This is a genomic window from Oceanobacillus sp. FSL K6-0127 (assembly GCF_037983385.1).
Taxonomy (GTDB): domain Bacteria; phylum Bacillota; class Bacilli; order Bacillales; family Amphibacillaceae; genus Oceanobacillus; species Oceanobacillus profundus.
In genome coordinates, this window is the sequence record NZ_CP150287.1 from 3056587 (window position 1) to 3171929 (window position 115343).

The window sequence follows — 115343 nt, forward strand, 5'->3', positions numbered from 1 at the left end:
CAACTTTTTCAAAAGAATCAAGTGATTGATTATACGCTTTCTGTGCAACTTGCTTTTCATTTTCACGAATATCCAATATTTTTGATAATGCAACAATCTCGGCCATCACTCAATTCCTCCATTAAGCAGTGATTTCATCAATTGAATCGTTTCTTCTAACGTATTTACTTCATGTATATCCTGCCTTAAAAATTCTTGGATTTTTGGATAATAGGAAATTGACCGATCAATCTCCTGATTGGTGCCACGTTTATAAGCACCTATGTTAATTAATTCACGATTATCCTCGTATACTGCCATCAGCTTCCGAAGCTCTTGTGCAATCTGTTTTTGTTCCGCTGTTGCAACCATATTCATAACTCGACTAACTGACTTCTGTACATTAATAGCAGGAAATTGACCGCGCTCTGCTAGCTTTCTATCCATTACAAAGTGTCCATCTAATATTCCACGAACTGCATCTGCAATCGGCTCATTCATATCATCCCCATCAACAAGTACAGTGTAGAAAGCGGTGATTGTCCCAGCTTTATTTGTTCCCGTTCTTTCTAATAACTTGGGAAGAATGGAAAACACAGATGGTGTATATCCTTTTGTCGTTGGTGGCTCACCAATCGCCAGACCAATTTCTCTTTGTGCCATTGCTACTCTAGTGACGGAATCCATCATTAAATTAACATGGTAGCCAAGATCGCGGAAATACTCACTAATTGCAGTAGCAGTATATGCTCCTTTAATCCGCATTAGAGCAGGTTGGTCTGATGTTGCCGCTACAACAATTGTCTTTTTTAGCCCTTCTTCGCCCAAATCGTGCTCAATAAACTCACGCACCTCACGACCACGTTCACCAATCAATGCAATAACGTTAATATCAGCATTACTATTTCTTGCAATCATTCCGAGTAGTGTACTTTTCCCAACACCACTACCAGCAAAAATCCCAACCCTCTGGCCTTTACCCATTGTTAAAAGCGAATCAATTGCTTTCACGCCAACTTGAATTGGTTCGCGTATCGGTGGTCGTGTCATTGGATTTGGTGGAGCTTGATCGGTTAAATAGTTAGAGAGCCCTTTTGGAAGTGATGCTTGATCATCCAATGGCTGACCAAGCGAGTTCACAACATTTCCAATCAAAGATCGTCCAACCTTTACAGTTAAAGGCTTTCCAGTAGATTCAACTAAGCATCCGGATCCTATCTCCGTTACCTCTGCATATGGCATAAGAAGGATTTTTTCATTATTAAAACCTACAACTTCTGATACAATAGGTGGTCGATTAGAGGAGGAAGAATGAATGTAACATACTTCTCCTATGTTTGCCGCGGGTCCTTCTGATTCAATCATCAACCCTACAACACGCAGGACTTTACCATAATGCTTATATGTTGCAGCTTTTTCTATAACAGATTTGTAATCGGATATATTCATTGCTTCTTCTCCATTAGGTAATCCTGCAATGCTTCACGGATTTTTGATAGTTGTGTGTCAACACTCGCATCAATTTGGCCAAAAGCATGCTCGATTAAGCAAGTGTTTTTCTTCAAGTTTTCATCTAAGTAGATAGATAAAGTTGATTCATCTTCCATAATTCGATTTAATTCATCTTTTTGCTCTATGACCTCACTGTAATTTAGAGGATGTAAATAAATCGTTACAGTTGATTGATCTTTTAATTCCCGGATGGCCTGTCGTATAATTCCCAAAAATGTTGCTGGTTCCTTGGAAATTTCCTTACCGATAATTTTCTCTGCAATACTAAGTGACAGCTGTAATATCGTCTCTTCGCTATTTTCAATCGTTTTATTGTAATCATACGTCGTTGCATCAATAATTAAATTAGCTTGATTCAACTTTTCTTCATATGCAGCTTTACCTGCTTGCTCTCCTTGAAAAAAACCGGTTTGATAACCTTCCTGCTTTGCACTTTCAACCAACTGATGCTTCGTTTCTTCCCAGTTGTTTTTCTCTTGTTCAATTGCTCGCTTGGTTTGTTCCAGTAATACTTCTTTTTTTTGAGCTAAATCCAGCAATTCCTGTTGCATGCTTTCGATCTCATCTTGGATTGTCTCCAATTCTTTATTACTATCAATTGGTTCATCTTCAATGGTGTGCTGTATCGACCGAATCGGTTTAATTTTTATCAATTTCTGATTGAAGAGCTGTTTATTTTCTGAATCAGACAATGATATCGTCTCCTCCACCTCTAGCGATGACAATTTCTCCTATATCTTCAAGTCTACGAATAATAGCTACAATTCTCATTTGTGCTTCTTCTACGTCTCTTAGGCGAACTGGTCCCATATATTCCATTTCTTCTTTGAAAGTTTCTGCCATGCGCTGAGACATGTTTGTAAAGACAACATCTTTAACCTCATCACTAGCAACCTTCAAAGCTAATCGCAAATCTTCATTTTCAACTTCACGTATTACACGTTGTATCGCTCGATTATCAAGGACAACAATGTCTTCAAAAACAAACATTCGCTTTTTGATTTCATCTGCCAGTTCCGGATCTTGAACCTCTAGAGCATCAAGAATTGTTCGCTCCGTACTACGGTCTACACCATTCAACACTTCAACAACCGCCTGTATTCCACCAGTTTGTGTATAATCCTCAGAAACAGAAGCAGATATATTCTTCTCCAGCACTTGTTCTACCTGACTTATAATTTCAGGTGAAGTGGAATCCATTGTAGCTATTCGTCTAGCCACATCAGCTTGCAGCTCCTGGGGCAATGAGGATAAAATCTGTCCTGCCTGTTCGGAGTCAAGGTAAGAAAGAACTAAAGCAATTGTTTGCGGATGCTCTCCTTGAATAAAATTCAATACTTGTTGAGGATCCGCTTTTCTTGCAAAATCAAATGGTCTTACCTGTAAAGATGAAGTTAGACGGTTTATTATATTGGAAGCTTCTTGCTTTCCAAAAGCTTTTTCCAAAACGGTCTTCGCGTAACCAATTCCTCCCTGTGTTATGTAGTCTTGTGCTACAGCAATTTGGTGGAATTGTTCTAAGACATTTTCTTTCAAATTTGTATCTACTTTTTTAACCGATGATATTTCCAAGCTTAACTTTTCAATTTCTTCTTCTGATAAGTACTTATAAACTTGCGCCGATACATCTGGACCTAGGGAGATTAAAAGAATTGCTGCCTTTTGCTTTCCAGTTAAAACGCCTTTTTGCCTTGCCATTTTTTTACCCTCCTAATCTTCTCCAATCCAGCTTCTCAACAATTTAGCAAATTCCTCTGGTTTTTCTTTCGCAATTTTTTCTAACTGCTTTCTTCTTACAACTGCTTCAGATTCTTCTTCCTGTGGTAGATCAGGAACTTCCAGTACTGGACTTTCTGTAACAGTTTCCTCTATTATTTCCTCTTCACTACTCCTATTTCGGACTAATAAAATGATTAGTATGATAATAGCAACAAGTAATACAGCTCCGACAATATACATCCATAATGGAATAACAGGAGAAGACGCACTGACTGTTGCAGGAGGTTCAGTGAATTCTTGAAACACAATGGATATCTTGTCTTCTGGGACAACTTCGCCGTAATCTGCGTCAATTGTCGCTCCTACGATAGAACTGAGAATAGAAGAAACTCCTTGTTCCACATCATTCTGTTCTTGCCCGCTTAGAAACTCTACATTGTTTCCCTCTGTTGTTCTTGTATTATCGATTGCAACTTGAATTCCAAGGTCGCGAACTTTATAGGGACTCTCAACAATTTCCTTACGAATTCGATTATATTCATAGTTTATTGTTTCCTTATCTAGCTCATATTCACCAGATCCAGCATCTCCAGCCGGGTAGTTGGTAACATCCTCATCACCTGTCCCACCGATACCACCGGTAGCACCATCACCAGTATAGGATTCCTGAATTGTTTCCAGACTAACAGGTATTCCTTCCACGTTTTCAATATCAACAGGCTCCACAAGTTCCTCTGTACGATTCTCTTGAGTGAAATCAATATCTGCAGTCACAGAAACGATGACATTATCCATTCCAACCATTGTTCCAAGCATTTGTTGTAATCTTCTTTGGATATCTCGCTCAGTATCCTTCTTCACGGTTTGCTGATGAGTGTACGCATCTTGAGCTCCGGAAGCAGTTTGTGAATTTCGATCAAAGTACTCAAAATATTGGTTCATAATAACAATATTTTCAGATGGAAGATTCGGCAGCGCTTTTGAAACTAAGTGATAGAGCGCTTCTACTTGATTTCCTTGAAATTGATAGCCTGGCTGTGTGTTTAACACGATTGATGCACTAGCTTCACCAGTCACATCACTAACAAATACCGGTTCTTCAGGCATATTAATCATTACTTGCGCATTATTGATACCTTCAATGCTCTGAATCAGATTAGCAAGCTCTGTTTGCATTGCATCAAGCTTCATGATATTAAATTCATTGTCGGTTATTCCCCAAGATGTATTCTCACTAAAAAAGGAATAATCAATATTCCCACTGTTTGGCAAGCCCATTCCAGCTAGATCAACGAGCAATGATTCTACCTGTTCCTCTGGAACATTAATGCTCGTGCCTCCGTTATTTAATTCGTAAGGAATGCCTCTTGTATCTAGCTCTGCTTTAATTTGTCCGACCTCTTGAATGGTCAAATTATTATATAATGGAACAAACCGAGTATTGGAACTAAAAAAAGCAATACCTATTATAAATAAAATTACTATGATAACTGACCCAAGAAAGAGACCCCTTTGGCTTTTTGACCGATTCTGCCAAAACAAAGTTACCGATTCTTTCCATTTCAACAAAGTTTCCTTCATAATTTCCCCCACCAAAGTGCATTAAGTAATCGATATTTCATCATTAATCTACTATAGGATGTCCAAAACATCCGGTAAAAGTAATACATCCGAGAACTGAGGACCTTCGACTAACTACCGATAAGCCCTTTGTCGAAACGTCGAAGTCACCACATCCTTTGGAAGTCCGGTACGGGGAGTTTCACCCCTTCGAACCTCGACGAATAGAACGTTGCTTACTTAGCCTCCTCGGACCTTATCATCCTCATTGTTGAACACGTACTACTATTGATTGCTTGTCGTTGCTATTCGAAGATTATATCGACATTCTCATTATTTCGTTGTATGCATCGATAACTTTTTTCTGGATCTGCACTGTAGTTTCGAGCGTAATGCTTGCCTTCTGTGCTGTGATCATCACGTCATGAAGATCATCAATATTACCGTTAGCTAATGCCTCCGTCTTATTATCTGACTCCATCTGAACAGAATTAAGGTTGTCAATTGCACCTTTTAACGTGTCTGCAAAATTAGCTTGTGCCTCTCCAGGTGTCACTGCAGCATTCGAAACTTTCGATAAAGATTGAATAGGCTGCGAAACATTATTTATTGAAAAGTCCATTTTTTTAACTCCTTATCGTCTATTTACCAATTTCTAATGCTTTCATTAACATACCTTTACTTGCATTCAAAGCAGTAATGTTTGCTTCATAAGACCTCGTTGAACTCATTAAGTCAACCATTTCTTGCAAGGGGTCAACATTTGGCATCTCTACATAGCCAGCTTCATTTGCATCTGGATGAACAGGGTTATAGACAAGTTTAAACGGCTCCTCATCCTCAACGATGGCAGCAACTCGCACACCACTATGCTTTATATCACCAGATGCATTTGCAAGCATCGATTTAAAACGATTATCCTGTGTTTCTAAAACTGTCATTTTTCTCCGATACGGCTCAAACTCACCATTCTCATTTATGACTGCTCTTGTTGATTGTGCATTCGCAATATTAGAGGAAACGATGTCCATTCGAAGTCTTTGTGCAGTTAATGCACTAGCACTTGTATTAATAGAATTAAATATTGACATCGATTAGTTCCCTCCTCTTATAACCGTCTGCAAACTCCCAAACTTCCCGTTGATCCGATCAATCAAACCATTGTAATAGATTTGATTCTTCGCAAGCTCTGTCATTTCTTTATCAATATCAACATTATTTCCATTATGGTTGTACATCGTATTGGATTGTGATACGACACGATAAGATGAATTTTGATTTGAATTAAAGGGGATATGCTTCTCAGTTGTACGCTTAGCTTGAATTGAGGAAGTAAGTGTATCATCTAAAATATTTTTAAATTGAACATCCTTCGCTTTATAACCAGGTGTATCTGCATTAGCAATATTATCTGAAATCGTATTATTCTTCATTGCAGCGTAGTTGAGAGAGTTTTCTAACTTACTAATTGTCCCTCCAAATAAATTCATTACAAGCACTCCTTATGTATGTTGTTAAAAGTCCAGTAAAAATGGCCTGTCGTGAACAGAAGATCTTGTTTCTATTTATCCTCTTATATGTACATTGCGCTTCCATTTCTATGAAAATTTTGATTGACAGTCATACTTACTTCATCTACTACGAATATTGTAAGTTATAAATTAGACAAAGTCTATTACTTTTCGACATTTTCTCCTAAAAGAAAATAAAACAGTAAAAAAAGACTAGGTATTTAGTAACATGAATGTGCAGTTTCGTGGAATTTACAAGCAATTCAAAAACATTTACACAGCATTTACAATTGGTTTTTGGCTGTTTCCCATGTTTTGATATTCCTCTACATACGAAAGTCCTATATTTAATTATAAGGATAATTAACTATAAAAAGACACAAAAAAAGCCAAATAATTTGGCTTTTTTGTGTCTTTTTATATTATTTTATAAACTTATCTTGAACGTAGCTTTTCTAGCTCCACAAGGAATTTGTCATTCAATACTTTAATGTACGTACCTTTCATACCTAGTGAACGGGACTCAATAACTCCTGCGCTCTCTAATTTTCTTAGCGCGTTTACAATTACAGATCTAGTGATCCCTACGCGGTCTGCAATTTTACTTGCTACTAATAGCCCTTCATGTCCGTTTAATTCTTCAAAGATATGATCAATTGCTTCCAATTCACTGTATGATAGTGAACTGATTGCCATTTGTACAACAGCTTTACTACGTGCTTCCATCTCAATTTCTTCTGTTTTTTCATGAAGTATTTCCATACCTACAACAGTTGCTCCGTATTCAGCAAGTAAAAGGTCATCATCGTTAAAACTTTCATTTACTCTTCCAAGAACTAACGTACCAAGACGCTCTCCACCGCCGATAATCGGGATAATTGTAGTCAGACCGTCTTTAAATAAGTCTTTATTTTCCACTGGAAATACGGAATGCTGACTATTAATATCAAGGTTTGCTGTTGTCTCATAAATATTGTACAGCCCCTGTGTATACTCTTCCGGGAATTGTCTTTGCTCAAGCATTGATTTCATACGCTCGTTTTCAATTTCTTGATTTACTGCAAATCCAAGTAACTTCCCACGTCTGCTGACGATGTATACATTCCCTTTGATTACATCTCTTAATGATGCTGACATTTCATTAAAGTTTACTGATTTACCTGTTGCTTTCTGTAACATTGCGTTAATTTTTCTTGCTCGATTTAATAGATCCATGATGATCCTCCATTTCATTATTATGAATTATAGTATAAACTGACTTAAGTCTTTGTTTTGTACAATACTGTTGAGTTTTTGATCTACATAGGCAGGAGTAATTTCTATTTCCTCCAACGTAATTTCGGGCGCTTCAAACGACAAATCTTCAAGAAGTTTTTCTAGTATGGTGTGAAGCCTTCTCGCGCCAATATTGTCGGTATCCTGGTTTACTTGAAAGGCAATTTCTGCAAGTCTTTCTATAGCATCGTCTGTAAAAACAACATTTATACCTTCTGTTTTTAACATTAATTGATATTGCTTAATCAATGCATTAGATGGTTCGGTAAGTATTTGCTTGAAATCCCCTACAGATAATTTTTCTAATTCAACACGAATTGGAAATCTTCCTTGTAGTTCCGGGATAAGATCAGAGGGCTTTGCCATATGGAAAGCTCCAGCCGCGACAAAAAGCATGTGGTCTGTTTTCACTGGCCCGTGCTTCGTTACAACCGTTGATCCTTCAACAATCGGTAATATATCACGCTGAACACCTTCTCTGGAAACATCTGCAGTTGCTTCTTGCTTTCCAGCTACTTTATCAATTTCATCTATAAAAAGTATTCCCGTTTGTTCTGCACGCTTGACAGCTTCCCCGGCTACTTCATCCATATCTACCAATTTCTGAGCTTCTTGTTGTGTCAATACCTTTCTAGCTTCAGATACAGTTAGATTACGTTTTTTCTTTTTTGATGGCATGAATTGCCCGATTGCATCTTGCATATTCATTCCCATCTGTTCCATACCCGAACCTTGCAGCATATCAAACATGGAAGGAGGAATTTCCTCGATTTCGATGGTAACCATTCGGTCTTCCAGTTCACCTAAAGCTAACTGATGTTCAATTCGTTGCTGTTTGTTTTTAATTTCTTCATCTTTTTCAAAATCATTTTCAGCATTATCATTTACTGTTTGATTTTGGAAAAGCATTTCAAATGGATTTTTAACACCGGATTGCTTTTTGGCTGATGGAGCAAGCAATTTAACAAGTCGTTTATTTGCTTCTTTTTCCGCTGTTGTCATTACGCCACTCATTTTTTCTTCCTTTACCATTCGTACAGCCATTTCTACAAGGTCACGTACCATTGATTCTACATCTCTACCGACATAACCGACCTCTGTAAACTTAGTTGCTTCGACTTTCACAAACGGGGCACCAACAAGTTTTGCCAGCCTTCTGGCAATCTCTGTTTTCCCCACTCCAGTCGGTCCAATCATTAAGATATTTTTTGGAACGATTTCTTCTTTCATTGAATCTTCAAGTTGCATTCGTCGATAACGATTCCTCAAAGCAACAGCTACAGATCGCTTTGCTTGTTGCTGACCAATAATATATTTATCTAGCTGACCAACAATTTGTTTTGGAGTGTAGTCAATTCCCATTCTTAGGAAAAACCTCCCTTATTTAGAGGATGTTCAAAAAATCCGGTGAAAATGACACATCGAATTTCTCCGTTGGCTTGCTTTTCCGTTCCTCTCGTATTAATTGCATACGTTCCGGTACTCAAAGCTTCGCCGCCTCGAACTTCGACGCACAGGACGTGCTAGTGCCGGCGCCCGCAACAAAGGTTTTCTGCGGGGCGAGTAAACACAGCCCCAGGACGTTGCGACTGTAGCCGACCTCGGTCCATTTCATCCTCCTTTTGAACACACACTATTAATCAAGTACTTGCAATGTAATATGATTATTTGTGTATACACAAATTTCACCTGCAACCTCCAAGGCTGTTTGAGCAATTTCCTTTGCAGTCAAGTTACCAGAATGCCTAACTAAAGCTCTTCCTGCACTTAATGCATAGTTACCTCCCGAACCAATGGCCAATATACCATCATCTGGTTCGATAACTTCGCCAGTACCAGAAACCAAGTACATATTTTCCTTATTCATGACAATCAGCATTGCTTCCAATTTACGGAGCACCTTATCTGAGCGCCAGTCCTTGGCTAACTCAACCGATGCTCGAGTTAGATTCCCATTATAGGCCTGAAGCTTGCTTTCAAATCTCTCAAAAAGTGTGAAAGCATCTGCAACGGATCCAGCAAAGCCCGCCAACACCTTCCCATTGTACAAGGTTCTTACTTTTTTGGCTTTATGCTTCATTACCACTGCATTTCCTAATGTTACTTGCCCATCTCCACTCATGGCGCACTGACCATTATGCTGAATTGCAAAAATTGTGGTTGCGTGCATTTCAGTAGCCATTCCTTTCACCTCACTCATTACGATATTGATCATTCGCTCTTGGGTGGCTTTTCATGTACACATCACGTAAATGATCTTTTGTCACATGGGTATAAATCTGGGTAGAGGATAGATTTTCATGACCAAGTAATTCCTGTACAGTACGCAGATCCGCACCTTCATTAAGCATGTGCGTTGCAAATGTGTGCCTCAGCTTATGTGGATGAATTTCCACAGTTAATGCAGCTCGTTCTACGCATTTTTTTAGAATCACTCGTATACCTCTTGTCGTGAGCGGATTACCTCGAGCATTTAAAAAGACAGCATCAGTGACTTGAGATTTTTCCATTAGTTTCATTCTGCCGTCATGAATGAATGTCTCTAATGCTATTTCTGCAAACCTGCCAAATGGGACATACCGCTCTTTGCGACCTTTCCCTTTAACCAAAATGGTTCCAATCGAAAAATCAATATCCGAAAGCTTTAGACCTTGACATTCACTCACTCGTATACCCGTTCCATATAACACTTCTAGTATAGCCTGATCACGTTGGCCAGTTGGACTATTCAAATCATTTACTTCAAACAACTTTTCCAATTCTTCCATGTAGAAAAAGCCTGGTATTGGTTTAGCAGTCCTTGGTAAATGAATATGAACAAACGGATTTGCCAACACCCATTCCTCTCGCTCCATAAACTTGTAAAAGCTACGCAACGATGAAAGCTTCCTTGAAACTGACCTTCTGTTTAATTTCTGCTCATATAATCTTGTTAGAAAAAGCCTTACTTCTCGTTGTGAAACAACATCTAGATCGTCAATCCCCTCTTGACGAAGAAAATCAAAAAATACTTCCAGATCATTCTGATAATACTTTACCGTATAAGGTGAAGCATTTTTCTCAATCTGCAAATATTCGATGAACGCTTCACTGTACGCTACGAATGTATTCAATTCTTCACCCCATCAAACAGCGGATAAATCATAGCATACTTCGAATAATTATGCAATAAACTTAACTAAATTGCAACAAAATTCAGAATCGAAACCACACTTATTATATCACAATAATTTGATTTGTCATGCTATTTCGTTAAATTTAATATAAATTAATATTGTCTGTAAAGTAAATTGCCTTTCCAATGCGTAATTATATCTATTTAGAATAGTATAGTCAACAAACAAATATTATTTTTTTTGCAAAAATGTAATACAGTGAAAGTTTTGTGAACAATGGGTATTACCTTTATAACCAAATTGCTACTTAATTATTCCTGTTTCTCGAATTTTTGCTTTTGTTCCATTTGTTCCAAGTTCATATATTTTTCGATATACTTTTTGGAGATTCCTTTCATATGCCTCTCTCTCTCTATCTGCCCTGCGATCATCAAATGGATCTTTAATGATGAAACTTGTTGCAGTATTAGCATGGTCTTTCATGTTTAAAAATAATTCACGCATTGCACTTAATTCACTGTCATCTGCGATAATTTCGAATTCCTCTTCATTATCATCCACTGGGATCTCTCTAATTTCTCTTTCCTTTACAACAACAAAGTAATGATTTTTTTCTGTCATGATTATAGCCTCCTTGTTAGATGGCATTCCCTTTTGACAGACAAGTAAAACTCTTGTACTGATGCATTCCACCAAACTTAAAATCCAAAAAAATCGAAAAGCTAAGAAGAAGATTTTTTAATGCACAAAAAAGTATTAGCTGTCCAGTAATGAACAGCTAACTTTGCGCTACTTCTTTATATTCACAATTCGTACATTGAACCTGCGTCTCTTTTTTAGCCTTCTTTTCTACCAACAAAGATTCACATTTTGGACAAGGTCTTGAGATTGGTTTATCCCATGAGACAAAATCACAGTCAGGGAACCTGTCACAGCCGAAAAATACTCTTCGCTTCTTGGATTTTCTTTCAACGACATTGCCCTCTTTACACTTCGGACACTTCACACCAATTTCCTTTAAAATCGGTTTTGTGTTACGACAATCCGGGAAGTTGGAACAGGCTAGGAATTTACCATATCGACCCATTTTATATACCATTTCATGTCCGCATTCTTCACAATCAATACCTGCTGGTTCATCTCTAATTTCGATTTTTTCCATTTCTTCTTCCGCAACTTCAAGCCGTTTGCTAAATCCGCTATAGAATTCATCAATAATCTTTATCCATTCGATCTTTCCATCTTCAATTGAATCGAGATCGTTTTCCATTTTAGCAGTAAAATCAGCATCAATAATTTCTGGGAAGAACTCCTCTACTAAGTCCGATACGATTGTGCCCAGCTCTGTTGGGACAAAGCGTTTGTTATCCATTGTAACATAGCCTCTGCGCTGAATCGTATCTAGAGTCGGTGCATAGGTCGAAGGTCTGCCGATACCGAGTTCTTCCATTACTCGTACAAGCCTTGCATCTGTGTACCTTGGTGGCGGCTGCGTAAAATGCTGATTCGGTGTAATTTCTTTCGACTTTACGACCATCCCTTCAGCTAAATCAGGCAATAACTTATCTTCCACTTTTTTATTGTCATCTGTTCCTTCAATATAAACTCTCATAAATCCTTTAAATTTCACCTTTGAACCTGTTGCACGAAACTCTACATCATTATTTAGTAAATGTACTGTCATTGTATCCATTACAGCTGGTGACATCTGACTAGCTACAAAACGTTCCCAAACCAGTTTGTATAATCGGAGTTGGTCTCGTGATAATACATCCTTTAGTGATTTTGGATCTCTTAATGTTGAGGTTGGTCGGATTGCTTCATGGGCATCCTGTGCACCTTCTTTATTTTTTGCAGCTCTTACATTTCCAAGATATTCTTTACCAAAGTTTTCTTCAATATATCCTTTTGCTTCTTGCTTTGCTGTTTCAGAAATACGAGTTGAATCTGTACGCATGTAGGTGATTAGCCCGGTAATCCCGCCTGCTTTTTTACCTAAATCAATTCCTTCATACAGCTGTTGAGCAATCATCATTGTTTTCTTCGCACGGAAATTCAGCTTTCGAGCAGCCTCTTGCTGTAAAGAGGAAGTGATAAAAGGCTGTGCCGGGTTTTTCTTTCGTTCACGTTTGTTAACTTTAGTAATGTCAAACGAATTCCCTTTCATTTTTGCTTTCACTTCTTTTACATCGTCTTCCGATTTTAACTCTGTCTTTTTACCATTAATTCCATAAAAAGAACCTTCAAATACTTCTTTATCCTTTTGAAAAGCTGCATCAATGGACCAATATTCCTCTGGAACAAAATTCTCAATTTCCTTCTCACGATCAAGAATCATCTTTAAAGCAACTGACTGTACACGACCAGCACTAAGCCCTTTTTTCACTTTTTTCCATAAAAGCGGACTAATATTATAACCTACGAGCCTATCAAGAATTCTTCTAGCTTGTTGTGCATCAACTAAATCTAAATCGATTGCACGCGGATGTTTAAACGATTCTTTTATTGCATCTTTTGTAATTTCATTAAAAACAACACGGCATTTGGAATTTTCATCAACACTCAAAATATGTGCCAAATGCCAAGCAATTGCTTCCCCTTCTCTATCGGGGTCGGCTGCGAGATATATTTTTTTTGCCTTTTTTGCTGACTTTCTTAGCTCTTTCAATACATCGCCTTTACCGCGAATCGTAATATATTTTGGTTTATAATTTTCATCGACGTCAACACCCATTTGACTCTTCGGTAAATCTCTTATGTGTCCCATCGATGCTTTTACTGTATACTTTTTTCCTAAATAACGTTCAATCGTTTTCGCCTTTGCAGGCGATTCAACGATTACCAAATAATCTGACATGATCCGTGCCTCCTAGAATGAGGTTGACAATTTACACTTGAAATCTTTACTAATACTAAATTTATCCTATGAATTTGTCAAACATACTTTATTTTATACTTTATTATTAAAATCTATTTGGTCATTAAATTATGAATAGCCATCCAATCTTCGTATATATCTTGTGCGTTATGAACAAGTTTCGCCCCGTCCTGAATCATTTGATGACAACCTTTTGTTTGTGAAAGTAAAGGTGATCCAGGAACTGCATATACCTCTCTTCCTTGATCAAGGGCTTGGTCAACTGTTATTAGTGTGCCACTTCTTTCAGTTGCCTCAATCACTAATGTTCCAAATCCAAGGCCGCTAATAATGCGATTTCTTTCTGGGAAATGGTATTTTACTGGCCGAACATCTGGGGCATATTCGGTTAAAACGAGACCATGTTTCACAATTTGGTGGAACAGGCTCATATTCTGCTTAGGGTAAACATGCATGAAACCGCCTCCTAAAACAGCTATCGTTTTCTGTTTATAGGTTAAGGCGATTTTATGTGCTAAACTATCAATCCCTTTAGCCATACCGCTTACAATTAACCATTCATTTTTTACAAGCGGCTTTACTACATGATCTATCTTTTGAGCGGCCTCACTTGATGGATTTCTCGTTCCAATTACACTGATTGCCGGACTATATGCTAATAACGAGATATCGCCAAGCGCATACAGTACAAGTGGAGCATCTTTAATTGTATTTAACATAGGAGGATAACTTTCGTCAACTATTGTGATGATTTTATACTTATTTATATCGTGTACTATTTGCTGCCTTATAGCCAAATTATGAAGATCAGAATAAAATAATGCGGCATTTTTATTTGGGAGGGTAAATCGATTTGTAATCTCTGCAGAAGAAAAATGATAGATCTGTTCAAGCGAGGGATCGTATTGAAGAAGTTTACGGATAAACCTTCTCGTAATTCCACGACAGCGGTGCAAATGTATTAACCTTAAGCGAAGTGTATCCAAGCATACACCAATCCTTTCTCCAGTTAAAATTGTAGGAGAGCCTGAAGAAACTATCTCTTCCGGCTCACCTCTAGGGTCACCTAAAAGCTTTGTTCTTAATGTGTTTTACACTTTTCTTCAAGTCCATTTTCTTTTAGAACCTTAATCATTGTCTCGCCCATTACGGCAGGCGTTTCAGCAACTGTAATGCCACACGCCTCCATGATACGAGTCTTTTCCTCGGCAGTACCTTTACCACCAGAAATAATTGCACCAGCATGTCCCATCCGTTTTCCTGGAGGTGCAGTCGCACCGCCGATAAAGCCTACAACAGGTTTTTTCATGTTAGCTTTAACCCATTCCGCAGCTTCTTCCTCAGCTGTACCGCCAATTTCACCAATCATAATAACTGCCTCTGTTTCTGGATCCTCATTGAATTCTTTTAGAACATCGATAAAGTTTGTCCCATTGACAGGATCTCCACCAATACCGACTGCTGTTGTTTGACCGTATCCAGCTTGAGTTAATTGATGAACTGCTTCATATGTTAACGTTCCAGAACGAGAGACAACCCCGATATGTCCTTTTTTATGAATATAACCCGGCATAATTCCAATTTTCGATTCGTCTGCAGTTATAACACCCGGACAGTTCGGGCCAATTAGACGTGTTTTCTTTCCTTCCATGTAACGCTTTACTTTTACCATGTCTAAGACTGGAATATGTTCTGTAATACAGATAACTAAATCTAACTCTGCATCTGTTGCCTCTATAATCGCATCCGCAGCAAATGGAGCAGGTACATAAATTACCGATGCCGTTGCACCAGTTGCATCTACTGCATCCTTTACTGTATTAAAAACAGGTACACCTTCAACCTCTGTACCAGCTTTCTTTGGTGTCACTCCCCCAACGATTTTCGTGCCGTACTCAAGCATTTGCTTCGTATGGAATGTAGCTGTTGCACCAGTGATTCCTTGGACAATTACTTTCGTATCTTTATTTATATAAACACTCATTTTCGTCCGTCCTCCCAAAATTAAAAGTTTAATATAGCCTCTCGATTAGTTCACCATTGATACAATTTTTTCTGCACCATCAGCCATTGAACTCGCTGATGTAATATTTAAACCTGATTCTTCAAGAATTTTCTTCCCTTTTTCCACGTTTGTACCTTCTAGGCGAACGACTAATGGAATTTCAAGACCTACTTGTTTTGTTGCCTCTACAACACCCTCGGCAATAACATCACATTTCATAATACCACCAAAGATATTGACGAAAATTCCCTTTACATTCGAGTCGGATAGAATGATTTTAAATGCTTCTGTTACTTTTTCAGCAGTTGCGCCGCCCCCAACATCAAGGAAGTTAGCCGGATCCCCGCCATAGTGCTTAATAATGTCCATTGTTGACATCGCTAGCCCCGCACCATTTACCATACAGCCAATATTTCCATCCAAGGAAATGTAGCTTAGGTCATATTTAGATGCTTCAATTTCTTTTTCATCTTCTTCTTCTAAATCTCGTAATTCAACGATATCTTTTTGACGGTATAACGCATTATCATCAAAGTTTAACTTTGCATCTAATGCTAAAACCTCACCATCTCCAGTCGTGACAAGTGGATTGATCTCAGCAATAGAACAATCTTTTTCTACAAAAGCTTGATAAAGTGCTGTCATAAACTGAACTGCTTTTCCAATTAATTCATTTGGTATATTTATGTTAAATGCTAGTCTTCTAGCTTGGAAAGGTGTCAAACCAACAACTGGGTCAATAACTTCCTTAAAGATTTTTTCAGGCGTTGCTTCTGCTACTTCTTCAATCTCTGTACCGCCTTCTTCAGATGCCATGAAAACGACACGTGAAGTTGCACGGTCCAAAACAACCCCCACATAATATTCGTTCTTAATGTCGCAGCCCTCTTCAATAAGTAAACGTTTAACTTCTTTTCCTTCTGGTCCCGTTTGATGGGTTACCAATGTTTTCCCAAGAATTTCATCCGCATATGTACGAACTTCTTCCAAACTTTTTGCTACTTTAACTCCTCCGGCCTTACCTCTTCCACCGGCATGAATCTGCGCCTTGACAACGGTTACAGATGTGCCCAATTTTTCCGCTGCTTCTACCGCTTCATCCACTGTATACGCTACATAGCCTGTTGGAACTTTCACACCAAAATTGCGTAAGACTTCTTTCCCCTGATACTCGTGAATGTTCATCTTCCATCCTCCTATTCAATTTGAATGCATCTCCATTGTATTAAAAAAAAACAAATTTCACAAGAATTAGTGAAAATTGTTTAAATCGTGTTACGAATTGCTAAACCTTAATGCTTCATTTTTGTTCATTAACAAAAACGATTTAGGGAACAAATAATTCGAGTCTGCTTTAGCTTTCATAGATAGATTGGTCCATGATGAAAAGGTGTGAATGACTAAATTATAGAAAGTATTGATAATTACGTGAAGGACGTTTTTAGGACGGCTTTCTTACTACACTAGAATATTATAATATATAAATACCACTGCTAAAGACACATCCAGTTCTAGCGCCTGGTTAGCGACTAGCGAGACTTTCCTCACCTTTGCATGTCGCTAACTGAGCACTTTTTATCTTTTATCCAAACATTTTAGCGAAGGTATTTTTACCTGATTCTCCGTCGACTTTTATTTTCCTATCACGCTGAAAGTCTCGCACTGCTTTTTCTGTACCTGGCCCAAACAACCCATCAAGTCCATTCGGGTTATATCCTAGTGCATACAGAGTTGCCTGTAATATCCATGTTATATTTCCTTTGGCATTTCTTCTGATGGTAACCGTAGCCGCTTCCGTTCTTGGACCCCATATGCCATCAACGGGTAATCCTGCATTATATTGCTCATTTAACTCGGTTTGATAGCCTTTTACCAACGCTCTTTTAGTCTGTGGTCCATACACACCATCTACCTTTAAAGCCGTATTATATCTTCTATTTAAAGTAGACTGGATTGTTCGAATTCGACTAGAACTATTTTTAATATCGGATGCACCAAACGATTTTAGATAAGTGGCAGGATTTAAACTGTCGTTTGCCCTATCTGCTGTATAGCCATATGGTGGTGTACTTGGTGCCGTTTTTCTTACTTCATAGTGCAAGTGTGAACCTGTAGAATTCCCAGTATTACCTTGTCTGCCGAGAATGTGACCTTTATTGATGCGTTGCCCTCTTCTGACATTTACACTATCCAGGTGGGCGTATAACTGCCCTCTTCCATTTTTATCTTGAATAAACACTACATTTCCATATCCGCCAAAGCCTGACCCAGCTTTCCCCATTCCGGCAAATATAACGATGCCTGCAGTAAAAGCATTAATTGGTGCTCTGTGGTATTTAACAAGATCAATCCCTGCATGAAAGGTACCTCTTACCCCCGTGATAGGATGTGTTCGATATCCGTATGGTGAAGTTTCTCGATATCCTTTAAATGGCATAAAAACAACCCTCCTTCTTATTTTATGCAAAATAAAAAACACCCTCTTGGATGTTTGTAGGTAATTATTTTTATTTTCTGCTAAAGGTGACTTCTACCTCGCCAAAATAAATACAGGCAAGATAGAAGTTTTCTAACCCTTCAAGCTTCTCGTATTTGTTGATTTCAACGTTTCATACAAGTGCAATTAATCGAAGTTCTCCAGTTGAAGATTCTTTGGATCTTCCTATTTCAATTGCTTATCGGCACGATAAACAAATGCAAATACTTCAGCAACCGCCTGAAATAATTCCTCTGGTATTGTTTCATTAATATTTAGCTCTGCCAATAATTCAACGAGTGAAGAATCCTCTAATATCGGTACATTATTTTCTTTTGCTTTTTTTAAAATTTCTTCCGCAACTAGTCCTTTCCCAGTTGCAGTAACTTTAGGAGCAAAATCTTTTCCTTGATCATACCGGAGCGCTGCGGCCTTCTTTCGTCCCTCTGTCATATTCGATAATCAACTCCTTGATAGGATGAATATACTTTTTCTGTTGTCTCCTTAGCAGGACTTTTTAATTCTTGCAGCGCTTTAAAGTCCACGGATGTCAGCTTATAATCTAAAGCCTCCAATCCCTGTCTTAGTACAGGTATTAATTTCACTGTCTGACGCTTTAATTCTTGTATATCATTATAAATCGTAACAGTAACGGAGCGTTTCTGGATATGCATATCAATAATCGTCTGCTTTAATCCATGTAAGTCCAAATAAAATAGAATACGACAGTAATCTGGGTTAACCTTCCCGTCTTCTGTTTTCCTACTCTCAAATTCAAGCTCTAAGTCATTGACTAGTCCAAGCTTCTCAGCTGGAATTTGCAGGGATGCTTGAATCACATTATCCGATTCGTTTATGGAATTAAGTTGCATGCCGTTAATAAAATGCAGCAACTGTCCGGCCTTTTCGTGCGCAGTACCGTCACTTTGCTGTACATACTGAAGCAACAGTGATTTTAAACTTTGTTGCTCAAGATTTTTTTGTGCAAGCTGATGTTCATAATTAAGTCCTGTATATGTGAGCACTTGCTGTAATTGCAGCATAAATTGCTCGTTCGGACCCTTTGACAGGAAGAGTTTATCAAACTGAGCGGTTTTCAGCAGCGTATCTATCTCTTTATAGGTAATAGGACTACCCAGCGACACTATTAAATTCATCATACTATTTAATTGAACTGGATTGTTTGACAGTTCTCGTATAAATTTCGTTTGTTCAATCGGAAGAAGCGGAAGAATGTTTTGATTCAGTTGTTCTTTTAACTGAATGAATTCACGCTGTGCTAATACAGGTTGATTCAACGCATTTTTCCACGCTTGTAAGAATTGTTGTGAGTGATTCAATAATCCAGATTGGTTGGAATGTAGCTGTTCAAAAACTTCCACAATATCATTGGAGTGAAGAGAAAATGGCAGTCTTATATTATGTTGGTTCTCTTTTAATACTTGTCCAACTTGTTGCCACTCCGAGACCCATCCCTTGAAATCAACATCTTGATTCAGCATCCCTAGTCCTTTTACAACGTGAAATATTTGCTGCTTATTTTGTTCATTTAGTAGATTAAACTGTTTCGTTAAAGAAGCAGTTTCACTAATAGGCCTTGATATCAGTTGTTCCAGCTTTGTCCAAAGTTCTGTTTTATTGTTTGTTGACTTCATTTCTTCTAATAGCTCATTCATTTGACTCGAGAATTGACTTGAATTTTTTATCGATAATGCCTGAAAAACATCCCAGGTAATTGGAAACCTTCTTCCAATCATTTCTAACAAGATTTGCTTAGCCGCTGACCTATCCTTCGATTGTTCGAAGATATGCAACGCTTCTTTTAATTGCGATTGATCAAATGGTATATTTCCATGAATTAGAGCTTGTATAAAAGAACTGTTAGCCTTATTTGGTTTCACGTTTAGCTGATTCATTAATGGTGCTAAACTAGTTTTTGTTTGTTTTTTTATGTATTCACTAAGCACTTTCAAATAAATCATTTCATCTGAGGTTTGCACTTGAAAATGATATGTATTACCAATTGAAAGAGCCGCCTCTAGCTTGGCAATCATGTTTTGTCCACCAAGCTGTATTTGCGCTTTATTTTCTGGAAATATTTTCAAAATTTTCCCTTGAACAATTTGTCCGGGTCTCAATCGCTGTTCAGTCTGTGTAACCTTAGCTAATTTTTCTCCAGTAAGCTTATAAATACTCATTGGTGAACATCCCTTCCAACTCTTTAACTAATGCTATTTCTGACGGGTGCATAAGATCTACGATGATATGGTGAAGCACCAATCTCACGAAGTTTTTCTAGATGATGCTTTGTGCCGTAACCCATATTAGACATAAAATTATAATCAGGGTATTCTTCGTGCATTTCTCTCATTAAATTATCTCGAGTTACTTTGGCAAGTATGCTCGCAGCTGCTATTGAAATGCTTTTGGCATCTCCTTTTATGAGCGACTCTGTAGAATAAGGTAAGTCCCTTAGCTCAACAGCATCTATCAGGACATGATCTGGACTCGGTTTCAACTGATTTATCGCCTGGCGCATCGCTAGCTTTGTCGCTTCAAAAATATTCATTTCATCAATTGTTCGATTATCAATGATTGCAACTCCGTAACTGACAGCTTGTTCTCTAATCTTTGTAAAAAAATAATCTCTTGTCGCTTGATTTAACTGTTTTGAATCATTTAGGCCGTATAATGTAAAATCCACTGGTAATATGACTGCTGCTGCAACAACTGGTCCTGCTAAAGGTCCGCGCCCTGCCTCATCAACCCCAGCAATGTATTGACACCCCTTTGAATAAGCAACTTGCTCATAATGGGACATCTCGACAAACTGATCTGCTAACTGTTTCTCTTTCGCTTTTTGCTTTTCATAGCTTTTCAGTAATTGCTGAACGCCCTTTCGTTCGTCTGCCTTCAATTCCTGAATCATTTCGTCTGTTACTTCGTTATTTTTAATTTGTTGTCTTATAACAGTAATCGATTGCTTTTTCACCTTATCACCATACTCTCTTTTATATCGGCTTATCTTCTTATTTGATTTAGGGTTAGTACCTTACATTTACCTATTATTTCGGCTAAATGCATTTGCTCACGCTTTTGTACAAAAAATAGGACACACATCTCCTGAGATGTATGCCTTATGCTTCTTGCGGTGCTTCTAATGTGATATTCCCTAATCTCCCTGTACGAAGATCCCGTAACACAATTTCAGCAACTTTATCAAAGTTGATATCTCCACCACTTAGCAGTGCTCCGCGTTGCTTTCCGATTGCATTAAATATCTCTAACATATCATTCATATTTCTGTCAATTTCATACCTATCTTCAAGCTGAACTGGGTAATGTACTTGCATATAGTTAATAACAAATGCAGTAATATCTTGTAACGAAAGCAACTGATCTTTAATTGTTCCAATTGCAGCTAATCGGTAGCCAACTGCTTCTTCCTCGAATTTGGGCCAAAGGATACCAGGTGTATCAAGTAATTCAAAGTCCTTTTTTACTTTAATCCATAACTGTTGCTTTGTAATTCCTGGCCGATCTCCAGTTTTAGCAATCTTTTTATTCGCTAGCCGATTAATAAGTGTTGATTTACCAACATTTGGTATTCCAACAATCATCGCTCTTGCAGCTCTTGGTTTAATTCCCTTTTTCAAAAGCTTATCCATTTTTGCTTGGCCAAGTTCTTTCGCCATCTGAATAACATTTTTAATATCTGCCTTATTATTTACATCAACCGCGATTGCAGGAATTTTCTTTTCTCTCAAGTGTGCTATCCACTTTTCCGTTTGTCTGGCGTCAGCTAAATCCTTCTTCATCAAAACAACCATTTTTGATTTTTGTTGTAACACTTGCTGGAGCATTGGATTCTGTGAGGAAAGCGGGGCCCTCGCATCAACTAATTCCATTACGAAGTCTACAAGTTTCAGCTTCTCTTCTACTTCTCTTCTCGCTTTTGCCATATGCCCTGGAAACCATTGTATGGTCATAATTTTATTCCTCCTTTCCAATTAATTGCATTCGATCGAATGGCCAATAAATTAAACTGGTCTTCCCAATAATTTCATCCATCGGTATGACACCCAGCATTCTGCTATCTGTTGAATTACCTCGATTGTCACCTAAAACAAATACATGTCCATCTGGAACTACCTCAAATCCTCCAGGAAGCTCTTCTAATGTAAAATCGTTTGTCAGCATTTGATAAGGCTTCATTTGATCCTTTTGTTCATCTAGAAAAGGCTCTTCTACTGGCTCTCCATCGATATAGAGCACATTATCCTCTACCGCCACATGTTCACCTGGCAGGCCAATTATTCGTTTAATAAAATCCTTTTGAGCTGAAGCGTGAAAAACAACAATATCAAATCGTTCTGGGTCTTGGATTAGGTAAGAAAATTTATTAACGATCATTTGATCTCGGTCATGCAGTGTCGGCAGCATGGAAGGTCCGTCAACTACAATCGGAGCAAATAGAAAGGCGCGGACGATAAACGCCAAACCAAACGCTAGTAATAGCGCTTTTATCCAATCTAACCATTCGTTTTTCTTTTTTTTCGCCATATATTCCCCTCCGACCGATTCTATATGTATTTACTCTATTTTAAGCTAGCATGACGTATTCATACAAGCTAAATAGCAAAAAGGAGCTTGCGCACATTTGCCAAGCTCCTTTCCAATAACGTTTTTCGGGTCAGCTCATGTCGATTAGCGACGTTCTTTAATACGAGCTGCTTTTCCACGTAGATTACGAAGATAGTATAGTTTCGCACGACGTACAATACCGCGACGAGTAACTTCGATCTTATCAACTCTAGGTGAATGTAATGGGAAAGTACGTTCAACACCTACACCATAAGAAATTTTTCTTACTGTAAATGATTCACTAATTCCACCATTTTGACGTTTGATTACAACACCTTCGAACACCTGAATACGTTCGCGAGTCCCCTCAACTACTTTTGCGTGAACTTTTACCGTATCACCAGGACGAAAATCAGGATGATCCGTACGAAGTTGATCTTTTGTGATATCTGCAATAAGTTGTTGCATTATCCTTCACTCCTTCCAAACCAATGCTCATTATTCATTTTGTAATAAGCGGAACATCGTTTATATGTACCTAAGCGCACTTAAGCACAATAATAAATATACCATATTGAAAATGATAGTTCAACACCCTTTTTAGACAATTGCAAGGTTTTTTAGCAATGCTTATTTCTCTTCGTTTGCTCTAAGCTTATCTATTACCTTCTGCTCCGTCTCATTTAAAACATAATGCTCAAGTAAATCACGACGGCGCTTATAGGTTCGTTTTAATGCTTCTTCTTTTCGCCAGTCTCTTATTCTCCCGTGGTCTCCTGATAGCAATACGTCTGGAACTTTCATACCACGGAAATCAGCTGGCCTCGTGAAGTGAGGATGCTCCAATAACCCCGTAGAAAAAGAATCCTCTGGAGCTGATTCTTGATTCCCAAGTACATCAGGCAGTAAACGAACGACACTATCTACAACGACCATTGATCCAAGCTCTCCACCAGTAAGGACATAATCACCAATTGAGATTTCATCGGTAACAAGATTTTCTCGAATTCGCTCATCATATCCTTCATAATGACCACAAATAAAAATAAGATGTTCCTCTTCAGCCAGCTCTTCTGCTTTTCTTTGCGTGAACGATTCACCCTGCGGGCACATGAGAATCACACGAGGTTTTGTCTGCCTCTCTTTTCTCACAGCGGCTACGGCATCGAATACAGGCTGCGGGGTTAATACCATTCCTGCTCCCCCGCCATACGGATAGTCATCTACCTTTAGATGCTTATTCACGGTATAATCTCGGAAATTAACAAGGTTATAGCTAAACTTTTCTTTTTCAGCGGCTTTCTTTAATATTGATGATTGGAAAACGCCGGTAAACATTTCTGGAAAAAGGGTCAAAATATCGATATGCATTAGTCAAGCAGTCCTTCCATTAGTTCAACCACAATTTTCTTGTTTGCTACATCTACTTCTGTTACAACGTCATCAATATATGGGATGAGAATATCCTTACCAGCTTGCTGCTTTACCACCCATACATCATTTGCACCAGGAGATAATATCTCTTTAATTTTTCCTATATTTTCTCCAGCAGTAGTAAAAACCTCACAACCAATGATTTCGTGATAATAATACTCATCTTGCTGTAGTTCGGTTAATTGCGCTTCACTAATTTTTAATTTACAGCCTTTGAATGTTTCCACATCATTAATATTCGTGTAGCCTTCGAATTGCAAAAGATCAAAACCCTTATGCATCCGATGGGCAGTAATTTCAAGTTCGATGGACTGCTCGTCCTTTACAACAAAAAGCTTTTCACCCGGAGCAAAGCGTTCTTCAAAATCACTAATACGCAATACTTTTACTTCACCTCGGATACCATGAGTATTGACTATTTTTCCTACATTAAACATACGTTCGTTCATCTTCTCACCTACTCATTATTCATTCATTAATTCGGACAACAATATCATCTTTAATGACGATTATTTGTTCTTCCATAATCTCGTTCCAGTTAGAACCAACATTTACTTCAACAAGAGCTTCAACTTCTTTTTCAATAATCTCACTTCCAAGCTCCAGCGTTTCCAATTGACTTATTTTAAAATCGAGCAGTTTAATCTTTTCTTTACGATTATTTATTTCTTGCTGGAAACGTTGTTCAATTTCTTGCTTTGCACTACCAGCTTTATTCTGCAATTTTCTTTTTTCAAAAAGGAGCTGTTGACACTCTTGTTCAAGCCGCAATTTATGATCATGGAAATTGCGATAAATCTTTTCTTTACTTTTCTCTGTGACAACTTGCTTAATCACTACTTTTTTAATGATATTCACTGGATTTCCTCGCTCCCGTTATAAAAATGAAACTTCGATCAGTTTTGTGCCCCTCCCACAACTTTGCATTTTATTTTTCTCATGCTTAAAGGTGGTGGGGATTACTGCCGTTAATGGGGGTGAAAAGTTAGTATTCACCGAGTCTTTAACAGATTCATTAGTTGCATTTATAGAGTCAAGAACTATCTGCCAAACAATCATTTCAAGATGTGTAAAAGGGAAAGAAGAACCCTTTGGAGGTCCGCTTTCCCTTTACATAATGTCCAAATAAATACGTTTATTACCATCCGTTTTTGCTGCATAGACAACTGTACGAATTGCCTTTGCAATACGTCCATTTTTTCCAATTACCTTTCCGACATCTTCCTGATGAACAGTAAGATGATATACAATTTTTGTATCTTCTTCTGTCTCCTTAACAACGATATCTTCCGGGTGATCAACCAATGGGGTAACAATCGATTCTATTAGGGCCTTCATGATATCACACTACTTCTCTACTTGATTTTTTTGGTCGTGGAATTTTTTCATGATGCCTTCTTTTGAGAAAAGATTACGAACTGTATCACTTGGTTTTGCACCTTTTGTCATCCAATCAAGTGCTTTTGCTTCATCAATCTTAACTTCAACCGGGTTGACTACCGGATTATATGTTCCGATTTGTTCGATTTGACGTCCGTCACGAGGAGAACGTGAATCAGCTACAACGATACGATAAAATGGGTTTCTTTTTGATCCCATACGCTTTAAACGAATTTTAACAGCCATTATTTGCACCTCCAATAAAATGTTATTAACAATTTAAGATTCTAACAGAAAAAAATGGGTCTGTAAAGTGTTTTTACATTACAACGTTAAAAAGTATTTTTTTATTACTTCCAGCTCCGATTCCCAGAGGCCAGGCTTCCTTCATCTCATGATAATCTGTAGAAGATTTGCCGACTACCAAGACATGTAGCTTAGTCGTATTTATACCCTCGCGGTGAAATCGGGCATCGACTTCAAGTAAAAGGATGGCTGACTAAAATCAGCTACGCCTAACGTCGGAATCCCCCTAAAGTGCGAGGCGCAGTCTATACGCCTCTCAGGCACTCCTGCTTCCGAATTTACATGAAAGGAAATTTCATGCCTTTTCCTTTTTTTCCTTTTTGCATGTTTGTCATTTGCTTCATCATCTTTTTCATTTCACTGAATTGTTTTATCAAGCGGTTCACTTGGGATACGGATGTTCCAGAGCCTTTGGCAATCCGCTTTCTGCGACTCCCATTAATAATGCTTGGGTCTACTCTTTCTTTTTTTGTCATCGACTGAATGATTGCCTCTACTTGCGTTAGCTGCTTTTCATCCAGCTGTGCGTTTTTAAGACCCTTCATTTTACTTGCGCCAGGAATCATGGACATCAAATCATCTAGCGGTCCCATTTTCTTTACCTGTCCCATCTGTTCAAGAAAATCGTCAAATGTAAAGGACATCGTACGCATTTTTTCTTCCAGTTCTTTCGCTTGCTTTTCATCAACGTTTGTTTGTGCTTTTTCAATTAACGAAAGCACATCACCCATGCCTAGGATACGAGAGGCCATTCGATCGGGATGGAATGCCTCTAACTGGTCTAGTTTTTCACCCATCCCAGCAAACTTAATAGGCTTGTCCGTAACGGCTTTAATAGATAATGCAGCACCGCCACGGGTATCCCCATCCAATTTTGTTAGCACAACTCCTGTAATATCAAGCTGTTCATTAAAGCTTTCTGCAACGTTCACCGCATCTTGACCTGTCATGGAATCAACAACTAAAAATATTTCATCTGGGGTGACAGCTGATTTAATTTGTTGTAATTCATCCATCAAATCTGTGTCTACATGCAAGCGCCCAGCTGTATCGATAATAACATAATCCCGGTGCTCTTCCTTCGCTCTTTCAATCGCTCCTGTTGCAATATCTACTGGATTTGCTTCTGTCCCCATTGAGAACACAGGCATATCAAGTTGTGTACCAAGTGTTTCTAATTGCTTAATTGCTGCAGGACGATACACATCACACGCGACTAATAGTGGCGAACGATTATGTTTCTTGCGTAATAAATTAGCTAGTTTACCGGTTGTTGTTGTTTTACCAGCACCTTGTAAACCTACCATCATAATGACGGTTGGCGGGCGGTCAGCCACAGCAATTTTACTTTGCTCACCACCCATTAATGTTGTTAGTTCCTCTTTTACTACTTTAATAACCTGTTGACCAGGTGTTAAACTCTCCATTACCTCCTGGCCAATTGCACGCTCCTTAATACGGGCGATCAAATCTTTGACCACTTTAAAGTTTACATCCGCTTCCAGTAATGCAAGGCGGACTTCACGTGTCATTTCTTTTACGTCTTGCTCAGAAACCTTCCCCTTACCAGTTATCTTCTTGATTGTACTTTGCAGGCGGTCGGCTAATCCTTCAAATGCCATAGAAGGTGTCCTCCTAATCTAATTCTTTTAGTTGATGAAGCATTTTCAAAACAGACTGATCTGCAACTGATTGCTCCAATTTTTCAATAAGTGCTGCTCGCTGTTCAAATTTCTCATATAAATGCAATTTTTTTTCATATGATTCAAGCATAGCCTCTGTACGTTTGATATTATCATATACTGCTTGGCGGGACACATGAAACAATTCGGAGATTTCTCCGAGAGAATAATCCTCTAAGTAATACATTTCCATGTAATTACGTTGCTTCGGCGTCAAAAGCGCTTGGTAAAAATCGAATAAATAATTAATGCGGGTTGTTTTTTCAATCATAATTCACACCCCTTGTTAAGTGAAATTCCTTTACATTATCATAGCGAATGCTTTTGTTTATTGTCAAGGAATTTCAAATTCTACTCTGCATTTGCTTCGGTTCCAAGATCTGCGAATAAACCATATACAAATGCATTGGCATCAAATTGCTGCAAGTCTCCCACTTGTTCCCCTAGCCCAACAAACTTCACAGGGATATGAAGTTCATTTCGTATCGCAAGTACGATCCCACCTTTTGCTGTGCCATCAAGCTTCGTTAATACGATACCAGATACATTTGTTACCTCTGAAAATGTTTTGGCTTGGCTTAGGGCATTTTGACCAGTTGTCGCATCTAACACGAGGAGAACTTCATGCGGTGCATTTGGTATTTCTCTTTCGATGACACGTTTCACCTTCGAAAGCTCATTCATTAAATTCACTTTATTTTGAAGTCTGCCTGCAGTATCACAAATTAACACGTCTGCCTGGCGTGATTTCGCTGCTTTAATTGCATCAAAAATTACTGCTGCTGGGTCACTGCCTGCATTATGTTTAATAACATCAACTTCAGCTCTTTCCCCCCATACTTCCAGCTGTTCAATCGCGCCTGCGCGAAATGTATCCCCTGCTGCCAAGATTACATGTTTTCCTTCTTGCTTTAGCTGGTGTGCTAGTTTTCCGATTGACGTCGTCTTTCCAACACCGTTAACGCCAACCACAAGGATAACAGAAAGACCTTGTTCCTGGATGTTCAATTTTTCGATTTCTGCTTGATCTTCACCATAATAAATCTCCACAAGTTTTTCAGATATAATATCTTTTATCCCGTTTGTATCTTTAATGTTCTGGCGTTTCACTTCCATCTTCAGCTCTTCAACGAGATCCATTACAGTTGTAACACCAACATCTGCAGTTATAAGAACTTCTTCTAGCTCTTCAAAAAAATCTTCATCGACTTTACGATATCGAGCAATTAAATCATTAATTTTTGATGAGAAAGAATTACGTGTCTTTGTCATACCTTCTTGGTATTTTTTAGAAACCTCTTCCTCTTTTTCATTCTGTTTAAATTTATTCTTTAACTTATTGATAAAGCTCATATTTGTTTCCCTCCTAAGAATTTATTAATTCTTTCGTCTCCTCTAATCGAACCGAGACAAGCCGTGACACACCTGATTCTTGCATCGTAACACCATATAACACATCCGCTTCTTCCATTGTACCTTTTCGGTGTGTAATCACAATAAATTGTGTGTTATCACTGTATAATTTAACATATTTCGCAAAACGGGCAACATTTGCTTCATCAAGCGCTGCTTCAACCTCGTCAAGAATACAAAATGGAACTGGCCTTACCCTTAAAATAGCAAATAGTAGAGCAATTGCCGTAAGTGCACGTTCTCCACCAGATAGCAAGCCTAAATGCTGCAGTTTTTTCCCTGGAGGCTGTGCGATGATATCAACACCTGTATCCAATAAATTTTTCGGATTGGTTAATTTCAGTTCAGCATAGCCGCCACCAAATAACTGTTTGAATACATCATGAAATTCATCTTTTATCTTGTTAAATGTTTCATCAAACCGCTTTTTCATTTCTTCATCCATTTCATCAATAACGGTATAAAGTGTTTCTTTTGCTTCGACAAGGTCATTTTGCTGTTCAGACAGGAAAGTGTAGCGCTCCGATATCCGTTCGTATTCTTCAATAGCACCAAGATTAACGGTTCCAAGACGATCTATTTGTAATTTCAACTCACTAACGGTTGTTTTTGCTTCTATCATATTTTCTGCCTTCTGATACTGCTGTTTTGCCTTCTCGTATGTGATGGTATATTCCGTCTGTAGATGATTCAATCGGTTTTCGAGTTCAACATCAAGGCGACCTGCACGAACTTCTTTTTGCTGAATGGATTGTTGCAGTATTTGAAGCCTGTTACTTTTTTCTTTCCGTTCTTTTTCCTCATCTAGAACATACTGTGTTTGTTGTGCTCTTTCAGTACGTTTCTGATGAATTTCATTCGTTAACATTTCCTTCTCTTGCTTAGCAGCCGCAATCCGTGCCGCCACCTCTTCTTCTGTTTCTTTCGATTGTTCAATTTCTAATAAATTGCTCAATTCCTTCGCATAGTTATGATGCTGCTCTTTTAGTTTATCTAATTGCTCACCAGTTGAATTTGTTTTTTCGCGCTGATACTTCACTCTTTCTTCTTGTTCAGCAAGTTGGATTTGTAATTGATGCAGATTATCCTGCAGCATTTTTTTATTCTCTTTAAATGCAGCTTCTTCATTCGTAAGCGAGTCGATTTTCTGTTGAATGGAATCCAACTGTACTTTAAGTGCAGTTAATTCTTCTGTTAAACTTTCTTCTCGTTTAGTAAGTTCTTTACTATCTTGAACAAACTGCTGCTTGTCCTGATCATAGATTGACAGGCTATCGTTAATAGAAGAAAGTCTCATCTCTACTTGTTTCCACTCCGAGTGTAATTCTTGTAGTGCATTTTGCTCCGAAGAAATCGTGCTCTCTTTCGTTCTTAGATCATTTTCCAGCTGCTTAATCAATTGCTTCTTACGCCCGACAATTGATTCAAATTGAAATATTTTCTGCTGGAATCCTTCGATTTTTTCGGTTACTTCTTGCAAATCCTTTTCTCTTGTAAATAGCGACTGATTCGTTTTCTTTTGAGCTCCACCAGACATGGAACCTCCAGGATTTACGACATCCCCATCAAGTGTAACAACGCGAAATCGACGGTTAACGAGTGCAGCAATTTCATTTGCATCCTTTAATTTTTCAGCAATAATAACATGTCCCATTAAATGATTAACTGCCTTCTGGTAAGTAGCGTTTGTATGTACGAGTTTTGATGCTATTCCGTGGAAGCCTGGATGACCTTCCATTTTCGCTAACATATCTTGCGTAATAAAACGTTCCTGGATAGAACCAAGCGGTAAAAAGGTTGCTCTTCCATTATTTGTTTTCTTCAACCAAGCGATTGCCCTTCTTGCTGCCATATCATCTGTTACAACAATATGCTGTGCTTGTCCACCAAGAGCAGTTTCAATTGCTGTAATAAATTTTTTCGGAACATCAATCAATTCGATTACGGCACCGTAAATATTCTCCAGCTTCTTTTCTTCACGAGCCTTCAAAATTGCTTTAACCCCATGGAAAAACCCCTGAAAGTCTTCTTTCATTTCTTCCAGCATTTCTTTTTTTGATTTTAATTTTTCTATATATTGATAGCCTTGGTATAGTTTTGTTTGCGATTCTTGAAAAAGGCTTCGCTCGGTTTCTAAGTTCAATTTTAATTGCTTGACATCGGATTCGATTGCTGAAAAGCCAGATTCTCTCGCTCTATAGCTTGCTTCTAATCGATTCTTCTCTTCCGTCAATTGCTCTCTTTGCTCAATTAGACTTTGAAATTTATTTGACTGTTTTTCCTTTTTTCCATTTATCTGGTGTAATTGCTGGGCGACAGATTGCTTTTCATTCCTTTTCGCTGCTTGCTTGTTAAGTAATTCAATATAATCCGATTTTAAATCTTCAATTTGCTCTGAAATACTTTCTTTACTTGTGTTTAATTTAGCTTCTAGCTCGTTTGCTTGTTCTTTATATTTTTTTCGATCATGCTGCAATTGTACAAGTAGCTTCTTTTCTTTTGCTAGCTCATCCTCTAACGCAGCAATTCTCGTATTGCTTTCTTTTTTCTGTATTTCTAATTTATGCTTATTTTCACCAAAATGCTTCGATCTTTCATCCAGCAGTTGTTTTTTGCCTTCGTACTTTTCAAGCTGCTCAGTAGCAATTAATAGATTTTCTTGCATTTCCTCTATTTTTTCATCCAGATGCTGAATTGCTTTATTCTGGTTCTCGATTTCATCTTCCTTTTTTTGGATCGTAGACTTAAGGGCACTTTCGGATAACTTTTCTTCCTCAAGCTCCTTTAATTGTGTTTTCCATTGCTGGTGCAGCTGTTCAATTTCAGATAATAGATAGGAAATTTCCTTTTCTTTCAGCATTTCTTTTAGCTCTATATACTTCTCAGCTGTTTCAGCCTGTTGCTTCAACGGATTAATCTGCTGTTCAATCTCGTGGATAATATCTTCAACCCGATTAAGATTTTCCTGGGTTTCCGCTAATTTATATTCCGCTTTTTTCTTGCGCTGTTTGTATTTCAGTACTCCTGCAGCTTCTTCAAAAATCGTTCGTCTTTCCTCAGCTTTTGAGCTAAGGATTTCTTCGACTTTTCCTTGGCTTATAATGGAGAAAGCTTCTCTTCCAAGACCAGAATCCATGAAAAGATCAATAATATCCTTTAATCGGCATGACTGCTTATTAATATAGAACTCACTATCACCAGAACGATAAACTCGACGTGTAACACTAATTTCTTCATAATCAAGTGGCACTCGTTTATCTTGATTATCGAGTACGAGTGTAACTTCAGCGACATTTAATGCTTTTCTTGATTCACTGCCCTGGAATATGATATCTTCCATTTTGGAGCCACGTAATGATTTAGCTGATTGTTCACCGAGCACCCAACGAATTGCGTCGGTAATGTTACTTTTCCCGCTTCCATTCGGACCAACCACAGCTGTTACTCCTGGCACAAATTCCACATTGATCCGTTCTGCAAATGATTTGAAGCCCACACTTTCCAATCGTTTTAAATACATATACATTCTCCTAATTCCAAAAGAACCCTATTCCCCTTAGTTCCTTGCTATATTTCTTTTTTTATTTTTAAAAAGTTGTTCTAAAAGTCCGGTGAAAATCATACATCGAGAACAAGGACCTTCGACTAAAAGCCGACCCATCCTGTGTCGAACGTCGAAGCCACCATATCCTGTGGAAGCCTGGTACAGGGAGCTTTGCCGTCTTGAACTTCGACGCCAAGGGCGTGCTAGTGTCGGCTTTGCACCAAGCTTTTCGGTGGGACAAGTAATCGCAGCCCCAGAACGTTTCGGCTTTAGCCTACCTCGGTCCTTATCATCTTCCTTTTAAACACGCACTTTAAGTATTATTTTAAATGAGATCCTCTGCTTCCTGCTTCTCATTGTTGTTATATTCCATTTGAATTTGCTTAACAAAAAAATAGTTTGGCTTTTTAACTTATTTATTTTATCATAAACTTATTAACAAAAGAAGTGCAGAACTGTTTCAGGCTTCAACGAATCGCAAGTGTTTTGCAAAAAAGGAGGATAAAATGAGTTTAGAAGTCGCATCTGTAGAAAATATGAAAATATTGCTGGAGGATTTAGCAGATAAATTGCAGGTTGTTAATCGGACAATCATGGATCCAGAGGATTACGATCTTGAAAAATACGATGATTTAAAATTTATGTATGATATGGTTAATCAAAAAGGAAGACTAAGTGCATCTGAAACACAGGCATTTATAGAGGAACTTTCATTAATTCGGAAATAAATAATGCAAAAGGCTGTGTCCACCTGATGGATAACAGCCTTTTTTAATTAATGTGGAATAAATGAATCAAGCGCATATTTTGCTGCACGTTGTTCTGCTTCTTTTTTGGTTCTCCCAATTCCTTCCCCAGCATTTTTCCCTTTTATAACAACCTGGGCAACAAATTCCTTATTATGGGAAGGTCCCTTCTCATCTATAATTTTGTATTCAATGGTTTGGTTTTTGTTTTGCTGTACTAACTCTTGCAGTTGACTTTTATAATCCATCGCATGCGAAAAAGCACCTTTTTTGATTTTAGGAAATACATGAACTTCTAAAAAATTGATCGCTTCATCAAATCCTTGATCTAAATAAAGTGAGCCAAGGAAAGCTTCAAATACATCAGCCAAAATAGCAGGTCTATCTCTCCCACCCGTTTGTTCTTCACCTTTACCGAGTAATAAATACTTACCAAAGTTTAATTCTTGAGCAAAATTTACTAAAGATGGTTCACAAACAATTGCAGCACGTAGTTTCGTCATTTCACCTTCTGGCATCTCTTTATTTTTTCGATATAAGTATTGTGAAACACCTAATTCTAGAACTGCATCGCCAAGAAATTCAAGTCGTTCATTATCCGAAAAAACGACATTTCGATGCTCATTCACATACGATGAATGTGTAAAAGCCTGTTTTATCAGGTTATGGTTATTGAATGTAAGATTAAGCTCTTTTTCTAATTGTTCTACGTTCATTATTTTCACCTCCATTTTTTAATATAGATACAGAAAGTCCCGCATGAAGCGAGACTTTCTGTTCATATTACGAACAAGCGTAATTGCTTGAGTAATTTGCTTAAGCTTTGCTGTTTATGTAGTTTACAGCATCACCTACTGTATTTATTTTTTCAGCATCTTCGTCAGCAATTTCCATGTCAAATTCATCTTCTAGTTCCATTACAAGTTCTACTACATCTAGTGAATCAGCTTCTAAATCTTCTTTAAAAGAGGCTTCCATTGTAATTTTAGACTCTTCAACATCAAGACGGTCAACGATAATAGCTTTAACACGATCAAATACGTCTGCCATTTTACTTCACCTCCCTTCAAGTAGTATAAAATATATGGATAAGAAATTCTAGCAGGAACCGAATTAAAACAACCACCTACACATTTAACCCTTTTATTCATAAAAGGTATACACCCGCAAAGCGTTGTATGTTTCGTAGCAGGTATACGCAAAATCCATCATTGCACATTGGTTCCTAGTTTCTTTATATACAGCCTTTGCAACTAAATTACATTACCATTCCGCCATCAATGTGGATGGTTTGGCCGGTGATGTAGTTGGCGTCATCGGAGGCTAGGAATCGCACGACTTTTGCAACGTCTTCTGGTGATCCCAGTTTTTCTAAAGGAATCACTCCTAAGATTGCTGCTTTTTGTTCTTCATTTAGTTCGTCTGTCATATCTGTTGCAATAAACCCTGGTGCAACTGCATTTACTAAAATATTCCGTGTTGCTAGCTCTTTGGCAGATGTTTTTGTAAGTCCAATAACTCCTGCTTTTGCAGCAACATAGTTTGCTTGTCCAGGATTTCCACTAACTCCTACTATAGAAGCTACATTAATAATTCTACCTGCCCGCTGCTTCATCATTTGTCTTGTAACAGCTTTCGTACAAATAAACACACCTTTTAAATTTGTATTTATAACTTGATCAAATTCTTCTTCTTTCATGCGCATTAACAAATTATCCCTTGTAACACCAGCGTTATTGACTAAGATGTCCAAGCTGCCAAATTGTGTCACAACTTCTTTAACCATAGCTTTTACACTAGTTTCATCCGCAACATCAGCTTGTATTTTAAAGGCCTTTACGCCTAGCCGTTCAACTTCTTCTACAACTGCTTGTGCTTTCTGCTCACTACCAGCGTAATTAATCGCAACATTTGCACCTTGACGCGCAAGCTCTAATGCAATTGCTCTTCCAATTCCACGAGATGCACCTGTTACTAACGCATTTTTCCCTTTTAACATTATGCATCCTCCCTATACCACGAAATAAACTCGTTCATTGATTTCAAATCCTGAACCGCAAATGTCTTCACCTTTTTATCAATTTTCCGCAGCAAGCCAGAAAGAACTTTTCCGTTACCTACTTCAACAAATGCGTCAACACCTTGGTCAATCATATGGTTAATGGATTCTTCAAATCGAACTGGTGAATACAATTGTTTAAGAAGTAAATCCTTAATCGCTGCTTCATCTGTTACAGCCTCTGCTGAAACATTGGCAAAAACCGGAATTATAGCATCTTTAATTGGTGTTTTATCCAAATATCCTGCAAATTCTTCGTTCGCAGATTTCATTAATCGAGAATGGAATGGCCCGCTCACATTTAACGACAGGACACGTTTTGCTCCTTTTTCTTTTAATAGATCAGAAGCAAGCTCAATTCCTTTTTGCGAACCAGAAATAACAACTTGCCCAGGACAATTTAAGTTAGCAATATCCGCTATTTCATCTGTTATACCAGTCAGGACTTCTGTAATCTCTGCTTCCGACAGCCCAAGAACTGCTGCCATTGTACCTTGTCCTTTTGGGAAGGCTTCTTCCATTAACTTGCCACGAACACCAACAAGCGGCAATGCATCTTCAACAGTTAATGCTCCTGCAGCAACTAGTGCACTGTATTCCCCAAGACTATGGCCGACTGTCATCACTGCTTCGACCTTTTCCTGCTCGAGTAATTGATGGATCGCAATGCTGGTTAATAGTAATGCTGGTTGTGTGTTTTCTGTCTCTGTCAGCACTTCTGCAGGACCTTCAAATATAATTTCCTTTATATCCTTACCTAATACATCATTTGCTTTCTGAAACAGTTCTCTAACTTGTGGAAATTCATCATAGAATTCCTTTCCCATTCCAACAGCCTGTGAGCCCTGACCAGGAAACATTAAAGCTACGCGCTTCATTCAATCACTCCTTTTCTGATTCAATTGATTCAACTGTTGTTTTAATTGTATTTGTTACATCATTTTCCACCATATAGCTAGCTTGTTTAATGGCACTTAAAATTGCTCTACTATTCGATGAACCATGAGCCTTAATAACAGGAGCTGCGAGTCCAAATAGACCAGCACCACCATACTCTGAATAATCCAGTTTATCTTTGAGCCCACGTAAATCATTTTTCGCTAGTGCTGCGGCAATTTTCGTTTTTGCTGAAGCCATAAAGGTTTCTTTTAATAACGTAAAAATAGTTTGAGCAGTTCCCTCAATCGTTTTTAATGCGACATTACCACTAAACCCATCTGTAACAACTACATCAGCAGCATGATTTAATATATCACGCGCTTCGACATTTCCAATAAATTTTATAGGTGCCTTTTCGAGCAATTCAAACGTTTTTTTCGTTAGATCGTTACCTTTTCCATCTTCTGTACCAACATTTAGTAAACCAACAGTTGGATTTTGAATTTGTCGTACCTTTTCAGAATAGATGGATCCCATAATTGCATATTGTACTAAGTGATCAGGCTTTGCATCCACATTTGCCCCAACATCTAGCATTAGAAATCCCTTTCCATCAACGGTCGGCAATGTAGGGCTTAATGCAGGCCGATCAATCCCAGGTATTCTCCCGACAACAAATAATCCCGCACTCATTAATGCTCCCGTATTACCAGCAGAAATACATGCATCTGCATAGCCATCTTTTACGGCCTTCGCCATTAATACAAGTGAGGAATTCTTTTTGCGACGCACTGCACGAACTGGCTCATCATCGCTAGTAATGACTTCGTCCGTATGTACAATTTCAATATTTTTATCATTTGTTAAAAATGGTTTTATTTGTTTTTCGTCACCATAAAGGGTGATATTCAGATTTTTAATTTCTGAAATAGCATCCATTGCACCTAATACAACTTCTTTGGGCGCATTGTCTCCGCCCATGGCGTCAATTGCTAATCTCATTTATTTTTTTCCCCTTTATTTTCATTTGATTGGTACATATAAAATACACCGGAAAATACTTTTTCATTATCAACATAACTATGGACCGCAACAATGGTCCGGCTTTTTTCATCTTTACCTTCCACTGCCGCCTTAGCTATCACACGTTCTCCTTCGATTACTTGACGTCTGAATTTAACTTCGGACTTTGCAGTAAGTGCAAGCTCATCGTTAATTACTGCAACAGCTAATGAATTTGCCTGCGCGAATAAATGATGCCCCCTAGCAATTTTATTTCTTGAGAAAACAAGATCAGATGTAATATCGAGAATAGAGATCGCACGCTTGTCCAACTCTAAATCAATAATTTCACCAATAACCTCGTCTAATGACAAAGCTTTAACCGTTTCATTCCACTGATTCGTCGCAACATATTTAATTCGTTCTCTTAATTCAGGAATAGCTAATTCCATTCGATCGAGTCGTATCGTTTGAATACTAACTTGAAACGTTTTTGCTAAGTGTTCATCCGTAATAAAAGGCGTCTGTTCTATTTTTTCTTTTAACAGTCGCTGACGTTCCACTTTTGTTTTTCTCATTGACCGCACCATCCACCATTCATCATATTTTCACTTTATTGAAGAGTTCTAAATGAGGATAACCGGACTTTTAGAACTACTCGTTTATGACTTGGTACTAATAGTAATATATAATAGCTACTTTATTTATGCAAGCATACTTTTAATCAATTTTATCCGCAAACGAAAACTCGCGCTCTAAATAATGCTTTAGCGCACGATATTCTTCATTTTCTTCTAATTGATTTGTTTCCACGATTTCCTGTGCATCGTTCCTTGCAGTTTCTAAGGCACGATAATCATGTATCATATCCGCCACTTTAAATTCAGGAACACCGCTTTGTTTTCTGCCAAAGAAATCACCTGGTCCTCTTAATTGAAGGTCCTGTTCAGATAGTTCGAAGCCATTTGTTGTTTCTGTCATAATTCGCATCCGTTCTTTTCCAACTTCACCTTTTGGTTCAGCAATTAAAATGCAATAGCTCTGTTTACTGCCTCGTCCTACTCGGCCTCGCAACTGATGTAGCTGTGACAAACCAAATCGTTCTGCATCGTAAATGACCATTACGGTCGCATTTGGCACATTCACGCCAACTTCTACTACGGTTGTTGAAACAAGCACCTGAATATTATTGGCAGCAAACTCCTTCATCACACTATCCTTTTCTTGTGCTGATAATCTGCCATGCATTAATCCAACATTTATTTCTTCTGGATAATATGCTTCGAGCTGGTGAAATAAATCTACTGCATTCTGAATATCAAGCTTGTCAGACTCCTCAATGAGCGGACTAATGACATATGCCTGCTCACCTTCCGCGATACGTTTTGCAATAAAATCCAGGATTCTTTCAAACGTGTTTTCCTTTGCCCAAAGGGTTTCGACTTCTTTTCTTCCAGCAGGCATCTCATCAATGATTGAAACATCCATATCCCCAAATGCCGTAATTGCTAAAGTTCGCGGAATTGGAGTTGCTGTCATAAATAACACATCCGGATTTAATCCCTTGTCCCTTAATGTTCTCCTTTGCTCGACACCAAACCGATGTTGCTCATCGACAATAACAAAGCCTAAATCATGAAAGAAGACATCATCTTGGATCAATGCGTGTGTTCCTATCACTATATCTACTTCTCCATTTTGGACGGCTTGCAGCATTTCTTTTCGTTTTTTCCCTTTTACCGAACCTGTTAACAATGCAATTTTTGCTAGCTGTCCAAATAATGCTGTTAAGGATTGAAAGTGCTGTTCTGCTAGAATTTCAGTCGGGACCATTAATGCTCCCTGTTTTTCTGCTGTGATTGCGGCATAGAGACCAATTGCTGCGACGGCTGTTTTCCCTGAGCCAACATCCCCTTGCAACAGTCGGTTCATTCGATATGGAGACTTTAAGTCTGCCATTATTTGGTGTAAAGATTTTTGTTGTGCTCCTGTCAATTCAAAAGGGAAACTAGAAATAAACGCTTTCACTTTTTCTGCGTCATAGTGTTGCGCATTTCCTTTAGTTGCTTCGCGTTTCAGTTTACGTAATAGCTGCATTTTCAATTGAAAAACGAGAAACTCTTCATATGTAAAACGACGACGTGCATGCTTTAATGCGATTCGATCAGCAGGAAAATGCATTGTCTTAACTGCTTCTGAACGACTTGGCAGCTTATAGGAAACCAAAAGGTTCGCCGGCAATATTTCTGTAATTGCATCACCATACTCTGTTAATGCTGCTTGCATATACTTTTTTAATTTATAATTGGTTACATCACCTTTTACTGAATACATTGGTTGTACATCAGCCTGTTCATCGGCACTACCTTTTTTATAATTACTAACCGTAATTTGCAGGCGATGCGCATCCCATTTCCCTGTTAATGTAATTGTGTCACCGGCCTGAATTTGTTTCTTTGCAAATGCTCGATTAAACATCACAGCTTTGATCGCAACACCTTCTACTTCGACTGTAAACGTGAGTCGGGATTTTCGCTTACCGAAAAAAGTGAGGGAAGGATCATGTACCACCCTCCCCTCAATCGTTGCTTTATCGTCATGTATTAATTCACTAAGTGGTTTAATTTCATACACATCGTAGCGGTATGGGAAATACAGCAGTAAATCTGCAATGGTGTAGATTTTTAATAATGCCAAATCTTCTGCTGCCTTCTCTCCGATACCTTTAACGTGTGTTACAGGCTCATTAAGCACAGTAAATCACTCTTTCTATATAAGGTTACACTAAACCGATATTCCAAATATTTTTTCTTTCAGCAATCTCCCTGTTGGTGTATCTGCCAATCCACCTTCACCTGTTTCACGCAAGCTCGATGGCATTTGTTTACCAATTCGGTACATTGCTCCAATTACTTCATCACATGGTATTTTGCTTGTAACACCAGCTAATGCCATATCAGCTGAAACAATTGCCAAGGACGAGCCTGCAGCATTTCGTTTGACACAAGGTACCTCTACAAGACCTGCTACCGGATCACAAACAAGCCCAAGCATATTTTTCAGCGTTATTGCAAAAGCTTCTGCTGATTGCTGAGGTGTTCCACCAGCCATCTCAACTATAGCTGCTGAAGCCATTGCTCCAGCAGAACCAACCTCAGCCTGACAGCCACCAGCGGCTCCAGATATGAAAGCATTATTTGCTACTACAAAGCCAAAGGCACCTGCCGTAAATAAATAACGAATCATTTGTTCCCTGGTTGGATTCAGCTGATTTTTCACAGCGAATAGAGTGCCTGGGACACAGCCAGCACTGCCAGCAGTTGGTGTTGCACAGATGATTCCCATCGCTGCATTTACTTCATTCGTTCCCATTGCTTTACTTACTGCGTCTAATAGCAAATGACCTGACAATGGTGTTTTTTCCTTCATATACGTTTGGATCCGGACAGCATCGCCACCAGTCAGTCCTGTTACTGATTCCACACCTTTTAGCGCATCATCAATTGCGCGCTCCATCACCTGGAGGTTTTTTTCCATTTCAGCAAAAACGTCATCACGTGATTTCTCTTGTACATCCATTTCCTGGCGGATCATCACTTCAGAAATTAAAATATTTTCCTTCTCAGCTATTTCAACCAATTCGGCTACTGTTCGAAACATTGCTTTAACCCCCTTCTGGAAATTAGCTGACAATTTTTGATATCTGAATGATATGATCAGCACTTTCCAACTCTTTTAATATTGTATCTTCCACATTCTGATCAACTTCAATTACCATCAATGCCTCTTTTCCGACATCTTTTCGGTTTACTTCCATATGACCAATATTAATTTCGTGTTTTGCTAAGATTTTTGTTACGGAAGCAATTGCACCAAATCGGTCACTATGCATGATTAAAATAGCTGGATGGTTTCCAGATAAACGGAGTGCAAATCCATTCAGCTCTGTAATTTCAACTTTCCCGCCGCCAATAGAAATGCCGACAAGTTCCAACTGTTCGGAATCATCACCAATAACGAGTCGGGCAGTATTCGGATGGTCTGCGGAGGCACTGTCCTCAATAAACTCAATTTCAAGACCTTTCTCTTTAGCCGTATCTAAAGATTTGCTTATCTCCGGGTCATCCGTTTCTAATCCTAAAAGCCCGCCTGCTAATGCAAAATCTGTACCATGACCTTTATATGTCTTAGCAAAAGATTCATACAAATAAATTTTCGCCCATGTTGGTTGCTTACCAAAGAGATTACGGGCAGCTTTTCCAATTCGAGCAGCTCCAGCCGTATGCGAACTGGATGGTCCAACCATGACAGGACCAATAATATCGAACACTGAATTATATTTCATGAATTTCACCGCCTCTTCATTGCATAGTTCTTGCTCTATTGTAAAGTATAACAAAAAAGTTTATAATAATCATTTGTGGATTATAGAACAATTGTTTATTCGTAGAAGTCTAACCATGTATTACCAATCGACTCAAACGGGATAACAATTCTATATATCGGGTGGGAGAGGGATAGTAAAATGTTAGAGGAAATCAAATGAAACAACAAATTTCATTAAAAAATGAAATAATCGCCGGTATCATCGGGTATTTTACAACTGTTTATATTGTTGTAGTCAATGGCTCCATTTTGAGTGAAGCAGGTATTTCACTCGAAACTGGGATGATTGCCACCATCATGGCCAGCTTTGTCGGCACGATGATGATGGGGCTTTTTGGAAAGCTGCCGTTAATTTTAATTCCTGGGATGGGTATCAATGCTCTTTTTGCCTATTCGATTATAAACAATAACGACTTTACGTTTCAAGAAGGTCTTGCTGTAGTACTTGTAGCAGCTCTTATCTTTCTTATAACAGCATTTACAAAAATCGGCGTTATTTTGAAAAATGCGATTCCAGAATCCTTGACACATGCAATTACAGTTGGTCTCGGCTTTTTCTTAATTTTAATCGGTTTGGAAAAAAGCGGAATCGTAATTGGTGGTGGTAGCACAATTGTCGCTATCGGTGACTTTACATCAACACCTGTAATCGTTGGGCTACTTACCTTATTTATCGCCATATTTCTTTTCGTAAAAAATGTACCTGCAAACTTTTTAATTACAATGATTATCGGTACGATACTTGCTGCTGTTTTCGGTCTGCAGCAACCGGAAGTAGAGCCGGTTCAGGTACATGTCAATGAGTTACTTTTTATTCCTTCGTTTACAGCAATCGGAGACTTTGCGTTCTGGTTGGCGGTATTTCCATTAGCATTGATTCTTATCTTTGAAAATATGGGAATTTTAACAGGACAACTTGGAATGCTAAAACGCCATGAAAGCTATAATAAGGCATATCGAATTACTGCTTTTTCAACTGTTACATCCGCTTTTTTAGGCACTTCGCCAACGGTTTCTGGCGCTGAAAATGCTGCGGTGATAGCTTCTGGCGGAAAAACAGGTCGAGCAGCAATTACAGCTGGTATTTTCTTTTTGGCTACCATTTTCATCATTCCTTGGATATCAATGGTTCCAAATTCTGCCATTAGTCCCATCTTAATAATTGTTGGATTTTTAATGGCACAAAATATTAAGCACTTGCCATTAAATGACATTGCCGATTCAATTCCAGCTCTCTTAATCGTTGTTATGATTCCATTCACCTATAGTATTGGAGATGGAATGGCCTTCGGTTTTATTGCATATCCGATTGTAAAAATAGCTTTAGGAAAACAAAAGGAATTGACAAAGCCGTTAATTATTATTTCTTCCCTGTTTTTCATTGAATTTATCTTGAAAATTACAGGCATATAAAAAACCGCCCCGGCATGCTAGATGGATTAGCCTAAATCCTCTAAGTCGGGGCGGTTTTTGTCTATTTCGCATCATCTCTCGATTCTTCAATATGCTTCTGAATTTTTTCTTGTACCATCACTTCTACTTTTTCTACTCGCTCATCTTTTAAATGCCTCTCTGGCTTTGGATGGAACCACCTGATCTCATCATCTCGAAAGATTCCTTTATATTCATTCCCTTGGATCGACAGCTTAAACTGATGCACATCGTGCGTTTGATCAGCAAACAGGGGTTTTACTTCAATGTCATCTGTTTCATCTTTTACTCCATGCTCATCTAAAAGCCGATGCACTTCTAATTCAACAGCTTTCAAATACGCATCTCCCAAATCCTGTTGTGGATGCGGATTAAGCCATTGAATTTCACCATCATGGAAATTACCAACATATTGGTTTCCATGCACTTTTAACTTGAATTGATGTCTTTCATACGTGCGATCTTCAAAAATTTGTTCAACTTCAAAATTATCGACCAGCGCCAACGCCTCCTCGAATTGATTCTTTACTTACTATATTCCCGAATCTCATAAAAAAAATCGGCTTTCAAACTAAATAACAATATTTTTATAACAACAATAATGTACTATTCAATTGCATTTGTAAAGTATTGTATTTATGACAATTATTGTAATTTATTTATCAGAAGTAAAAAAACTGCACCAGCAACTTTTATAATGTACATAAATTGGTTCCCATCTTCAGCCCCATAGAATTAGCTTTAAGTTTTAATATTTCACTTTGTAATATGGTCCAGCACCCACATCTACTGGCAAAGATAAAATCTCACTAACAGTTACAAAATGATAACCTTCGTTGATAAGTGCAGTTAATAATTCAGGCAAAGCATCAGCTGTTTCTTGGTGGATATCGTGCATCAAAACAATTGCACCGGGAGTGATACTGTTCAGAATTTCCTCCTTTATCTTTTTCGCATTTCTCGTTTTCCAGTCCAAGGAATCGACGGACCATAAAATAAGAGAGTTTCCTAATGCTGTAGCTGTTTCTTCAACACGCTCATCAAATATACCATAGGGAGGTCGAGTCATTGTCGGATACTGTCCGCTCGCTTCTTCTATATTTCTAGCTGATTCAGAAATTTCTTCTTCAATATCATATGTATCTAACTTAACTAAATTTTGATGTAAATTTGTATGATTACCAATTTCATGACCTGCCATAGCAATTTCCTTAGCCATCGATGGGTTCGCTGTCGCTTGACTGCCAAGCATGAAAAAGGTAGCTTTAGCATCATGCTCAGCAAGAGCCTCTAGTACTTGGGGAGTAACGTTAGAATTAGGGCCATCATCAAATGTAAGTGCAATATATTTCTCGTTAGGATCCAAACTATTTACTACTTCGGAATCCTTTTGTACCAGAAACTGTTTGTCGTGCAGTACCATTTCTTTCAACTCATGATCTGCTTCTTTTTTAACTGTTGACACAGTTTGTGTACTACTTCCAACAGACCCACCTGAAATGAAAAAAATGGTTAACGCAATAAGTATAATTAATACCCACCCCGGCCAACGTATTCTCCTAATCATTTTATATTTATCCTTTCTACCAGACTATTAGCAGAGCTAATAGCCTTACCTACATGTTATACTTTTTTTTGCAATTCGATTACAATTACGGTCAAAGTCATTAATGAATGTATTCATTACTAACGAGTACTTCATTTAAAATTTCAGTTGGAATTATGAATTCAACGGTTCCCATATATCCTGGTGCAACTTCATATTCATCGAAAGAGATAACAAGCTTTCCATCATTATTAATATAAAATTGCTGTTCAGCTTGTATTGCTTCAAAGAAATCACCGAAGTCTTCCAAGCCAGCATCTTCCACCCAATATATTTTATTAGTATCTGAATTCATTTGTTCACGCATTTGATCCTTGATATTTTCGCTGATTATCTGAATGTAGCTTTCATCACTGAACAACATTGGTAGCGACAGCAATATTTCATTATTTTTATCTATCGTGTCATATTGAAGCGTCGTTGAACCTGAACCAGCAATTCTATTAACATACCTCTCTAACACAAAGATCTGCTCATTATCTGTCTTCACTTCGAAGCCACTAGAAATCGCATAATGCCCAGTTTCCCCCTCATTAACCTTTTTCATAATAGCTTCAAATTCTTTATAAAGGGTTTTGCCTTCCTCTAAGTAGTCCTCATTTAGACTATCTTCAAGTTCTTTGTTTTCTAAGTCTGTCACTGCCGGTACTTTAATATCTGCTGATAGAAGCTCATCTTCCTCCTCAAATTGTGTAATTGTGATGACCTTTACAACCTCTCCAACAATAGGTACCTCAGATAAAGCCTGAGCCATTGCTGGACTGACATTCACACTCATTGTAAATAGTAAAACAGCTGCTGCAACACCAGCAGACCATTTAGCTGTAAGTCTTTTAGTTCTTCGTTTTTTCAGTGTATCTTGCACAACACGATCAAGCTCCTTTGGAATCGCGATTTCATCATACCTTTTCTTTAAGGATTTAAAATTTCTTCCCACGTTTTACCTCCTCCTCAATTGTTGAATCTTCGTCCAGTTCAACTTTCAGTATTTTCAATGCTCTGTATAGCCTTGTTTTAACCGTATTAACATTTTCCCCTACAATTTTAGCGATTTCTTCTATTTTCATGTCCTCAAAATATCTAAGTATGATTATTGTTTTGTACTTATCTGGAAGGTGGTCAATCGCCTCTTGTAAATCTAAATGGTGATACTCATCTTCTCTGCCATTTGCTAAAACCTCCATCACAGTATCATCGACTACACTCAGCCTTTTATGCTTTCGCAAATGATCCAGGGAAGTGTTTACAACTATCTTATAAAACCAACTTTTTAAACCAACTTGATTTTCCAATGTGTTGATGCGAATTAGTGATTTATGAATTGCATCCTGTACGATATCAAGCGCATCCTCTTGATTCCCCACATAGCTATAGGCAATCCGATAACAACTCTCCTTATTCTCTATAATAAACGCGATTAATTCTTTTTCTAATTTTGATTTTTTAAACAAACCCATCTAAAAGAGCTCCTTTTTCGGCGGTTAATAAGCTTATACATACTAGACGTTCGAACAGCGTAAAAAGTTTGCGCATTTTTAATTTATTTTTTAAAAGGTTATTTTAAGGAATTGTTGTCGTTATATGTATCCCTTTATTGATAAAAGTTCGTAAAGGCGCAGCAAGTTTGAAATACCAGTTTTAAAAACGAACTAGTTGCTTACGTTTATTAATCTGAAATAACAAAAAGAGTGCTTCTTGTAAAAGAAATGCCCTCTTTATCCAATAGTATGAATCTATACTAAAATGTAATGCAATGAAAAAAGCCCGACAACCTTTTCGATTGTCGGACGAGGTTAATATTTTCTTAGAAAACTCGGCTTCATTTGATACCATTGATTGCTTATTGCGTGATGACAAGCAGTGAAAACACGTTCAATAACCTGTGTAGAATTAGCCAGTAATCTTATAGTAAAACCAGGTACATAAAGCTCTGATAAACCTGCTTTTATATCAGCCGTTTCTTCATTAATTGTTTCATATAACAGATCAAGCAGAGCAGAATCTGTCTTTTCCCCAATCACAATTAACGAGCCTAAATGTGTATAGCCTTCCATAAATCCCAGACCACCAATTTCTTGAGCACCTGGATTTAAGTTAATATGGTCAAAGGCAATCAATTCATTATCCATATAAATCTCGTTAATTAACCGTAATTGATCATAGCTGAATTGCTTTCCTTCCGGAGACCATCCAGGTGTCAAAATATCGGAATAAAGCAATGTTGCACCTTTTTCCATATATACTGTATTTTTCTGAAAGTAACGCGCGTCCTGGTAAGCAATCAGCGGATCTGGCAGATATTCTAAATAACTATCTTTTTTCAAATGAAATTCTGTTTCCTGGTATGCTTCTTTACTCGGTGTTTTATACACTTTTGTTGCAGATTGTGTTGTTAGCGTAACCTCGGCACCTTCATCAAGTGTTACTTTCATACGGTACGTATCGCCATCCAAATAGCCACCACCAGGATTTAGCAAGTAATAGCAAGGAAAATTATAATTATTAAGATATACAGGGCGCATCACTTTTAATGCACCTTGAAAATAAACCTTTTTAGCTACTGTTCTTCCTTGTCTGTTCTCCAAGTCTAACTCGAGAATCCCAGTCCAATCAGTCATGTTGCTCCAATCCCTTAAGCAATGCATGCTTTTTAATCCAATCTACGACCTTATCAAGTCCTTCATTATCCTTCAAATTCGTAAAAATAAATGGCTTATCACCACGGAAGACCTTCGTATCTGACTCCATAATTTCAAGGTTCGCACCGACAAATGGGGCTAAATCTGTTTTATTAATAATAAACAAATCAGATTTAATCATCCCTTGTCCACCTTTACGCGGGATTTTTTCTCCTTGTGCCACATCAATAATATAAATCGAAAAGTCAACGAGCTCCGGACTAAATGTAGCAGCGAGGTTATCACCACCGCTTTCTACGAAAATCAGCTCAACATCCGGATGTTTTTCTTTCAATTCCTCAATTGCAGCGAAGTTCATCGATGCATCTTCGCGAATCGCTGTATGCGGGCAACCACCTGTCTCCACTCCAATGATTCGATCATCTGGCAAAATACCATTTGCTACAAGGAACTTCGCATCCTCTTTCGTATAAATATCATTCGTAATAACCGCCATGCTAATTTCTCCATCCAATGCACGTGTAAGTTTTTCTACGAGCATCGTTTTTCCTGCACCAACAGGGCCACCTATTCCAATTCTAATTGGTTCCATACAAACACTTCCTTTATAAAATTTCATTAAAGAGGATGTTCAAAAAGTCCGGTAAAAATGACAGTTCGAGAACAAAGGACCTTCGACTAAAAACCTCCACATTCTATGTTGAACATCGAAATCCCAATACGTTGCTACTTAGCCGACCTCGTACCTTTTCTTTCTCCTCTTGAACACACCCTTAAAACTACGACATAAAAATTCGGATATTAACACGTTCATGTTGCATTTGAGCTAATTCCAAGCCTGGTGAAACAATTCCGAAATCAATACTATCAAGTTTCATTACATTAGCCGTTGCAACACTAAGCTCTTGCTGAAATTCGTGGATTATCTGCTGTCCTGTCGTTTGCCCTAAGGGAATCGCACGTACAGCATTTTGAACGAGCGCTGCAATGGTTGAATATAAGTAATATCGAATCGTCATTTCCTTATCAACTTGCAAATAATGACCAACGATTGTAAACGCAAGCGCGGAGTGACCAAATGAACGCTTTTCTTTAATGCGTTGTCGATATTGTGATGTAATTGGAATTTTATATAATGCCTCTACGATAGTTATCATCTGTTCTCCCATTCGCTGTGTACCTACCCGTGATTCACGCGCAAGATTTTGAACAGTTAAAAGCCGGTCCAGTTCCCATACCTTGTCCAACTCGTCTTCAACTAGTGCCTCATATGCAAGCTTCGAGGCTAAGCCATCTGAATAGACGAGCTGTTCATGTAAATACACTTTTAGCCATTTGGAGAAGGACTCTTTGTCAAAAATTAGGTTTTCTTGGATATATGTTTCCATTCCAAACGAGTGACTGAAAGAACCCGTAGGAAAATTTGAATCGCATAGCTGAAATAAAGCCAATGCACGATCAATCATGGCTATGTCCTATATGTCGGAACGCTTGGTTCACTTTACGATCCTCTCTTTTGAAAGGAATGCCAAGTTCTTGCAATAGTTCCTCTACTAAGTAATCGTATTGAACAAGCATGTCATCCTTCTCAAACTGGGCTGGGAGATGACGATTTCCAAGCTGGTGAGCGATTGTTCCCATTTCATGCATACTTCTTGGACTAATAACCAACAAATCGTCTGACAGCACATCAATAATTATCATATTTTTTTCATCCATGTATAGTACATCACCAGCTACTAAATCACGTGGCTCCCTTAGACGAATTCCAATTTCTTTCCCATGATCTGTTTCGACTCGTTGAATCCGCTTGACTAGGTGAGCACTTTCAAGATAAACCTTTTCTTTATGTCGCTTACTAATTTCTTCTTGATTCATTTCGTTTATATTTCCAACTATTTTTTCGATTATCAATCATTTCACCTCAAAATAAGAAATACCGTTGACCCATTGGTACCGTGTCAACAGGATCACATGTAATTATTTCACCATTTATTCGTACTTCATACGTTTGTGGATCAACATCAATTTCTGGCGTTTCTGTGTTTAGCTTCATATCCTTCTTTGTAAGCTGACGAATCCCACGTACCGGTTTTACCATTTTTTCCAGTCCAAGTTTTTCTTGAATGTTATCGTCATAAGCAGCTTGTGATACAAAAGTAAACGAACTTTTTGCCAGTGCTTTTCCAGTTGTAGCATACATCGGTCGATAAATCATTGGTTGCGGGGTTGGAATTGTTGCATTGGCATCCCCCATCAAACTTTGTACAGCAAGACCATTTTTTAGAATCATCTCTGGTTTTACCCCAAAAAAGCGCGGTTCCCATAATACAAGGTCGGCTGACTTTCCTACTTCAATCGAACCGACATATTCAGAAATTCCATGTGTAATTGCAGGGTTAATGGTATATTTGGCGATATACCGTTTAGCACGATTATTATCCGCATATTTGCTATCGCCTTTCATTGTCCCCATTTGCATCTTCATTTTATCAGCAGTTTGCCATGTTCTAAGGACAACTTCACCAATACGTCCCATCGCCTGTGCATCGGAGCTCATCATGCTGAACACACCCATATCCTGTAAGATATCCTCTGCTGCAATCGTTTCTCTGCGAATGCGTGAATCAGCAAATGCTATATCCTCTGGAACAGATGGATTCAAGTGATGACAAACCATTAGCATATCAAGGTGTTCGTCAATTGTATTGACTGTATATGGCATCGTTGGATTCGTCGATGATGGAAGCACATTTAACATACCGGCAGATTTAATTAAATCTGGTGCATGCCCGCCACCAGCACCCTCTGTATGGTACATGTGAATTACACGATTTTTAATTGCTCTCATCGTATCTTCAAAAAAACCTGCCTCATTCAATGTATCTGCATGAAGGGCAACTTGAACGTCAAATTCGTCAGCTACCTTTAATGAATGATCTAATGCAGATGGTGTTGCTCCCCAATCTTCATGTACCTTCAAACCTATTGCTCCCGCACGGATCTGCTCTTCAAGCGGGCCGGCTGTTGCAGCGTGACCTTTACCTGTTAAACCGATATTTATCGGAAGTCCCTCAATAGCTTGAAGCATTCGATGCATGTTCCATTCGCCCGGCGTTACCGTAGTCGCTCGCGAACCTGCACCAGGTCCGGTTCCTCCACCAATTAAAGTTGTTAATCCAGCTGTAAGTGCAACATCTACTTGCGCAGGGTTAATAAAGTGAACATGTGTATCGATTCCACCTGCCGTCAGAATTTTACCCTCACCTGCAATTACCTCTGTTGCAGCTCCGATAACAATATCTACATTGTCCATAACAAGCGGATTTCCACTTTTTCCAATGGCAAAAATCAATCCATCTCTCAATGCAACATCTGCTTTATAAATCCCTGTATAATCGAGCACAATCACGTTCGTAATTACGGTATCTGGAACTCCTTCTTCACGAGTAGCTAGTGGATGCTGTCCCATTCCGTCTCGGATGACCTTGCCACCTCCGAACACTACTTCTTCACCATAGGTCGTATAATCTTTTTCGATTTGTATGAATAAGTCTGTATCCGCTAACCGAACCGAGTCTCCAGTTGTCGGTCCATACATTTGTGAATATTGCTCTCTGGACATCTTAAAACTCATTTTGAATCCCTACCTTCTAATGGCCCATCAACTTTATTTGTGAATCCATATACAACGCGCGCACCTGCATAATCAATTAGTTCGATCTCTTTTTCATCACCAGGTTCAAAACGAACTGCTGCACCCGCAGGTACATTTAATCGTTTTCCATATGCCTCCTCACGATTGAATATCAACGCTTCATTTACTTCATAAAAATGATAATGTGAGCCAACTTGTACTGGTCGATCGCCAGTATTGATTACAGTAACTTTCGAGCTTATTTTATTTTGATTACAGATGATCTCTTCATCTTTTAAAATCAATTCACCAGGTATCATTTTGTCACTCCTTTTAACGTATCGGATGATGAACCGTTACTAATTTTGTACCATCAGGAAAGGTAGCTTCAACTTGAATATCATCAATCATCTCCGGTATACCTTCCATTACATCTTCGCGCGTTAAAATCGTTGCTCCGAATTCCATTAACTCAGCAACCGTTTTACCATCACGCGCACCCTCTAACAGCTCATATGTAATCAATGCCATTGCTTCAGGGTGATTCAGTTTCAGACCTCGATCTTTTCTGCGTCTTGCCAGATCAGCTGCTACTACAATTAAGAGCTTGTCCATTTCACGCGGTAATAATTGCATCTATTCATTTCCTCCTTTTACTATCATTGTGCTATAACCAGTTTTCCCACCTCTTCAAAATCCAAAACAAATACTAAATTTTAAAAATATGTTTGTATTATTATTGGGAACCTTCACACTGTTTAATACCTATAAATTAAATTATTTAACAGAGTTAAAAGGCATACCGTTTACAGAAGTAGATGTAAGAAATCTTGGTTCACAAAGAACCATCTTTTAATCATATTGGCCCCTTCAAAGACAGTAGATTTTTTTCGTATTTAAATTAATCGTTATTGATCATACTTGAAACTATGTGAAAACAATCACAAATAAGCGATTCCATAGGAGAACCACGTAGTACGCTGTATTTAATTTTTAATGGTTTATAAAAGTTTGTCATACATGTCGCTCATTTTCAGTTAGGGACTGATGAAGACGGTGGATCTTCTGAACAACGAAAAGAGAGGTTTGTCTACTTCGTCTGTTAGTAGATTAACTAAAGACAAAATAGTTTGAGAGTGTAAATAAATCTTTAATCAATATATGATTAATTCAATACTATATCTATGATACAGATTTTTGGCGAGAAATCAAGCTTTTCGTTTACAAAAAACGATATTCTTTGATGTTGAACATTTCTCTTTAGTAAAACTGCAGAAATTTGAGCAGCATCAGGAGCACAATTTAAAATCCTTAATCGTGATACGTTTTATCGTTTCATCGATAAGATTCGTCTTATGCACCTCTATTGCCTTACACGCCGTTGCAACATACAGACTGTCCATAAGTGTGGCTGCTTCTAGTCCAACTAAGCCTCAGCTCCTAAATTATTCGCAGCATTCAAATTTTATAGTGTTTTATCCACAATAAAAGATCGTGCATTATCGCACGATCTTAATCCTTAACATTATTCTACAGAGAAAATATAAGAATAGATGGGCTGATTACCATTATGAATCTCAACCTCGATATCCCCATATGTTGCTTCAATATAGTTCACAAGCTCCGCAACTTCACTTTCTTCTACATCCTCGCCTTGTAAAACAGTCAATATTTCATCTTCATCTGTAATTAATTCATTCAATAATAATTTAACAGCTTCTGTTTTATCTTTATGTGTTGTAACGATTTTACCTTCATTAATACCCATAAAGCTGTCTTTTTCAATTGTAATACCATCAATTTGCGTATCTCTTACAGCATATGTTATTTGTCCAGTTTTTACATGTTTACGGGCTTCATCCATCGCTTCTTTATTCTCATTAATGCCAGCTTCCGAATTAAATGCCAACATTGCACTTATTCCTTGTGGAATTGTTTTTGTCGCGACAACTGCTACATTTCCCTCAGCAAGCTCTGCTGCTTGATCAGCTGCCATCCAAATATTTTTATTGTTTGGCAAAATAATTACATTCTCAGCATTTGCTTTTTGAATAGCATCCGTAATATCCTGTGTACTTGGGTTCATCGTTTGTCCACCTTCAATGACCACAGATACACCTAAACTTTCAAATAATGCCTTTAGTCCACTTCCCATAGCTACTGTGACAACACCATACTTACTTTTTTGCTTCTTTGTATTTTGTGACTTTTCACCAACGATTGCCGCATGCTGCTGACGCATGTTTTCGATTTTCATATTGATCAAGCTTCCGAAACGCTGTCCCATTGTTAGGCATGTTCCTGGCTCTTCTGAATGGATGTGAACTTTTACAATTTCATCATCTGACACTACTAATAATGAATCTCCCAGCTCACTTAATTCATTACGGAATTTTTCTTCACTAAATGGATACTCTGCTAATTTATCATCCTCAAATTTCACCATAAACTCTGTACAGTAACCAAATTCAATCTCTGACGTATCCATGAAATCTTGGCTAACTTTATGATGCTCAGCATTCACCATTTCTTCCATCTTTACTTCTGTTGTATCAGCCGGTAATGCTTCCCCTTTTAAAGCAGCCAAAAAGCCTTCATAAATTGTTACAAGTCCTTGTCCACCAGAGTCAACTACTCCTACCTCTTTTAAAACAGGCAATAACTCTGGCGTACGCTTTAGAGATGCTTTTGCCTCAGCAAGCACCTTTTCCATGAACAGAATAATATCTTTTTCTGTCTCAGACAGGCGTACAGCTTCCTTGGCTGAATCCTTTGCCACAGTTAAAATGGTCCCTTCAACAGGTTTCATTACTGCTTTATAGGCGCTAACCACACCGGCATCGAATGCTTGAGCTAAATCAGCAACCGTCAATGCCTGCTTCTTTTCCATACCTTTTGCAAAGCCACGAAAAATTTGGGATAAAATAACACCAGAATTGCCTCTTGCTCCCATTAGCAGTCCTTTTGCGAAAGCATTGGCTATCTCAGATGCATTATTACTTGTATGTTGTTTCACTTCATTTGCACCCGAAGTTATCGATAAATTCATATTCGTTCCCGTATCACCATCTGGTACTGGGAATACATTTAACGCATCTATTTTCTTGGCATTATTCGCTAAATGATGTGCTCCAGTGAGTATCATCTGTGCTAATGTAACGCCATCTAACTTTTCTACCGTCACTGAATTTCCTCCTCCACAACCCGAAACAAAACTAGTCTTTTGCTACACGGACTCCTTGAATATAAATATTTACTGAGTCGATGGATAAACCTAAAGATTGATGTAATGTATATTTGACTTGTGATTGCACATTATTTGCTACTTCAGAAATTTTCGTCCCATAACTTACAATAATATACATATCAATATGCAACTTATCCTCTTCTTGTCGAACTACAATTCCTCTTGCATAATTTTCTTTTCTGAGAATCTCTGCAATTCCATCTTTAATTTGGCTTTTAGATGCCATTCCTACAATTCCATAACATTCAACTGCAGTTCCGCCAGCAATTGTAGCGATAACTTCATTTGTAATTGTTACTTGACCATCAGTTGTATGAAGTTCAATGGACATAATTATCCTCCTTAACGTACATATCAAAAAGCATCGAATGAAAAGCAAATCATAGTACTTAATACTTTTGATTTCTTATTACCTTTAAACAGAATATAAGCAAATTATACTATACACAGAACATATTTAAAAGCAACTATAATATGATACGAATAAAATTAAAAATACCTCATACTACAATGAATGATTTCGTATAATCTGTCAAGTATTTTCGCTTTATCCCATTGACACAATCCTCTCTCCATCTGACATTTTAAAAAAAGATTCGTTGCATTATTAGTCTACTTGTGATAAATTGTATAAGTAATTACTGACACATGATAGAGTAAGGAGTGAATATTATGGCTAGAAAATGTGTTGTAACTGGACGTCAAACTCGCAGTGGTAACCTTCGTTCTCACGCTATGAATTCCAACAAACGTAATTGGAAAGCTAATGTACAAAAAGTACGTATTATGGTAGACGGTAAACCTAAAAAAGTTTATGTTTCTGCTCGTGCACTTAAGTCAGGTAAAGTAGAGCGCGTATAATATACCAGAGCGTCAGCTTAACATTAGACGACCAAAAGCACCGGATGCAATGCACCTGGTGCTTTTTAATGTTTAGGAAACTATAAGTGCGTGTACAAAGATGAACGAAAACCTTCTAGCTTAGGCAATTATTTTTCTTTTTTAAACATCCCAATTACAACTTTTACAAATCCACCGACAAATCTTGGAAGTTTAATCGTATAGAATTTCATAAGTAGGGACCCCTCCTGTTTTACAATTCAAACATACCGTTCAAATCGTATCACCACTCTTTACTAGTAATACTATGCCTTTATCAAATGAAAAAGTACCTTTTTTTGAAAGAAGCTTGTTTGAGATGCAAAGTGTTGATCCCCATGAAATAGTTGTATTCGATAAAGGATAATAAAATCCAGATAAATAAATCCCTTCCACTTCTTTTGTAAAAGGGATTAAAGATATATAGGGGTATGCTTCATGGTTTTCTATTGTATGTATACCAGGAGACAGCATTTCTATTTGATTGGATTGATCCACAATAACAGCTTGAATACCCTTATTTAAAATAGTATATAGCAACTGAATATTAATTAATTCATGATCCAGCCTGCCACCGGTGACACCAAATAAATATATTTTACTGGGGTTCATTGCATATGCTCGATTTAATGCAATTTCCATGTCTGTTTCGTCTTTTTCGATTGGATGCCTTTCCATGTATGCAGCATTTTTGGAAATTACTTGTCTTTCATGTTTATCAATTGAATCAAAATCACCAACAGCATATTCTAACGGAATTTTTTGCTCAGCTATCAAATATGCACCACGGTCAGCACCAATCCAGCTATCGATCTCGTCTTTAAACAAATAAAGATTGGGAACCAAACCGGATGGTCCGTTCCCTACTATTGCTACTACTTTCATCATAATTACCCTTTCGTTGCATTACGTATCGCTTGAATCGCTTCACGTCGATCAGCTTGTCCAAAAACAGCGCTGCCAGCTACTAAAACATCAGCACCTGCATCGGTACACAATTTTGCAGTTTCTGGGTTTACCCCCCCATCAACTTCAATCTCAAAATCTAGATTTAATTCCTTACGCCACATGGATAATTTTTCAATTTTCTCTACTGCTTCGTGAATAAATGACTGTCCTCCAAAGCCTGGGTTTACTGTCATAATTAATATAAGTTCTACTTCTTTTAAAATAGGTTTAAGCATTTCTACTGGTGTTGCTGGATTAATTACTACCCCAGGCTTTACATCATTTGCTCTAATTAGCTGAAGTGTACGGTGGAGATGTGTACATGCCTCTTGATGTACTGTTATGATGGCAGCACCAGCCTCAGCAAATACAGGAATGTACGGATCCGGGTTTTCAATCATTAAATGGACATCCAGCGGCAGGCTTGTAACTGGCTTGATTGCGTCGACAATTAACGGTCCAATTGTAATATTAGGCACGAAATGTCCATCCATTACATCAACATGGATATAATCCGCCCCGCCTTTTTCAACATCGATTATTTCTTCACCTAGTTTGGCAAAGTCTGCCGATAAAATAGAAGGTGCAATTTTAGTCATAATTAATACCTCGGCTTTCGTGATTGTATTTCTTCTAGAAAACTTAAATAATGATCATAACGGAAGCGCGCAATATCGTTCGTTTCCACCGCTTCCTTAACAGCACATTTAGGCTCTTTATAATGCATGCAGCCTCGGAACTTACAATACTCTTGTATTTCCCTCATTTCAGGAAAACAATCTGATAATGATTCTGCTTCGATTTCATTAAAATCAAGCACACTGAAACCAGGTGTATCTGCTACAAGTCCACCATTTACCTGCATCAGTTCAACGTGTCTTGTCGTATGCTTTCCTCTACCAAGACTTTTAGATATCTCTGCGGTCTTTAGCAATAAAGATGGCTTTAATACATTTAAAAGCGTTGATTTTCCAACACCTGATTGTCCTGCAAAAACAGATACTTTATTCCTGAAGTAATGCTTCAATTCAGGAAGCAAATCTTGTTGCTTGGATGAAATTAATTCGACAGCATAACCAATTTTCTTATATATAGCTTGATATGCTTCAATGTCATGACGTGCTTCTGCAGAAACTAAATCAATCTTTGTGATAAAAATAACCGGCTCTATTTCCTTCGATTCTATTAACACTAGAAAACGATCCAATAACAGAGTGCTAAAATCCGGAGAAGCAGCAGAGCTAACAATTATCGCTTGATCGATATTTGCTATCGGTGGACGAACGAGTTCGTTCGTTCTTTCTTTAATCTCCATAATATATCCTTCGCCGGGATTGCTTTCCTCGAACTCTACAAAATCCCCAACAAGCGGGGTGATTTTCCGATTCCGAAAAACACCCCGACCTTTGCAGGAGTAAATCATATTATTTGATTTCACATAATAAAATCCACTTAAAGCTTTAACAATTCTTCCTTCTGCCATCGATTCACTCCTCTTCGCCATCATAGGAAACCGTTCTGTTTCGTATGACTTCGTCGTCTCTAGTAATTGTATATTCCGCTTCACTATCAGGGGCAATCGTTAATGTAAACTCAAACTCACGATCTTCTGTAATTACTTCTTCCCTGTACACATCTGATATTTCGTTGTTTGCATCTCCAATATAAATGCGAACAATCTGTTCTACGGGTTCTGAATCTTCTTCCTGATTTCCTTCGTTCCCTCGGTTCCCTTGGTTCCCTTGGTTTCCTTGGTTTCCTTCGTTTCCTTGGTTACCTTGATTACCTTCGTTTCCTTGGTCTTCCTCATCGTCCTCTGTTTCAGGATTGTACGGAACAGTAAGACTTATTGTGTGTGATCGTGGTGGCCTTGCTTCAGGTCCACTCGAAATATACACGTTAACCGTTGAACCTTCTTCCACTTCAGCTCCAGAGGCTGGATCTTGTCTAATAACTTCTCCTTCAGGAACCGTTTCAGAATTTTCTTTTATCACATTCATAACAAGATTTTCACCTTCTAAGTAAGACCTTGCCTCATCTTCCGTCATTCCTGCGAGGTTATTTAATCTAATCGCTTCTGGCCCAATGCTGACCTCAAAAATAACTCTTTCTTCACTTGGTACAACTTCACTTCCTGGTTCTGGCTGAATTTGTGTTATAATTTCGCCCTCTGGATTATCAGAATGCTTTTCAATGGTTATTATATTCGTAAAGCCTTCATCCTCCAGTAATCGATTCACCTGGCTAAAATCGCGTCCTACATAGTCTTCAAATGTCACACGTTCTTTTCCTTGGCTTACAAATAGTGTAACAGTACTACCTTCTTTCGCAGATCTTCCGGCCTTTGGATCCGTTTGTACGACTAGACCCTCTTCAATTTCATCTGAGTATGTCTCCTCTTCCTCAACAATAAATTTATCTGCTTCCAGTACTTCCCGTGCCTCTTCAACTTCCATCTCCGAAACATCCTTGACAATAATGTCCTTCGGCTGCATCAGATCGGGAATTATGAACATTGCTGCTATACCTGCTGCAAGAAGAAGTAACACAACGATTATGATAATCCATTTTTTCTTGCCACGTTTTTTCTTAGGCGGCTTCGTTTTGGCTGGTTTTTTGTCCTTTATTTTCTTCGTTTTCTTAGCCTTTTTGCCTGCATTCTTTTCTGCTGGATGATCTTCAGGATAATTTTTTGTGCCATCATCGAATTGATGAACTAATGTAGCCTGATCCATATCCTCTTCTATTTGCTGATCTGTAATAATCGGAATTGCCTTTGTTTCTTCTCCAACCTCGACTGGTGGAGCGTATAAAGGCTCATTCAGCTTATCGGGATGTAATGCATTTTCAATTGCTTCCTCTAGCTCATAAATATTTTCATACCGATGAAATGGATCTTTTGCAGTCGCCTTCAAAACAATATTTTCTACACTTTGTGGAATATCTTGGTTAAACCTTCTTACAGATGGTGTATTCGTCTGTAAATGTTTTAATGCAATTGATACAGGAGATTGTCCTGAAAATGGAAGTTTACCTGTTAATAGCTCATAGAGAACAATTCCAATTGAATAGATATCTGACTTTTTTGTTGCCATACCGCCTCTGGCTTGTTCTGGAGATAAATAATGAACCGATCCGAGTATTGAATTTGTTTGCGTTAAAGATGTTGCACTTAACGCAATAGCAATACCAAAATCAGTTACTTTCACCTGGCCAAAGCTGTTAATTAAAATATTTTGCGGTTTAATATCGCGATGTACAATATCGTTTGCATGAGCATGCGCAATTGCAGATATTAGTTGCTTCATAATATCCAATGCAACACGCACATCAATTGGACCATTATTTTGTATGTATTCCTTTAGTGTCATTCCGTCCACATATTCCATAACCATATAGAGGACTTGATCCTCTTCACCTACATCGAAAATATTAACGATATTCGGATGGGAGAGACTTGTAGCTGACTGCGCTTCCCGGTCAAAGCGTGCAATAAATTCTTCATCATGGATATACTCCATACGCAACGCTTTTACTGCAACATCACGGTTTAAAATCGTATCCCGTGCAAGGAATACATTCGCCATTCCACCTCCGCCAATTTTTTCAATTATCTTATAGCGCTCATTTAAAAGGTGACCACTTCTCATTCATCTTCACCCGCTTCCAACGAAGATCCATGTTGTAAGAGAATAAGTGTAATATTATCTTCTCCGCCTCGTTCATTGGCTAATCTGATCATCTCCAAGCCTGTTTCTTTCAAGTCTCCCGTTGCTGTTAAATAAGCAGCCATTTCCTGTTCACTCAGCTTATCGGACAAACCATCAGAACAGAGGAGTAGCTTATCTCCTGCCTCCCATTCTACGGTTAATATATCTTCTGAAACAGTTTCTTCCGTACCCACAGCCTTCAATATTATATTTTTCCTTGGATGCCATTCTGCATCTTGTTCTGAGATTTGTCCCGAACGTAATAGCTCATTTACTAATGAGTGGTCTTCTGTCACTTGTTTAAAACCATTCTCATTTAAAAGGTAGCCACGGCTATCACCTACATGTGCGATGGTTAAAAATTCGTCTGTACAAATGGCCGCAACAATGGTCGTGCCCATTCCCTCACATTCCTTGTTTTGCAACGAATGTTCATATATAGATTGATTCACATCTGAAATGGTATCCGATAGCCATACTTCGGCTTTATCTGGAGCATTTACGCGATCTGTTGTTTGCCATTTTTGTTTCATTAATTTTGTAGCAAGCTGACTCGCTACATCTCCCGCCTGATGACCACCCATTCCATCAGCGATAATCGCAATTAGCTGATCATCTGTATTATAAAATAGACCACCTGAATCTTCATTATGAGCCCGAATCTTACCACGATCTGTTAGAAAATAACCTTCCATCTTATTCCCCCCTTGCTTTCAAGTAATATATACGTAAATTACGTGTTATTTTCAGGTTAAAAACGTCATTTAAAGTATTGCACAATTTTCCCAATAAAAGAACCAAATTTATTAATTTTTTTTCAAGCGTGTTAAGAAGAATCCATCCGTCCCATCATGAGGAAATAACTGTAGACCAATATCAGTTATTCCTTGTGCATACTTTAATGTAGCTGGTAATGTTTCAAAAAACGTTTCATCGATTTGAAAGTCATGCTGATTAGCTAGGAAATTTTGCACTACTTTTTCATTTTCTAACACATCGACTGTACATGTGCTATAAATCAACAATCCGTCTTTTTTAAGCAATGGTGCTACATGTTCAAGTATTTCCGATTGAATTACCGCTAACCTTTTGATATCTTCTTCGTTTTTATGATATTTGATTTCTGGCTTTCCACGGATTACTCCTAATCCAGAGCAAGGAGCATCAATCAAAATTCGATCAAAGGTAGCTTCCTCATAGAGTTCATCAAGCTTTCTAGCATCGCCAGGTTTAGCATCAATAATCGTCAAATCCAGTTGATGCGCTTTATCATCAATAAGCTTAACTTTCTTTTTGTGCAGGTCAAATGCATGAATATCCCCTTCATCCCGCATTTTTTCAGCGATGTGCGTTACTTTACCGCCTGGTGCGCTACATGCGTCCAGTACTTTCATGCCTGGTTCTACTTCTAACATTTCTGCAACAAGCATCGAGCTTTGGTCTTGAATTGTTACATAGCCTTGTCGAAACAATTCCGTATGCAGAATGTTCCCTTTTTCCACAATAATACCTTGTTCTGAAAAAAGAGATGCTTTTGTTTCAAAGCCAAGATCTTCTAAACTGCGCATCGCTTTCTCTCTCGTAATCTTCATCGGTTGAATTCGAATGGCAATCGGCTTTTTCGTCAGATTGGCTTCACACATCGCTTTAACCGTTTCATAGTCATACATTGTCATCCATCGTTCCACAAGCCATTCGGGATGGCTTGTCCCGATAGAGAGCCTTTTTGCATCATCTTTGATCCCTTTTATATCTGGTACACCGTTACGCTGTATATTACGTAATACACCATTAACAAAAGAAGCAATTCCTTTATGACCACGCTGTTTTGCAATTTCCACTGCTTCATGAATTATTGCATGATCAGGAACTTTATCTAGGTAAACCATTTGATACACAGACATTCGTAATAGCATACGAACCCAGGCATCCATTTTCTTATTTTTCTTCACAAAACTGTCTAAATAATAGTCTAAAGTCATTTTCCGCTGAATTGTACCATAAACAATTTCTGTTAATAGCCCTTCATCTTTTGGAGCAATTCGCTTGGATTTCATCTCATTGTCGATTAGTAAATGGCTGAATCCACTATCTTTCTCAATGCGAAGTAATAAATCCAGAATTGTGTTTCGCAGCTGATATACTGTCATATTATTCACCTAATACCGTTCCAATTTTAATACGATCTTCTGAAGCTTGCAGGTAATCTTTTACAAACATTCGCTTCTTGCCTGCGGGCTGAATTTCTGTTACATTTATCCCTTTTTGGTTCCCACAAACAACGACAAATCCTTCTGTACCTATTTTTTCAACAATTTCACCCGGAGTTCTTCCGTCGTATAGTGTCTCAACGGGATTTCCCCACCAGATTTTCATCACATTTCCTTCATATGTCGTAAATGCAACTGGCCATGGATGCATGCCGCGGATTTGATTGTAAATAGCGATGTTATCTTGGTTCCAATCAATTTTTTCCTGTTCTCTTTTAATGTTTGATGCAAACGTAGCTTTTGAGTTGTCTTGTTTTTTTGGTTGCAATTCATTTAAGAAGAGCTTTGGCAAGGTCTCCATTAAAAGCGATGCGCCTGTTTGCGATAATTTATCATGCATTGACCCAACATGATCATCTCGTTCAATCGGAACTGCTCGTTGCGTGAGAATATCTCCAGCGTCTAATTTTTCAACCATGTACATAATGGTAATTCCTGTTTCTTTCTTTCCTTCCATGATTGCATAATGGATTGGAGCTCCACCACGCAATTCTGGTAATAATGATGCATGTACATTAATACAGCCATATGGTGGATTTTCAAGCAATTCGTTTGGCAGCAACTGGCCATATGCAGCAGTTACGATCAAATCTGGATTGTAGGATAGAATTTCTTCGTATTCATCCTTAAGTTTTTCTGGCTGAAATACTGGAATATTTGCTTTCTCTGCTTCTACTTTAACTGGAGGAGGCGTAATAACACGCTTTCTCCCTTTAGGACGATCTGGTTGTGTAACAGCTAGCACAACTTCATATTCAGAATTAATTAGTGTTTGTAAAACCGGAACAGAGAAATCCGGTGTACCCATAAAAACAATTCGTTTCATTTTATAGCCTTCTTTCTATTCAATAGCTTGTCTTACATCATATGGTAAGGTTGCATATCGACGGTAATTAGCAAATCGTTTTTCCGTATGTCGTCTGCAAAAATAGCTTTTAATTTATTTAAATAGGTTCGTAAGTTTGGTTCGTTTCTATATTTTATCATGCATTGATAGCGATATCTATCTTTGATCCGCGGAATAGGAGACGGTGTCGGCCCTAATAATACCGTTCCATCTCCGACATGCTGCGAAAGCATTTGGACAATTTGTTGTGTTGTCTGGACAGCTTTCACTTGATTCTCATGAGAAACCGTTACAAGTGCTAAAAAATAATAGGGTGGATATTGAAAAGCTTTACGCATAGCCATTTCCCGTTTATAAAAGGTTTGGAAGTCATACTGACTTGCCAGCTCAATACTATAGTGCTCTGGTGTATATGTTTGAACGATTACCGTTCCAGGAAGTTCATGCCTTCCAGCACGACCGCTTACTTGCGTTAACAGTTGAAATGTTTTCTCTGATGAACGGAAGTCTGGAAGGTGCAGCATTGAATCTGCTGTCAGAACACCAACTAGTGTAACATTCTCAAAGTCTAGCCCCTTCGCAATCATCTGTGTTCCTAATAATATATCTGCTTGCTTTTCCCCGAATTGCTTTAACAGCTTTTCATGTGCGCCTTTTCTTCTAGTAGTATCAACATCCATACGAATCACTCTTGCTTCAGGTAGAAGCTTTGTTAATGATTCCTCCACACGTTGTGTCCCTGTACCAAAATAGCGAATTAAATCACTTTCACATTCTGGGCAGACAACAGGTACCCTTTCTTCATAAGAACAATAGTGACATTTCATTTGATTACTGTTTTTATGATACGTTAAAGCTATATCACAATGTGGACATTCTTTTACATGTCCACAGTCTCGACACATGATAAAAGTTGAATAGCCTCTTCGGTTAAGCAACAATACGATTTGTTCCCTATTTTCAAGGCATTGTTCCATCTTTTCCATTAAGTCTCTGGAAAACATTGTACGATTTCCAGCATGTAACTCCTGCCGCATATCAACTATCTTCACTTCCGGCATGTCCATCTGATTCGTCCGCTCACTTAAAGTTGCTAGCTGGTAAACGCCTTTACTGGCTCTTGCATAAGATTCTAAAGCTGGAGTGGCACTTCCCAAAATAACTGGGCAGCTATTGGTTTTCCCGCGATGAATAGCAACATCACGCGCATGATAGCGTGGCTGATCCTCTTGTTTATAGGTCGTTTCATGTTCCTCATCAATAATAATAATTCCTAAATTCTCGAATGGAGCAAAAACGGCTGAACGAGCCCCGACAACGACTTTCACTTCTTTTCGCTGAACTTTGCGCCATTCATCATATTTTTCTCCTGCTGAAAGCGCACTATGCATTACAGCAACCATGGAGCCAAACCTGCCTTTAAACCGGTTGACCATTTGCGGTGTTAATGAAATTTCCGGCACAAGTACAATTGCTTCTTTCCCTTTATTCAAGACTTCTTGAATCGCTTGTAAATAAATTTCTGTTTTACCACTGCCTGTAACCCCATGAATCAGGAAAACATCATGCTTGTCCGCTTGAACTGCATCATTAATCGGTGCAATTGCCTCCTCTTGTTGTTTGGTTAAAGTCAGTGGTGTTGTTCTCTCGAATTCACGATTTTGATACGGGTCACGCATTACTTCCTGTTGGTAGGTTTCCAGCAAACCTTTATCAACGAGCGTCTTAACTGTACTTTTGGTGGTCCCTACTTTCTTTAATAATTCCTGCTGTTCAATCGGCTTTTCATATTCCATAAAAAACGAAAGGAGGAGTTTTTGCTTTTTCGCATTTTTGTTTAAATCGTGTAATGCTTCCTCTAACAAGTACATATCTTTTGTAGGTTTAACCATTGTTACATGCTTTTTGGTAATACGAGATTTCACAAGATAATCAACGGAAATATCTCCTGCTTCAATTAACTTTTGAAGCTGGTAGTAACGAATAGAGGCTGCTTCAAACTCCGCAAATGGAATGTAGTCTCGACCAGCAAATAATAGTTCAAACGCTTCAGGAAGCTGCTCCTCTGTCATACGCACAAGTTCCTTCTCATAGGTCGACTTTAATACTTGCGGAAGCATTGCTTGTAATGCAGTAATCGATAAGCTAAGCGTCTCATTGGCCACCCATTTTCCGAGTTCAAGCAATTCTTCTGTCAACACTGGTGTGAAATCTAAAACATTTATGATTTCTTTTAGTTTGGTAAAAGAAGATTCACTTACTCTATCTACAACAAACCCCATGATTTTACGGGGGCCAAAGGGGACAATTACACGCATCCCTACTGTAAGCATTTCTTGAAATTTTTCAGGTATTACATAGTCAAACGTTTGGTTCGTTGAACTTGACGGTACATCAACAATAACTCTAGCTATATTCAAATTCATTCATCCTTCATATCACGGTCAATAAATTCTAAGATTCTTGCTGCTACTTCCCTTTTTGAAGCTATAGAAACCTCATCTTGATGCATCGCTTTATTTAAATAGGTCACCATATTGGTATCCCCTTCAAAACCCGCACCTTCTGCTGATACATCATTCACAACGATGGCATCTAAATGCTTCTGCAATAACTTTTTCTCTCCGTATTCGAGTGGGTTATTTGTTTCAGCAGCAAACCCTACCAAGAATTGATTTGTTTTCATTTCACCAAGTGATTTTAGAATATCTTTCGTACGCTCCATTTCAATTTGCCAATTACCATCTTGTTTTTTAACTTTTTGTTCATGTACAAGTTTTGGTCTGTAATCTGCTACAGCAGCAGCTTTTATCACAATATCTTGGTCTGCAAAATGTGCGTGCATTGCTTTATACATATCTTCAGCAGTCAACACGCTAACCCGTTTAACCTTTGGGTGTGAAATACGCTCCGAAACAGGACCAGAAACAAGTGTCACTTCAGCACCTAGTTCTGCAGCAACTTCTGCAAGTGCATAACCCATTTTTCCTGAGGAACGATTTGTAAAAAAGCGTACAGGGTCAACCTTTTCACGTGTTGGACCAGCCGATATTAGCACCTTTTTTCCGGCAAGCATTTGCTCTTTAAGCTGATGACTTTCAACTGCTGCAATTATACTTTCAGGTTCTTCTAATCGACCTTTTCCAACATACCCGCAGGCTAAGTAACCTGCTCCAGGTTCGATAAAGTGGTAGCCCCAATCCTCAAGTTGTTTCATATTTTGTATAACTGCAGGATGGGCATACATATGAACATTCATTGCAGGTGCAATGTAAACATCCGCTTCCGTAGCCAATAGTGTTGTTGATAACATATCGTCAGCAATGCCATTTGCAAGTTTACCAATTATATTTGCGGTCGCGGGTGCAATAATTGCAATATCTGCCCAATCTGCAACGTCAATATGAGCAATTTTTTTTGGGTTTTTTTCATCGAATGTATCAATATATACAGGGTTTCTTGATAAAGCTTGAAACGTTAATGGTGAAACAAATTTAGCTGCACTTTCTGTCATCATTACTTTCACATTTGCGCCTTTTTGAGTTAATTTACTGGCAAGCGCACATGCTTTATACACGGCAATTCCACCAGAAACTCCGAGTAGAATATTTTTTTGATTAACCATTTATTTTACCCCTTTCAAACCTAATATCTAGTTGGAAACATCCCTAAAACATACTATCCTTGTACTTAAGCAAGTTTAGTAAAAAATTGGACTACGAGTACTTTTCCTATCAAAATAAAGTTGTTGTTTTTACATAACAGGATTAAACTGCGAACAAATGTGCGATGGGGTATAGAGCTTTTGCACTGCTTTGGAAATACACTTCGCTCGTACTGGCTTATTGGCTATTACAACAACGTTATCAAAAACAAAAGCGTCGCTCTAACCAGTCCGGATGAGCGTAGGCCGGTGACTCCTCTAAAATAAAAACCAATTTTCTTCGTGTGATGTAAAAGCTGACGGAGCATTCCTTGTCCTGCGGGAATAACACGTGTCTGAAAACTCACCGGAAGTGGTTTTCTTCCGGAAAGACTGAAGCCGTGCGCTAAGGTGCGCATCCGTCTGAAGCGATTCCGGACGGCGACAGTTGCTCCTACCAAAGCAGTTAGTTCGCAATTGCCTTCAAATGCGATGATATGTAGTTACACTATTAATTATTATAAGCACTACCCTTAGGCTCAGTTGGTTTTCTGTCAATTAAAGAACAGTATATCTTCTGTTTTTTTCATTCGTTCAAGACGCATTTTTTATTATCACACTACAACTATTGCATTAATTTAGTTATAACATATCGCAATACATATATCTTGTATAAAGCTACTTTATAAATGACGCAATGACAAGAATACCCTCCGTGAGAAAAGAACGGAGGGTAAACTTCATTATTTATTATCTTTTGCAATATATAATTTTTCAGCTTCTATTTCTTCCAACGCCATTCCAACATACTTATGAGATTTTGGTTTTTCAATCATCATATCCTTTGTATCACTTAATTCTCTTGCTCGTCTTGCTGACAACGTAACAAGTGTATATTTTGATTTTATTTTCTCTTGCAATGCATCAATTGATGGTTCTAACATCATTTTAATTCATCCTCCAATATTTTTTTATACTGTTTAGCAACTCGTTCTCGTTTTAAATGCTCACTTTTAATAATTGCTTTTACCTTGTCTACCGCATGCTCAACACGATCATTTACAACAACATAATCATAAGCATCCATCATTTCAATTTCCTTTCGAGCTTCCTTCAATCGATTAACCACTAACTCCTGTGACTCAGTACCACGATTCACAATACGATTTTTAAGTTCTTCGAGGCTCGGCGGGAAAAGAAAAATAAATACGCCCTCAGGAAAGTTCTCTTTTACCTGTAAGGCACCTTGCACTTCAATTTCCAAAAAGACATCTTGCCCTTTGGCTAACGTTTCTTCAACATATTTACGTGGAGTACCATAATAATTACTTACATATTTCGCATATTCTAATAGCTGATTTTGCTCTATTAGCGTCTCGAATTCTTCAATGGATTTGTAAAAATAATCGATTCCATCGAGTTCACCCGGGCGTATATCTCTTGTTGTCATCGAAATGGAATATTGCAGTTCCGATGCTTCCTCAAATAGTTTTTTTCTTACTGTTCCTTTACCAACACCTGAAGGACCAGAAAGAATAAATAAAATCCCTTTCTCTTCAATCAACATAGTACCTCCTAAAGCTCTAAAGAATAGATGGATAATCTATTCATCTGAAATTTCATCATTGCTAATTACCCGTTGTCCAACCGTCTCCGGCTGAACAGCAGATAGAACGACGTGGTCACTATCTGTTATGATCACAGCGCGAGTTCGTCTTCCATATGTAGCATCTACTAATTTATTATTTTCTCTAGCCACTGTAATAATCCGTTTTATCGGTGCAGATTCTGGTGACACAATCGAAATAATACGATTTGCCGACACCACATTTCCAAAACCGATATTAATTAAACTCAAGCTCAACTGACTTCCCCCTTGCAAAAGTTCTTAGAAAACTTGGCATGCACCAGTAAATGCCTTCATTGCACTTATGCAAATAAGAAAGGTTTAGACTAACTTATCTGCCAACAAATTTCGCTTTGTTTTTTATATATTTTATTCACATACCGTAAAAAATCTATATACAATCTTATTATCAAGGCAAGATTATCTATATTATACTTTATCCTAGTGGAAATTTACACTAAAAAATAAAACAGTAAAGGTTTATTGCATATCTTTCAAGGAATTTGATATGAATTGAAGCATTATTTTATATTAACTATATTTGCTCACAATGGTTTTCAGACAAAGCCTTTATTATTCTATATTTTGCACTTGTTCCTTCATTTTTTCGATCATACTTTTGAGCGAAACTGTCCATTCACTGATTGAAACATCAGTTGATTTTGAACCAATTGTGTTTGCTTCTCGGTGCATCTCTTGAATAATAAAGTCAAGTTTTCTACCTGCGGCTTCCTTGCTATTCATCGTTCTCTCAAAATGCTCGATATGACCTAATAGTCTTGTTATTTCTTCTGTAATATCCCCTTTTTCTGCCAGCAAGACAATTTCTTGATAGAATTTCCCATCTTTAGAAATTTCATCATCTACATAAACACGAATACGTTCCATAATTCTTTCTTGATATTCCTTACGTACGATATCTCTTTTCGTACGCAATTGTAACACCGTTTCAGTGATTGAACGGAGCCTTTCTGTCAAATCATTTGTTAAATAGACTCCTTCTTCCTGTCGCATAACCGAAACTTGCTTACATGCATCCAATGTTCCTTCCAGAATAAGCTGATGTACTTTTTCCAAAGAACCACCAGTATCCTTAATATGAAAAAAGTCTTGCATTGATGATAAAACTGTTAGTGGAATCTCACCATTCAAGTGGTATTTTTGCTTTGCTCTGTCGAGATGAGTCACATACTGATCTATTAATTCCCAATCTGCTTGTAGCGTTCGGTTGGAAAACCCATCTCCTTCAATGCTTATATAAACCTCAATTCGCCCTCGAGTAAACTGAGATTGAACGGTTTTTTTTAGTTTATCTTCTAAAAATAAAAAAGTCCGTGGTAGTTTGATTGCTATATCAAGAAACCGATGGTTCACACTGCGAATTTCAATTGTAACCATCGTATTTTCGATATGTAATACTTTTCTTCCATAACCCGTCATGCTTAACGGCATGTCAATCACATCCATCCTTTATTATACGTTAATCTCAAGAATTATAAACCTATTATACCATTCAAATCGGTAAGCTTCCTTTATTTTACATTATATAATAGATATAAACTTCGAATTAACACATAATGTTTGTGCGTATATCCGCTCCGGAAATATACTTCGCTTTCCGCGGGGGCTGGTGAGCCTCCTTGTGCTACCGCACTACGGAGTCTCACCGATGCCCTTCCTCCCGCAGGAGTCTACGTATATTTCCTACGCTAGTATTGGCTCACTGCTTATTATTAATAGAATACACTGAACAAGGTCATGCTCTAAACAGTCCGGGTGAGCGTAGGGCGGTGACTCCTGTGGGAACAGCACGTGTCTGAAGACTCGCAGGAAGTGGTTTTCTTCCGGAGAGGCTGAAACCGTGCCCACGGAAAGCATCCGCCCGGAGCGATCCCTGACGGCGATTGTTCCACAGATTAAGCAAATAATCACTAGTTCGGAGTTTCTTTCAAGTACGATGCAAGAACTGAAATAAAAAACCCGAGAATGTAAGTTAGACACATTTTCGGGCAGTATAATGATGTTTATTTTTTTGTGAAGCCGAATAAAACGGTTGGGATTGCACTTAATCCGATAATTAGCAACCAATCTCTCAATGATAGACTGACAGTATGGAAAATCGGCTGTAAAGGCGGCCAGTATATGACTACTAATAATAAAAGCAAGGATGAAATTACTGCAAAAACAAGATAAATGTTCTCAAAAGGATTTCGAGCAAATACAGAATGTTCACTCCGGCAATCAAACACATGAATTAGCTGTGCCAGAACAAGTGTTGAGAAAGCAGTTGTTTGAGCAAACATTAAATTGTCCGGATTATTTTGATACGTAATCATAAATCCAATCAACGTAACAATCCCGATTAAAATCCCTCTGCTAATAATTTTATAGCCTAGACCTCTTGAAAAAATACCTTCCCTAGGATTCCTTGGTGAACGCTTCATCACATCTTCTTCCGCTTGGTCTAGCCCAAGGGCCATTGCCGGAAGACCATCTGTTACTAAGTTCACCCATAGAATCTGTACCGGAATAAGTGGTAAAGGCATTCCTAGTAACATCGCAAATAGCATAACAAGTATTTCACCTACGTTAGAAGCAAGTAAATATCGAATAAATTTCCGAATGTTTTCATAGATATTTCTTCCTTCTTGAATAGCGGACTTGATTGTAGCAAAATTATCATCCATTAAGATCAAGGAAGACGCTTCCTTTGTTACATCTGTACCAGTAACACCCATACTAATCCCGATATCACTTGCTTTAATTGCTGGTGCATCATTAACGCCATCTCCAGTCATTGCAACAATATGTCCTTTTTCTTGAAAAGCTTTTACAATCTTTAACTTATGCTCTGGTGTAACCCGAGCAAAGACATACGTATCCTCGATTACATTGCTAAGCTCCTCTGTTGACATTCGATTAAGCTGATGCCCTTCAAGGACAAGTCCATCTGTCGGAAGCAGCTGTAGGTTTTCGGCAATTGCTCTAGCTGTATTGACATGATCACCTGTAATCATAACTGTTTTAATTCCAGCTTCCTTACACTCTCTAATTGCAGACTTTACTTCTTTTCTTGGAGGGTCCATCAGACCATATAAACCAATAAGCGTCAATTCATCTTCCAATAGAGCTGAATCTAGTGACATATTATTTGAAATGTTTCTCATACCAATGGCAATTGTTCGTAAGGCCTTATTTGCCATCTCATTTATTGCACCTTCAATAAGTGCTTTGTTTTCCTTATTTAATAGCTTTCGACTATCTTTATCCATATAGAAGGCTGATCTAGGTAAGAGTACATCCGGTGCACCTTTCGTTATTAAAAAGCGCATTTGATTTTCGTCTTCTAGGACTACACTCATTCGTTTTCGGTCTGAATCAAATGGAAACTCTTTAATGATCCGAAATTTTTTACCAAGCTCATCTGTCAGTCCGAGTTTTTTTGCCGCAACAAGAAGTGCACCGTCCGTTGGATCTCCATCAATATAATTTTTCCCTTTTTTCACTACTATCGAAGCGTTATTGCAAAGCATTCCATATGAAAGCATCGTTTCTAAATTTGGCAATGAAGGCTCTACTTTCTCACGATGCAGGAAAAAGTCACCTTGAGTCTGATAGCCATCTCCCGAAACATAAAGGTATTCCCCATTCAGGAAAATTTCCTTAACAGTCATTTGGTTTTCAGTCATTGTTCCCGTCTTATCTGAGCAAATCACCGATGCACAGCCAAGCGTCTCTACAGCTGATAATTTTCTTACAAGTGCTTTTTTACGAATCATACGTTGCACACCTAGTGACAAGGCTACTGTCACAATTGCCGGCAAACCTTCTGGTATCGCAGCAACCGCTAACGAAACCCCTGCCAGAAACATCTCATACATTGGATGTCCTTGTATCACTCCGAGGCCTACAACAAGTACAGTAAGGAGTATAGCGACAACGATTAATATCTTTCCGAGCTCTGCTAGTTTCATTTCTAGTGGTGTAATCATTTTTTTCGTATTCGCCATCAAAGATGCAATTTGCCCCATCACCGTGTTCATACCAGTTCCAACAACGATACCTACACCTGAGCCTCTTGTAATGAGTGTTCCCATAAAGCCCATATTGACTTGATCCTGTACATCCAGATCATCTTTAATGATTGCTGTTGCATGTTTCGCAACGGGAAGAGACTCACCAGTTAGTGCGGATTCCTCTGTTTCCATCCCATTTGATCGAATAATACGAATATCAGCAGGAATACGGTCTCCACTATTTACCTTAACAATATCCCCTACAACTACTTCTCTTGAGGATATTTTCTCCCAGCTCTCATTACGCAGCACATTTGCCATTGGAGCTGATAATTCTTTTAGCTTTTCCAGGGAATTTTCTGCCTTTTGTTCCTGGAAAAAACCGATAAAACCATTGACTAATACGATAACCATAATCGCAATAGCATCAACAAATTCTCCAAGCAATCCAGCTATTAGCGTAGCAGCGAGCAAAACAAGGACCATAAAATCCTGAAATTGCTTAAGGAAGATCAACCATTTGGATGTATTTTTCTTTGCTTCCAGAATATTTTCACCATATTGTTTTCTCCGCTCATTAGCCTGCTTTCCTGATAACCCTCTGTCTGCTGATACATGAAGCTTCTCCTCTACCTTTTCTGCATCTAACTGATACCAATTCATCTGCATTCCTCCGGCATTTAAATAGTACAAGCTAATTCCATATCTATGCATACTCATCCAAAAAAATGCTATAATTGCTTTTGAGGTGATGTTATGCCATTCGATGGAATTGTAACGAGAGCAATAACAGAAGAATTACAAGAAGAAATAGTACATGGGAAAATCAATAAAATATATCAGCCAACACAGACGGAGTTAGTTTTTACGATTAGAAGCCAAGGAAAAAATCATAGCTTATTGTTTTCTGTTCACCCCACCTATGCAAGATTTCATTTAACAGAAGATACATACACGAACCCAAAAGAGCCGCCAATGTTTTGCATGGTTTTAAGAAAACATCTTTCAGGAGCCATTGTTGAAGCAATTGAACAATTTCGCATGGAACGTATTGTAACCTTCACGTTAAAAACACGGAATGAAATTGGAGATATAAGTCATAAATTACTCGTAGTTGAGTTAATGGGAAAGCATAGTAATGTAATGATTGTTGATAAAGAAAAAGGACATATTATTGATAGCATCAAGCATATTTCCATGGCACAAAATCGATATCGTACGATTTTACCGGGGCAAGTTTATAAACTGCCTCCTTCACAAAATAAATTAAACCCACTTGAAATTGACGGAGAACAATTGATACGGAAACTTGATTTCAATGCTGGAAAAATTGATCAGCAAATGGTCGGAATCTTGGAAGGGTTCTCCCCATTAATTACAAAGGAAATTGTAGCGCGTACCAATTTCGGGTCTAATGAGGTTTATATTGAAAAATTTGCGGAAGTGCAGCAGCAGCTACTCGATCATGATTACACACCGGCAATTTACCGAGCCGGCAAAGAAGATTTTCACGTTATTCCAATCTCTGCTTTCAATGGAGAGACTACCGAATTTCAATCGGTTAATAAGATGTTGGATTCTTTTTTTTCCGGAAAAGCAGAGCGTGATCGAGTTAAACAACAAGCGAAAGACTTATATCGTTTTATCAAAAACGAAAAAAGCAAAAATGAACGTAAATTAAAAAAGCATCAGCAAACAATTAAAAAGGCAGAAAAAGCAGAGCATTATCAAAAGATGGGAGAACTACTTACTGCACATATGCACCTTGTTAAACAAGGAGACCCGAGCATCAATGTGATTGATTATTATGATCCGGATCAAAGAGAGCTAACAATCGAGCTCAACCCAAATAAATCACCGAGTGAAAATGCTCAAGGATTTTATAAGACATACCAGAAGCTTAAAAACTCAAAACGGGTGGTTGAAAAAGAAATCATCCGTACAGAAGAAGAAATAAATTATGTTAATCAATTACTGCAACAGATCGACGTTGCACGGGTCGAAGATATAGAAGAAATACGTGAAGAACTGCGTGAAGAAGGATACTTGAAAAAGCAAAAATTTAGCGCTAAACACAAAAACAAACCAAGAATACCAGAACCTGAAACGTATGTGGCGTCTGATGGTACTATAATTGTCGTAGGAAAAAATAACAAGCAAAATGAATATGCCACCATGAAGCTTGCCCACAGAGATGATACTTGGCTGCATACAAAAGATATTCCAGGTTCCCATGTTATCATTCGAACAAAAGAGTATAGTGAACAAACACTTTTGGAAGCTGCTGAACTAGCTGCCTATTTCAGTAAGTCGCAGAATTCATCCTCTGTTCCGGTCGATTATACGAAAATAAGACATGTTAAAAAACCTAATGGGGCCAAGCCAGGGTATGTCACATACGATAACCAAAAAACAATCTATGTTACACCATCCAAAGATACTGTCGACAAATTAAGTAAAAAAAAATAGTGACAGAATCGAGAAAATCAAAAGCTGACTCGAAATCATTTCCGAAAATGAATTAGAGTCAGCTTTTTATAGCTTTAACTTTCGTGGAATAATTACAACCACTTATTATCGTCGAAGCGTTTTTAAATATAAACAACAATATTATACTACTTGTGGATTTAATTTCACTTCAATATTTCCTCTTGTAGCCTTTGAATATGGACATGCCTGATGGGCTTGTTCTGCTAAATCTTGGGCTTCCTCTGGATTTAATCCTTCGATTTCAATATTTAATGTCACACCAATTTTATATCCATTATCTGTTTCATCTTTCATAAAACTTACCTCTGCTGTTGTTTCTGAATCAATTTTTAGATTTTGCTTTGATGCAACTAAATTTAACGCTCCATCATAGCAAGCTGCATAACCAGCTGCAAATAATTGCTCTGGATTTGAACCTTGCTTATCATCTTTATTTGATGCGGGATTAACTAGTTCCAAATCGATTAAGCCATCATCTGATTTTACATGACCATCGCGTCCATTTGTTGCTGTTGCTTTTGCAGTGAAAATTACATCGCTCATTAACGTTCACTCCCCTTTCCCGTATTTACGTATACCATTCCTTTTCCACACCATTGTTAAACATCGTCTGGAAAATCATGATCGAATGGCAGAATTTAAGCGCCATCATGTGAGAAAAGTCGTATTCGTAAGTGCTGCTATAAATTCATCAACTTGTGGCAGCTTGCTGATTCCTTCTTGGTAGCTAAGCCACGTATAGCGTGCTACAACCTCTCCGTCTAACTCTAGTGGGATATGCGGATATGTATCCATCAATGAAGAGGATACACTTTTAGGTAATACCGCCATGCCAATCCCCTGCTTCATAAATTGCTTACATGTTTCAATTTGATCTACGGTCATTGTTTTCAATGGTTTGATTTGATCTTGGTGATGATAAAGCCAATTATCTACTAGTTCATGCATACTGTCATCACTTTTAAACGAAATAAGCGGACGTTCTTTTATTTTATTATCAGGGAAGGGTTCTGTGTCAAACATATATAATGGATCATCAAAAAGTCTTATGGATGTTGTTTCCTTCAACTTTTCACCACGAATGATACAAACATGGTATTTTTTATGATCTCTTTTTATATCCTCACTAATTCCTGTAACAAGATCAATCGCCACTTTCGGGTGCGCAGCAGTGAATTCCCCAAGAATGGCTGGGAGAAATCGTTGACTTATTAATGACGAGCAAGCAATTGACAATGTTCCCTGGATATCTTTTCCTGTCTCTGATAATTTATTCTTTAACTCTCTTTCTCTTTCAACAACTTGTTTCGCATGCTCTAAAATAATTTCACCACTCGGTGTTGGCATAAGCCGTTTTGATGTTCGTATAAAAATCATCTCTCCAAAGTGCGCTTCAATGAATTTTAAACGCTGTGTTACAGCTGGCTGTGAAATAAGAATTAGCTTTGCTGTCCCTCTAATTGTTCCAACTTCATTCAATTTCAATAGTAACTCATAGTCATCGATTTTCATTAGAAACCCCCTGATAACTTTTTATGATTACTATTGATTATATATCAGTATTTTACTTATCGCACATATAAGCATAAAATAAATATAAGAATAATCTCAACTTTATAGAAGGAGGGAAATATTATGAAAGAAAAAATTAAAGTGCAGGAAATATTCGGCAAAAATAAAGAAGCCTATGTAACGAGCAGTACACATGCTGGCGGTACCGATTTAGAGCTGTTAAAGGAATGGTTAGAGCTAAAGTCAGACATGGTAGCATTAGATATTGCAACAGGCGGAGGGCATGTTACAAAGACTATATCACCATATGTTAAAACAGTAATTTCCACTGACATTACAAAGGAAATGCTAGAAAATACAGCCAATTATTTAAGTGATTTAACGAATACGCATTATGTTATTGCTGACGCGGAAAATTTACCATTTATCGATAATTATTTTGATATCGTTACCTGCCGTATTGCTGCACATCATTTTCCAGACGCGGGGAAATTCATTGATGAAGTACAACGCGTTTTAAAGCCTTCGGGAAAATTTCTTTTCATCGACAATATTGCATCCGAAAATAAGCACTATGATGCGTTCATTAATGCCCTTGAAAAGATGCGTGATGATAGCCATATTCGTTCTCGAAAAATACCCGAATGGAAGTCGTTGCTTGAAAGAAATAAATTAAAACTGTTAAAAGAAACAAAGCGAAAAAAGACTCTTCCATATGCTGAATGGGTCCACCGAACTCTTGATTCTACAGACAAAATAGAAAAAGTATCCCACTACCTTAATGACGCACCTGAAACTATTCAGAATTATTATCAATTTAAATTTAATGCAGAAGGCGATATACAATCCTTTGCAATTGATGAATGGATGGCATTGTATGAAAAGTAATACGTGAACTAGGATTGTAACAAAATAAATATTGCTTTATTTATATTTTATATAAACTGTGGATTAGTGTATTTAAATGGATTGTGCGTCTACCCGCTCCGGAAATATACTTCGCTAGTATATGCTCACCAATTATTACTTGTGGTATTATTAAACACGATATCGATGCGCTTCCAGTCCGGGTGAGCGCAGGGCGGTGACTCCAGTGGGAATAGCATGTGTCTGAAGACTCACCGGAAGTGGGTTTCTTCCGGAGAGGCTGAAGCCGTGCCCACGGAAAGCATCCGCCCGAAGCGATCCCGGACGGCGATTATTGCACATACTTGAAGAAAACAGCCGAGAAGTTAGTTCGCAGTTTCTTTCTTATAATAAACTTAAATCAAACACTATAAGCTATTACGCCACTCTAGTAATTCAGATTTATTGGTTGTAGTCAGTTTGCCGTCTTCTACAAGCGCTTCTATTAACGCATCAAAGTTTGTTATCGTATCAAAGGTAATTGCTTCAGCTGCAAATTGATCTGTTGCTTTTTTTAATCCATATGTAAAGATTGCAAAGACAGCTAGAACGTCGGCTCCTTCTGCTTGGAGTGCTGTAGCAGATTCGATGGAGGATCCGCCAGTGGAAATTAAATCTTCAATAACAAGTACTTTTTGTCCTCTGGATATTTTTCCTTCAATTTGATTTCCCTTCCCATGTCCTTTTGGCTTTGAACGTACATAAACCATTGGAAGGTCTAATTTTTCAGCTAGCCACGCTGCATGAGGGATTCCAGCAGTTGCACAGCCTGCAATAATATCCGGTTTTTCCTCCATTGCAGCGATTTTTTCAGCGAACGCAGTTACGATTTTTTTACGTACAGCTGGGTAAGACATCGTCAAACGGTTATCGCAATAAATCGGCGACTTGATTCCCGATGTCCATGTAAAGTAATCATTTGCATTAATTTGTACTGCTTTTATTTCTAATAGCTCCCTTGTTAATTCATCCTTTAATGCCATGCTTCCACTCCTCGACTATTTGCTGATATGCTTCATACGGATTCGACGACTTTGTGACACTTCTGCCGACGACAATGTAATCTGAACCATTGTCCTTGGCGAAGCTCGGAGTTGCAATCCGTTTCTGGTCATTTTTATCTGAATCTGCCAAACGAATGCCTGGCGTTACAGTTAAAAAAGTATCTCCACATAATGCCTTGATTGACATCGCTTCATGCACAGAACAGACGACACCATCTGCACCATTATCATGGGCAACAGCTGCGAAATAAGCAGCATTATCAACCACATTACCCGAAATTCTTAGTTGTTCATTCAGTGTTTGCTGCTCCATTGAGGTTAAAATCGTAACAGCAATTAGTTTCGGGATCTTCTCATTGTTACTACTAACAAGCCCTTCTTTTGCATAACGAATCATTTCACCTCCACCAAGAGCATGTACATTAACCATATCCACCCCTAGACTAGCGATATTTCTCATAGCACGCATTACCGTCGTTGGTATATCATGTAATTTCAGATCAAGAAAAATAGGATGGTTCCGTTCTTTAAGCTTCTTAATAACAGCAGGGCCCTCATGGTAGAATAGCTCCATTCCAACTTTCACAGGTATGCCGTAAAGCTGGTTATTATCAAGAAATTGCTTTGTAGCTTGCCAATTTGGAAAATCTAATGCTAAGTAAATTTTCTCCTTCATACGGGTATAATCCCCTTTCCAATTACTTCTTCCACTGAATCAAATCCATAGCGCTCTAATGTTGCTGGCAATGCATCAATAATTTCAGGACATATATACGGATTGGAAAAATTCGCTGTACCGACAGCTACAGCACTTGCTCCTGCTAATAGAAATTCAAGCACATCTTCTGCATTTGTCACGCCGCCCATTCCAATAATCGGAATATTAACATGCTGTCTCACTTCATATATCATACGAATTGCTACTGGTTTTATAGCTGGACCAGACAAACCGCCTGTTTTATTCGCAATCAATGGTTTTCTTGACTGCAAATGCATTTGCATTCCTGTCAATGTATTAATCATTGATAAACCATCTGCACCTGCTGCTTCTACCGCTTTCGCCATCTCAACTATATTAGTAACATTTGGTGAGAGCTTCACATAAACCGGAAGATTGCTAGCATTTTTAACAATTTCAGTGACTGTCGCTGCCATTGCTGGATCCGTTCCAAACTGGATGCCGCCTTCTTTTACGTTCGGACATGAAATGTTTAACTCAATAGCATGTACAAGCTCTGTTTCGTTAAATGCACGAGCAACTGCTTCATATTCAGTTGTCGTACTGCCAGCAATATTGGCAATGATACTTGTATCGTATGCTGCAAGAAATGGAACTTCATTTTCAATGATGTTTTCCACTCCAGGATTTTGCAAACCAATTGCGTTCAACATGCCAGATGCTGTTTCTGCAACACGGGGAGTTGGGTTGCCTAAACGCTCTGTTCCAGTTGCTGCTTTCATGATAACTGCACCAAGCTTGCTTAAATCATAAAATGTACTATATTCTCTTCCGAATCCAAAGCATCCTGATGCAGGCATGATCGGGTTTTTCAACTCAAGACCGGGTAAATGTACTGCTAGATTTGTCATAAGGATACCTCCTGCGCATGAAATACTGGTCCATCACTGCAGATTTTCTGATAGCTTTTCCCGTCATTTGTGGGAATAACACATGCCATACATGCTCCAACTCCACAGCCCATCCGCTCTTCCAAGGAAATTAATCCAGGTTTTGTAGGAAGTTTTTTCGTAATTGCTTTAAGCATTGGAACTGGTCCACAGGAAAAGTAAGAATCAAAGTCCCCAGCTCTTTCAATGATGTCCGTAACAAAACCTGTTTCACCATATGAACCGTCATTTGTCACAATAAAGGTCTCTCCAAGTGCTCTAAACTTTTCCTCATAAAATACATTTGCTTTTGTCTGGAATCCAAGAATTGAAATGACCTGACATTGCTTTTCTGCAAGTTTTTTCCCAAGGTAGTACAATGGAGGAACGCCAATCCCACCACCTATTAAAAGATATGTTCCTTGTTTATCCTCAATCTGAAACCCATTTCCACTCGGACCAAGTACATTAAAGGACATACCAGCTTGATAGGTTGCAAGCTTTTCGGTACCTTTACCTAAAATTTTAAATAAGATGGTAACTGTTTCTTTTTCTCGATCGATATCCGCAATGGAAATAGGACGTCGCAAGGTATGTCCCTCAATTGAAGCATGCAAAAACTGACCCGGAATAGCAGTTTTACTAATAAACGTATTTTCAAGTACCATTTCAATTGTATCCAGTGCAATATTCGTTACAGATTTAATTATCATTTTTTCCTTTTGTATCATTGTCTTATAGCCTCTTTTTCTCCTATTGGTTTTGCGCTAAATGTTGTTGAATCAATCACATTTAAAATGGCATTTGCAGTATCCAAATTTGTTAAACAGGCGATACCATGTTCAACCGTCTGCCTACGAATTAAGAAACCATCTGACCTTGGCTTTTTACCCGAATTAAGAGTATTTACTACAAATTGAACATCCCCATTCTCCATAATCGAAAGTACATTTGGTTCGATTGATCCAATTTTTGCTACTTCAATAATTGGGAAATCTCCTGCTTCTCTTACATATGCAGCCGTGCCTTCTGTTGCATAAAGCACGAATCCAAGTTGATGAAAACGTTCAGCGACTTTCAGCATTTCTGCTTTATCCTTATCCGCCACTGTTAATAGGACCCCACCATCTTGTGGGACAGTATAGCCTGCAGCAATTAATCCTTTATACAATGCCTTTTCCAGTGTCTTATCATAACCGATTGCTTCCCCGGTTGATTTCATTTCAGGTCCTAAGAACGTATCAACACTTCGGAGTTTCTCAAAGGAAAATACTGGGATTTTTACAGATACATTGCTATCTTCTGGTAGAATGCCAGTCTCAAAGCCTAAAGCTTTCAATTTTTCTCCTAAAATACATTTTGTTGCAATAGCTGCCATGGTTACACCTGTAATTTTGCTTAGGAACGGAATTGTTCTACTTGCTCGTGGGTTGACTTCAAGAATATATACGTCTTCTCCACGAATAATGAACTGAATATTAATCAATCCTTTTACATGAAGTGCTTTAGCAATCTGTTCAGCAGCTGCCATACATTTTTGTTTTACCGAATCACTGAGCCGTTGTGGTGGATAGACTGCCATGGAATCACCAGAATGTACACCAGCACGTTCAATATGTTCCATTATCCCAGGTATAATCGTTGTTTCGCCATCACTTATAGCATCAACTTCAGCTTCAATACCAGTAAGGTATTTATCGATTAAAATTGGGTGCTCTGCGTTTAAATGATTTGTCTTTCTTAGATAGGCTTGTAACTCTTCGTCATCATAAACAATTTCCATCCTGCTTCCACCAATCACATAGGAAGGTCTTACAAGTACTGGATAGCCAATTTCGTCTGCAACCTCCAAAACTTGTTCCAGCTTCTGGACAGCTTTGCCCATTGGCCTTAGTAAATTCAATTCATCTAGTAATGTTTCGAATTTATCACGATCCTCTGCACGATCAATTGCTTCCAAGCTAGTACCTAAAATAGCAACGCCCCTTCGCTCTAATCCCGCAGCTAGATTAATTGCTGTTTGACCACCGAATTGTACGATAACTCCTTCTGGCTGCTCCAAGTCCACTACATGCATAACATCTTCAAGTGTCAATGGTTCAAAATAAAGCTTGTCAGAGATACTAAAATCGGTAGAAACCGTTTCTGGATTATTATTCATAATAATAGCTTCGTAGCCCATTTCTTTAATCGCAAGCACCGCATGAACAGTCGCATAATCGAATTCGATTCCTTGACCAATTCGAATTGGTCCAGAGCCAAGGACTAGAATTTTTTTACGATTTGATGCAATCGATTCATTTTCATCCTCGTATGTACTGTAAAAATAAGGCGTTGCTGATTCAAATTCAGCTGCACAAGTATCCACCATTTTATAAACTGGCTTCAAATTCTCATTCATTCGATATGTATAAATTTCATCTATTGATATGTTCCACATTCTTGCTATTTGTGCATCAGAGACTCCAACACGTTTTGCCTTTTTCAAAATTTCTTTTGAAAAGTGCTGTTCCTGCAATTCTTGCTCAAGCTTTACTAACTTCTCGAATTTCACAAGAAAGAAACGATCGATCTTTGTTAACTGAAAAATTCGTTCCACTGTCATTCCCCTGCGAAATGCTTCAGCGATAACAAAAATCCGTTCATCATCTGCCTTTTCCATACGCTCTATGAGTTCTGTTTTGGAGAGATTCGTTAGTGATTTCAACCAGAGTTCTTCAGTTCCTAGCTCTAAAGAACGGATACCCTTTAATAAAGATTCTTCAAAATTACGTCCAATTGCCATCACTTCTCCAGTTGCTTTCATTTGTGTTCCTAATTTGCGGTCACCAGCTGTAAATTTATCAAATGGGAATCTAGGAAACTTCGTTACAACGTAATCCAGTGCTGGTTCAAATAATGCATACGTCGTACCAGTTATCGGATTGATAATTTCATCAAGTGTATACCCAACAGCAATTTTGGCAGCTACTTTTGCAATTGGATAACCCGTTGCTTTAGAAGCCAATGCAGATGATCTGCTTACCCTAGGATTTACCTCAATTATATAGTAATTAAAGCTATCCGGATCAAGCGCGAGCTGCACATTGCAACCACCTTCAATGGACAGTGCACGGATAATTCTTAACGATGCATTTCGGAGCATTTGGTACTCACGGTCACTTAATGTTTGTGATGGTGCAACAACAATTGAATCCCCAGTATGAATACCGACAGGGTCTACATTCTCCATGTTACAAACGACGATTGCCTGGTCATTCTTATCTCGCATTACTTCATATTCAATTTCTTTAAAACCAGCGATATTTCGTTCGATAAGACATTGATCAGCAGGCGATAGCGCTAACCCATTCTTCGTTATTTCTTTTAGTTCCAGCTCGTTATAGCACATCCCGCCACCAGTACCACCAAGTGTATACGCTGGTCGAACAATTAATGGATAACCAATTTCTGCGGCAAAAACAAGCGCTTGTTCCACCGTATTGACAATCTTGCTTTCTGGAACAGGCTCTTTTAATGCGTGCATTAAATCTCTAAATTTCTCACGGTCTTCTGCCTTTTGAATGGCCTCTAATGTTGTTCCTAACAACTCCACATTGTACTGGGAAAGAACACCACTTTGGTCTAATGCCATCGCTAGATTCAGTCCAGTCTGTCCGCCAAGTGTTGGCAGTAATGCGTCAGGCTGTTCTTTGCGAATGATTTTTGTCAAAAATTCAACTGTTAATGGCTCCATATAAACCTTGTCAGCTACCGTATGGTCTGTCATAATCGTTGCCGGGTTTGAGTTTGCAAGAATAACACTATATCCTTCTTCCTTCAATGCTTGACAAGCCTGTGTACCAGAATAATCGAATTCCGCTGCCTGGCCAATTACAATTGGTCCAGAACCGATAACCAATATTTTTTGGATTGCTGTATTTTTAGGCATATACTTCTTCCCCCCGTTTCACTTGAGCCTCTTCAACCATCTGTAAAAATACATCAAATAAATCATTTGTATCCTCAGGTCCTGGTGATGCTTCTGGGTGATATTGTACAGAAAAAGCAGGGTAATTCCTGTGTCGAATACCTTCTACGGAATTGTCATTCAACGCTAATTGCGTTAGCTCAAGTGCTGTATGTTTCAACGATTCAGCTTTAACTGCATAACTATGATTCTGTGAAGTAAGGTACGTTCTTTCATTCTTTAAATCTTTCACGGGATGATTCGATCCACGGTGGCCAAATGTCATCTTCTCTGTGTCTGCACCACATGCCAGTGCTAGTAACTGATGACCGAGACAAATACCGAATATCGGAACCTTGCCTAAAATAACCTTAATCATTTCAATTGCTTCTGGAACATGCTTTGGATTTCCTGGACCATTTGTCAGCATTAATCCATCTGGCTTTAGCCGCAAAATTTCTTTTGCACTGTAATTATAAGGGACTACTGTTATATGGCAGTCACGCTTCGTTAATTCTCGTAAGATTCCATGTTTTGCACCGAAATCAACCATGATAATCCGCTTTCCACGTCCAGGAACAACATACGGCTTAACTGTTGATGTCTTTTTCACCTGATCAGTGGAGAGAAGTAGATTTTTCGCTTGATCAATAAGCACTTCTGATGAAACATCTACATTTGAAATAATAGCTTTCATTGTTCCATGCTTTCGAATTATTTTGGTCAGCTTTCTTGTATCCACCCCGGCGATTCCCGGAATGCCATGCGCTTTAAGAAATTGGTCTAAGTTCTCCTCCTGCCTAAAGTTAGACGGTGCATCACACACCTCTCTCACAATTAATCCGTTAATAAAAGGAGTGACTGTTTCAAAATCATCCCTGTTAATTCCGTAGTTTCCGACAATTGGATAGGTCATTGTTACAATTTGACCACAATAAGATGGATCCGTTATTACTTCTTGGTAGCCAGTCATTCCAGTGTTGAATACAACTTCTCCGTTTGATTCACAATCACTTCCAAACGCTTCACCAATAAATATCGTTCCGTCTTCAAGAACCAATTGTCTTTTACGCATGAACTGCCTCCTTATACACTACTTTTCCTTCTACCATGGTTACGACTGGGGTACCTTTAACACGCCAGCCGTCGAATGGCGTATTCTTTCCCTTCGAATAGAACGTGTCTTTATCGATAACATTTTCTTTTTCAAGGTCAACTACTGTAATATCTGCAACCTTTCCAACCTCAAGCGATCCATACGGAAGGTTAAAAACGTCTGCTGGCTTTGCCGTCATCCATTTAACTAGCTGCAGAAGTGAAATCTTCCCTGTCTCTACTAAATGTGTATATAGAAGCGGGAATGCCGTTTCAAGTCCTACGATTCCAAATGGAGCTTTGATAAACCCTTTTGCTTTTTCTTCGGCTGCATGTGGTGCATGATCTGTTGCGATAAAGTCAATCGTCCCATCAAGCAATCCATCGATTAGTGCTTGCTGATCTTCTTTCGCACGCAGTGGGGGATTCATTTTGAAATTCGTATCTGCTTCGCGAATGTCTTCTTCATTTAATAGTAGGTGATGTGGTGTGACTTCCGCAGTAACATGGATACCTGCTCGCTTTGCGTCACGGATTACACGTACAGATTCCTTTGTACTTACATGACAAACGTGATAATGACAATTCGCAGCTTCTGCAAGCAGTACGTCTCTTGCAATTTGTACCGATTCACTTAAAGAAGGTATTCCTGGTAGGTTTAACCGTTCACTAACCTCTCCATCATGAGTGACACCACCATACACAATTGAATTATCCTCACAGTGAGCGACAATTGCTGCGCCACATGCTGCAGCTTCCTTCATGGCGGAAAGCATTTGGTCAGCCGTTTGAATGCCTACTCCATCATCGGTAAAAGCAAATGCGCCTAGTTCCTGTAATTCCTTAATATTTGTTCGTTCTTCCCCTTTTAGTCCCTTTGTTATCGCTGCATAAGGGAGAACGCGAACTTTCGCATCCGTGTTAATTTTTCCCCATAGTGCTTCCAATGCTTCTTTACTGTCTGGCACCGGATTTGTATTTGGCATAGCACATACTGTCGTATAACCTCCACGTGCTGCAGCTTCTGTCCCTGTCAAAATTGTTTCCTTATGCTCTCCACCTGGTTCACGTAAATGAATATGGACATCAATAAATCCTGGCAAAACAAGCTTTCCTTGTAAATCAATTATCTCGTCTGCTTCTTCAGAAATAATAGGTGCAATTTCTTTTATTTGTTTTCCTTCGATTAAAATTTCACATAATTCGAATTCATTAGTAGCTGCTAACTTTTTGGCGTTTTTCAATAAAGTTTTCATTCATAATCCCCCATTCATTTAATACGTGTGACATAATTGCCATTCTTACATAGACACCATTTTCCATTTGTTTAAAAATTCGTGAGCGCCTGCATTCTACTAAATCGGTATCAATTTCTACTCCACGATTAATCGGCGCTGGATGAAGAATAATTGCCTCCTCCTTCATCTTCTTTTCTCTTTCTTTTGTTAATCCATAAAGATCCAAGTAATTGTTTGTTTCATTTTTTTGCACATGTCGCTCATGTTGAATTCGGAGAAGCATCACAACATCGCATATCTCTACTGCTTCATCAATTGAAATATAAGGAAATTCAAGCTCTGGGTCCTCAAATCCGGGAGCAGCACATAAGTATACTTCTACACCCAATCTAGCAAGTGCTTTTGCATTGGAGTGAGCAACTCGACTATGTTTGATGTCCCCGACGATTACAATCTTCAATCCTTCGATCCGTCCATATTCCTGATAAATCGTCAAGAGGTCGAGCATGCATTGTGTTGGATGCTCTGCCTTACCAGCCCCTGCATTAATCATTGGTATGGAAATCTTTCCTTCTAGCGCCTCATACCAATTATCATCTGGATGGCGCACAACTAAAAGGTTCGCTCCGATTGCTTCAAATGTCTTTGCTGTATCATAAAGCGACTCTCCTTTTCGTACGCTTGATGTGTCCTCATGAAAATCAAGTGCTTCAAATCCCATTTTTCGTTGCGCTACGATAAAACTCATTTTTGTTCTCGTGCTAGGTTCAAAAAAGAGATTGGCTGTAAACAATTGCCGAGTCAAATCCTTCATCTTCTGGTTTCGGTAGCTCTCTGCTCTTTGTATCATGGAATAAATATCCTTTTCTGTTAGCTGATCAACCGATATAAAATGTCTCATCATATCCTCTCCTTTTAAGTGAGCGTTTTAGGATTTCGGGTCGAACTTGAATGCTTTATGGATGTGATTACGGGTCTCCAGTTACCTACAGTGGTTCCCATTTGAATAGTTACAAGAGCAATAAAAAAACCTCTTTGCAAAAAGGCTGCAAAGAGGTAGACGTGTAGTGTATACACGCATTTCTTAACACAACCTTTCAAATCTCTCTGGATTTGCTTAAAAGTTGTAACTATTTATTTTTCATAGATCGAAACATGTTCTGCTTCATCCGTTTCATCAAGTTGAACGACTATAATCTCTTTATCAGAGGTTGGAATATTCTTACCAACATAATCTGCGCGAATGGGCAACTCTCGGTGACCCCGATCGACAAGTACACCAAGCTGGATTCTTGACGGTCTGCCAATATCCATTACGGCATCCATTGCAGCGCGAACTGTGCGTCCTGTATAGAGGACATCATCAATCAAAATAACATTTTTTCCTGTTAACTCTACATCAATCGTTGCAGATTTAATTTCTGGTTCATTATCTGTTGTCGCTTTTTCCAAATCATCACGATAAAGTGTAATATCAAGTTCACCAAGTGGAACGTCGATCGCTTCTATTTGCTTAATCTTATCGTGAACTCGTTTAGCAAGTGGAACTCCTCTTGTTTTTATACCTACAAGCACTATATCTTCGCCGCCTTTATTCTTCTCCAATATTTCATGGGACATTCTGGTCAATGCCCTATTGATGGCAGCTGTATCTAATATCTCTGTTTTTTTATTCAATCACTTGCACCCCGTTTCTTAGAAAACTTGGCATTCGCAAAGCATTTAGGCGAATGTCTTAGTTGCACTTATACAGGTAGGAAAGTTTTATACTTTCTTATCTGCATAAAAAATAAAAACCCTCTTCTCCTGTAGGAAAAAAGGGTTTTGAACATACGATACCTAACGAACAAACCGTTCCTTTTTAGCCTCACAGGACTATTATTTAAAGGTCACCTTTATTAATCTTCATTCATTATTACAAACTAATTATCATCTGTCAATACATATTCTTTATTTTTCCCAGGACTTCTTGAAAGACTTTTGGAGCTTCCACTTCAAACTCCATCCATTCATTTGTTCGTGGATGCGTAAAGCCTAATGTCTTCGCATGAAGAGCTTGACCATCTGCATCTAGTGTTTTACGTTGGCCATATTTCGGATCACCAACAAGCGGAAAACCGATATACCTCATGTGTACTCTGATTTGATGCGTACGTCCTGTTTCAAGCTGACATTCTACATGGGTATAGTCAGGAAAATGCTTGATAACTTTAAAATGCGTCACTGCAGGTTTACCACTATCAACAATTCCCATTTTTTGTCGGTCTTTTGGATCTCTGCCTATTGGTGCATCAATGATACCGGATTCGTGACCGATCTCTCCATGGACAATCGCTTCATATTTACGTTTTACTTCCTTCGTTGCTAGCTGTTCTGATAACTTCATGTGTGTGTGGTCATTTTTCGCTACGACAAGCAGGCCACTCGTATCCTTATCAATACGATGAACAATTCCCGGTCTTTCTACACTGTTGATTCCGGATAAATCCTTACAATGGTGCAAGAGTGCATTTACTAATGTACCAGTCTGATGTCCTGCAGAAGGGTGAACAACCATTCCTTTTGGTTTATTAATTACTATTAAATCAGAATCCTCATAAATAATCTCTAATGGAATATCCTCGCCTTGAATATTCAGCTCTTCAACTTCTGGAATAGACCATGTTAACACTTCGCCTGTTTGACATTTATAATTTGCCTTTACTTCCGCTTCATTTACGAATACATGCCCTTTACTAATCCATCCCTGAATCTGCGAGCGAGATCGCTCTGGGTTAATGGCAGCAAGCAGCTTATCGACTCTTGTTTTATTTTGTTCCTCTGTTACTTCATGTTGAAATTGTGTCATTTTTTGGCCTTTCCTTTCTTTCGTTCATCCATAATCGTTGCAATAATGACGATAATAACACCGATAGTTAAAGCAGAATCGGCAACATTAAAAATAGGGAAATTATAATTAAAAATATAGAAATCAGCAAAATCAACTACTTCCTGATGGAATAAACGATCAATAAAGTTACCGATTGCGCCACCAAGAACGAAGCTAAGGCCAATTGCTAGTAATGTATCGTTTTTGGCAAACTTTTGCATGTAATAGATAATGCCGATTACAACGACCGCTGTTACAATATAGAAAAACAGCATTTGACCTTGTAAGATTCCCCAGGCTGCTCCTGAATTTCGATGTGATGTAATATAAAAGAAGTTTTCGATTACCGTTATCCGCTCACCAAGTTCCATCGTGCTTACAATTATCCATTTTGTTAGTTGATCGATTCCGATAATAAAGAGCGCGATGACATAATACCAGATCATCTTTTATCCCCCGCTTCATCCGTATTCACAAGAAGTTAAAAACCTCTATCAAGTCTTTTTTTATAGTATACTTTATTCTTCACTTTTTCAATAATAATAGCCCCCTTATTTCAAGAGGGCTATTATGAATTACACGCTTTTCATTATTCGGTATAATGCTCTTTTACTACTGCTGCACACCGCGAGCATAGTTCCGGATGGTCATGGTCCTCGCCAACTGTTTCTGAAGCAACCCAACAACGTTCACATTTTTCCCCAGGGTGCTTTTCAACAGCTACATCAACAAACTTGTATTCTTTTGCAGATGCATTGCTTTCGCTTAAAACAGCTTCAGATACGATTAAGAATTGATGTAAATGTTCCATATTTGTTAAGACTTCTTTTGTTTCCTCATCTTTTGGAACAATTGTAATTTTTGCTTCTAATGATTTACCGATAACTTTATCATTTCGTGCTTCTTCTAATGCTTTCAGTACATCATCACGAACATTCATAAAATGATTCCACTTCGGAGCTAATGCGTCCATTCCAGCAATTTCTCTTGGTTCTGGAATATCTGTCAATTGTACACTCTCTGCTTCTGCCCCTGGGATATATTCCCACACTTCATCTGTTGTATGTGGAATGATTGGTGTGAGTAGCTTAACCAATGTTGTCAATACTTCATAATAGCCAGTTTGAATACTACGACGACGTTTATTGTCAGCTGCCTCGATATAGAGAACGTCTTTTGCAAAGTCTAGATAGAACGAGCTTAGATCAACTGCACAGAAATTATGAATTTGGTGGAAAATTGGTGCATACTCATACTTCTCATAGCTTTCACGCACATCAGATAGCAATTTCTGTAAGCGATGCAGCATGTAACGATCCACTTCTTCCAATTCATGTTCAGCTACTGCATCTGTTGCTGGATTAAAATCAGCAAGGTTCGCAAGCAGGAAGCGGAATGTATTACGGATTTTACGATATGCTTCTGAAGTTTGTTTCAAAATATCGTTCGAAATACGTACATCGGATTGATAATCAACAGAAGCAACCCATAAACGTAAAATATCAGAGCCAAGCTGTTTTTGCACTTTGGATGGCACGATGACATTTCCAAGTGATTTACTCATTTTTCTTCCGTTACCATCAAGTACAAACCCATGACTGATAATCGTTTTATAAGGTGCTTTCCCTGTAACTGCTACTGCTGTTGATAATGAGGAGTTAAACCAACCACGATATTGGTCACTTCCTTCAAGATAAATATCTGCTGGTCTACGATGATCATCACGGTTCATTAATACTCCTTCATGAGAGGAGCCGGAATCAAACCAAACATCCATAATATCTGTTTCCTTCGTGAATTGACCATTCGGGCTATACTCTGATGTAAATCCTTCTGGCAGCAAGTCCTTCGCTTCACGCTCAAACCATACGTTTGATCCGTGTTCTTTAAACAATTCAGAAACATGATTAACCGTTTCGTCTGTAATAATCGGTGTACCGTCTTCACCATAAAACACAGGAATTGGAACACCCCATGCTCGTTGTCTTGAGATACACCAGTCTTCACGGTCACGCACCATATTGTAAAGTCTCGTTTCACCCCAGTTTGGATACCAGTTTACTTCCTTAATTTCAGAAAGAATATCTTGACGGAAGTCTTTAATAGATGCAAACCATTGAGCTGTTGCACGGAAAATTGTCGGCTTTTTCGTACGCCAATCATGTGGATAGGAATGTGTAATAAAGCTCATTTTTAATAGTGAACCTGTTTCTTCCAGTTTTTCGGTAACCACTTTATTGGCAGCATCGTAGAATAAACCCTCAAAACCAGGAGCTTCTTCCGTAAATACTCCTTTATCATCAACTGGACAAAATGCTTCAATGCCATATTTTTTTGACACATAGAAGTCATCCTCCCCATGTCCTGGAGCGGTATGAACACAACCAGTTCCAGCATCAGTCGTTACATGTTCACCAAGCATTACGAGCGAGTCACGATTATAGAAAGGATGTTTTGCTACAACACGATCTGCTTCTTGACCTTTAAATGATTTTACGACCTTTACATTTTCCCAGCCTAGTTCTTCAGCAACATCTTCCAGTAAAGCGTGTGCAAGTACATACTTTTCACCGTTTGCTTCTACTACGTTGTACTCTAGATCGGGATGCAAACTAATTCCCAGGTTAGCTGGAATGGTCCATGGTGTTGTCGTCCAAATGATGAATTTCTCTCCACCATCGAATAAGTCTTTTCCATCACGAACTTCAAACGCCACATAAATAGAAGCTGAACGCTTATCCTGATACTCAATTTCTGCCTCTGCTAATGCCGATTCAGAAGAAGGAGACCAATAAACCGGTTTTAAGCCTTTGTAGATATAGCCTTTTTTTGCCATTTCCCCAAATACTTTAATTTGTGCAGCTTCATAGTCTTTCGTCAGTGTAATATATGGATTATCCCAGTCACCACGTACACCAAGCTGTTTAAATTGTGTGCGTTGACTATCCACTTGTCCGAGTGCATATTCTGCACATAGCTGTCTAAATTCAGCTACACTCATTTCTTTTCGTTTGACTTTCTTGTTCTTCGTTAAAGCTGTTTCAATTGGCAGTCCATGTGTATCCCATCCTGGAATATATGGGGCATGGTAACCCGTCATGGATTTATAGCGGGTAATAAAGTCTTTCAAAATTTTATTCAATGCATGCCCGATATGAAGATCTCCATTTGCATACGGTGGTCCGTCATGTAAAACAAATAACGGTCTTTCTTTTGTACGTTCAAGACTCTTTTCGTATAGATTTGCTTCTTCCCATTGTTCTTGACGTTTTGGCTCTTTATTTGGTAAATTTCCTCGCATAGGAAATTCTGTTTTCGGCATTAATAATGTTTCTTTATAATCCATTTATGCTTCCTCCTTAAGTTATTTAATGGCGCTTGCGCTTTTGAATACAAAAAAGCCTTCTTCATCCCAAAAGGGACGAGAAGACTCGCGGTACCACCCTTATAAATTCAAAATTGATATTTTAAATTCACTCGACATCCGTAACGGGGATAAGCCGTCCATCACTACTAAATTTCACAATGGATACTCAAGAGTGATTTTCTAAAAGAGTGCTGTACCAGGCTCACACCATCTCCTAGCTCGCTTTTCAGCAACGTCCTTTTATACTTTCTCTTTCAACGTATTGTTATTATAATTGACATATCTTGTATGAATTATATGTAATATTTTTAAGAACGTCAAGAACTATGATTCATTTTCAATCAACTCGAGTTCTTCGCCTAACTCTGTTTTAAATAATTCTTCCCAATCGTCCGTACCAAGCATATCTAATTGAGCCTGTACAAGCATGCGTAATCTTGTGCGGAAAACTTTAGCCTGCTTCTTCAATTCTTCGACATCCATTGAAATACGACGCGATTTACTTAACGCTTCATTAATGATACGGTCAGCATTTTTTTCTGCCTCTTTTATAATAAGCCTGGATTCCTTTGTTGCATTTCCTTTTACTTCTTCTGCTGTTTCTTGTGCAACAAGAATGGACTTATTTAGGGTTTCTTCAATATTTGTAAAATGACCGAGTCTTTCATTCAGCTGGTTCACTTTCTCATCCAGCTCTTTCTTTTCTCGAATGACCATTTCATAATCCTTAATCACTTGATCCAAGAACTCATTTACTTCATCTTCATCATAACCACGGATTTTTCTCGTAAATTCTTTATTATGAATATCTAATGGTGTTAATGGCACAGTGGCCACCTCCTCAAGGTATAAATATATTAACGTAAAATCGAATGTTCTCAAAGTTGTATTTAAATCAATTCGACAAAAAAACAGGAAATCCTGCAAGAACTATAAATTATTTTAAAGATGCAATACTAATTTTCCATTTATCCTTTTTCGTCATCCCATTTATAGCAGTTAATTTGCTTCGGCCTTTTCCACGCAATGAAATCATATCGCCCTCTTGCAGTTGAAATTTAGTATCGTCAACAACCTTATGATTCACTTTCACCTGCAATTTTTCAATAAATGCTGAAGCATCTTTTCTTGAAATATGATAAATTTCCTTGATAACAGCATCAAGTCTTAAAGAAGAAACTGTTTTGTCTGCTTCTACCCATCTTTCTTGTTTTTCTTTCAAAAGAGTAAGCGGCTGCTCGCCAAATGTAACCGTCGCTTTTTTTATTGCATTCAGATTTGCTGTAACATATGGACTTACTTCATCTGCCAGTACAATTTGAATGAGGCCGTCTGCCGCATAAATATCTCCTAGCTTCGTACGCTTTATCCCCATTGATAAAAATGCGCCCATTACATCCCGATGTTCAATGGTTATAAATTTATCTGGATAGGTTGTCTGCAATAAGGTCAGCTGAAAAGATTCTTCTGCTATTTCCTCATAAAAAGGAGCAATTACCATTCGTTTTCGTTCCGTATTTAATCCTCCGCCATGCTTATCAAGTTTTAATTCAGGATTATTCAAACCGACAAGCATTTCGACTAACTGTTGTTCGCGTGGATCGAGAAAGTCTGTCAGCTTTGGCTGGAATGTCTGCTCAACGCGTTCCTTCCACGACAATACTTGATCAATAAAAGGCTGTTCTTCTTTTCTAAAATGCTGGTAAATATCCATCCTGTTACTTCCTTTAACATTTTGTTCGTCAAAATCTTTTTAGCATAATAACGCTATACGTTCTAAAATAAAAACATTTGGAAAAACTGAAGCAGTCCTGCTCGAGCTAAATGAAGAACAAGGATCCCAACAATTGGCGAAATATCGATCATACCAATTGGTGGGATAAATTTACGAAATTGCTCTAGGTAAGGCTCACAAATTTTGGTCAACATTTGACCAAAGGATGATTCCCTTGCTCCTGGGAACCATGACATGAAAATATACACAATGAGTGCATATCCATAGAATACAAATGCATAATGTAATATTGTATATAATTCAACCATCCACTACTACCATCCTTTTTCAAATTCATCTTGTTGGGCAAATGCTTCGGATATTGTTCCTGAAACTTCAACATTGTCCGGGGTGCATAAAAATGTTTCAGAGCCTAGCTTCTGAATATCACCATTAACAGCGTATACCGTGCCACTTAGAAAATCAACAATACGTTTTGCTTGTTGATGATCAACGCGTTGTAAATTAATGACAACGGCACGTCTGTTTACAATGTTATCTGCAATTTCCTGCGCTTCGTTATAGGTTCTTGGCTCACATAATACCACTTTTGATGTAGATTGCTGCATACTAGTTAAGCTTACAACCTTTTGTGTTTGTTGCTTCATACTTTCTTTACTCTCTGGGGTAATCTCTTCCTGTTGATATTCGTACTCATACTCGTCATCCATGGTGAAATAATTTTTAATCTTATTCTTAATACTCATTCTCTCACCTCTTTACTTAAGTTTGCGATCATTCACCAACTAATTGGGAGCCAATGCGGATATGGGTTGCACCCTCTTCAATCGCAACTTCATAATCATTGCTCATCCCCATCGAAAGAAATTCACATGGTGCATGATGCAATTTCTTTGCTTTGATACGGTCTCTTAATAATGCTAAATCCCGAAATACTTTCCGAATCTCCTCTTTGTCTTCAATATGGGGTGCCATTGTCATTAATCCAACTACATGAACTTTTTCGTATTTCTCGATTTCCTCAATAAAAGGAATTACCTCTTCTACGCTCAAGCCATGTTTGGAAGCTTCTCCACTGACATTTACTTGTATAAAGCAATCGACAGGTGCTGATGCTCGTTTATTAATTTCTTTTGCAAGTGAAGCCCTGTCTAAAGCATGGAGCATATCAATTTTGTCAATAATGTCTTTTACTTTTCGTGACTGCAAGGTTCCAATAAAATGCCATGTTACTTTATCAGCAATGTGATGATACTTTTCTAAAAAACCTTCATTTCGATTTTCGCCAAGATTTTTAACTCCTGCTTCAACTGCTTCCTCGGTTCGTTCTATTGTAGCATATTTCGTAACCCCAATAACGTTTATTTCGGAAGGTTTGCGCCCACTATTTTTACATGCTTGTCCTATTTTCTCTTGAATGACTGCCAAATTTGCTGCGACTTCCATAATACGTATAACTCCTCCATCATGTAATCACCCTTGAAATCCAATAAACCCTAACATTCTTCCAGTCTTACCATGGTCTCTCCGATGAGAGAAAAATAATTCATCATCACGATAAGTGCAATAATTTGTTACCTCTATATTATGACGTAATACCCCAGATTGTAAAAGGATATCTATATTTAATTGCTTTAAATCTAATAAAAATCGATTTTTGCCGAGTGAACGTACCGCATTTTCCCTCTCCCCTGCTCGAATCGATTGAATCACCCGCTCATCTACTTCATAATTCTGCTGTGAAATACAAGGACCAATCGCTACGAATAGGTTTTCCGGTTTCACACCAACTTTTGCAAAAGCTTCCACCATCTTCTCAGCAATTCGGTTAACAGATCCCTTCCAGCCAGCGTGGGCAATTCCAATATATTCCTTTATCGGATCGAAGAAAAATAAGGGTACACAATCTGCAAAGAAAGCTGTACATAATACTCCTTTTTGGTTGGTTAAGAGCCCATCCGTGCCTTTAATGGAGCTTGTATAAGAAGTTGAACCTTTCCCCTTATCTTGATCCGTAACATGTGCAATCTCCGTTCGATGTATTTGTTCCCCTGACACCCAGTTTTGCAGTGAAAAGTTCAGCTTATCTGCTAATCGTTCACGGTTACTTATAACATGCTTCTGTTCATCAGCAACATGGAACCCAAAATTCAATGTATGATAGGGGTACTCGCATACACCACCGTTTCTAGTAGTAAAGCCCACGACAAGTCCAGGGTGTTCTGTTTGCCACTTTTCTATGTTGAGATATGCGTTATCTTTCTCTTTAAAGACTTCATTCATTATAATCCTCCTGATTAGAAAACTTGGCATTCACCAATCCTCTTGGCTAATGCTACAGTGCACTTCTGCAGTAAAGAAATTTTTATATTTTCTTTACTGCAAAAATAGACTTGTCTTATTTTATCATATTTTGGCTTTCAACTAAGCTTTTTCATGCAATCTCTATTTTACCGTACCATATAAACTTGGTCCCTGGACATCATTGACAAGAATCACATCGGAACCAATTCGAACAATATGATCCCAGGAAATCAATAATTCGTCCGCCTTTCTTAACATTCCACTCTTTTTGTCCTTCGTTTCCACGACAATTGCAATAATTTTCCCTGTATTACCGTCAATTTCTAAATCTGTAATATGGCCAAACCTTCTACCATCATCAATTATTATAATTTCTTTCAACTGTAATTCTGATAATTTAATCATTGTCCTCACCTGCCTTATTAGTTGTCAAAATAGTCCGTTGAAAATGACACTTCGAGAGCAGTAGACCATCGATTAAGTACCGACACGTACTGTGTCCAATATCGAAGTCAAAACAACAAGCGAGAAGATCGTTGGCTTGCTTTTACACTCATTGCAGAAGAAAATCGCTTTTACTGTCCGCAAGAACGTCCGCTCAATGCATCGACGCCTTATACTGCTCGGTCCTTTTCGTCCTCCTCTTTTTGAACACGTACTTATTAAACTATATGCGAACACATCAATTTATTTCATCTTTACACAGAAAAAATCAGGAAAGACAGGTGAAAAACCTGTCCTTCCTGATTTTGCATGATTTATTTAAATCTTTATTCAAACATTTGCTTATTCATTTGACTGATTGCAGCTTTCTCTAAACGAGATACTTGTGCTTGTGAGATGCCAATTTCATCAGCAACTTCCATTTGCGTTTTCCCTTGAAAGAATCGTTTATTCAATATCATTTTTTCACGTTCATTTAATTGGTGCATCCCTTCTTTTAATGAAATTTTATCAACCCAGGTTGAATCCTTGTCTTTATCATCACTAATCTGATCGACAACAAATATTGGATCACCACCATCATTGTAGATTGGTTCGAATAATGATACAGGATCTTGAATCGCATCAAGAGCAAACACAATATCGGAATGTGGAATTCCCATTTCAGCGGCAATTTCTGCAGGAGTAGGCTCTTTTGATGTCTTACTAATTAATTTTTCTCTCACCTGCAGTGCTTTGTATGCAATATCACGTAAGGACCTAGATACTCGGATTGGATTATTATCCCTGAGGTATCGTCTTATTTCTCCAATAATCATCGGAACAGCATACGTGGAGAATCTTACGTTATGTGATAAATCAAAATTATCGATTGATTTCATTAGTCCAATACAGCCAACTTGAAATAAATCATCTACATATTCTCCCCGATTATTGAATCGCTGTATCACACTTAATACAAGCCTTAAATTCCCATTAACAAGTTCTTCTCGAGCAGAAATATCTCCTTCCTGCTGCATTCTTACAAATAGCTTTTTCATTTCTTCATTTTTAAGTACAGGTAGTTTGGATGTATCAACACCACATATCTCAACTTTATGTCTAGTCATTTAAGTCAACCCTCCCAGTCGGTGATGCTGTTCAAGGACAGTATCTCCCCGGCAGAGGGTTTTTATGCACGTACAGATTTTAGAAAGACTGTAAAATGTTGATGAAAACCTTATAAAATATGGCTACACCATTTTATTAAATTCTTTTTTCAATCTGCGAATAATCTTTTTTTCTAAACGTGAAATATAGGATTGAGAAATTCCAAGCATATCCGCAACATCCTTCTGGGTCTTTTCCTCTTGACCAATTAATCCAAAACGCAGCTCCATGATTTGTTTTTCACGGGCATTTAATTTTGATAATGCACTTTTCAACAAAGTTTTATCCACATTTGATTCGAGGTTTTTTGTAATTATATCTTCATCCGTACCGAGAACATCGGACAATAGAAGCTCATTCCCATCCCAATCGATATTTAATGGTTCATCAAATGAGACTTCCGATTTAAGTTTATTATTTCTACGCAAGTACATAAGAATCTCGTTTTCAATACATCTTGATGCATAGGTTGCTAACTTAATTTTCTTTTCTGGATTGAATGTATTTACCGCTTTTATTAAGCCAATTGTACCTATGCTAATTAAGTCCTCAATATTGATACCTGTATTTTCAAATTTACGTGCAATATAGACGACAAGGCGAAGGTTACGCTCAATCAGCATCGCTCTCGCTGCCTTGTCGCCTTTCGGTAATAGGATTAATAATTCTTGTTCTTCCTGTTTCGAAAGGGGAGGAGGCAATGCTTCACTTCCACCAATATAGTAGACTTCTGATGACTTTAATCCTAATTTAATTAATAATTTGTACCAGCGCAATTTCAGTTTGATTTTCCATAGAGCCATACTCTCCACTCCCTTATGCTGTTTGTATAGTAGCTAATTTAATGATTTGCGGATGCAATAAACAATGATAGCTTCGATCCCTAACTAATACGCCAAACTGAATACCGATTAGTAAATTGCTTGTTGTAAGCTTCTGACTCCCATAATGTATTTCAATATGATCTGGCCTAATCGCTAAGAGGAAACCACTTTTTCCTTCAACACCTTGATACGGAATCATTTGTACTTTGTGCTGCCATTTTTCTGGAACTTGATCAAGTGCTAAATGATGATGCACTTCCTCTAATTGCTTCCATTCTTCTTCAGAAAACCACTGCTTCAAAAATATTTCATCACAAATAACTACTGCCCTTTTCGTTAGTGGATCAACTAGCTGATTACCGCTATCAATAAACCCTTTGGTCATAAATGAATTGTTATTCATTTGAATGGTCACTTCGCATAATTGGTCATAACGAATTTTCTCACTTGCATGCTCGTCCATACGGTGCTTTGTAAAATACCATACGATTGGGAATCCGATTAAGATAAACAGCCAGCTAACTGGATCACCATATCCTTTATTAAATGTTAAAATTCCATTGCCTGTAATTGACACAGGGTTTGCAAGCATAAAGTATATCCCTGTCAATCCACCTCCAATTGCAAATGATGTAAAGTAAAATAATAATAATAATTTCATCATGCGATAAAAACCTGCATATCCGAAGGTACATAAGATAATAAAGAATGAATAAATTAATTTACCCAGTACCCCATTTATAAAGGAGTCTGGAAAAAATAGCGTAATGGGTACAATTAATGAAGCGATAAATGCCCCAAAAATGATTCGTATTTTCCCTACTGCATCCCTTGCTAAAGCTTTTGTAAGCATTAACAGCATTAAATCCAGAAAAAAATTCAATGCCCAGACGGCATCAAGATAAATGGTCAATTTCTCTCTTCCTTCCCGGCAAATCATTTTCGGAATATTTATTTTCAGGAGGTATTTTCATAGATAATCGAAACCCCAGATTTGAGGAATTACTAACGAGTATAGTAGAGTGCGGAAGCAAAGTCTGTCACTTCTTGTGTGCGTATAAAAGCTAATTTTCACTATTTGTCTATAAGTTTGTCGGGGATAATTTGTCTCTTTTAAAGCTAACGTATATTCATACGGATTGTCTGTCTATCGATTTTTGCGTTTTATGTCAAATACTTCTAAAATCAACATGCATAAAAATAGCGCTAAACCAATATAACTGGAATTGTATAATTCTTCCTATATAAATACAAAGCCTTCACATATTTACGCTTTGTGATCTGCTGCGCTAACGTAAACTAACACTATTCTAGATGCTTCATCACATTTGAAAGAAAATCCGAACTAGTGAATATTTGCTTAATCTGTGGAACAATCGCCGTCCGGGATCGCTCCGGGCGGATGCTTTCCGTGGGCACGGCTTCAGCCTCTCCGGAAGAAAACCACTTCCTGCGAGTCTTCAGACACGTGCTGTTCCCACAGGAGTCACCGCCCTACGCTCACCCGGACTGGTTAGAACAACATTTTTATTTTGATAAACCATGTTAGTATAGCCAGTGAGCCAGCACTAGCGGAGGAAACACACGTAGACTTCTGCGGGATACGTGGCCAGAGTGAGACTCTGAAGAACGGAGTTCGAAGAGGCTCACGGGTCACCCGCGAAAAGCGTAGTGTGTTTCCGGAGCGGGTATTCGCACAATCTCTCAATGCGCATTAATTAGAAGTTTATATTAATTGTAAAATAGAGAATATGTTCATCACGCCTCGAGGGCAATGTTAAGGATTGTTTTGGAGGAATCTATGCCGGGTGGTGAATAGAGGTTATGGAATTGAAAATAGAGCAGATGAATGTAGCTCATCTGCTCTATTATGTCTTCGTACAAGTTATTTTTTATCGATTACGGTTTCGATTTCTTAAAAATGTAGGAATATCAAGCTCGTCGTCCTCTTGTCTAACACGAGGCTGTGGCTGTTGTTGCTCACGCTGCTCGCGCTGCTCTCTTTGAACAGGTTCTTCCCTCGTGGCAGCATGCTGGTTATGACTAGCCATAGGACGATGCTGTTTTTGCTTAATTTCTGCTTTTGGTTGTACAGTCTCATCAAAACCTGTTGCAATTACTGTAACAACAATTTCATCATTTAGATTCTCATTAATAACGGATCCAAAGATAACGTTCACTTCTTTATCTGCTGCTGAAGTAACTAAATCTGCAGCTTCTTGAACTTCATAAAGGCTTAAGTTCGTACCGCCAGTAATATTCATTAGGATACCATGTGCACCATCAATAGAAGTCTCCAGTAGTGGAGATGAAATTGCTTTTTTCGCAGCTTCTGTTGCACGCGTTTCACCAGTTGCAATACCAATTCCCATGAGAGCAGAACCTTTATCAAACATAATTGTTTTAACATCAGCAAAATCAACGTTAATTAGACCTGGCTTCGCAATTAAATCTGAGATACCTTGTACACCTTGTCGTAACACATTATCTGCTTCACGGAATGCTTCAAGCATTGGTGTGTTTTTGTCTACAATTTCAAGTAAGCGATCATTTGGAATTACGATTAATGTATCGACACTTCCTTTAAGTGTATCAATTCCAGAAATTGCTTGGGTAGAGCGTCTTCTTCCTTCAAAAGAGAATGGACGTGTTACAACACCTACAGTTAATGCTCCAAGATCTTTAGCAACTTGTGCAATTACAGGAGCAGCACCAGTTCCAGTTCCACCACCCATTCCAGCAGTTACAAATACCATATCAGCACCTTGCAATACTTCTTCCAGCTGTTCTTTGCTCTCTTCGGCAGCTTTCTTTCCAACTTCCGGATTTGCACCTGCTCCAAGACCACGTGTCAGTTTACCACCTATTTGTATTGTTGTTTCTGCTTTAGACAAATTCAAAGCCTGAGCATCAGTATTTACCGCTATAAATTCTACACCTTCAACACCATGCTCAATCATTCGGTTCACAGCATTGTTTCCACCGCCACCTACACCGATAACTTTAATTGTCGCTAATTCCTCCATATTTGTATCAAACTCTAACATATTTCTTTCCTCCTAATGTGCAAAATTACAAGAATACCAGAAGCTAATTTCAATGTGATCTTTTTAGAAAACTTGGCGTTTGCCAGGCTTTTAGGCAAATGACTTCGTTGCACTTATGCAAATAATAAAAGTTTTATATTTTTTATCTGTCAAAAAGTTCCATTACCTTTTGAATTCACATCAGTTATTCTTAATCAAAGAAATACTTAAATAAATTAGCAAAACTAGAGTCTTTTTTCTTATTCTCTTTCGTTTCTTTTTTGACCTTTGGCTGTTTTTGCGGTCTTTTTGGTTTCGGTTCTGTTGTATCTTCAACTACAGATGGATACAAATCTTTTCCTTGTATCTTCGCATTATGATAAGCGAACTGCAATATTCCAATACCTGCTGTATATTGTGCTTCTCTTACACCTATGTAATCTGGGATAGCAACGCGTACATTTGATCGGAATAAGTCCTCAGCAAGCTCAAGACTTCCTGGCATCGAACTCGTTCCACCAGTCAATACATACCCACCTGGAAGCTCGCCGTAACCCATTTTTCTAATTTCTCTTTCTACATAAGCATAAATTTCTTCCAGTCTTGCTTCAATCATATCAGAAATTTGCAGCTGATTATAGGTTTCTCTTGTGTTGCTTCCAATGATTGAAACTTCAAATGTTTCTTCTTCAGAAGCATGATCATAAAATGCATGTCCATAATTCAGTTTAATATCTTCTGCTTCTTCTGTAGATGTCCTTAGACCGATAGACAAATCCTTCGTAATATTATCTCCACCTAAGCTAATAACACTTGTTGAAATTAGATGGTCGTTACCAAAAACTGAAACGGTAGTACAGCCACCACCCACATCAATTAGAGCAACCCCCATATTCTTTTCATCTTTTGAAAGAGCAATCGTTCCGGCTGCAAGTGGCTGAAGGCAAATATCGGACACTTGCAAGTTAGCACGTTCTACACATTTTAAAATATTATGTAGTACTGTCTTTGAGCATGTAATAATTGTACCTTCCATTTCCAACCGAACGCCAATCATACCACGCGGATCCGTGATTTCATCCAAACCATCTACAATAAATTGTTTTGGAATAACATCAATAATTTCACGTTCTGGTGGAATTGAGATTACCTGTGCTCCGTCGATGACTCTTGTCACATCCTCATCACCAATTTCACGGTTTTCGCTTTGAACTGCTACTACCCCATGACAAGGCTGTAATTGAACATGACTTCCGTTTATACCAACGACAACACTTTCAATCTGCATCCCTACCATGCGCTCAGCTTGTTCTACCGCGTTTCGGATTGAATGAACCGTTTGATCGATATCAACAACTGCACCTTTTTTCATACCATTTGATTTAGCGGTCCCAACCCCGATTATATTCAATGAATCGTTCAAAACTTCTCCAATAATGACTTTAATCGCTGTTGTACCTATATCAAGACTTACTAATATTTCACTATTATTCAACGAAAGGCACCTCCAGAATCAGAAACTTCCAGTATTACTGTCGTTTCTATGAACTTCCTTTTTTATCTATTGTATAATCTACTATTTTATAGGAAATCAGTAAAAAAATAAAACATATATAGGTTATTCCACAAAAGGTGGCAATATCCCTTCTTAACGCTTTAAAAAAACTAAATTCCTCTAAAAAAATGTGTTCAAAAGAGAAAGAAAAGACCCAAGTCTACTAAAGTCATAATTCCTGGGGAGTTTTGGCCCCACTGCAAGACCAATACGAGTACGGCTTATGCATCGAAGGTCGATATGTCCTTTTCCCTAGGCTTTTGAACAACCTTTTATGAGTATCTTATATATCTTTCGTAAACACAACTATTTATATGACTTTCCTACCACAACATTTATTTATTCGGATTCTGTTGATTCCTCATTGTCTGGAATTCCTTCTATTTCTGTCATATCTTCGTCCTCTTCCTGATTAAAAGACTCAAAGTAGATACCGACTCCAATATGAATGATCCCTTTTTCCTCTGGATCAAGCTGTGCAACAATTGACGGATAAACTTCCATTTTTTCAGCAAAGTCGCGAATCGTTCCTTTTACAAGGTAACCATCATTCATGTATAAAAGCACCGTATTTTTATTTTCATCAGTTGGGATCCAATGGATTTCCGAAATAACATTCCTGATGCTACCAGGGAGTTCCTTTAGCTCCTCTGCCATTCTATGTAGATATTCCTCATCATCAAACCCATAAATTAGCGGAGCTTCGCCATTGAACGTCCCATTCGTAACATTTAGAATTTCACCATTACCTAATACTGGTTTATACGCTGTTTCGTTACGAATATATCCAATGATTTGCTGTTCTTTTACATGAATATCAATTGTCCATGGTAATTTTCTACTTACTTTTACAGACTCTAATATAGGGTTCTTATTTATTAATTGTTCAGTTTCTGCTCGGTTAATTGTCCATATATTTGTATCAGTCGTTAAATTGCTACTTTCGATAATCTCTTCATCTGTTACATACGTATTTCCATTCACGGCAATTGTTTTAATATGACTCAATGGTGATTGTAAATATACGATGATAGATATCAAGAAAAAAAAGATTGAAAGATAAAATATAAGTCGACGGTTTGCTTTTTTCTTACGTGCTTGTTTCAATTTTGGAATACGATCCTCAATCGAAACAATATTCTTTTTACTCATCCCCATTTCTTCCTTTTTACATTTATTTACGTTAGCAAAAGAATAAAACGGCAAATCTTAAAGCCGTTTTTATCTGTTACATGAATTATATCATAAAACATAGCGGAAGATGTAGTGTACTTACCATACTTTATCAAGTTTTTCCAGTTACAGGGCTGTGAATTTTTTCCAAGCAAGGAACGGAAAAGAACTTCACCTTAAATCTTAGAATATATACTAATATTTAGCAAAACGCCAACAGAGCATAAAGTCAATGTTAAAGATGAACCACCATAGCTTAGAAATGGTAATGTAATCCCTGTAACTGGAATCAGACCAATCACAACACTTATATTAATCATCGCTTGTACTGCAAGCATTCCTGCAATTCCAAGTGCTAGAAAACGTCCAAATAGATCTGGTGCTTCGAGTGAAATTTTAATTCCCCTCCATAAAAGCAGGAAAAATAGAACAATGATAACAGTTCCGCCAATAAATCCAAGTTCTTCACCTAATATAGCAAAAATAAAATCAGTTTGTGGCTCAGGTAAATAAAAATACTTCTGCAAGCTATTCCCTAATCCTAATCCCATTAAACCACCTGGTCCAATCGCATATAAGGACTGGATAATTTGAAAACCATCCCCAAGTGGATCCTCCCACGGATTTAGAAATGCCGTAATTCGACTAATTCGATATGGTGCAGATGCGATCAAGCCTACAAAACCGAGCATTCCAATTGCAGCAAGACCAAAAAAATGTGTTAACCTTGCACCAGCAGCAAAAATCATAATCATACATGTAAGGACAAGAACCATTCCTGTTCCAAGGTCTGGTTGCAGCATAATTAGACCAAAAGCAGTAAAAACAAGTAAAATACATGGAAGAAAGCCTTTTTTAAAAGAAGTTATATATTTTTGATTTGCAGAAAGGATCGCAGCCAGAAAAATGATTAGCCCGAGCTTCATAAATTCGGATGGTTGAATACTAAATGCCCCCACCCCTATCCAGCTCTGTGCTCCACCTCGAACCAACCCTACTCCAGGGATTAAGACAAGCAGTAATAATATAAAACAAAATAGCAGTATTAAATTTGCATATTTTTTCCACGTATAATACGGAATGACCATGAAAAAAAACATCGCAACCACTCCTGCACCAGCAAAGAGAAGCTGTCTTTTTAAATAGTAAAAGGAATCATTAAATTTGTAATCAGACCATACGTAGGATGAACTGTAAACCATGACAATCCCAACGACTAATAAAATAACGATTATAAAAAGCAAAGGCAGATCTGGCCTTTTTTGCTCCTTTAGTAATTTATTTAACAAAAAAACACCCCTTTTCCAATTTTGGATCAGGGGCATTTGTAGTATGCTCTATATCGTTTTAATAATTAAGACTCTCGGTATAGATATCTTACTTCTGTTCAATGTTTATGACCAACCGAATCATTTTTTGTGTTTGCCCCTACATTAGCTTATGCACGGCTTGTACAAACATGTCTCCTCTTTCTTCAAATGTTCGATATTGATCCCAGCTTGCACACGCTGGTGACAAAAGAATAACTTCATTTTCCTCTGAAATCGAATATGCTGCATGGACTGCATCTTCGACATTCTCAGATTCAATTACTTTTTCTATCCCAACTTCAGCGGCTAACTCTTTTAACTTGCTTGCAGTTTGGCCAAATACAACCATAGCTCTAACATGTTTCAGGTGTAGCTTCAAATCGGTAAATTCATTCCCCCGATCAAGTCCACCTGCTAAAAGAATCGTCGGTTGTTTAAATGAATCTAATGCTTTTTGAGTCGCCAAAATATTTGTTGCTTTTGAATCGTTGTAAAATAATCGTCCATTAATATTTTCAACAAATTGTAAACGATGCTCTACTCCGGAAAACGTCGTTAATACACGATAAATACCTTCATTTGTTGCTCCATTTAACTTTGCAGCAGCAATTGCAGCTAATATATTTTGCAAATTATGCTCTCCGACCAAAACAATTTCTTTCAATTCGATGATTTTTTCATTTTTAAAATAAACATACTTGTCATCGATCCATGCACCAGCTTCAAGCTTTTGGTGAACGGAAAAAGGAATGGGTTTTGCACGTGCGTCCTTTACTTCCTCTGCAATAGCTTTATCCTCAGCATTATAAATGAGGTAGTCATCCTTCGTCTGATTTCTAAAGATATTAAACTTTGCCTGCTTATAATTGGACAACGTTTTATGGTAATCCAAATGTGCTTCAAATATATTTAATAAGATTGCTGTTGTTGGTCTGAATTTTTCAGTCCCTTGTAGTTGAAAAGACGATAATTCAAGCACAAGAGCTTCATCATCTTGCATGGATTGCACTGCTTCTGTAGCAACAATCCCAATGTTACCAGCCACTCTAACTGGCCGTTCGCTTTTCTTAAGCATATCCGTTACCAAAGTAGTGGTTGTTGTTTTCCCATTCGAGCCTGTCACTCCAATTATTGGACCGTCAAATAAATAATAAGCTAATTCAATTTCCGTAATAATGGGAATATCTCGTCTTATTGCTTCTGCAACAATCGGATTATCATAGGATATACCTGGATTCTTAATAACAAGATCCATTCCATCTAAAATGGAAATAGGATGGGAGCCTATTATAACTTCAGCACCCATCTCTTTCAGTCGTATAACAGTCTCATCCTGCTCTGTTGCTTGCTTATCATGAACTCGAATAGTTTTATCATTTGCTAAAAGGGCTTCAGCTGCTGCTGTTCCACTTCTTGCAAGTCCTAAAACTACAATGTTAGAATAAGGGAATTCTGTTAATCTCTTCATTATAAGCCCACCTCAATATAAATGCCGAGTGCGGCAAATAAAAGTCCTACTAGCCAAAATGTCGTCACAACCCGCCATTCTGACCAGCCGAGCAGTTCATAATGGTGATGTAATGGACTCATTTTAAATACACGTTTTCCTGTTGTCTTAAATGAAATAACCTGAATAATTACAGAAAGTGTTTCGATAACAAAGACGCCACCAATAATTACTAACAGAATTTCCATTTTCAACAAAATAGAAATAGCTGCAATCGCTCCTCCAAGCGCGAGTGACCCTGTATCTCCCATAAACACCTTTGCTGGGTGTGCATTAAATACCAGAAATCCAAGTAATGCCCCAACCACAGCCAATGCAAAGATGGCTGGTTCGTTTTGACCAGTACCATACCAAGCAAGGATTGCAAATGCTCCAAACGCAATAGCAGCTGTACCAGCTAGCAGTCCATCTAAACCATCCGTTAAGTTTACAGCGTTAGAAGCACCGACAAGCATGAATATGATTAATAGTGCATAGCCCCAGCCTAGTTCCCACTGAATATCCGTTCCCGGTATTTGAACCGCTGTTGAAAATCCTTGACTACGTAAAATAAAGTAAAATACAAGTGCAATAACAATTTGCCCAAGTAACTTTTGCAATGATGTTAAACCAAGATTTCGTTTCATCGCTACTTTTATAAAATCGTCGAGAAACCCGAGTAACCCATATCCAAAGATAACAAAAACGAGTAGCCATAATTCATAACCAATTCCAGATTCATCTACTCTTGCAGCCATTATAATTGACGTAATAATAACACTAAATATAATCATAATACCGCCCATTGTAGGGGTACCCGTTTTTTTCAAATGTGATTTTGGTCCTTCTTCTCTAATGCTTTGCCCAAACTTTAATCTTCTTAAAAATGGAATCAATATTGGAGATAAAAGAACGGTAATGAGAAATGCAATCGCTAATGTGATTAATAAAACAGTTAAATTCACTTTCTTTCCTCCTCATACATAACCGTCCAAATAGATTGGATGAATCAATACGTTTCATTTATTTTTTAGGTTGTACTTTTAGTAAAATTTTATCTTGCCTTGTAGTAATCTAATTCTCATCAGTAGTAATAGCTTCGATCATTTCTTCAAATTTTAACCCTCGTGATGCTTTAAATAATATTAGTGAATGTTTTGTTAAATAGGGGTTAAGTGCCTGAACTAAATCTTCCTTCGATGCAAAATGAGTATATTTTAGATTAAGGCTCTTCGCTTGAACTGCTGCTTGAATCCATTCAGCATGGACTCCATATGTAAAGAGCACAGTGATAGGTGCTTCAATTACTTCGGCAACCGACTCATGAAATTCTCTTGCACGATCTCCTAGCTCAAGAATATCACCGAGCACTAACACCTTCTCCTCAAATCCATTCATTTGTTTCACTACTTCAATAGCTGCCTTCATTGAAGTTGCGGATGCATTATAAGCATCATTGATGATGGATACATCATTTATGCCTTTTAGTAGTTCAAACCGCATTCCAGTTAGCTCAAGGTTTTGCAAAGCTTGCTTGCTTTTTTCTGCATGAATGTTTAAAAGCTTGCCTATAGCAAGCGCAAATACAGCATTTTTTGTATGGTGCTTGCCAAAAAGTGGAACTTGATAAGTCATGCCATCGGAAAGCGTGAATTCTGTTCCCGTTGTATGTATCTTAACCTCTGAAATTTTATAATCATTTTCTGCACCAAAGCCACACGCAATTTTTTTCTGGTTTATGTGTTTCTCACGGAGCAACGGTTCATCACCATCGATAATTAGTACTCCATCTTCATCCAAACCATTTACAATCTCCAGCTTCGCTTTAGCAATACCTTCACGTGATCCCAAGAATTCTATATGTGACTCACCGATATTTGTAATTATTGCAACATCTGGTCTAGCTATACGTGTTAATAAATCAATTTCCTGGAAGTTACTCATACCCATTTCTACAATTAATGCTTCGGTATTTCGATCCATTGATAAAATTGTTAATGGTAATCCAATATGATTGTTGAAATTTCCTTTCGTAGCATGAGTTCGATAAGTCGTTTTTACAACAGCGGAAGTCAGATCCTTCGTTGTTGTTTTACCATTAGAGCCTGTTATTCCGATTACAATCGGATCAATCTCAGTCCTGTAAGCAGACGCTAAATCCTGAAGTGCACTCAGGGTGTCTTTTACAAAGTAAATTGGAAGGTTTGGCAGGATGTCATCTGGCAAATGCTTGCTTTCATCCCAAATAATAGCACAGGCACCATTGTCAATTGCTTGTTTGACAAATTCATGTCCATCAAAGTTCTCTCCAACAAGCGGAACAAATAATAGACCTTCCCCCTTTGCTCTGCTATCTGTCGTTACTTGTTTTATAGTTATATTGTCTTGTATTCCCCCTTGATTAGTGGGGAATTGTTTAGCTAACCAATTTGTAGTAAATAACATCAATATTTCTCCTTATTGCGAATTGCTTTTCTCGCTACTTCTCGATCATCAAAATCATATTTCGTATGTCCAATGATTTGATATGTTTCATGTCCTTTTCCTGCGATAAGTATTATATCCTCTGAAGTAGCTTGCCCGATAGCCTGAGAAATCGCTGCTTTCCGATCAACGATTACGTCATAACTACTACTTTCCTCTAACTCAGCTGTCATATCATCTAAAATCGACTGTGGGTCTTCTGTTCTTGGATTATCAGATGTAAAAAATGCATGATCTGCATATTTTACTGCAATTGATGCCATTAGCGGACGTTTCGTACGATCTCGATCTCCACCACATCCAACGACCACATATACATTATTCTTCGCAAATTCCCTTGCAGTTTGCAACACATTTTCCAACGAATCAGGTGTATGCGCATAATCAACAATGACTGCATAACGCTGACCTTCTACAACTGGCTCAAAACGACCATTTACACCTTCTAGCTGCTCAAGTGCCGTTTTAATAGTCGTTAATGATACATTAGCAGCTATTGCCGCTGTACTTGCAGCTAGCATATTATACACATTAAACATACCAATTAAACGACTTGAGATTTCAATATCTCCAACCGGTGAGGTTAACGTAAAGGATGTTCCTGCAGCGTCAAGCTGAATTCCGTTAGCCATAACAGTAGCTTTATTATTACAACCGTATGTCATTACATGCTGCGCAGTACTGCGTTTTAATAAATCACTTGCCGCATCATCGGAATTTAAAATAGCAAATTTCCGTTTCTTTTCATCATAGCTATTTCCTAACTGTGAAAACAATAAGCTTTTAGCTCGAAGATAATCTTGTAAATCGGAATGATAATCTAAGTGATCTTGGGATAAATTGGTGAATACGGCAATATCATAATCACACCCGTATACTCTCCCCATATCCAATGCGTGGGAAGAAACTTCCATAATAGCCTGATCTACATTTTCTCCAAGCATCTTGTGGAATGTTCGTTGCAGGCTTAGAGCATCTGGAGTTGTATTCGAGATCGAATATGATTCCTCTCCAATTTTCAGCTGAATCGTTCCAATAACGCCAGTTTTTTTCATCTGTTGTTTAAAAATCTCTTCCAACAAATACGTAACTGTAGTTTTACCATTCGTACCAGTAACTCCGATTAATGGCAGTTTTGATGTTGGGTAATTAAAGAACTTACCTGCGAGCATGGATAACGCCCGATTCGTATCGTCTACCAAAATAACTGGAACAGGAGCTTCAACAAGTTTTTCAACAATTAGCGCAACGGCTCCTTGTTTTACTGCATCGTCTATAAAATCATGACCATCAACTGTGAATCCAGGAATACAAACAAAAACACTTCCTTGTTTTACTTCTCGTGAGTCCATTTCAATACCATCGACTTTTATTTCATCAATCATCGATGTTGTTTTATAAAAAGGTAACACATGTAGTAATTCATCTAAATTCATAGCAAACACCCTATCTATTTTATATCCAACATATGTATTCTACATAATTGTATTTTTTAAGAGGGTGCTCTCCACCCTCTTTTATATAGTTGTCTTAATTTAGAAGCATTTACTGATTTTTACTTCCCTTATTATAGCAAATTTCCGTCCAATTAACGATGTTTTTCATCAGATAAATAAATTCTGACGGTAGATCCTGGTTCCAGTTTTGTACCTGGTTTTGGAGACTGGTCCGCAATATATTCACCTTCTCCATTAGTCTCAATCGTCAAATCAAGTAAATATTCGGCCAGCTCCTGTTTCGTTTGTCCTATCATATCTGGAACTTCGACTTTTGGCTGTTCCGGCCATAGATAGTCTTTTTCCAAACCGTCATCTCTTGGCTTAACTTCCATTGCTCTTAAACTGTCCCCGATGATTGTACCTACAATCGGCGCAGCGACGACACCACCAAACTGGATGGTGTTTTTCGGATTATCTACTGCTACATAGACAACAATCTCCGGATCATCCGCTGGCGCAAACCCAATAAACGAAACAATGTAATTATTTTCTAAATAGCCACCATTTGGACCAACCTTTTGCGCCGTTCCCGTTTTTCCACCAACACGATAACCATCTACATATGCAGGCCGGCCTGTTCCTTGTGCAACTACACTTTCTAGTGCACTGCGAACTTCATCAGAAGTACCGCTTGAAATCACACGCTGTTTCATATTCGGCTCTACCTTTTCAACGGTTTCACCTGTGACCGGATCTATCCATTCTTCCGCTATATATGGTTCATATAGATAGCCACCATTAATCGCAGCAGCAACTGCCATCACCTGCTGGATCGGTGTAACAGAAACCCCTTGCCCGAATGAAGTAGTGGCTAATTCGACAGGACCTACATTTTCAGGATTAAAGAGTATCCCATTGCCTTCTCCTTGTAAGTCTATTCCCGTTTTCTTTCCAAATCCAAACGCATCAATATACGAAAACAATTTTTCTGTTCCTAGGAGTTGGCCGAGATTTACGAATCCCGGGTTACATGAATTTTGAACAACTTCTAAATAGCTTTGATGTCCATGTCCTCCACTTTTCCAGCAGCGGATTTTTGCGCCACCTACCGTTATATGCCCAGTATCATGATATGTGTCTTCTTCAAGGTCAACCACTTTTTCCTCTAATGCTGCAGCAAGTGTTATTATTTTAAAAGTCGAACCAGGCTCATACGTACTCCAAATCGGTAAATTCCTACCAAATATCGATGCATCTACATCCTGATAATTTTCCGGATGGAAATTTGGACGGGTTGTCATGCCGAGAACACCGCCGGTTTTCGGAGTAACAGCTATTGCCAACGCTCCATCTGGATTATATTTTAAAACAGCTGCATCTAGTTCTCGCTCCATAATAGCTTGTACCTTGGAATTAATTGTTGTCTTTAAATTCAAGCCATCTGTTGGAGGTTTATAAACATCCGCTAAATTATCCAGCCTTCGTCCTTTCGCATCCGAATAGAAAGAGAGGCTTCCAGGCTCGCCAGCAAGTTTATCTTCATACGACAACTCCAGTCCCATTAGTCCTTGATTATCAATCCCTGTAAAACCGAGAACATGAGATAAGTCATCTCCATATGGATAATGTCGTTTTGAATCCTTTGCCAAGTATATACCTTTCATATTCAATTCCCGTATTGCTGTTTCTTGTTCTTCCGAAATTTTAATTCCTTCCGGTCGAAAGCTTACACTCGATTCATTTTTCGTTAAATTTTCTAAAACCTTTTCCTCTGGCATGCCCAATATTTTTGCTAACTTTCCTGCAGCATCTTCTGGTTCCTCTACTTGTCGCGGAATCGCGATTACCGAAGGCGCAGTAACATTCTCAGCTAAAATATCTCCTTCTGCATCCAATATGTAGCCACGTTCTGCTTGAAAACTAATATCCCGCGTCCAAAGGTCGTGTGCTTGTCCGGTTAATCGTTCACCCATAACAAATTGCACATACCCTAATCGAATAATAATAATCGCCAATAGAAGAAGTCCCAAAAGAAAAACAGTGACGATTCGTTTTTTTACTGTAACAGTGGATACACGTTTCATTCTCCATCCCCTTTTCCCAGGCTGGTTTGTAATCACTATATGAGTAAAAAAAACTGAATAGAACACTGTTTAACTACATAACTGTTATTCGAAGACTAAATTTACTCTTCTTGAGACGTGGACTCGTCTGATATTCCCTCCGTACCCTCTTCATTATTATTTGTTTCTTCATCTTTCTCCTCATTTGGAGGTAATAATTCAATTCCTAAGTAATCATTCTTTTTAAGCGGAGTTCCTTTAGGTATGTTCTGAGTCACTACATATCCATTACCAAATGTCTCTGTCTTTAATTGCATTAATTCAGCTAATTTCATTACATCTCTTAGAGACCATCCGGTAATATCGGGCATCACAGGTTCATCTGTAACTAGAATAACACGCTCACTTGGAAATACCGTTTCTCCTTCCTCAACACTTGCAGAAACAATGGATTCTCCGTCCCCTACCAGGGAGACTTCTAACCCTTTATCTTTCAGTTCCGCAACTATTTCTGAAGAATTCCCGCCAACTACTTTAGGAACGGTTAATTGTTGGACGACATCTTTTTCTTCGTTACTTGGATCGATATTTAAATAGTGCAAGCTATTTTCCATTACATTTTTAAAAATAAACGAAACTGGAGCAGACCTAGCTTCCGTTGGTTCTAACTCAGGCTGCTGTACAGAAACATACATCATTAGCTGCGGATCCTCAATTGGAGCCATACCAAGAAATGAAAAGACGTAGTTTTCTCTTCCTGTTAAATAACCAGGTCCATCAGGGTTCGGTATTTCAGCTGTACCACTTTTTCCGCCAACTGTATAATCATCTAGCTGATATGATTTCCCGGTACCATTTTCCCCATTAACGACCGAATCTAGTAATTCTAGCACTTGCTGTGAAGTTCCTTCTGATATTGGCTCACCAACCACTCTTGGTTCCTTCTGTTCTATCGTTTCACCAGTTGATGAGTCAACAATTTTATCGATGACATAAGGCTGAAGCATCTTTCCGCCGTTTGCAATTGCTGTCGCTGCCTTCATTTGCTGGATTGGTGTTGTTGTACTTCCTTGACCAAAAGCAGTTGTAATTTTTTCCAATGGCCAATTGTACAAAATCTGTCCACTTACCTCTCCCGGCAAATCAATACCTGTTTCTTCGTCAAAATCAAAAGCGTGTAAATACTCTAAAAATGTATCAGCACCTAGTTTTTCCCATGCAAGCTTTGCAGCTGCAACATTGGAAGAACGTTGGAAGCCTTCATCGTAGGAAATCGGTCCCCAGCCTTTCCCACCATTGTGGTCATTAATCTTGTTAATCTTTTCATTTGGCTGATAGCTTCCTGATTTAAACTTTTCTGCACCATTATAAACCCCTTCTTCAATCGCTGCTGCCCAAGTAAACATTTTAATCGTAGAGCCAGGTTCAAATGGAGTGGAAATAACATCGTTATACCAGTTCTCAACATTTGTTGGATTGTTAGGATCATAGCTTGGGCGACTACTCATCGCTAACACCTTTCCTGTTTTCGGATCCATAACAATAGCAGTCATTTTCTTAGGATTGTATTGCTCATCAACCTGAGATAATGCTTCTTCCATTAAAGTTTGAATTTTTTGGTCGATTGTTAAATAAACATCATCGCCGTCCTCAGGTAGGTGAATGATTTCCTTGGGATCCAATAACTTTTTATTGTATCTATCCCGCTGATAAGAAATATAACCTTGTTTTCCACCAAGAAGTTCATTCATTTCATTTTCCATACCAGCTATCCCAACAATTTCATCTCGTATTCCTTCTTCTGTTTCAACCTCAGTTTCCCGAGCAAAGCCAATGATATGAGATGCAAACATTCCATTAGGGTAGTACCTTAAGGCTTCCTCTTCAAATTGAATACCTGGAATATTTAATTCTTCAATCTCATCTTTTTTCTTTTGCGGAATCTCTTTACCGATTTTACCAAACTCTACTTGGAATCTATTATTCTCAAGCCCTCTTTTCAAAGGATCTAGTATATCACTTACCTCTACATCTAAAAGAGGCGCCAATATTTCTGCAGTTTTTTGTGGATCTTCTACATGCAGGGGCGCCTCTGACTTTTCAGAATACGTTTCATCAATAATTGCATACATTCGATAAGTTGGTCTATCGTACGCAAGTACCATTCCATTGTTATCGTAAATCTTTCCTCTTTCAGCACTTAGTGTAAAGGATGAGGTCCGTTTTTGTTCGGCCCATTCCTCCAATGAAACACCATTTATTTCGCCTGTTGCCTGGATGTATATAAACCGTCCAGTTAGAATTAAGAAAACAGCGACAAAGATAATGATGAATACTCCCGCCATCAAATGCGTTGTCTTGTTTTTA

The 115343-nt window shown here is 38.2% G+C and carries 109 protein-coding genes and 1 other annotated feature (2 of these 110 only partly in view); of the genes, 5 read left to right on the forward strand and 104 right to left on the reverse strand.

Translation table 11 applies throughout. The features are described from left to right. From fliJ to smc, 33 genes are all read right to left on the reverse strand, one after another. Positions 1-106: the 5' end (the start) of a flagellar export protein FliJ gene (fliJ, locus tag MHH64_RS15180; protein WP_118888929.1), read on the reverse strand. Its footprint begins 341 nt before the window's first position; the window shows 106 of its 447 coding nt (coding positions 1-106); it begins with the start codon at positions 104-106; the stop codon falls past the left edge of the window. Then, positions 106-1428 carry a flagellar protein export ATPase FliI gene (gene fliI, locus MHH64_RS15185; protein WP_303448204.1) on the reverse strand — a complete coding sequence of 441 codons (1323 nt, stop codon included), beginning with the start codon at positions 1426-1428 and terminating at the stop codon, positions 106-108. Before fliI ends, fliJ begins: the two co-directional genes overlap by 1 nt. Then, positions 1425-2183, reverse strand: a complete 759-nt coding sequence (gene fliH / locus MHH64_RS15190) for a flagellar assembly protein FliH (RefSeq protein WP_303448205.1) — start codon at positions 2181-2183, stop codon at positions 1425-1427. Before fliH ends, fliI begins: the two co-directional genes overlap by 4 nt. Continuing rightward, complete coding sequence (gene fliG / locus MHH64_RS15195; RefSeq protein WP_095308624.1) at positions 2176-3189, reverse strand: flagellar motor switch protein FliG; 1014 nt, start codon at positions 3187-3189, stop codon at positions 2176-2178. Before fliG ends, fliH begins: the two co-directional genes overlap by 8 nt. Positions 3190-3201: 12 nt before the next feature. Further along, entirely contained in the window at positions 3202-4791 is a 1590-nt protein-coding gene (gene fliF / locus MHH64_RS15200) for a flagellar basal-body MS-ring/collar protein FliF (RefSeq protein ID WP_303448206.1), read from the reverse strand. A 295-nt stretch (positions 4792-5086) separates the two neighbouring features. Beyond that, a complete protein-coding gene (fliE, locus tag MHH64_RS15205; RefSeq protein WP_118888933.1) occupies positions 5087-5392 on the reverse strand; it encodes a flagellar hook-basal body complex protein FliE in 306 nt (101 codons plus the stop codon). 19 nt (positions 5393-5411) lie between these two features. After that, on the reverse strand, positions 5412-5861 hold the full coding sequence (gene flgC, locus MHH64_RS15210; RefSeq protein WP_095308618.1) for a flagellar basal body rod protein FlgC: 450 nt from the start codon (positions 5859-5861) through the stop codon (positions 5412-5414). 3 nt (positions 5862-5864) lie between these two features. After that, positions 5865-6260, reverse strand: a complete 396-nt coding sequence (gene flgB / locus MHH64_RS15215; protein ID WP_118888934.1) for a flagellar basal body rod protein FlgB — start codon at positions 6258-6260, stop codon at positions 5865-5867. Positions 6261-6716: 456 nt separating this feature from the next. Continuing rightward, on the reverse strand, positions 6717-7496 hold the full coding sequence (gene codY / locus MHH64_RS15220) for a GTP-sensing pleiotropic transcriptional regulator CodY (RefSeq protein WP_095308614.1): 780 nt from the start codon (positions 7494-7496) through the stop codon (positions 6717-6719). 27 nt (positions 7497-7523) lie between these two features. Beyond that, entirely contained in the window at positions 7524-8918 is a 1395-nt protein-coding gene (hslU, locus tag MHH64_RS15225; RefSeq protein WP_095308612.1) for an HslU--HslV peptidase ATPase subunit, read from the reverse strand. Positions 8919-9192: 274 nt separating this feature from the next. After that, positions 9193-9738: an ATP-dependent protease subunit HslV gene (hslV, locus tag MHH64_RS15230; protein ID WP_095308610.1), complete on the reverse strand. Its 546-nt coding sequence runs from the start codon at positions 9736-9738 to the stop codon at positions 9193-9195. A gap of 10 nt (positions 9739-9748) precedes the next feature. Beyond that, positions 9749-10669, reverse strand: a complete 921-nt coding sequence (gene xerC, locus MHH64_RS15235) for a tyrosine recombinase XerC (protein ID WP_095308608.1) — start codon at positions 10667-10669, stop codon at positions 9749-9751. A gap of 306 nt (positions 10670-10975) precedes the next feature. Further along, positions 10976-11293, reverse strand: coding sequence for a hypothetical protein (locus MHH64_RS15240; protein WP_095308606.1), 318 nt, complete (start codon positions 11291-11293; stop codon positions 10976-10978). Between the two features lie 157 nt (positions 11294-11450). Further along, complete coding sequence (topA, locus tag MHH64_RS15245) at positions 11451-13529, reverse strand: type I DNA topoisomerase (protein WP_303448207.1); 2079 nt, start codon at positions 13527-13529, stop codon at positions 11451-11453. 113 nt (positions 13530-13642) lie between these two features. Next, positions 13643-14536 carry a DNA-processing protein DprA gene (dprA, locus tag MHH64_RS15250; RefSeq protein WP_095308602.1) on the reverse strand — a complete coding sequence of 298 codons (894 nt, stop codon included), beginning with the start codon at positions 14534-14536 and terminating at the stop codon, positions 13643-13645. 95 nt (positions 14537-14631) lie between these two features. Then, positions 14632-15534, reverse strand: coding sequence for a succinate--CoA ligase subunit alpha (gene sucD, locus MHH64_RS15255; RefSeq protein WP_095308600.1), 903 nt, complete (start codon positions 15532-15534; stop codon positions 14632-14634). A 45-nt stretch (positions 15535-15579) separates the two neighbouring features. Beyond that, positions 15580-16740: an ADP-forming succinate--CoA ligase subunit beta gene (gene sucC, locus MHH64_RS15260; protein ID WP_095308599.1), complete on the reverse strand. Its 1161-nt coding sequence runs from the start codon at positions 16738-16740 to the stop codon at positions 15580-15582. Between the two features lie 397 nt (positions 16741-17137). Next, complete coding sequence (locus tag MHH64_RS15265; protein WP_303448208.1) at positions 17138-17992, reverse strand: peptidoglycan-binding protein; 855 nt, start codon at positions 17990-17992, stop codon at positions 17138-17140. Positions 17993-18217: 225 nt separating this feature from the next. Further along, positions 18218-18484: an EscU/YscU/HrcU family type III secretion system export apparatus switch protein gene (locus tag MHH64_RS15270; RefSeq protein WP_095308597.1), complete on the reverse strand. Its 267-nt coding sequence runs from the start codon at positions 18482-18484 to the stop codon at positions 18218-18220. After that, the gene (locus tag MHH64_RS15275; protein ID WP_340001987.1) at positions 18481-20229 is read right to left on the reverse strand and encodes a hypothetical protein; all 1749 of its coding nucleotides are present in this window, start codon (positions 20227-20229) and stop codon (positions 18481-18483) included. The genes MHH64_RS15270 and MHH64_RS15275 overlap by 4 nt, the downstream gene beginning before the upstream one ends. A gap of 23 nt (positions 20230-20252) precedes the next feature. Next, positions 20253-21023 carry a ribonuclease HII gene (locus MHH64_RS15280; protein ID WP_303448209.1) on the reverse strand — a complete coding sequence of 257 codons (771 nt, stop codon included), beginning with the start codon at positions 21021-21023 and terminating at the stop codon, positions 20253-20255. 145 nt (positions 21024-21168) lie between these two features. Then, entirely contained in the window at positions 21169-22020 is an 852-nt protein-coding gene (ylqF, locus tag MHH64_RS15285; protein WP_251658728.1) for a ribosome biogenesis GTPase YlqF, read from the reverse strand. Positions 22021-22024: 4 nt separating this feature from the next. After that, positions 22025-22594: a signal peptidase I gene (lepB, locus tag MHH64_RS15290; RefSeq protein ID WP_095308592.1), complete on the reverse strand. Its 570-nt coding sequence runs from the start codon at positions 22592-22594 to the stop codon at positions 22025-22027. Positions 22595-22738: 144 nt separating this feature from the next. After that, the gene (gene rplS, locus MHH64_RS15295; protein ID WP_095308591.1) at positions 22739-23083 is read right to left on the reverse strand and encodes a 50S ribosomal protein L19; all 345 of its coding nucleotides are present in this window, start codon (positions 23081-23083) and stop codon (positions 22739-22741) included. Positions 23084-23245: 162 nt separating this feature from the next. Next, positions 23246-23986 carry a tRNA (guanosine(37)-N1)-methyltransferase TrmD gene (gene trmD, locus MHH64_RS15300; RefSeq protein WP_340001988.1) on the reverse strand — a complete coding sequence of 247 codons (741 nt, stop codon included), beginning with the start codon at positions 23984-23986 and terminating at the stop codon, positions 23246-23248. Then, positions 23986-24498 carry a ribosome maturation factor RimM gene (gene rimM, locus MHH64_RS15305; RefSeq protein WP_095308589.1) on the reverse strand — a complete coding sequence of 171 codons (513 nt, stop codon included), beginning with the start codon at positions 24496-24498 and terminating at the stop codon, positions 23986-23988. The genes trmD and rimM overlap by 1 nt, the downstream gene beginning before the upstream one ends. Positions 24499-24517: 19 nt before the next feature. Continuing rightward, positions 24518-24907: a YlqD family protein gene (locus MHH64_RS15310; RefSeq protein WP_095308588.1), complete on the reverse strand. Its 390-nt coding sequence runs from the start codon at positions 24905-24907 to the stop codon at positions 24518-24520. 252 nt (positions 24908-25159) lie between these two features. Next, on the reverse strand, positions 25160-25387 hold the full coding sequence (locus tag MHH64_RS15315; protein ID WP_095308587.1) for a KH domain-containing protein: 228 nt from the start codon (positions 25385-25387) through the stop codon (positions 25160-25162). 9 nt (positions 25388-25396) lie between these two features. Then, complete coding sequence (rpsP, locus tag MHH64_RS15320; RefSeq protein ID WP_095308586.1) at positions 25397-25675, reverse strand: 30S ribosomal protein S16; 279 nt, start codon at positions 25673-25675, stop codon at positions 25397-25399. Between the two features lie 338 nt (positions 25676-26013). Next, positions 26014-27357, reverse strand: a complete 1344-nt coding sequence (gene ffh, locus MHH64_RS15325; RefSeq protein ID WP_303448210.1) for a signal recognition particle protein — start codon at positions 27355-27357, stop codon at positions 26014-26016. Between the two features lie 13 nt (positions 27358-27370). Then, positions 27371-27688, reverse strand: coding sequence for a putative DNA-binding protein (locus MHH64_RS15330; RefSeq protein WP_095308583.1), 318 nt, complete (start codon positions 27686-27688; stop codon positions 27371-27373). A gap of 80 nt (positions 27689-27768) precedes the next feature. After that, entirely contained in the window at positions 27769-28770 is a 1002-nt protein-coding gene (gene ftsY, locus MHH64_RS15335; RefSeq protein WP_251658718.1) for a signal recognition particle-docking protein FtsY, read from the reverse strand. 13 nt (positions 28771-28783) lie between these two features. Continuing rightward, complete coding sequence (gene smc, locus MHH64_RS15340; RefSeq protein WP_340001989.1) at positions 28784-32350, reverse strand: chromosome segregation protein SMC; 3567 nt, start codon at positions 32348-32350, stop codon at positions 28784-28786. 530 nt (positions 32351-32880) lie between these two features. Here smc and MHH64_RS15345 point away from each other — a divergent pair. Continuing rightward, entirely contained in the window at positions 32881-33102 is a 222-nt protein-coding gene (locus MHH64_RS15345) for a DUF1128 domain-containing protein (RefSeq protein ID WP_095308580.1), read from the forward strand. Between the two features lie 47 nt (positions 33103-33149). Here the strand turns inward: MHH64_RS15345 and rnc are convergent, their stop codons facing one another. From rnc to sdaAB, 9 genes are all read right to left on the reverse strand, one after another. Further along, positions 33150-33836: a ribonuclease III gene (gene rnc / locus MHH64_RS15350; protein WP_095308579.1), complete on the reverse strand. Its 687-nt coding sequence runs from the start codon at positions 33834-33836 to the stop codon at positions 33150-33152. 100 nt (positions 33837-33936) lie between these two features. Then, positions 33937-34170 carry an acyl carrier protein gene (acpP, locus tag MHH64_RS15355; RefSeq protein ID WP_095308578.1) on the reverse strand — a complete coding sequence of 78 codons (234 nt, stop codon included), beginning with the start codon at positions 34168-34170 and terminating at the stop codon, positions 33937-33939. Positions 34171-34378: 208 nt separating this feature from the next. After that, positions 34379-35119 (reverse strand): 3-oxoacyl-[acyl-carrier-protein] reductase, encoded by a 741-nt coding sequence (fabG, locus tag MHH64_RS15360; protein ID WP_095308577.1) that lies wholly within the window; start codon positions 35117-35119, stop codon positions 34379-34381. Next, entirely contained in the window at positions 35119-36057 is a 939-nt protein-coding gene (gene fabD, locus MHH64_RS15365; RefSeq protein WP_303448214.1) for an ACP S-malonyltransferase, read from the reverse strand. The genes fabG and fabD overlap by 1 nt, the downstream gene beginning before the upstream one ends. 4 nt (positions 36058-36061) lie before the next feature. Then, positions 36062-37060: a phosphate acyltransferase PlsX gene (plsX, locus tag MHH64_RS15370; RefSeq protein WP_340001990.1), complete on the reverse strand. Its 999-nt coding sequence runs from the start codon at positions 37058-37060 to the stop codon at positions 36062-36064. Beyond that, complete coding sequence (gene fapR, locus MHH64_RS15375) at positions 37057-37638, reverse strand: transcription factor FapR (RefSeq protein ID WP_095308573.1); 582 nt, start codon at positions 37636-37638, stop codon at positions 37057-37059. Before fapR ends, plsX begins: the two co-directional genes overlap by 4 nt. 142 nt (positions 37639-37780) lie before the next feature. Beyond that, the gene (gene recG, locus MHH64_RS15380; RefSeq protein WP_340001991.1) at positions 37781-39814 is read right to left on the reverse strand and encodes an ATP-dependent DNA helicase RecG; all 2034 of its coding nucleotides are present in this window, start codon (positions 39812-39814) and stop codon (positions 37781-37783) included. A 30-nt stretch (positions 39815-39844) separates the two neighbouring features. Continuing rightward, positions 39845-40720, reverse strand: a complete 876-nt coding sequence (sdaAA, locus tag MHH64_RS15385; RefSeq protein WP_095308571.1) for an L-serine ammonia-lyase, iron-sulfur-dependent, subunit alpha — start codon at positions 40718-40720, stop codon at positions 39845-39847. A 22-nt stretch (positions 40721-40742) separates the two neighbouring features. Then, a complete protein-coding gene (sdaAB, locus tag MHH64_RS15390) occupies positions 40743-41405 on the reverse strand; it encodes an L-serine ammonia-lyase, iron-sulfur-dependent subunit beta (protein ID WP_095308570.1) in 663 nt (220 codons plus the stop codon). 197 nt (positions 41406-41602) lie between these two features. On the opposite strand from sdaAB, the gene MHH64_RS15395 reads away from it, so the two are divergent. Next, positions 41603-42859, forward strand: coding sequence for an NCS2 family permease (locus MHH64_RS15395; RefSeq protein WP_340001992.1), 1257 nt, complete (start codon positions 41603-41605; stop codon positions 42857-42859). A 61-nt stretch (positions 42860-42920) separates the two neighbouring features. Here MHH64_RS15395 and MHH64_RS15400 read toward each other — a convergent pair whose 3' ends face one another. The 13 genes from MHH64_RS15400 to MHH64_RS15460 form a co-directional block, all read right to left on the reverse strand. Further along, on the reverse strand, positions 42921-43382 hold the full coding sequence (locus tag MHH64_RS15400; RefSeq protein ID WP_095308567.1) for a HicA family toxin-antitoxin system: 462 nt from the start codon (positions 43380-43382) through the stop codon (positions 42921-42923). Between the two features lie 243 nt (positions 43383-43625). Continuing rightward, on the reverse strand, positions 43626-44444 hold the full coding sequence (locus MHH64_RS15405; RefSeq protein WP_095308566.1) for a polysaccharide deacetylase family protein: 819 nt from the start codon (positions 44442-44444) through the stop codon (positions 43626-43628). A gap of 100 nt (positions 44445-44544) precedes the next feature. Further along, positions 44545-45420, reverse strand: a complete 876-nt coding sequence (locus tag MHH64_RS15410; RefSeq protein ID WP_118888941.1) for an anti-sigma-V factor rsiV — start codon at positions 45418-45420, stop codon at positions 44545-44547. Further along, the gene (locus MHH64_RS15415; RefSeq protein ID WP_095308564.1) at positions 45404-45940 is read right to left on the reverse strand and encodes a sigma-70 family RNA polymerase sigma factor; all 537 of its coding nucleotides are present in this window, start codon (positions 45938-45940) and stop codon (positions 45404-45406) included. Before MHH64_RS15415 ends, MHH64_RS15410 begins: the two co-directional genes overlap by 17 nt. 336 nt (positions 45941-46276) lie before the next feature. Continuing rightward, positions 46277-47101, reverse strand: coding sequence for an urease accessory protein UreD (locus MHH64_RS15420; protein WP_095308563.1), 825 nt, complete (start codon positions 47099-47101; stop codon positions 46277-46279). Further along, positions 47094-47714: an urease accessory protein UreG gene (ureG, locus tag MHH64_RS15425; RefSeq protein ID WP_340001993.1), complete on the reverse strand. Its 621-nt coding sequence runs from the start codon at positions 47712-47714 to the stop codon at positions 47094-47096. The genes MHH64_RS15420 and ureG overlap by 8 nt, the downstream gene beginning before the upstream one ends. Positions 47715-47901: 187 nt before the next feature. After that, the gene (locus MHH64_RS15430; protein WP_095308561.1) at positions 47902-48588 is read right to left on the reverse strand and encodes an urease accessory protein UreF; all 687 of its coding nucleotides are present in this window, start codon (positions 48586-48588) and stop codon (positions 47902-47904) included. Further along, the gene (gene ureE, locus MHH64_RS15435) at positions 48581-49036 is read right to left on the reverse strand and encodes an urease accessory protein UreE (protein ID WP_095308559.1); all 456 of its coding nucleotides are present in this window, start codon (positions 49034-49036) and stop codon (positions 48581-48583) included. The genes MHH64_RS15430 and ureE overlap by 8 nt, the downstream gene beginning before the upstream one ends. 10 nt (positions 49037-49046) lie before the next feature. Next, entirely contained in the window at positions 49047-50759 is a 1713-nt protein-coding gene (gene ureC / locus MHH64_RS15440; protein ID WP_095308558.1) for an urease subunit alpha, read from the reverse strand. Beyond that, the gene (locus MHH64_RS15445) at positions 50756-51079 is read right to left on the reverse strand and encodes an urease subunit beta (protein WP_095308557.1); all 324 of its coding nucleotides are present in this window, start codon (positions 51077-51079) and stop codon (positions 50756-50758) included. Before MHH64_RS15445 ends, ureC begins: the two co-directional genes overlap by 4 nt. Positions 51080-51092: 13 nt before the next feature. Further along, positions 51093-51395, reverse strand: a complete 303-nt coding sequence (locus MHH64_RS15450; RefSeq protein WP_095308556.1) for an urease subunit gamma — start codon at positions 51393-51395, stop codon at positions 51093-51095. Positions 51396-52284: 889 nt separating this feature from the next. Beyond that, positions 52285-53943: a DAK2 domain-containing protein gene (locus MHH64_RS15455; RefSeq protein ID WP_095308555.1), complete on the reverse strand. Its 1659-nt coding sequence runs from the start codon at positions 53941-53943 to the stop codon at positions 52285-52287. A 31-nt stretch (positions 53944-53974) separates the two neighbouring features. Next, positions 53975-54337 (reverse strand): Asp23/Gls24 family envelope stress response protein, encoded by a 363-nt coding sequence (locus MHH64_RS15460; protein WP_095308554.1) that lies wholly within the window; start codon positions 54335-54337, stop codon positions 53975-53977. A gap of 341 nt (positions 54338-54678) precedes the next feature. Between MHH64_RS15460 and rpmB the strand changes: the two genes are divergently transcribed. Then, complete coding sequence (gene rpmB / locus MHH64_RS15465; protein WP_095308553.1) at positions 54679-54867, forward strand: 50S ribosomal protein L28; 189 nt, start codon at positions 54679-54681, stop codon at positions 54865-54867. A 128-nt stretch (positions 54868-54995) separates the two neighbouring features. On the opposite strand, the gene spoVM is transcribed toward rpmB, so the two are convergent. The 15 genes from spoVM to MHH64_RS15540 all read right to left on the reverse strand — a co-directional run bounded on the left by spoVM (position 54996) and on the right by MHH64_RS15540 (position 72609). Further along, positions 54996-55079 (reverse strand): stage V sporulation protein SpoVM, encoded by an 84-nt coding sequence (gene spoVM / locus MHH64_RS15470; protein ID WP_095308552.1) that lies wholly within the window; start codon positions 55077-55079, stop codon positions 54996-54998. Between the two features lie 40 nt (positions 55080-55119). Continuing rightward, positions 55120-55773 (reverse strand): thiamine diphosphokinase, encoded by a 654-nt coding sequence (locus tag MHH64_RS15475; RefSeq protein WP_340001994.1) that lies wholly within the window; start codon positions 55771-55773, stop codon positions 55120-55122. 2 nt (positions 55774-55775) lie between these two features. Further along, the gene (rpe, locus tag MHH64_RS15480; RefSeq protein ID WP_095308549.1) at positions 55776-56432 is read right to left on the reverse strand and encodes a ribulose-phosphate 3-epimerase; all 657 of its coding nucleotides are present in this window, start codon (positions 56430-56432) and stop codon (positions 55776-55778) included. Between the two features lie 2 nt (positions 56433-56434). Next, positions 56435-57316: a ribosome small subunit-dependent GTPase A gene (gene rsgA, locus MHH64_RS15485; RefSeq protein ID WP_118888945.1), complete on the reverse strand. Its 882-nt coding sequence runs from the start codon at positions 57314-57316 to the stop codon at positions 56435-56437. 4 nt (positions 57317-57320) lie between these two features. Continuing rightward, complete coding sequence (gene pknB / locus MHH64_RS15490; RefSeq protein WP_118888946.1) at positions 57321-59483, reverse strand: Stk1 family PASTA domain-containing Ser/Thr kinase; 2163 nt, start codon at positions 59481-59483, stop codon at positions 57321-57323. Further along, positions 59480-60238, reverse strand: coding sequence for a Stp1/IreP family PP2C-type Ser/Thr phosphatase (locus MHH64_RS15495; protein WP_095308546.1), 759 nt, complete (start codon positions 60236-60238; stop codon positions 59480-59482). Before MHH64_RS15495 ends, pknB begins: the two co-directional genes overlap by 4 nt. A gap of 111 nt (positions 60239-60349) precedes the next feature. After that, on the reverse strand, positions 60350-61693 hold the full coding sequence (rsmB, locus tag MHH64_RS15500; protein ID WP_095308545.1) for a 16S rRNA (cytosine(967)-C(5))-methyltransferase RsmB: 1344 nt from the start codon (positions 61691-61693) through the stop codon (positions 60350-60352). Between the two features lies 1 nt (position 61694). Further along, entirely contained in the window at positions 61695-62639 is a 945-nt protein-coding gene (gene fmt, locus MHH64_RS15505) for a methionyl-tRNA formyltransferase (protein ID WP_095308544.1), read from the reverse strand. A gap of 32 nt (positions 62640-62671) precedes the next feature. Further along, a complete protein-coding gene (priA, locus tag MHH64_RS15510) occupies positions 62672-65080 on the reverse strand; it encodes a primosomal protein N' (protein WP_095308542.1) in 2409 nt (802 codons plus the stop codon). A gap of 2 nt (positions 65081-65082) precedes the next feature. Then, positions 65083-66285 carry a bifunctional phosphopantothenoylcysteine decarboxylase/phosphopantothenate--cysteine ligase CoaBC gene (coaBC, locus tag MHH64_RS15515; protein ID WP_095308541.1) on the reverse strand — a complete coding sequence of 401 codons (1203 nt, stop codon included), beginning with the start codon at positions 66283-66285 and terminating at the stop codon, positions 65083-65085. A gap of 761 nt (positions 66286-67046) precedes the next feature. Beyond that, a complete protein-coding gene (gene rpoZ / locus MHH64_RS15520) occupies positions 67047-67250 on the reverse strand; it encodes a DNA-directed RNA polymerase subunit omega (RefSeq protein WP_095308540.1) in 204 nt (67 codons plus the stop codon). Next, positions 67247-67867 (reverse strand): guanylate kinase, encoded by a 621-nt coding sequence (gene gmk / locus MHH64_RS15525; protein WP_340001995.1) that lies wholly within the window; start codon positions 67865-67867, stop codon positions 67247-67249. Before gmk ends, rpoZ begins: the two co-directional genes overlap by 4 nt. Before the next feature lie 39 nt (positions 67868-67906). Next, positions 67907-68167, reverse strand: coding sequence for a DUF370 domain-containing protein (locus MHH64_RS15530; protein ID WP_095308538.1), 261 nt, complete (start codon positions 68165-68167; stop codon positions 67907-67909). 336 nt (positions 68168-68503) lie between these two features. Further along, positions 68504-69382, reverse strand: coding sequence for a YicC/YloC family endoribonuclease (locus MHH64_RS15535; protein WP_118888947.1), 879 nt, complete (start codon positions 69380-69382; stop codon positions 68504-68506). A gap of 572 nt (positions 69383-69954) precedes the next feature. Then, positions 69955-72609 carry a cation-translocating P-type ATPase gene (locus MHH64_RS15540; RefSeq protein WP_340001996.1) on the reverse strand — a complete coding sequence of 885 codons (2655 nt, stop codon included), beginning with the start codon at positions 72607-72609 and terminating at the stop codon, positions 69955-69957. A gap of 93 nt (positions 72610-72702) precedes the next feature. Between MHH64_RS15540 and MHH64_RS15545 the strand changes: the two genes are divergently transcribed. After that, positions 72703-74415, forward strand: coding sequence for an NFACT RNA binding domain-containing protein (locus MHH64_RS15545; protein ID WP_340001997.1), 1713 nt, complete (start codon positions 72703-72705; stop codon positions 74413-74415). A gap of 141 nt (positions 74416-74556) precedes the next feature. Here MHH64_RS15545 and MHH64_RS15550 read toward each other — a convergent pair whose 3' ends face one another. Both MHH64_RS15550 and MHH64_RS15555 read right to left on the reverse strand, forming a co-directional pair. After that, positions 74557-74979: an organic hydroperoxide resistance protein gene (locus MHH64_RS15550; RefSeq protein ID WP_095308533.1), complete on the reverse strand. Its 423-nt coding sequence runs from the start codon at positions 74977-74979 to the stop codon at positions 74557-74559. Between the two features lie 105 nt (positions 74980-75084). After that, on the reverse strand, positions 75085-75948 hold the full coding sequence (locus MHH64_RS15555) for a LysR family transcriptional regulator (protein ID WP_340001998.1): 864 nt from the start codon (positions 75946-75948) through the stop codon (positions 75085-75087). A gap of 123 nt (positions 75949-76071) precedes the next feature. Between MHH64_RS15555 and MHH64_RS15560 the strand changes: the two genes are divergently transcribed. Beyond that, positions 76072-76836 (forward strand): class I SAM-dependent methyltransferase, encoded by a 765-nt coding sequence (locus tag MHH64_RS15560; RefSeq protein ID WP_251658699.1) that lies wholly within the window; start codon positions 76072-76074, stop codon positions 76834-76836. A gap of 386 nt (positions 76837-77222) precedes the next feature. On the opposite strand, the gene pyrE is transcribed toward MHH64_RS15560, so the two are convergent. The 32 genes from pyrE to MHH64_RS15720 all read right to left on the reverse strand — a co-directional run. Further along, positions 77223-77837 carry an orotate phosphoribosyltransferase gene (gene pyrE / locus MHH64_RS15565; RefSeq protein WP_251658697.1) on the reverse strand — a complete coding sequence of 205 codons (615 nt, stop codon included), beginning with the start codon at positions 77835-77837 and terminating at the stop codon, positions 77223-77225. Continuing rightward, positions 77821-78534, reverse strand: a complete 714-nt coding sequence (gene pyrF / locus MHH64_RS15570; RefSeq protein WP_095308529.1) for an orotidine-5'-phosphate decarboxylase — start codon at positions 78532-78534, stop codon at positions 77821-77823. The genes pyrE and pyrF overlap by 17 nt, the downstream gene beginning before the upstream one ends. After that, positions 78531-79448, reverse strand: coding sequence for a dihydroorotate dehydrogenase (locus tag MHH64_RS15575; protein ID WP_340001999.1), 918 nt, complete (start codon positions 79446-79448; stop codon positions 78531-78533). Before MHH64_RS15575 ends, pyrF begins: the two co-directional genes overlap by 4 nt. Then, positions 79445-80197, reverse strand: coding sequence for a dihydroorotate dehydrogenase electron transfer subunit (locus tag MHH64_RS15580; RefSeq protein ID WP_251658691.1), 753 nt, complete (start codon positions 80195-80197; stop codon positions 79445-79447). The genes MHH64_RS15575 and MHH64_RS15580 overlap by 4 nt, the downstream gene beginning before the upstream one ends. After that, on the reverse strand, positions 80194-83397 hold the full coding sequence (gene carB, locus MHH64_RS15585; protein WP_340002000.1) for a carbamoyl-phosphate synthase large subunit: 3204 nt from the start codon (positions 83395-83397) through the stop codon (positions 80194-80196). The genes MHH64_RS15580 and carB overlap by 4 nt, the downstream gene beginning before the upstream one ends. Continuing rightward, the gene (locus MHH64_RS15590; protein WP_095308524.1) at positions 83390-84490 is read right to left on the reverse strand and encodes a carbamoyl phosphate synthase small subunit; all 1101 of its coding nucleotides are present in this window, start codon (positions 84488-84490) and stop codon (positions 83390-83392) included. The genes carB and MHH64_RS15590 overlap by 8 nt, the downstream gene beginning before the upstream one ends. After that, entirely contained in the window at positions 84483-85766 is a 1284-nt protein-coding gene (locus tag MHH64_RS15595; protein ID WP_340002001.1) for a dihydroorotase, read from the reverse strand. The genes MHH64_RS15590 and MHH64_RS15595 overlap by 8 nt, the downstream gene beginning before the upstream one ends. After that, positions 85723-86649 carry an aspartate carbamoyltransferase catalytic subunit gene (locus tag MHH64_RS15600; protein WP_095308522.1) on the reverse strand — a complete coding sequence of 309 codons (927 nt, stop codon included), beginning with the start codon at positions 86647-86649 and terminating at the stop codon, positions 85723-85725. The genes MHH64_RS15595 and MHH64_RS15600 overlap by 44 nt, the downstream gene beginning before the upstream one ends. 233 nt (positions 86650-86882) lie before the next feature. Beyond that, positions 86883-87425, reverse strand: a complete 543-nt coding sequence (gene pyrR, locus MHH64_RS15605; protein WP_118888956.1) for a bifunctional pyr operon transcriptional regulator/uracil phosphoribosyltransferase PyrR — start codon at positions 87423-87425, stop codon at positions 86883-86885. A 259-nt stretch (positions 87426-87684) separates the two neighbouring features. Next, the gene (locus MHH64_RS15610; RefSeq protein ID WP_095308520.1) at positions 87685-88596 is read right to left on the reverse strand and encodes an RluA family pseudouridine synthase; all 912 of its coding nucleotides are present in this window, start codon (positions 88594-88596) and stop codon (positions 87685-87687) included. Then, complete coding sequence (lspA, locus tag MHH64_RS15615) at positions 88593-89063, reverse strand: signal peptidase II (RefSeq protein WP_095308518.1); 471 nt, start codon at positions 89061-89063, stop codon at positions 88593-88595. Before lspA ends, MHH64_RS15610 begins: the two co-directional genes overlap by 4 nt. Positions 89064-89206: 143 nt before the next feature. Continuing rightward, complete coding sequence (gene ileS / locus MHH64_RS15620) at positions 89207-91963, reverse strand: isoleucine--tRNA ligase (RefSeq protein ID WP_095308517.1); 2757 nt, start codon at positions 91961-91963, stop codon at positions 89207-89209. A gap of 68 nt (positions 91964-92031) precedes the next feature. Next, positions 92032-92251, reverse strand: a binding site (T-box leader). A 57-nt stretch (positions 92252-92308) separates the two neighbouring features. Then, the gene (locus MHH64_RS15625) at positions 92309-92812 is read right to left on the reverse strand and encodes a DivIVA domain-containing protein (protein WP_095308516.1); all 504 of its coding nucleotides are present in this window, start codon (positions 92810-92812) and stop codon (positions 92309-92311) included. 109 nt (positions 92813-92921) lie between these two features. After that, the gene (locus tag MHH64_RS15630; RefSeq protein WP_095308515.1) at positions 92922-93698 is read right to left on the reverse strand and encodes a YlmH/Sll1252 family protein; all 777 of its coding nucleotides are present in this window, start codon (positions 93696-93698) and stop codon (positions 92922-92924) included. A gap of 62 nt (positions 93699-93760) precedes the next feature. Next, positions 93761-94027, reverse strand: a complete 267-nt coding sequence (locus tag MHH64_RS15635; protein ID WP_095308514.1) for a YggT family protein — start codon at positions 94025-94027, stop codon at positions 93761-93763. 6 nt (positions 94028-94033) lie between these two features. Then, complete coding sequence (locus MHH64_RS15640) at positions 94034-94465, reverse strand: cell division protein SepF (RefSeq protein ID WP_340002002.1); 432 nt, start codon at positions 94463-94465, stop codon at positions 94034-94036. Between the two features lie 28 nt (positions 94466-94493). Continuing rightward, complete coding sequence (locus MHH64_RS15645) at positions 94494-95165, reverse strand: YggS family pyridoxal phosphate-dependent enzyme (RefSeq protein ID WP_187393136.1); 672 nt, start codon at positions 95163-95165, stop codon at positions 94494-94496. 27 nt (positions 95166-95192) lie between these two features. Then, positions 95193-96002: a peptidoglycan editing factor PgeF gene (gene pgeF, locus MHH64_RS15650; RefSeq protein ID WP_340002003.1), complete on the reverse strand. Its 810-nt coding sequence runs from the start codon at positions 96000-96002 to the stop codon at positions 95193-95195. Between the two features lie 162 nt (positions 96003-96164). Beyond that, positions 96165-96428, reverse strand: a complete 264-nt coding sequence (locus MHH64_RS15655) for a YlmC/YmxH family sporulation protein (RefSeq protein WP_095308509.1) — start codon at positions 96426-96428, stop codon at positions 96165-96167. Positions 96429-96793: 365 nt separating this feature from the next. Then, positions 96794-97576 (reverse strand): RNA polymerase sporulation sigma factor SigG, encoded by a 783-nt coding sequence (gene sigG, locus MHH64_RS15660; RefSeq protein ID WP_095308508.1) that lies wholly within the window; start codon positions 97574-97576, stop codon positions 96794-96796. A 123-nt stretch (positions 97577-97699) separates the two neighbouring features. Beyond that, entirely contained in the window at positions 97700-98419 is a 720-nt protein-coding gene (gene sigE / locus MHH64_RS15665; protein WP_095308507.1) for an RNA polymerase sporulation sigma factor SigE, read from the reverse strand. 13 nt (positions 98420-98432) lie between these two features. After that, positions 98433-99353, reverse strand: a complete 921-nt coding sequence (gene spoIIGA, locus MHH64_RS15670) for a sigma-E processing peptidase SpoIIGA (protein WP_340002004.1) — start codon at positions 99351-99353, stop codon at positions 98433-98435. A gap of 979 nt (positions 99354-100332) precedes the next feature. Further along, positions 100333-101487 (reverse strand): cell division protein FtsZ, encoded by a 1155-nt coding sequence (gene ftsZ / locus MHH64_RS15675; protein WP_095308505.1) that lies wholly within the window; start codon positions 101485-101487, stop codon positions 100333-100335. Between the two features lie 190 nt (positions 101488-101677). Next, the gene (gene ftsA, locus MHH64_RS15680) at positions 101678-102961 is read right to left on the reverse strand and encodes a cell division protein FtsA (protein ID WP_095308503.1); all 1284 of its coding nucleotides are present in this window, start codon (positions 102959-102961) and stop codon (positions 101678-101680) included. Between the two features lie 399 nt (positions 102962-103360). Continuing rightward, positions 103361-104173, reverse strand: coding sequence for a cell division protein FtsQ/DivIB (locus tag MHH64_RS15685; protein ID WP_118888960.1), 813 nt, complete (start codon positions 104171-104173; stop codon positions 103361-103363). Positions 104174-104370: 197 nt separating this feature from the next. After that, positions 104371-105483 (reverse strand): stage V sporulation protein E, encoded by a 1113-nt coding sequence (gene spoVE / locus MHH64_RS15690; RefSeq protein WP_240033748.1) that lies wholly within the window; start codon positions 105481-105483, stop codon positions 104371-104373. A gap of 139 nt (positions 105484-105622) precedes the next feature. Then, positions 105623-106972 (reverse strand): UDP-N-acetylmuramoyl-L-alanine--D-glutamate ligase, encoded by a 1350-nt coding sequence (murD, locus tag MHH64_RS15695; RefSeq protein WP_340002005.1) that lies wholly within the window; start codon positions 106970-106972, stop codon positions 105623-105625. Further along, positions 106972-107955, reverse strand: coding sequence for a phospho-N-acetylmuramoyl-pentapeptide-transferase (gene mraY, locus MHH64_RS15700; RefSeq protein ID WP_095308499.1), 984 nt, complete (start codon positions 107953-107955; stop codon positions 106972-106974). Before mraY ends, murD begins: the two co-directional genes overlap by 1 nt. A 109-nt stretch (positions 107956-108064) precedes the next feature. Then, positions 108065-109435 carry a UDP-N-acetylmuramoyl-tripeptide--D-alanyl-D-alanine ligase gene (murF, locus tag MHH64_RS15705; protein ID WP_095308498.1) on the reverse strand — a complete coding sequence of 457 codons (1371 nt, stop codon included), beginning with the start codon at positions 109433-109435 and terminating at the stop codon, positions 108065-108067. Then, a complete protein-coding gene (locus MHH64_RS15710) occupies positions 109435-110910 on the reverse strand; it encodes a UDP-N-acetylmuramoyl-L-alanyl-D-glutamate--2,6-diaminopimelate ligase (protein WP_095308497.1) in 1476 nt (491 codons plus the stop codon). The genes murF and MHH64_RS15710 overlap by 1 nt, the downstream gene beginning before the upstream one ends. Before the next feature lie 152 nt (positions 110911-111062). Next, positions 111063-112997, reverse strand: a complete 1935-nt coding sequence (locus MHH64_RS15715) for a stage V sporulation protein D (protein ID WP_340002006.1) — start codon at positions 112995-112997, stop codon at positions 111063-111065. A gap of 101 nt (positions 112998-113098) precedes the next feature. Further along, on the reverse strand, positions 113099-115343 hold the 3' portion of the coding sequence (locus tag MHH64_RS15720; protein ID WP_251658671.1) for a penicillin-binding protein. Its footprint extends 5 nt past the window's final position; the window shows 2245 of its 2250 coding nt (coding positions 6-2250); its start codon lies off the right edge, out of view; its stop codon occupies positions 113099-113101.

Bases quoted from the DNA above. Each gene is read 5' to 3' on its own strand.
- MHH64_RS15595 (WP_340002001.1), bottom strand. From the start codon at position 85,766: ATGAAAACTTTATTGAAAAACGCCAAAAAGTTAGCAGCTACTAATGAA.
- MHH64_RS15715 (WP_340002006.1), bottom strand. From the start codon at position 112,997: ATGAAACGTGTATCCACTGTTACAGTAAAAAAACGAATCGTCACTGTT.
- MHH64_RS15535 (WP_118888947.1), bottom strand. From the start codon at position 69,382: ATGCCGTTAAGCATGACGGGTTATGGAAGAAAAGTATTACATATCGAA.
- trmD (WP_340001988.1), bottom strand. From the start codon at position 23,986: ATGCATATCGATATTTTGACCCTTTTTCCAGAAATGTTTACCGGCGTT.
- MHH64_RS15710 (WP_095308497.1), bottom strand. From the start codon at position 110,910: ATGAATTTAGATGAATTACTACATGTGTTACCTTTTTATAAAACAACA.
- smc (WP_340001989.1), bottom strand. From the start codon at position 32,350: ATGTATTTAAAACGATTGGAAAGTGTGGGCTTCAAATCATTTGCAGAA.
- flgB (WP_118888934.1), bottom strand. From the start codon at position 6,260: ATGAATTTATTTGGAGGGACAATTAGTAAGTTAGAAAACTCTCTCAAC.
- sucC (WP_095308599.1), bottom strand. From the start codon at position 16,740: ATGAACATTCACGAGTATCAGGGGAAAGAAGTCTTACGCAATTTTGGT.
- rimM (WP_095308589.1), bottom strand. From the start codon at position 24,498: ATGAACGAACGTATGTTTAATGTAGGAAAAATAGTCAATACTCATGGT.
- rnc (WP_095308579.1), bottom strand. From the start codon at position 33,836: ATGAACGTAGAACAATTAGAAAAAGAGCTTAATCTTACATTCAATAAC.
- MHH64_RS15475 (WP_340001994.1), bottom strand. From the start codon at position 55,773: ATGATGAAAGTAGTAGCAATAGTAGGGAACGGACCATCCGGTTTGGTT.
- codY (WP_095308614.1), bottom strand. From the start codon at position 7,496: ATGGATCTATTAAATCGAGCAAGAAAAATTAACGCAATGTTACAGAAA.
- MHH64_RS15275 (WP_340001987.1), bottom strand. From the start codon at position 20,229: ATGAGTATTTATAAGCTTACTGGAGAAAAATTAGCTAAGGTTACACAG.
- lepB (WP_095308592.1), bottom strand. From the start codon at position 22,594: ATGGCGAAAAAAAAGAAAAACGAATGGTTAGATTGGATAAAAGCGCTA.
- MHH64_RS15580 (WP_251658691.1), bottom strand. From the start codon at position 80,197: ATGATACAAAAGGAAAAAATGATAATTAAATCTGTAACGAATATTGCA.
- MHH64_RS15555 (WP_340001998.1), bottom strand. From the start codon at position 75,948: ATGAAAATCGATGACTATGAGTTACTATTGAAATTGAATGAAGTTGGA.
- pyrE (WP_251658697.1), bottom strand. From the start codon at position 77,837: ATGGCATTAAAGGATGAATTAACAAGGGAGCTATTAGAAATAAAAGCA.
- fabD (WP_303448214.1), bottom strand. From the start codon at position 36,057: ATGAAGCGCGTAGCTTTAATGTTTCCTGGTCAGGGCTCACAGGCTGTT.
- rpmB (WP_095308553.1), top strand. From the start codon at position 54,679: ATGGCTAGAAAATGTGTTGTAACTGGACGTCAAACTCGCAGTGGTAAC.
- MHH64_RS15640 (WP_340002002.1), bottom strand. From the start codon at position 94,465: ATGAGTATTAAGAATAAGATTAAAAATTATTTCACCATGGATGACGAG.
- MHH64_RS15405 (WP_095308566.1), bottom strand. From the start codon at position 44,444: ATGATTAGGAGAATACGTTGGCCGGGGTGGGTATTAATTATACTTATT.
- MHH64_RS15415 (WP_095308564.1), bottom strand. From the start codon at position 45,940: ATGGGTTTGTTTAAAAAATCAAAATTAGAAAAAGAATTAATCGCGTTT.
- MHH64_RS15450 (WP_095308556.1), bottom strand. From the start codon at position 51,395: ATGCAATTATTACCGCGTGAAATGGACAAGCTCTTAATTGTAGTAGCA.
- carB (WP_340002000.1), bottom strand. From the start codon at position 83,397: ATGCCTAAAAATACAGCAATCCAAAAAATATTGGTTATCGGTTCTGGA.
- lspA (WP_095308518.1), bottom strand. From the start codon at position 89,063: ATGATCTGGTATTATGTCATCGCGCTCTTTATTATCGGAATCGATCAA.
- fapR (WP_095308573.1), bottom strand. From the start codon at position 37,638: ATGAGAAAAACAAAAGTGGAACGTCAGCGACTGTTAAAAGAAAAAATA.
- MHH64_RS15610 (WP_095308520.1), bottom strand. From the start codon at position 88,596: ATGACACAATTTCAACATGAAGTAACAGAGGAACAAAATAAAACAAGA.
- MHH64_RS15645 (WP_187393136.1), bottom strand. From the start codon at position 95,165: ATGGAAGTCGCAGCAAATTTGGCAGTCATTCAAGAGAAAATAGGACAA.
- pknB (WP_118888946.1), bottom strand. From the start codon at position 59,483: ATGAGAAGTGGTCACCTTTTAAATGAGCGCTATAAGATAATTGAAAAA.
- rpsP (WP_095308586.1), bottom strand. From the start codon at position 25,675: ATGGCTGTTAAAATTCGTTTAAAGCGTATGGGATCAAAAAGAAACCCA.
- sigG (WP_095308508.1), bottom strand. From the start codon at position 97,576: ATGACTAGACATAAAGTTGAGATATGTGGTGTTGATACATCCAAACTA.
- fabG (WP_095308577.1), bottom strand. From the start codon at position 35,119: ATGTTAAAAGGGAAAAATGCGTTAGTAACAGGTGCATCTCGTGGAATT.
- fmt (WP_095308544.1), bottom strand. From the start codon at position 62,639: ATGAAACGAATTGTTTTTATGGGTACACCGGATTTCTCTGTTCCGGTT.
- flgC (WP_095308618.1), bottom strand. From the start codon at position 5,861: ATGTCAATATTTAATTCTATTAATACAAGTGCTAGTGCATTAACTGCA.
- MHH64_RS15315 (WP_095308587.1), bottom strand. From the start codon at position 25,387: ATGAAGGCCCTAATAGAATCGATTGTTACCCCATTGGTTGATCACCCG.
- acpP (WP_095308578.1), bottom strand. From the start codon at position 34,170: ATGGCAGACGTATTTGATCGTGTTAAAGCTATTATCGTTGACCGTCTT.
- fliG (WP_095308624.1), bottom strand. From the start codon at position 3,189: ATGGCAAGGCAAAAAGGCGTTTTAACTGGAAAGCAAAAGGCAGCAATT.
- hslV (WP_095308610.1), bottom strand. From the start codon at position 9,738: ATGGCTACTGAAATGCACGCAACCACAATTTTTGCAATTCAGCATAAT.
- coaBC (WP_095308541.1), bottom strand. From the start codon at position 66,285: ATGGTTAATCAAAAAAATATTCTACTCGGAGTTTCTGGTGGAATTGCC.
- rsmB (WP_095308545.1), bottom strand. From the start codon at position 61,693: ATGACAGTATATCAGCTGCGAAACACAATTCTGGATTTATTACTTCGC.
- ftsY (WP_251658718.1), bottom strand. From the start codon at position 28,770: ATGAGCTTTATCAATAAGTTAAAGAATAAATTTAAACAGAATGAAAAA.
- ylqF (WP_251658728.1), bottom strand. From the start codon at position 22,020: ATGACCATACAATGGTTTCCAGGGCATATGGCAAAAGCGAGAAGAGAA.
- rplS (WP_095308591.1), bottom strand. From the start codon at position 23,083: ATGCAACAACTTATTGCAGATATCACAAAAGATCAACTTCGTACGGAT.
- MHH64_RS15575 (WP_340001999.1), bottom strand. From the start codon at position 79,448: ATGACAAATCTAGCAGTACATTTACCCGGTCTTGAGTTGAAAAACCCG.
- MHH64_RS15560 (WP_251658699.1), top strand. From the start codon at position 76,072: ATGAAAGAAAAAATTAAAGTGCAGGAAATATTCGGCAAAAATAAAGAA.
- rpe (WP_095308549.1), bottom strand. From the start codon at position 56,432: ATGACTAAAATTGCACCTTCTATTTTATCGGCAGACTTTGCCAAACTA.
- ileS (WP_095308517.1), bottom strand. From the start codon at position 91,963: ATGGATTATAAAGAAACATTATTAATGCCGAAAACAGAATTTCCTATG.
- murD (WP_340002005.1), bottom strand. From the start codon at position 106,972: ATGAAGAGATTAACAGAATTCCCTTATTCTAACATTGTAGTTTTAGGA.
- MHH64_RS15655 (WP_095308509.1), bottom strand. From the start codon at position 96,428: ATGATTAAATTATCAGAATTACAGTTGAAAGAAATTATAATAATTGAT.
- MHH64_RS15270 (WP_095308597.1), bottom strand. From the start codon at position 18,484: ATGACAGAGGGACGAAAGAAGGCCGCAGCGCTCCGGTATGATCAAGGA.
- pgeF (WP_340002003.1), bottom strand. From the start codon at position 96,002: ATGAATGAAGTCTTTAAAGAGAAAGATAACGCATATCTCAACATAGAA.
- MHH64_RS15590 (WP_095308524.1), bottom strand. From the start codon at position 84,490: ATGCGTAAAAGACAATTGGTTCTTGAAGACGGAACGATATTTATTGGT.
- sdaAA (WP_095308571.1), bottom strand. From the start codon at position 40,720: ATGTTTCGAACAGTAGCCGAATTGGTTGAAATAGCTGAGAAGGAAAAT.
- fliF (WP_303448206.1), bottom strand. From the start codon at position 4,791: ATGAAGGAAACTTTGTTGAAATGGAAAGAATCGGTAACTTTGTTTTGG.
- topA (WP_303448207.1), bottom strand. From the start codon at position 13,529: ATGTCAGATTATTTGGTAATCGTTGAATCGCCTGCAAAGGCGAAAACG.
- ffh (WP_303448210.1), bottom strand. From the start codon at position 27,357: ATGGCATTTGAAGGATTAGCCGACCGCCTGCAAAGTACAATCAAGAAG.
- MHH64_RS15240 (WP_095308606.1), bottom strand. From the start codon at position 11,293: ATGACAGAAAAAAATCATTACTTTGTTGTTGTAAAGGAAAGAGAAATT.
- pyrF (WP_095308529.1), bottom strand. From the start codon at position 78,534: ATGAAGGAGAAAATTTACTTAGCATTAGATTTTCCAAATTGGCAAGCT.
- spoVM (WP_095308552.1), bottom strand. From the start codon at position 55,079: ATGAAATTCTATACGATTAAACTTCCAAGATTTGTCGGTGGATTTGTA.
- MHH64_RS15635 (WP_095308514.1), bottom strand. From the start codon at position 94,027: ATGGTTGAATTATATACAATATTACATTATGCATTTGTATTCTATGGA.
- MHH64_RS15545 (WP_340001997.1), top strand. From the start codon at position 72,703: ATGCCATTCGATGGAATTGTAACGAGAGCAATAACAGAAGAATTACAA.
- ureC (WP_095308558.1), bottom strand. From the start codon at position 50,759: ATGAGTTTTAAGATGTCCAGAGAGCAATATTCACAAATGTATGGACCG.
- fliI (WP_303448204.1), bottom strand. From the start codon at position 1,428: ATGAATATATCCGATTACAAATCTGTTATAGAAAAAGCTGCAACATAT.
- hslU (WP_095308612.1), bottom strand. From the start codon at position 8,918: ATGGGAATTGACTACACTCCAAAACAAATTGTTGGTCAGCTAGATAAA.
- ftsZ (WP_095308505.1), bottom strand. From the start codon at position 101,487: ATGTTAGAGTTTGATACAAATATGGAGGAATTAGCGACAATTAAAGTT.
- MHH64_RS15445 (WP_095308557.1), bottom strand. From the start codon at position 51,079: ATGATACCTGGTGAATTGATTTTAAAAGATGAAGAGATCATCTGTAAT.
- MHH64_RS15495 (WP_095308546.1), bottom strand. From the start codon at position 60,238: ATGGAAGGTTATTTTCTAACAGATCGTGGTAAGATTCGGGCTCATAAT.
- MHH64_RS15420 (WP_095308563.1), bottom strand. From the start codon at position 47,101: ATGACTGATTGGACTGGGATTCTCGAGTTAGACTTGGAGAACAGACAA.
- fliE (WP_118888933.1), bottom strand. From the start codon at position 5,392: ATGGACTTTTCAATAAATAATGTTTCGCAGCCTATTCAATCTTTATCG.
- rsgA (WP_118888945.1), bottom strand. From the start codon at position 57,316: ATGGCAGAAGGAAGAATTGTTAAAGCTTTAAGTGGATTTTATTATGTG.
- MHH64_RS15265 (WP_303448208.1), bottom strand. From the start codon at position 17,992: ATGCCATTTAAAGGATATCGAGAAACTTCACCATACGGATATCGAACA.
- MHH64_RS15685 (WP_118888960.1), bottom strand. From the start codon at position 104,173: ATGAGTAAAAAGAATATTGTTTCGATTGAGGATCGTATTCCAAAATTG.
- MHH64_RS15460 (WP_095308554.1), bottom strand. From the start codon at position 54,337: ATGTCCATTGAACTTCATACAACTGATGGTCAAGTAACAATTACAAAT.
- sdaAB (WP_095308570.1), bottom strand. From the start codon at position 41,405: ATGAAATATAATTCAGTGTTCGATATTATTGGTCCTGTCATGGTTGGA.
- MHH64_RS15540 (WP_340001996.1), bottom strand. From the start codon at position 72,609: ATGAATTGGTATCAGTTAGATGCAGAAAAGGTAGAGGAGAAGCTTCAT.
- MHH64_RS15345 (WP_095308580.1), top strand. From the start codon at position 32,881: ATGAGTTTAGAAGTCGCATCTGTAGAAAATATGAAAATATTGCTGGAG.
- MHH64_RS15550 (WP_095308533.1), bottom strand. From the start codon at position 74,979: ATGAGCGATGTAATTTTCACTGCAAAAGCAACAGCAACAAATGGACGC.
- ureG (WP_340001993.1), bottom strand. From the start codon at position 47,714: ATGGAACCAATTAGAATTGGAATAGGTGGCCCTGTTGGTGCAGGAAAA.
- MHH64_RS15600 (WP_095308522.1), bottom strand. From the start codon at position 86,649: ATGAGACATTTTATATCGGTTGATCAGCTAACAGAAAAGGATATTTAT.
- MHH64_RS15395 (WP_340001992.1), top strand. From the start codon at position 41,603: ATGAAACAACAAATTTCATTAAAAAATGAAATAATCGCCGGTATCATC.
- sucD (WP_095308600.1), bottom strand. From the start codon at position 15,534: ATGAGTGTTTATATAAATAAAGATACGAAAGTAATTGTCCAAGGAATC.
- plsX (WP_340001990.1), bottom strand. From the start codon at position 37,060: ATGAGATTAGCAATTGACGCCATGGGCGGAGACAATGCGCCCAAAGAA.
- MHH64_RS15430 (WP_095308561.1), bottom strand. From the start codon at position 48,588: ATGATTGATCGTGCATTGGCTTTATTTCAGCTATGCGATTCAAATTTT.
- sigE (WP_095308507.1), bottom strand. From the start codon at position 98,419: ATGGCTCTATGGAAAATCAAACTGAAATTGCGCTGGTACAAATTATTA.
- MHH64_RS15630 (WP_095308515.1), bottom strand. From the start codon at position 93,698: ATGGATATTTACCAGCATTTTAGAAAAGAAGAACAGCCTTTTATTGAT.
- murF (WP_095308498.1), bottom strand. From the start codon at position 109,435: ATGTTATTTACTACAAATTGGTTAGCTAAACAATTCCCCACTAATCAA.
- MHH64_RS15330 (WP_095308583.1), bottom strand. From the start codon at position 27,688: ATGATTGAAAAAACAACCCGCATTAATTATTTATTCGATTTTTACCAA.
- rpoZ (WP_095308540.1), bottom strand. From the start codon at position 67,250: ATGATGTTAGAACCATCAATTGATGCATTGCAAGAGAAAATAAAATCA.